This is a genomic window from Aquabacterium sp. G14 (assembly GCF_037482285.1).
In the GTDB taxonomy this organism is placed as follows: Bacteria; Pseudomonadota; Gammaproteobacteria; order Burkholderiales; family Burkholderiaceae_C; genus Aquabacterium.
Map to the genome: position 1 here is coordinate 1 of NZ_JBBEYB010000012.1, position 94,098 is coordinate 94,098.

Sequence of the window (94,098 nt, forward strand, 5' to 3'; positions counted from 1 at the left end):
TGCGTATTCCGGTCCAACGTGACCGTTGATTCCGGCGGATCGTGACCGCCGATTCTGGTTCATCGTGACCGGCCATTCTGGTCGAACGTGACCGATTTTTGCACCTGACCGGAATCTCGGTCACGATGCCGGAATCACCGGTCACGATGCCAGCATGGCGTCGTATGCCACCGTGATGGTGTTGCGCAAGTTGTCTCACCCAATGCAGTTAGCCTGCCCAGTTTTTTGCTGGAGCCGGCATGCCTGCACCAAGGATTCACATGCGCAAGATCAAGGACGTTCTGCGTCTCAAACTCGATGCTCGGCTCTCGCACGAGCGTATCGCCGCCGCCCTGGGCATCTCCAAAGGCGTGGTTACCAAGTACGTCGGTTTGGCCTCGGTCGCAGGTCTGGATTGGCACTCCATCCAGCCCCTGGACGAGACCGCTTTGCAGCATCGCCTGCTGGCACCGCCGCCACGGCCGCAGCACTTCGTGCACCCCGACTACGCCCAGATTCACAAAGAACTGCGCCGCAAGGGCATGACGCTCATGCTGCTGTGGGAGGAGCACACCCAGCAGCACCTGGACGGTCATACGCACTCCTACTCGCAGTTCTGCGAGAACTACCGCCGCTACGCCAAGACACTCAAACGCTCGATGCGCCAGACCCACCGCGCAGGCGAGAAGCTGTTCATCGACTTTGCAGGTCCCACGATCGAGTTGGTGGACGGCAGCCGTGCCCACATCTTCGTGGCCGCTCTGGGCGCTTCGAGCTACACCTTTGCGTGTGCCACACCGCGCGAGACCATGGCCGACTGGCTTGATGGCTGCGCCCGCGCCCTGACATTCATCGGTGGGGTGCCCCAGCTCATCGTGCCGGACAACCCCAAAGCCCTCATTGCCAACCCCAACCGCTATGAGCCTCGCGCCAACGAGACGGTGGAGGACTTCGCTCGCCACTACGGCACCTCGATGCTACCGGCGCGGCCCTATCACCCGCAGGACAAGGCCAAGGTCGAGTCTGCCGTGCAAGTTGTCGAGCGTTGGATCCTGATGCGACTGCGCCACCAACGCTTTGCGAGCGTGGACGATGTCAACGAGGCCATCGCGCCGCTGCTGGAACAACTCAACAACAAGGCATTCCAGAGGTTGCCTGGCAGCCGAGTCAGCACGTTTGCAGAGTTGGATGCGCCAGCACTGCAAGCCTTGCCTCTGCAGCCCTGGGAATTCGCCACCTACAAGACCGTGCGCGTGCACATTGATCACCACGTCGAGATCGAGGGGCATCGCTACAGCGTGCCGCAGTCCTTGGTCGGGCTGGTCCTGGAGGCACGCATCACCACGCGCGGCGTGGAGATCGTCCACCGTGGTCAGCGTGTTGCCGCTCATCTGCGCTGTCTCCACAAGGGGGGCTTCACCACCGTGGCGGAGCACATGTCGGCAGCGCACCGCGCGCATCGGGAGTGGACCCCTGAACGCCTGATTCACTGGGGCGGCACCATTGGTGTGGCCTGTGCCAGCACCGTCCAGCGTCTGCTGGAGGAGCGACGCCATCCCGAGCATGGCTACCGCGCCTGCCTGGGGCTGCTGTCACTGGCCAAGAAGTACGGCAAGCCCCGACTGGAAGCCGCTTGCCTCATCGCCCTGGAGCTCGGCACCGTCAAGTACAGGCACGTCAGCGACATTCTGGCAAACGGCCGGGATCAGGTGCCCGCCACGACCGCCACCGACTGGACCAGCCCGCACCATGCCCACGTTCGTGGCCCCGGTTACTACCAGTGAACAGACAGGATTGCACCATGATGATGAACACGACTTTGAACCAGCTGCGTGAACTCAGGCTGATGGGCATGCTCACAGCCCTTGATGAGCAACTGACGCAGGCCGGCATGAGCGCTGTCAGCTTTGAAGAACGCATGGCTCTGATCGTCGAGCGCGAGCTCCATTGGCGCCACGACAAGCGGCGTGCACGCCTGCTCAAAGAGGCCAAGCTGAAGTACCCCCAAGCCGCCATTGAGGACATCGATACACGAGCTGGACGCGGCCTGGATCGCAAGGCTGTCATGAGCCTGGCCTTGGGTGATTGGATCGACAGCGGCCACAGCGTGCTGATCACCGGCCCCACCGGAGCTGGCAAATCCTGGCTGGCTTGTGCGCTGGCCCAGCACGCCTGTCGCCGCGGTCGCTCTGCCTTCTACCAACGTGTGCCACGTCTGAGCGAAGAGCTGCGCATCCGTCACGGCAATGGCACCTTTGGCAAGTGGCTCATCCAGTTGGCCAAGACCGATGTCCTGTTGCTGGACGACTGGGGCATGGCTGGGCTGGACAACCAGGCCCGCGCTGACTTGCTGGAGATCATCGACGACCGAGCTGCCAGCAAGGCCACCATCATCACCAGTCAGCTGCCCATTGAACACTGGCATGCCTGGGTCGGTGACGCCACGATTGCCGACGCGATCCTTGATCGCCTGATGCAGCGAAACCACCGATTCACTCTGACCGGTGAGTCCCTGCGACAAAAGCCCAAACCCACGAAAAAGGAGCCCGACTCAGACCCATCGTGACCGACACCCCTACAATTTGAACGCGCAACACCTCACACGGTGCAACCGGTCACGATGGGCCGGAATCGTCGGTCACGTTCGCCAGAATACGCACTGGAATACCTGATGGATGCGGCCGAGCGCATCGAAGAAGGTCTGCCAGTACCGACTCATCTTGAAGCCATCTTCATTGATGGCACGGCGCTGGGCGGCGCACGCCCCAAAGCTTCGGTCCGTGACGAGCATGGCGTGCTGTGGTTGGCCAAGTTCTCAAGCCGGAAAGATGGTTTTGACATCCCATCCATCGAATGCGCGGCACTGCGTTTGGCCGCTGCAGCAGGACTGACCGTGCCGCCGGTGGAGGTACGCACACTGGGTGAACGCAAGGTCATGCTCATCCGCCGTTTCGACAGGTACTGGGCTGAACCAGGCGCGACACTCGATGTCAACGTCGACCTTCTGGCCACGCAACCGGGTCGAGGCAAGGCAGAACACCGGCTGGGCTTCGTCAGCGGACTCACGCTCGTCGGGTGTGATGAAACCGAGTCGCGAACAAAGGCGTACACCGACCTTGCACAAGCCATACGCAGGTACTGCCATCCCAGCGTCATCCGCTCGGACAATGCAGAGCTCTTCAAACGCATGGTCTACAACATCCTGGTCACAAACGATGACGACCATCTGCGCAACCACGGCTTCGTCTACGAGCCGCGACTGGGTGGCTGGCGGTTGAGTCCACTCTATGACGTGCTTCCACGACCCAGCTTGGCTACAGAACGCTACTTGCATCTGGACGTCGGGCCTCAAGGCCGCTTGGCCACGCTCGACAATGCGTTGGAAGCACACGAGATGTTCACGCTGTCGCGCGCCAAAGCCTGCGAGCTGATTGCAGACATTTGGCGCATCGTCCGCGAGTGGCGTGTCTATTTCGAGAACTTCGGCGTCCCTGCAGCCGAAATCGAGAAGATTGCGCCCGCGTTCCGCCACATTGATGATGTCTCTACGCCAGCGTTGCGCAAGGCCCTCCCCTGACCCATCGTCAGGGCGATAGGCGCCTGCACATCACCGCCACAGGTTGGACCATCGACCTCTGAGCAACTCTGCCGCGCGCCGCTCGATTTCTTTCTCAAGGAACGCATCGCGCGGACGCTGATTTTCCAGAGCCATGGTGTGTGCGACGCCCATCACTTCTTGCCTCGCGATGGCTTCTGCCTGGTCCTCGACCATCTCGCTAAGCGGCCTTCTCGGCACCAAGGCATAGACCAAATCGCATTCAAGCTCCTCAGCCATACGCCTTAGCTGCTTGAGGCTGATGCTCTCGTCGACCTCTGATTGCTCAGCCTTATGCACCGCAGAGCCGGTAATGCCAAGCCGTGCGGCCTGCTGACGCTGTGTTCGTCCGATTGCTTCGCGCACCTCTCGTAGCCAGCCGCTTCTCGGTCGCGGCCTGCGCAGCAGCGTCGTGCACTCACTCACGAATGCTTGCTGACCCCTGATCAGCGCATTGGGCATGCCTGACGGCTGGGTTCCCCCGCGCGAGCGGGGATAGACCCGAAGGCAAGGCCGAGCGCCTGACGCCTGATCAGGTTCCCCCGCGCGAGCGGGGATAGACCCTGCAAGGCACGCAGAGCCGATGCCGGGGCGGGGGTTCCCCCGCGCGAGCGGGGATAGACCCTCCGGTGGCAACGTGGACCAGAATTCGGCTTTGGTTCCCCCGCGCGAGCGGGGATAGACCCGGCGAAGCCTGCCAGGACGCACGCGTCTTGCAGGTTCCCCCGCGCGAGCGGGGATACCGTATGCGTCTACTTCGAGTTGAGGCTTTGCTGGTGAAACTTGTCGCCACGGTTAATCCGTTTCGTCCGGCGTGGCAACTTCGAGCCTCGCACTTCTGCGTCATAGCTCACATGACAACGCAGCGACCAAATCTGAGCTCCGAGCAAGACCAGAAAAGTCCTACAGAAGCCAACGCACCACGGCATACCAAATGGCATACCAGCACAAGTCAAAAACAAAAAAGCCCAAGTGAATCAATCACTTGGGCTTTCTGTTTGGCGGGTGCGGTGAGATTCGAACTCACGGAACGCGCAAACGTTCGCCGGTTTTCAAGACCGGTGCCTTAAACCGCTCGGCCACACACCCATGACCTGCATTGTAGTGGCGGATCAAGCCTTGCCCGGCTTCTGTGCCTGCGGACAAGGGATCTGAATCACCTCGCGCGTGGCGCCATCGACACGCACCGCCGTCAGATGACCGCCCCAGATGCATCCGGTGTCCAGCGCCAGCAGATCGTCCCGATTGATCAAGCCCAGGGTGGACCAGTGGCCGAACGCCACCGGCGTGCCTTGGGTCCGACGTCCAGGCACCTCAAACCAGGGCAGATAGCCCTCGGGCGCGCCACCCGCCCCCTCCTTGGTGGCAAACTCCATCGTGCCGTCCGCCGCACAAAACCGCAGCCGCGTCAGGCTATTGACCACACAACGCCAGCGGTCCACGCCCTGCAGGCGCTCATCCCAACGGGCCGGCTCGTTGCCATACATCGTGGTCAGAAAAGCGCCCACGTCCGGGCTGCGGAGCATGGCTTCCACCTCCCCAGCCAAAACCACCGTCTGAGCGGCATCCCACTGTGGCACCACGCCGGCATGCACCATCAGCCAACCATGCGCATGCACGGCCAGATTCTGCTGGCGCAACCAGTTCAACCAGTCATCACGGTCGGCCGCATTCAAAATGGGATCCAGCGTGTCACTGCGGTGAGGCTTGCGCACCCCATGCGCCACCGCCAGCAGATGCAGATCGTGGTTGCCCAGCAAGCACGTCGCCGCCCCCTCCAGGCTGCGCAAACGTTGCAGGACCCCCAAGGAGTCGGGCCCCCGGTTCACGAGATCCCCCAACACATACAACTGGTCGCGCGACGGCGAAAAATCAATCGTCTGAAGCAAGCGCTCCAGCGGTTTGCAGCAGCCCTGCAAGTCACCCACTAAATAGATCATTTCGTGATTCTGCTACGCTTGGCGCATCGAAACGACCGGCCCGACCCTGTCGGCGCCCTCTATGGACTTAGCGCTACTGATTTTTCTGGTTCTGCTCAATGGCATTTTCGCCATGTCTGAAATGTCCCTGGCTGCCAGCCGCAAAGCCAGACTGCAGGTGATGGCCGAAACCGGCGATGCCGGTGCCGTGGCCGCCATGAGCCTGCACGACAATCCCACACAGTTTCTCTCCACCGTCCAGATCGGCATCACGTCCATCGGCGTGCTCAACGGGATCGTGGGTGAGGCCGCATTCTCCCCCCCCCTGGCAGAGTGGTTGCTGACCTGGCTGCCCATCACGGAGGGCGCAGCCAGTATCGCCGCCACTGGTCTGGTGGTGGTCATCATCACCTTCGTCTCCATCATTTTTGGCGAACTGGTGCCCAAGCGCGTGGGCCAGATGTACCCCGAGCCCGTGGCACGCCTCGTGGCCAAGCCCATGATGTGGCTGTCACGGCTGGCCCTGCCCTTCGTCAAGCTGCTGGCGGCCACCACCGAGGGCATGCTGCGGCTCATGGGTGTGCGCGATACCGGCAACCGCAGCGTGACCGAAGAAGAAATCGCAGCGCAACTCGAAGAGGGGCTGGACGCAGGCGTGATCGAAGCGCACGAGCACCAGATGGTGCGCAACGTGTTCCGCCTGGATGAGCGCCAGATCGGCTCCATGATGATCCCGCGCAGCGACATTGCCTGGCTGGACGTTGAGCTGCCGCTGGCCGACAACCTGGCCATCATTGCCGAGCATGGCTACTCGCGTTATCCGGTTTGCCGAGGCGGGCTTGACGACGTCGTGGGCGTGACCACGGCCCAGCAACTGCTGCACCAGCTGACGCAGCATCAGGCCAACAGCCTGGCCGAAGGCCTGCTGCCTGCGGTGTTTGTACCGGAAACCCTCTCGGGCATGGAATTGCTGGAGCATTTCAGGGGCTCCGACACGCAGATGGTGTTCGTGGTGGACGAGTACGGCGAGGTGCAAGGCGTGATCACCCTGCGTGACGTGCTGGAAGCCATCACCGGCGAGTTCACGCCTTCTGAAGCCGAAGATGCCTGGGCCATCCAGCGCGCAGACGGCACCTGGCTGGTCGATGGACTCATCCCCATCCCCGAGTTGAAAGACCGCCTCGCCATCAAGGCCCTGCCCGATGAAGATCGCGGTCGCTACAACACCCTGGCCGGCATGGTGATGCTGTTGCTGGGTCGCCTGCCTCAAACCACCGACACGGTCGAATGGGAAGGCTGGCGCTTCGAAGTTGTCGACATGGACGGCAAGCGGATCGACAAGGTCCTGGCCACCCATTTCAAGGAAGATTGAGCGGCTCAGCCCCTGCGGACGCGGCTGGGGGGTTGATTCCTGGCTGATGCCCGTCCCAATAGCGCGGAGACAAGGTGCGCCAGCATTGCCCCAACACGGGCCATGCGGGTGTCGCAGCCTGTGGCGGGATGGCCTTCGCAGAAGGGCGCTGGTCGCTGCGCCACAGGTAAGCCCCACACGCTGGTGAACTGACAATCGGTAAGCCCAACGCCGCATAGCGCGCCATCACCACAGGCGCAGGGTGACCGTAGCGGTTGCGCCGTCCCACCTGCACCACGGTCTGCACGGGTCGAACAGCCTCCAGAAACGGTTGGGTTGACGAGGTCTTGCTGCCATGGTGCGGTGCGATCAGCAGCGTGCTGCGCAAAGTGCCGCCTGCGCCGTTTGTGGTTTGTGCCGCCATCTGTCGGGCGAGCAAAGCCTGCTCTTGCGCGGCCTCAATGTCGCCGGTGAGCAGTACGCTGCGCGCATCGGCATCTGCGGTGAACACCCGCAACACGCAGGACAGCGCGTTGGGCTTGACGCGATGCCCTGCTGCGGCCTGCTCCGCCACCGGGTGCAGGACCTCGAACTGCACACCATCCCATTGCCACCGCTGACCTGCCACGCAAGGCACATGTGGCACACGGGTGCGGCGACCGGGGCTTTGCCACTGCCGGACTTCGTGCCCTTCGTCGAGGGTGCTGCGCAGTTCGTGCACAGGCATGGCGTTCAAGACGGATCGGGCACCCCCGACATGGTCCGTGTCGGCATGGCTGATCATCAGGGTGTCCAGTTCGCGCACACCCAGGCTGCGCAGCAGTGGCACCAACACCCGCTCGCCCATGTCCATGCCTGTCGGCAGACGTCCTCCAGTGTCAAACAGCAGCGTGTGGCGAGCTGTGCGCAGCAGCACCGCGGTGCCCTGACCAATGTCCACCGCCATCACCGTGAACTGCCCCGTGCGCGGTGGCGGCACGATTTGCCACCCCTGAGGCAGCAAGCACACGGGCAACAGACACGGCCAGAGCAGCCACCTCCATCGCCAGGACAGGGGTTGCACCCAGAGACCACCCACCGCCACGGACAGCGCCTGCAACCAAGTCGGCAAAGCCGGGGCCTGCCACACCGCCCACGGCCAGGAGGCCATGTGCGCCAACACCGCGGTGGTGATTTGCACCAGCAGCGCACCGAAGTCCCACAGGGGTGCGCACAGCAGACCCAGCAAGGACAGCGGTGTGATGCCCAAGGTGAACACCGGAATGGCCACCAGATTGGCCAAGATGCCCACCAGCGACACCTCCTGAAAACACACCAGTGAGAGCGGGGCCAGGGCCAGTGTCACCCGCCACTGGGTGCGCACCATCTCTTGTGAGGCAGCCTTGATTCGGGCAAGCCAGGTGTCGCCATCAGGCTGCGTGGGAACGGCCTCCTCACGCCCGGACGACATCAGAATGCCCACCGCCACGAATGACAACCAGAATCCCGGCTGCCACAAGGCCCAAGGGTCCAGCAGCGTGATGCAGGCAGCCGCGAGAAGCCACACCAGCGGCCAGGGCCAGCGACGCCCACCGGCATGCAGCAGGGCCATCACGGCCATCATCAGCACTGTTCGCTGAGCCGGCACGCCCCACCCTGCCACCAGGGCGTACACAGCTGAAACGCACACCGCCAACACCCTGGCCGCCAAAGGGGCTGGCAGCACATGCACACCTGCTGTCCAACGCGGCCACACACGCCGCACGACCCAGGACACCAACCAACCGAACATGGCGATGTGGGTGCCGCTGATGCTGACGGCGTGCGCCACCCCAGTACGGCGAAAAACATCCCAGTCTGCACGCTCGATGGCGGACTGATCCCCTACCGACAAACCCACGAGCACGCCTGCCGCACGGGCGTCGTCCACCCGAGCCTCAATGGCCTCCCGGACGCGCTGGCGAAAGCGGTCGATGCACCCAGCGGAGAGCGCCGAGGGCTCGCTCACCTTCACCGGCCTCGCCAACCGATGGCGCACACTGCCGACGGCGCGAATGCCCTGCTCGAAAAGACCACGCGTGGCGTCGAAGCCACCTGGATTGGACAAGCCATCGGGTTCATGCAGGCGCGCGTGCAAAGACCAGACCTGTCCCGATCGCAGCCCATCCATGCCCGCCTTCGCATCGGCATACAAACGGACACGCTCGGGCAAGCGAACGCCCGGCGGCGGAGCGGGCGCCTCCAGCAGCTGTGCGTCAAAGCGCCAGCCACCGCCGGCCATGGGCTGAGGCAAATCCACCACCTGAACCCGTACCGGCACATCGTCCCACTGCAAGGGCCACGCCTGCAACGCACGCTCTTGCGCCCGCCACCCCGTGCTCCCCCAGGCCAACAACAAGATGACAGGGCCCCAGGCCCAACGCGACCAGCGTGGCCTGAACGCTCGACGTTGCCACCACAGCCCCGCCACGACACTGGCCAGTGCGACCCACACCCCGGCTCGGTACACCGACGGGGCGCGCAAAGCCGGCTCACTCAACTGGAGCGCAATGCCCGTCAACCAGGCCGCAGGCAAGGCCAGCCACAGGGCCATGCCCGTGGGCACTCGACGTGCCGAGCCGGCCTCTTCCACGATGGTGACCTCCGCTGCCACGGACACCCCCATGGTGCCGTCCACCACGGCATTGTCCGAAAACGCAGACTCACCCCACCCACCCCGAAGAGGTCACCCTCAGGGGCGATGGACAGCGCCTCCCGGCGCTGCAATCACAGGCCGGGCACGCTCAACGCACCTGACCCACGTTGAACACCGACACCATCTGCATCAGCTCGGCAGCCTGGTTGCGCAGGCTTTCCGCCGCGGCCGCACTTTGCTCGACCAAGGCCGCGTTCTGCTGCGTACCCTGATCCAGCGAGTTGACCGCGAGATTCACCTGATGGATGCCGCTGGTCTGTTCCTGGGCCGAGGTGTGAATCTCCGAGATCAAGTTTGTGACGTGGTTCACCTGACGCACGATCTCGGCCATGGTGTCGCCTGCCTCGTTCACCAGTCGGCTGCCTTGCTCCACCTTGTCCACCGAATCGGCAATCAGGCTCTTGATTTCGCGGGCCGAGTTGGCGCTGCGCTGCGCCAAATTGCGCACCTCACCGGCCACCACAGCAAAACCACGTCCTTGCTCCCCTGCCCGGGCGGCCTCCACCGCGGCGTTGAGGGCCAGGATGTTGGTCTGGAAAGCAATGCCATCGATCACACCGATGATGTCGGCGATCTTGCGGCTGCTGTGCGTGATCTCGTCCATGGTGCGCACGACACGGCCCACCACCTCGCCGCCCTGGTTGGCCACCTGAGCGGCCTGCCCGGCCAGATTGGCAGCCTCTTGCGCATGGCTGGCGCTTTGTTGCACCCCATCGGTCATTTCCTGCATGGACGCGGCGGTTTGCTCCAGCGCAGCCGCCTGCTGTTCGGTCCGGCGCGACAGGTCGCCGTTGCCCGTGGCGATCTCGGCCGAAGCCGTGGCAATGCTGTCGGCCGACTGGCGCACCCGCGCCACGATGTCACGCAGCGAATCGCGCATGCGCTGCAAGGACGTGGCCATGTCACCGATTTCATCGTGCCGACGCACTTCGATGTGTGCCGTCAGGTCTCCCGCCCCCACCTGATCGGTGGCCTTGCCCAGCAACTGGAGCGGCCCCAGCAGCGCGCTGGCCAACTGACGCGTGGTCAGCACCAGCAGCACCGCAATGCCCACCATGCCGGCCACCACCCACCACAACACGGTCATGGCGAGCGCCTGCGCCTCACTGCGCAAGGTCTCGGAGCGCGCCGCCTGAAACTCGACGTAATCGCGCTGCGCCTGCAGATAGGCCTCAACCGCCGGCAAAACCTGCGTTTTCAACGCTTGCAAAGCGGCCTCTTCCTGGCCGGCTTTCTTGAGGTCACGCGCCTGGTTGCGCAGGTCGATGTAGGCCTTGCGCTTGGCCCCCACGGTGTCGAGCAAGGCTTTTTCCTCGGGCAACACCGAACTGGCCTCCAGCCCCTTTTGCAAGGTCGAGATGCGCGCCGAGGTGGCGTCCACATCGGGCTTGAGCCGCTCATCCAGCCCCGCATCCGCAGACTGCAAGACCGCCACCACCCGCGCGGCATTGGCCTCGGTCAAGCCCGACCAGGTGTAGGCATCGCCCAGCTTGGCCTGCTGGGCGCGCAAAGCCTGGGCCGACTCCGCGTCCACCCGCTTCATGGTCCAAGCCGCCCCAATGCCCATGGCCACCGCCGCCAGGCCAATCACCAAAGGCGGCAGCCAGAGGCGGCGTGCAATCGTCAGCGTATTCCGTGTGCGCGTGTCAGTAGATGTCATCGGTGTAGGATCCGAACTTATTGCGACCCCTCATTTTTGACACACCCATGTCCATCGAACAACGCCTGCAAACCCTTGGCATCAGCCTGCCGCCCGTGGCCGTCCCGGCCGCTGCCTATGTGCCCTTCGTGCGCACTGGCAACAAGATCTTCCTGTCCGGGCACATCGCCAAGAAGGATGGCCAGGTCTGGGTGGGCAAGCTCGGCCAGAACATGACGACCGATGAAGGCAAACAGGCCGCCCGCGCCGTGGCCATCGACCTGATGGGCACCCTGGCCGTGGCCGCCGGCGGCCTGGACAAGGTCGTGCGCATCGTCAAGGTCATGAGCCTGGTCAACAGCACGCCCGAGTTCACCGAACACCACCTCGTCACCAACGGCTGCTCCGAACTGCTCGGCGAGGTCTTCGGCGAAAAGGGCGTGCATGCCCGCAGCGCCTTTGGCGTGGCCCAGATCCCGCTGGGTGCCTGCGTCGAGATCGAGCTGATCGCCGAAGTGGCCTGACCCGATGCGCGCCCTGAGTCCCCGCCTGATGCTGCTGGTGCTGGGCCTGCTGTGCGCCGGCTCCGTGGGCCTGGCGCTGCTGGCGCAGCACCGCTTCGACATGCAACCCTGCCCCTGGTGCATCCTGCAGCGCATCCTGTTCATCGCCTTGAGCGTGCTGGCCCTGGTCGGTGCCGCCCTGCCCGGTGATCTGGGGCGGCGGGTGCTCTCGGCCCTGAGCCTGCCACTGGCCCTGGGCGGCATCGCAGCGGCCTTGTGGCAGCACTTTGTCGCGGCCAAGACCGACTCCTGCGCACTCACCTTCGCCGACCGCGTGAACAGCTACCTCGGGCTGGACACCCGCTGGCCCGAGTGGTTCGAGGTGCGTGCCAACTGCTCCGATGCCGCCGTCAGCGTGCTCGGTGTGCCGTTTGAATTCTGGGCGCTGGCCCTGTTTGCTGTGGCCACCGTGGTGCTGTGGATCAACGTCGTGACCCCGCGTCGTGCTTGACCAGGACCCGGCCCTGCCGACCGCGCTGGTCGACTTTCCGCCTCCCCCCGAGGCGCCCCAGGGCGCGCGTCAACGCTGGCGATTTGATCGCCCCAGCCGCTGGCTGGTGGCCCATGATCCCAGCCAGGTGGCAGGCCTGCTGGATGCGGCTCACGCGCTGGCGCAAGCTGGCCAGTGGTGCGTGGGCTGGGTGGCGTACGAAGCCGCACCCGGCCTGAACCCGCACCTGCCCGTCAAGGCCCTGCCGCCCGGCCAGCCCTATGCCGTCTGGGCCGTGTTCGACCGGGCTGAGGCCTGGGATGGTCAGCCGGTGACCGGCGCCCCCGCCAGCACCGCCACCGCCACTGACAGCCCCAGCCCCGCGTGGCAAGCCGGCCCCTGGCAGGCTGACCTGGACCAGTCCGCCATCGAACAGAAGGTCGAGCAGATCCGCTCGCTGATCCAGGCTGGCGAGGTCTACCAGATCAACCTGACTGCCCAGTTGCACAGCCCCTTCCAGGGCGAGCCTGCCGCCCTGTGGCCCTGGTTCATGGCCCTGCGCCGCAGCCAGCCACAAAGCTATGCCGTGATGCTCGATGCCCGGGCCGCCTGCCGCGTGCCCGGCGCCGTGCTCAGCGTCTCGCCCGAGCTGTTCTTTGACTGGGACGGCCAGCAACTCACCACCCGCCCCATGAAGGGCACAGCCCCACGCGGGATGGATGCCGACAGCGATGCGGCCGCCGCCGAGCACCTGCGCACCAGCGCCAAGGAGCGGGCAGAGAACCTGATGATCGTGGACCTGCTGCGCAACGACCTGTCGCGCGTGGCCGAGGTGGGCAGCGTGCGCGTGCCCGATCTGTTCGAGCTGCACGCCCTGCCCACCGTCTGGCAAATGACGTCCACCGTCACCGCCCGCAGCCGCGCCGGCCTGCGCCTGAGCGAGGTGTTCGCGGCCCTGTTCCCGTGTGGCTCTGTCACCGGCGCCCCCAAGCGCCAGGCCATGCACCACATCGCGCGGCTGGAGCGCAGCGCACGCGGCGTCTACTGCGGCGCCGTCGGACTCATGACGCCGGGCGGGCGGGTCACCTTCAACGTCCCCATCCGTACCGTCACGGTCGACACCCTGCCGCCCCCCGCCCCCTGGCGCGCCCACTGCGGCATCGGCAGCGGCATCACCCTGGACGCCACCGGCCCCGGTGAAGCGCAGGAGTGGCAGGCCAAGCGGGCCTTCCTGCACCGGGCTGACGCGCCTTTCCAATTGCTCGAATCGCTGCGCCTGGAAAACGGTCAGATCGCCCGGGTGCCGGCGCACCTTGCCCGCATCCAGCAAGCTGCCCTGGCCTTCCACTTTGCAGACGCGTCTCAACTTCCGACGCTGGTCGAGGCCCTGACCGCCCGCCTGCAGGCCCTCACTCAGGCTCACCCCGTGGGCCTCTTCAAGGTCCGTCTGCTGGTGGACGACCGCCTGAACATCACCGCCGAAGCCGCCCCGCTCGGCGATGCCGCGCAGCCGGTGCGGGTGGCCTTGGCCACGCAGCCCATGCCGCCGGCCGATGCCTTCATTCGCCATAAGACTACGCGTCGCCCTGCTTACGCGGCCTTCCCGGCCCCTGCAGGTTATTTCGACACCCTGCTCTACAACGCCGCCGGTGAGCTCACCGAGTTCACCATCGGCAACGTGGCGGTGCAGCTCAACGGTCGCTGGCTGACCCCGCCGCTGTCGGCAGGCCTCCTGCCGGGCGTAATGCGCCAGAGTCTGCTGGACGCCGGGCAACTGCAAGAAGCGCGCGTCCAACTGGATGACCTGCTAAACGCCACCGGCCTCGCACTGCTCAACAGCGTGCGTGGGTGGGTGCCGGTCGAACTGGTTCGACGCTGATCCCCCCTACTTAGGTGAACATCGCCCCGCCGGGCGATGTGATGCCTTGCGTCTGCGGCATTTTTAAGCAGAATATTACCAATCAGTTCACTTTATGACTGATTGATTCCAAACAATACCGTTTGGTTTTCAAATCCAACCCAAGCAGGCAAGAGATGACACACTTCACCCGTCAAGTCGCATCCCCCTTCAAAGCCGCCATCGCCGGTCTCGCCGTGGCTGCCGGCATGTTGGCAGCCCCTGCCGCCCACGCTGCGGATGTCTCGCTGTCCAGCTACCTCAAGTGCCGCCACACCCAGCTCACCGAGTTCCCCGGCACCATCGTGGACGCTGCTGTGGCGACGCCCGAGCTGAGCACCCTGGTGAGCCTGGTCCAGGCCGCCAACCTGGCCGGTCCGCTGTCCGGCAAGGGCCCTCTGACGGTGTTCGCCCCCACCAACGCCGCCTTCGCCAAGGTCCCCGCGCCCTTGCTGAATGTGATCGGCAGTGACGTGAACCTGCTGACCGCCGTCCTCACCTATCACGTGAGCGCCGGCACCGCCGATCCGCGTCGCAACCTGATCCCCACCCAGGTCAAGACCTTGCAAGGCCAGACCCTGTACGTGGGCTATGACGCCGATGGCGCCTCGGTGAACCAGTCCACCGCTGCGTGCAAGGGTGTGAAGACCACCAACGGCACCGTCTGGCTGATCGACAGCGTGCTGCTGCCACAGTTCAAGTAAGCCGCACCAGAACAGGGTTGATGGCCCAAGGTCGACACCTGCGGCCCAACCCTGGCAGACTCATGGTTTTGGCATTGAAGCACCCATCACCATGCGTCTCCTGCACACCATGCTGCGCGTCGGCAACCTGCAGCGCTCCATCGACTTCTACACCCAGGCCCTGGGCATGACCTTGCTGCGCACCACCGACCGGCCTGAGCAGCAGTACACCCTCGCCTTCCTCGGTTACGGCCGCAACCCCGAGCACGCCGAGATCGAGCTGACCTACAACTACGGCGTCGACCAGTACGAGCTGGGCACCGCTTACGGCCACATCGCCCTGGGCGTCGACAATGCCGCAGCCGTCTGTGACGCCGTGCGTGCCAAGACCGCCACCCTGGGCGGCAGCATCAGCCGTGAAGCCGGGCCCATCAAGGGCGGCACCACCGTCATCGCCTTCATCACCGACCCGGACGGCTACAAGATCGAGCTGATCGAACGCCCGGAAGCGGCCAGCGAGCTGCAAACCGCCTGATCCTCCCGCCCCTGGCACGGCCCACACCGGCCCAACGGCAGGCAGCAAAAAGGGACCCTCGGGTCCCTTTCTTCATGGGGCGGACGCTGTGTCAGCGCTGCGCCGGGATGCGGGGTGTGTCCACCTTCACATCGCCGCACTGCGCACGGTGACGCAGCGCGTGATCGATCAACACCAGGGCCAGCATGGCCTCGGCAATTGGCGTGGCACGGATGCCCACGCACGGGTCATGGCGCCCGAAGGTTTCCACCGTGGCCGGCTGGCCGTTCAGGTCAATCGACTGGCGCGGCGTGCGGATCGAGCTGGTCGGCTTGATCGCAATGGCCACACGCAGGTCCTGGCCCGTCGAGATGCCACCCAGCACCCCACCGGCGTGGTTGCTGGCAAAGCCATCCGGGTACAGCTCGTCACCATGCACCGTGCCGCGCTGGCTCACGCTGTCAAAGCCGGCACCAATCTCCACGCCCTTGACCGCATTGATGCCCATCATCGCGTGGGCAATGTCGGCGTCCAGCTTGTCAAACAGCGGCTCGCCCAGGCCCACCGGCACGCCGCTGGCCTCGACGATCAGCTTGGCGCCGCACGAATCGCCCGCCTTGCGCAGCTCGTCCATGTAGGCTTCCAACGCCTCGATCTGGCTCACATTGGGAGCAAAGAAGGGGTTGTTGGGCACATGCTCCCAACCCTCGAAGGCAATCGGGTGCTCACCCAGCTGGGTCATGCAGGCCCGGATTTCGGTGCCGAACTGCTCGCGCAGCCACTTCTTGGCCACCGCGCCGGCCGCCACCATCGGCGCCGTCAGGCGGGCCGATGAACGACCACCGCCGCGCGGATCGCGGATGCCGTACTTGTGCCAGTAGGTGTAGTCGGCATGACCGGGGCGGAAGGTCTGCAGGATGTTGCCGTAGTCCTTGCTGCGCTGGTCGGTGTTGCGGATCAACAGGGCAATCGGGGCGCCGGTGGTCTTGCCCTCGTAGATGCCGCTGAGGATCTCGACGGCATCGGGCTCGTTGCGCTGCGTGACATGACGCGAGGTGCCAGGGCGGCGACGGTCCAGATCCGGCTGGATGTCGGCTTCGGACAAGGCCATGCCAGGAGGGCAGCCATCGATGACGCAGCCGATCGCCGGGCCGTGCGATTCGCCGAAATTCGTGACCGTGAACAAAAGACCGAGGGTGCTGCCTGCCATAAGAGCGCCAACCAGAAGTGCAAAGGGAAGCCCTTATTGTCCCCCATCGCGCCCCTCCCTGCGACCCAGACAGTAAAACGCCCGGCTCAACCGGGCGTTTATGGGGCTCGCAGGTGAAGCTCAAGGCATCACAGCAACTCTTGGCGCTCCTTGCCCGTTTCCTCTTCGTTCACCGGCCAGTCACGGATGTAGGCCTTGAGCATGCGGTTTTCGAAGTCCTGCCCATCCACCACGGCCTTGGCCACGTCGTAGAAGGAGATCACGCCCATCAGGGTGCGATTGGTCATCACCGGCATGTAGCGTGCGTGGCGGCTCAGCATCATGCGGCGCACCTCGTCCAACTCTGTCTCAGGGGTGCAGGTCAGGGGGTGGTCATCCATGACGGTGCGCACCGTCAGGCTACCGAACACGCCGCTGTTGCGCACGGTGGCCTTGATCACCTCACGGAAGGTCAACATGCCAACCAGATCACCGTGGTCCATCACCACCAGCGAACCAATGTCGTGATCGGCCATGGATGCGGCCGCCTCGGCCAAGGGCTGCTCCGGCTGTACGGTAAACAGCGTGCTGCCCTTGACGCGCAGGATGTCACTGACTTTCATGGGAGTTCCTCCTCAATTCACGATACCAAAGCGGTCAGCAAGGCGTTCAATATAGCCCCACACCCTGTGTACATCAAGCCTTCGTGCCGGATGTCACACCACACCCCCATTGCGACAGAGTGCCGCCCATCTGAACAGCGGGCAGACCCTGATGTGCACTCAGCCCAGTCCAAACTCAATGCAACAACTCTGCGAGAACCAGAGAGTCCAGTCGAGTTGTGGCCCAAAAGCCTTCGGTCACCCCGTCACGGCGCAACAGCAGCCCGTTCACCAGCGGCGCAGCGGGCGTCGCTGCCGGGTCACACAGCAAGACGAAGCGCCCGCCATGGTCATCTCCCTCCTCGCTCAGCAGCCCCACCCAGTCCAAACTCTGCAAGGCCTCCAGCAAGGGTTCGATCTGCAAGGGGTCGGTCCGCAGCTGTCGCGCCAACGCCTCGTTGCTCATACCGCGCTCCGGGCTGTGCTGCACGGCCCACAGCGCCTTCAAGATGGCCACGGTCAAGGCAAACCGATGACCCGGCGTGTCCGGCCAACGCTTCACCTGCGACAGCAAGCTGGGCGTGTACGCCACCACCACGGCCCCCATCAACAAGATCAGCCAGCTCAGATAAATCCAGACCAGCAAAATCGGCACGGCGGCAAACGCGCCAAAGATCGTCGCGTACACCGGCACCTTCGACAGGTAAAGCGCCAGGCCTTTCTGAGCCAGCTCCAGCCCCACCGAGGTGAACACCGCGCCGCCCCAGGCATGATCCCAACGCACAAAGGTGTTGGGCACATAGCGGTACAAGGCAGCAAAGCCCGCCGTCTGCAAGGCGAACACAATCAGGCTCAGCAACAGCCCCACGCCGCCCGGCAACTCGTCCACCAGCCCCCGAGACGCCGACAGCAGATAGGACGTGACCCACAAGCTGGCGCCCAACAGCAAGGGCCCCAGGGTCAACGCCGCCCAGTACACCAGCACCCTTTGTGTGATCGGCCGGGTACGCCGCACCCGCCAGATGCCGTTGAGAGTGTGGTCAATCGTGAGCATCAAGGCCATGGCCGTGATGCCCAGCAAGATCATGCCCATGCCGCCCAACTGGCTGGCCTTGCCCGCAAACTTGGTGAGCGACAACAACACCTGCTTGGCAATCGCATCCGGCACCAGGCCCTGGATCACCTGCTGCTCCAAGACCTTGCGAAAACGCGCAAACACCGGAAACGCGCTGAACAGGGCCAGCATCACCGTGAACAAAGGCACCACGGCAATCGTGGTCGTGAACGTCAGGCTGCCGGCCGTCAGCCCCAGGCGATCCTCCCGAAAACGCTGGCGCAAGGTGTCGTACGTCTGGCGCCAGGGCCACTGCTGCAAGGTCGACACCAGCAGCGTCCACCGTTGCCCGGCTCGTTCCCAAAAAGTCCAATGTGACGTCATCTGGCTATGATGCCAGCCATGCGCACGCCAACTGGGCTGTTCCCACCGTCTGCGCCTGATTTTTCACCCATGAGCACCTCATCCGCCCCCCCGTCTACCGATAACGAGTCCAGCGACCCCGACACCTTCATCGCGCACCATCCACCCGAGCGCCGAGCCGTCATCGAACGCCTGCGCATCGTGTGTCTGGCCACGCTGGTGAGCCTCATCGGTCTGGGTGTCGCGTGGGAGCTCTGGTTGGCCCCGCTGCCCCAGGGGACCGGCATGCTGGCACTCAAGGTGTTGCCCCTGTGCCTGGGAATCGCCGGGCTGCTCAAGCACCGCCTCTACACCTATCGTTGGCTCACCTTGCTGATCTGGCTGTACTTCACCGAAGGGGTGGTACGCGCCACGGGAGATGCCGGCCTATCTCAGATCCTGGCGGGAATCGAAGTCGCGCTCAGCGTGCTGCTCTTCACGGCATGCTCGGTCTACATCCGCATGCGCTTGCGCGTGCTGCCCCCCAAGGCCAAGAAAGGTGAGCAGAAGGACGCTGCCGCATGACTGCCGCGCCGTCGCCCCCTTGCGGCCAGTTCGATGCCTTGCTTGAGGCCCTGCGCCAGACGGTCGGCGCTACGGCGGTGCGCATTCCCACGCCCGAAGACCCGCTGGACGCCCATCAGGTCGACTGGCGCAAGCGCTATCGCGGCCAGGCTTTGGCCATCGTGTGCCCGGCCAATACGCAGGAGGTGGCCGAGATCGTTCGCTTGTGTGGCCGCCACCGCGTCAGCATCGTGCCCCAAGGTGGCAACACCAGCTTGGTCGGTGGCTCGGTACCTGACGACAGCGGCCAGCAAATCGTGCTCAACCTCCAGCGCCTCAACCGCGTCCTGGACGTCGATGCCGCCAACCTGTCCATGACCGTTCAGGCGGGCTGCCTGCTGGCGGACGTGCAAGGTGCGGCCGACGCAGCGGGATTGCTCTTCCCGCTCAGCCTCGCCTCCGAGGGCAGTTGCACCATTGGTGGCAACCTCGCCACCAACGCGGGAGGCACCCAGGTGCTGCGCTACGGCACGGCCCGCGAACTGTGTCTGGGCCTGGAGGCCGTCACCGCCCAAGGCGAAATATGGGATGGCCTCAAGAGCCTGCGCAAGGACAACACGGGCTACGATCTGCGCGACCTGCTGATTGGCAGCGAGGGCACGCTCGCCATCCTCACTGCCGCCACCTTGCGCCTCTATCCTCGCCCCACTCGGCATCAGGCTGCGCTGGTCGGCTGCGACAGCCTGGCGCAATGCGTGAGCCTGCTGCAGCACACCCGTACCCGGCTCGACGCGCGCCTCACTGGCTTCGAAGTCATGCACCAGGCGACCTTGGCGCTCGCGCTGCGTCATCTGCCTGAGCAGGCCCAGGCCGCACGCGCGCTGCTTACCTCGGCACAATCAGAACTGCCCACCTGGACCGTGCTGCTCGACACCTGCGACACCGGCCCCGCCCCCACACTCATGCAAGACCTTGAATCGCTGCTGGACGACGCCCATCAGCAGGGCTTGCTCAGCCGTGCCGCCTTGTCCCACACCGAAGCGCAGTACCGCGCCATGTGGACCTTGCGAGAGAGCATTCCCATGGCCGAGAAGATGGAAGGCCACATGGTCAAGCACGACATCGCCGTGCCCACCTCCCGCGTGCCCACGTTCGTTGCACAAGCCGAAGCCGCCTTGCAACAAACGGTGCCAGGCTGTCGCATCGTGTGCTTTGGCCACCTGGGTGACGGCAACCTGCACTACAACGTGCAGGCCCCGGTTGACATGGCCACCGAAACCTTTCTGGCCCAACATGAGTCCTGCATCCACGCCTTGGTGTACGACCTTGCCTTGAGCCTGGGCGGCACGATGTCGGCCGAACACGGCATCGGGCAACTCAAACGGACAGAACTGGGCCAACGGCAAAGTGCGACACGCACCGCCTGGATGCGCGCAATCAAGCAGGCGCTCGACCCTGAGAACCGCCTCAATCCAGGTCGCATGGTGCCTTGAAGGGCGTGGAGACGGTCTGCAGATCGCTCACTCACATGTGCGGCACCGACCGAGCCCGTCCACCACTCACTGCAGCGGTCCCTTGAGCCCTTCCGGGATGGGCAGGCTCAACACTTCAATGCCCTCGTCCCGCAAGGCCTCACGCTCCTCGGGCGACGTCTGACCACGGATCGGACGCTCAGGGGCGTCGCCGTGATGGATGCTGCGTGCCTCTTCGGCAAAACGCTCACCGACGTCTTCCGTGTGGGTGACCACGTGGCGCACCACCTGCAAATACGCAGCCTGCAAGGCGCGGACGGCCTCCTCCGGACTGGCCGGCATGGCTTGCTCGACAGCACCGTCAGGCGCGGCCACCGGTGCGCGATCGGAGGGCAACGAACCCGGCATGACCGCCCCTCCCTGCTGCGTCGCCATCCGACGCGATGGGACCGGCGCGGTGTCAGTCTTCAGGTGTGACACATTCAGATGCGGGGCCGAGGGGCGCCGCACCACCTCGCGATCGCCGCAAACGGGGCAACTCACCAAACCGCGTGCCTGCTGCGATGCCAAGTCGTCCGACGACGCAAACCAGCCTTCGAAATGATGGCCGTGTGCGCAATGTAGATCCACCACCAGCATGGTCAGAGTCCCGTTAGGCCACTCACACCGTCTGCCATTGCAGAGGCCAGCGACCCGCACGCCACTGCAGCAGCCACATCATCCCGACCACGGTTTTCGCGTCGGTCAACAGGCCATCACGCATCCAGTCCTCCAGCTCCTGCTGCGTCGCGGTGAAGACATCCAGAAACTCGCCTTCGTCGAGCTGCCGGTCTCCCAGGCTCAACTCATCGGCAAACCAGACCTCAATGACCTCGGTCGCATAGCCGATCACCGGATGCATGACGCCGGCTTTGGCCCAGCGGCGAGCGCGGTAGCCTGTTTCCTCCAGCAACTCACGCTGCGCGCAGGCCAAACCGACCTCCCCGGCGTCCAGCTTGCCGGCTGGAAACTCGATCATGGTCTGCCGCACCGGGTAGCGGTACTGCCGCTCCATCACCAGACGGCCGTCTGGCAGCATCGCGACCACCATCACGGCACCGGGGTGCACCACATACTCACGCGTGGCTTCCCGTCCGTCTGGCAAGGCCACCCGATCGCGACGCAGCTCCAGGAAATGCCCGCGGTACACCGCCTCGGAGGTCAGTGTGTCTTCGCGCAGGTGTGCATCGTCTTGGGGGGCGCAGCCGGATGAAGGAGGAGTCACAGCGTCAGACATGGTGAACATATCGGCACAGGGGAGGTGATCCCCTGCTCAGTGCTTGCGCAGATAGCGCCATACGAAGCCGGGAAACGCCAAGGTCAGGAACACGCACAACCACACTGCGACAAACTCCCAGCGCAGCGGGCTGACACGACCCAGATGGCCTTCGAGCGCACGGCCGAGCAAAGCCACCAACGTGCCCAGAACCAGCAATTCCAGCAAGCGCCACGCCATCGACTTCGGCGCGCGACGCGGGCCGAGCACGAACAAGCGTTCGTTCAGAAAAGGCAAATTGGCCGCGATCAACGCGGCCAACAGCACCAGAAGCACAGCCCATGCGGGCACAAGGCCCGTCATGGTGCTTCGCGACGACGCAAGGTCATCATCATGTCAACGTCATCCTGCGAGAGACTGGGTGATCACGTTGGCGCACAAGGTCATCAGCGCGCCAGGCAGAACGCCGAGGGCCAGCACAGCCAGTGCGTTGATCGACAACAGGGTCGACGCGGCACCGCCCTGGATGGCAGGAGCCTGGGCAGCCGGTTCATCAAAGTACATCACCTTGACGACACGCAGATAGTAGAAGGCGGCAATCAGCGACAGCATCACGGCCACGATGGACACCACCAGCAACACAGGCGAGTTGGTCGTGATCAGCGACTGCAGCACAGCCAGCTTGGCGTAGAAGCCCACAGTCGGCGGAATGCCGGCCAGGGAGAACATGAACACGGCCATGACGCCAGCCAGCATCGGGCTGCGCTTGTGCAAACCGGCCAAGTCAGCAATCTCTTCCGACTCGAAGCCCGGACGCGACAGCACCATGATCAGGCCGAAGGTACCCAGGGTGGTCAGCACATAGGTCAGCACGTAGAACAAGGAGGAGCCGTAGCCGTTACCAGCCGAAACCGTGTTGCCAGCCACCACGCTGGGGATGAAACCCAACAGCATGAAGCCCAGTTGCGCGATACCCGAGTAGGCCAGCATGCGCTTGAGGTTGCTCTGCGCAATGGCCGCCAGGTTACCCACAGCCATGGAAGCCACGGCCAAGATCATCAGCATCTGCTGCCAATCGGTGGCACTGTTGATCAGGCCCTCCACCAGCAGGCGGATGGTGATCGCGAAAGCAGCCAGCTTGGGTGCACCAGCGACCAGCAGGGTCACGGCCGTCGGGGCGCCCTGGTAGACGTCAGGCACCCACATGTGGAACGGCACCACACCCAGCTTGAAGGCCAGGCCGGCGACGATGAACACGACACCGAAGGCCAGCACCTGTTTGTTGATTTCGCCTGTCAACGTGGCCTGATAGACGGCAGCCAGATCCAGCGAACCGGTGGCCCCGTACATCATCGACAGACCGTAGAGCAGGAAGCCCGAAGCCAGCGCGCCCAGCACAAAGTACTTCATGGCCGCTTCGGTCGACTGAACGTGATCACGACGCAGCGCCACCAGGGCGTACAGCGACAGCGACATCAGTTCCAGACCCAGGTAGATGGTCAGGAAGTTGTTGCCGATGATCATGATCGAGATGCCCAGCAAAGCGAGCATGCTCAGAGAGAACAGTTCACCCTTGAGCAGATCACGGCTGCCAGCGTAGCCCTGGGCGTACACCAGCGTGCCCATCACGGCCAGCGTGGCGCACAAGGACAACAGGTGCCCCATCGGGTCGGTGACCACCATGCGCTGCATGGCGTAGACCGATGTGCCGCTGTCGAGCGCGCTGAGGTGCAGACCCGCCACGACCGCCAGCGACAGCATGGTCAGGAAGTAGGTGGGCTTGCGTTGCGGACAGGTGACGAACAGATCCATGATCGCCACCACGCAGGCCATGCCCAGCAGGACGATCTCGGGGGTCACCGCGAGCCAGTTCAAATCAGTCATTTTGTGTCGGCCCTTAGTTCAACTTGCTCAGGGAGACGTGCTTGATCAGCTCCGTCACCGAAACGTGCATGACGTCGGTGAAGGGCTTGGGCTGCAGGCCCATCCACAGCACGGCGGCCGCCAGCACGGCCAGAATCAGGAATTCGCGGGCGTTGATGTCCTTCAGCTCGCGCACGTGGTCGTTGGTCACGGCACCGAAGTACACACGCTTGTACATCCACAGGGTGTAAGCCGCACCGAAAATCAGGGCCGTGGCAGCCAGCAAGCCGATCAGGAAGTCGTACTCGACGGCACCCAGGATCACCAGCCACTCACCCACGAAACCAGCGGTACCCGGCAGGCCGCAGTTGGCCATCGAGAACAGCAAGGCGAAAGCTGCGAACTTGGGCATGGTGTTGACCACACCGCCGTAGCTGGCGATTTCACGCGAGTGCACGCGGTCATACAACACGCCGATGCTGAAGAACATCGCGCCCGACACGAAACCGTGGGCAATCATCTGAACCAGGCCACCGACGATACCCAGCTCATTGAAGATGAAGAAGCCCAGGGTCACGAAACCCATGTGGGCGATGGACGAGTAGGCCACCAGCTTCTTCATGTCCTGCTGGACCATGGCCACCAGACCGATGTAGATCACACCGATCAGCGACAGACCGATGACGATCGGCGCGAACTGATGCGAGGCATCCGGCACGATCGGCAGCATGAAACGCAGGAAACCGTAGCAGCCCAGCTTCAGCATGATCGCGGCCAGCACGATGGAGCCACCGGTGGGTGCTTCCACGTGAGCGTCCGGCAACCAGGTGTGCACCGGCCACATCGGCACCTTCACGGCGAAGGCAGCGAAGAAGGCGCAGAACAGCATGGCTTGCGGCGTGAACGGCAGCGGGAGCTTGTGCCAGGTCAGGATGTCGAAGCTGCCACCCGACTTGTAGTACAGGTAGACCAGAGCGATCAGCATCAGCAGCGAACCGAGCAAGGTGTACAGGAAGAACTTGAAGGCAGCGTACACGCGACGTGGGCCACCCCAGATACCGATGATGATGTACATCGGGATCAGCGTGGCCTCGAAGAATACGTAGAACAGCATGCCGTCGAGCGCCGAGAACACCCCGACCATCAGACCCGACAGGATCAGGAAGGCGCCGTAGTACTGGTGCGGACGGTCTTCAATGACTTCCCAACCAGCCAGCACCACGATGATCGTGATGAAGGCGGTCAGCGGGACGAACCACATCGAGATGCCATCAACGCCCAGGTGATAGAACACATTGAAGCGCTCAATCCAGGTGGCCTTCTCGACGAACTGCATCGCTGCCGTCGTCGTGTTGAAGTCGGTCATCAAAGGCAGGGTCACCAGGAAGCTGATGACCGAACCGATCAACGCGATCCAGCGGGCGATGCCGGCATGTTGCTGACGGCCAGCCACGAGCAACAGGATCCCGAAAGCCACCGGAATCCAGATGGCCAGAGAGAGGATATTGGAGGTTGTTTGCATGAACCGGTCCTCGCGCTCAGTGCTGCAGGAACACGAACCACGTCATGAGGGCGAGCACCCCCAGGATCATGACCAGCGCGTAGTGATAGAGGTAACCCGTCTGGAACAGGCGAGTCAGCGAGCCAATCAGGCCCACCAGCTTGGCAGAGCCATTGACGACCAGGCCGTCGATCAGCGCCACGTCACCCACCTTCCAGAAGATGCGACCAATCAGTCGCGCTCCGGCGGCGAGGACCTTCTCGTTGAACCAGTCCAGGTAGTACTTGTTCTCGCCGATCACGATCAGCGGACGCAGCACCTTGGCCAAGGTGGCCGGGATCTGAGGCGCCACCATGTAGAACACGTAAGCCGTGATCACACCCGCCAGGGCCAGCCAGAACGGCAAAGCCTGGAAGCCGTGCAGCGCCATGGCGGTCGCGCCGTGGAAGTGGTGAGCCAACTCGGACATGGCCGGGTGCTTGGCAGCATCAATGAACACGGCCGACTTCAGGAAGTCACCGAACAGCAACGGCTCCACCGTCAGGAAACCGATCACCACCGAGGGGATGGCCAGCAGCACCAGCGGCGCCGTCACCACCCAGGGCGACTCGTGCGGCTCATGGGCATGGCCGTGGTCGTCGTCGTGGTGATCGTGCTCACCCGGGAAGGGCTTGTGGTGGAAGTTTTCCTTGCCATGGAAGACCAGGAAGTACACACGGAAGCTGTAGAACGCTGTGACGAAGACACCCGCCAGGACCGCGAACTGCGCGAAACCAGCCGCCGGCAGGTTGCTGGCTTCGACCGCCATGATGATCGAGTCCTTCGAGAAGTAACCCGAGAAGAACGGCGTGCCGATCAGGGCCAGGTTGGCCAGCAGGAAGGTGATCCAGGTGATGGGCATGCGCTTCCACAGACCACCCATGTTGCGGATGTCCTGATCGTGGTGCATGCCGATGATCACGGAGCCGGCGCCAAGGAACAGCAGTGCCTTGAAGAAGGCGTGCGTCATCACGTGGAACATGCCGACGCTGTAGGCAGACACGCCCAGGGCCACGGTCATGTAACCAAGCTGCGACAGCGTGGAGTAAGCCACCACACGCTTGATGTCGTTCTGGATGATGCCCAGGAAGCCCATGAACAGCGCGGTGATCGAACCGATGATCACGATGAAGTTCAGTGCGGCATCCGACAGCTCGAACAGCGGCGACATGCGCGAGACCATGAAGATACCGGCCGTCACCATGGTGGCGGCGTGGATCAGCGCAGAGATGGGGGTCGGGCCTTCCATCGAGTCCGGCAGCCACACGTGCAGCGGGAACTGCGCCGACTTGCCCATCGCACCGATGAACAGGCAGATGCAGATCACCGTGATCAGCGCCCAGTCTGTCTTGGGCAGCGTCAGGGTGGTCAGGTCGTTGGCCTTGGCGAACAGCTCGGTGTAGTTGAGCGTGCCGGTGTAGGCCAGCAGCAGACCGATGCCCAGAATGAAGCCGAAGTCACCCACACGGTTGACCAGAAAGGCCTTCATGTTGGCGAACGTGGCTGTGGGCTTCTTGAACCAGAAACCGATCAGCAGGTAAGACACCAAACCCACCGCTTCCCAGCCGAAGAACAGCTGCAGCAGGTTGTTGCTCATCACGAGCATCAACATCGAGAAGGTGAACAGCGAGATGTAGCTGAAGAAGCGCTGATAGCCATCGTCTTCTTCCATGTAGCCGATGGTGTAGATGTGCACCATCAGCGACACGAAGGTGACCACGCACATCATCATCGCGGTCAGACCGTCGACCATGAAGCCGACTTCCATCTTGAGCGTGCCCAGCGTCATCCACTCATACACGGTGGCGTTGAAGCTGGCGCCATCCACGGCCACCGCCTTGAGCGTCATCGCCGAGATGATGAAGGAGATCAGCACGCCCAGGATGGTGAGCATGTGCGCGCCCCGGCGGCCGATCACCTTGCCGAACAAGCCGGCAGCGATCGAGCCGACCAGCGGCGCCAGGGGCACCGCCAGCAGCGAATTGAGAGAAAGTTCAGACATTGTTGTATCTCTCCCGATCAGCCCTTGAGGGTGTCCAGATCGCTCACGTTGATCGCCAGGCGATTACGGAAGACCAGCACCAGAATGGCCAGACCGATGGCCGACTCGGCGGCCGCCACGGTGAGGATGAAGAAGACGAAGACCTGACCGGCCATGTCACCCAGGTAGTGGGAGAAGGCCACAAAGTTCAGGTTCACGGCCAGCAGCATCAGCTCGATGGCCATCAACAGCACGATCAGGTTCTTGCGGTTCATGAAGATGCCGATGATCGACATCGTGAACAGGATCGCGCCCAGCGACAGGTAGTGCCCGAGGGTGATCGACGTCATGCTTGGCCTCCAGCCTGGTTGTTGGCATCGGCTTCGGCCGCAGGGGCCTCCACCACAGCTGCCACCTTGTGCACACGCAGGCGGTCAGCCTTCTTGACGCGGACCTGTTCGGCCGGCTTCTGGAAGTGCGAGTCCTTGCGCTGACGCAGCGTCAGAGCGATGGCAGCGATGATGCCGACCAACAGGATGACGGCGGCCACTTGCACCGGGAACAGGTAGTTGGTGAACAACTCGATGCCCAGGGCCTTGGCGTTGGGCACGGCGGCGACTTCAGGTGCCATGGGCTTGGCGATCGGCAGGTCAAAGCCGCGCGTCAGCACGAAGGACATTTCGAGCGCAATCAGCACGCCGATGAGGCCGGCAGCGGGGAAGTGCTTCCAGAAACCCTCACGAACGACGGCGCTGTTGATGTCGAGCATCATCACCACGAACAGGAAGAGCACCATCACCGCCCCCACGTACACGAGCACGAGGGAGATGGCGAGGAACTCGGCTTGCAGCAGCATCCACACGCACGACGCGCTGGCAAAAGCCAACACCAGGTGCAGGACGGCGGTCACCGGGCTCTTGGCGGTGATCACGCGGAAGCCAGCGTAGACCAGCACGAAGGCGAAGGTATAGAAAAGTAGGCTTAAGGTGTCCATATCGGGTCAGCGGTATTTCGCGTCCGCCTCCTTGTTGGCTGCAATTTCCTTTTCGTAGCGATCACCCACCGCCAGGAGCATGTCCTTGGTGAAGTACAGATCGCCGCGCTTTTCGCCGTGGTATTCGAAGATGTGGGTTTCCACGATCGAATCCACGGGGCAGCTTTCTTCGCAGAAGCCGCAAAAGATGCACTTGGTCAGGTCGATGTCGTAGCGGGTGGTGCGGCGCGAGCCGTCATCACGCACATCGGACTCGATGGTGATGGCCATGGCCGGACACACGGCTTCGCACAGCTTGCAGGCGATGCAACGCTCTTCGCCGTTTTCATAACGACGCAAGGCATGCAGGCCGCGGAAGCGGGGCGACAGCGGGGTCTTTTCTTCCGGGAACTGCACGGTGATGTGCGGCTTCAGGAAGTGGCGCCCGGTCAGCGCCAGACCTTTGAACATTTCCAGCAGGAAGAAGCTGGAAACGAACTCTTTGAGGGACGTAGCAGACATTTCAATGGCCCCTTATTTCCAGATGTTCCAGGGCGACATCATCCAGCCGCCGACGATCACCAGCCAGATCAGCGTGATGGGGATGAAGATCTTCCAGCCCAGACGCATGATCTGGTCGTAGCGGAAGCGGGGGAACGAAGCACGCACCCACAGGAACATCGTCACGATGATGAAAGCCTTGATGCCCAGCCAGATCCAGCCCGGGATGAAGCTCAGGGCTTCGATCGGGGGCAGCCAGCCGCCGAAGAACATGATCGCGCACAGGGTCGAGACCAGGATCATGTTGGCGTATTCAGCCAGGAAGAACATCGCAAACGACATGCCCGAGTACTCGATCATGTGACCGGCCACGATTTCCGACTCGCCTTCCACCACGTCGAAGGGGTGACGGTTGGTTTCGGCCAGGCCGGAGATGAAGTACACGACCACGATCGGCAGCAGTGGCAACCAGTTCCAGGACAGGAAGTTCAGGCCCATGTCCGCGAACTGACCCTTGTCCTGGCTCAGCACGATGTCGGTCATATTGAGCGAGCCGGCGGTCATCAGCACGATCACGAAGCAGAAGCCCATCGCGATTTCGTAGGACACCATCTGGGCCGAGGCGCGGATGGCGCCCAGGAAGGCGTACTTCGAGTTGGAGGCCCAGCCGGCGATGATCACGCCATAGACTTCCAGCGAGGTGATGGCCATCAGGAACAGCAGGCCGGCGTTGACGTTGGCCAGCGCGACTTCCGGACCGAAGGGGATGACGGCCCATGCGGCGAGTGCCGGCATGATGGTCATGATCGGGCCCAGGAAGAACAGGCTCTTGTTGGCCGCCGTCGGGATGATCACTTCCTTGAAGATCAGCTTGACGGCGTCCGCGATGGGCTGCAGCAGACCGCGCGGGCCCGTGCGGTTGGGGCCCGGACGGATTTGCGACCAGGCAATCGCCTTGCGCTCCCACAGGGTCAGATAAGCCACGCAACCGAGCAGTGGTAGCAGCAGGGCCACGATCTTGATCAGCGACCAGACCACGGGCCAGGCTGCGCCCAGGTTGGCGGCACCAGCGTTATACAGGGTGTCAATCATCTGTTGTCTCCCCTACCCTTCAGGCCTTTTCGACGCGGATCGCGCCGAAAGAAGCACCTAGGGTGGCGGTCGCCGCAGTGCCGGCCGGCACACGCACGACGTTGGCAGGCAGGCTGGCGTCCAGGGCGGCCGGCAACACAGCGGAGGCGCCGTCTTGCGTGACCTTGACCTGTGCACCCGCAGCCAGGCCGAGTTCGGCCCACAGGGCTTGCGGCAGGCTTGCGACCGGCGCCTTCGCATCGGCCGTGGCTTGCAGCGCAGGGGCGCGGCGCACCAGCGCGTCAGCGCTGTAGATGGGCACATCGGCCAGACGCTCCAGACCACCGGTGGAAGCACCCACGGTGATGGCGGCCGAGGTGGCGTTGTTCAGCTTGGCAGGCAGCGCAGCCAGGTCACCCAGGGCAGCGGCCTTGACCTCTTCCGAGGTTTCGAAACCGAAGCCAGCCAGACCCAGCATCGTGCCGAGCACGCGCAGCACCTTCCAGGCCGGACGGGCATCGCCTTGCGGCTTGACCGAACCGTGGAAGCTCTGCACGCGACCTTCGGCGTTCACGAAGGTGCCCGACGTTTCGGCAAACGCTGCGATCGGCAGGATGCAGTCGGCGTAGTTCATCGCCGAGGTCTTGAACGACGACAGCGACACAACCATTTCGGCGCCCTGCACTGCGGCCATGGCGGCAGCGGGGTTGGCAGCGTCGAACTCGGGCTCAACGCCCAGCAGCACGATGCCCTTCAGACCCTTGCCAGCCAGCATCTGACCGGCGTTCAGGCCGCCTTGTTGAGGCTGGGCACCGACCAGTTGTGCGCCGACCGAGTTGGCCGACTCACCGAAGAAGCCCAGCTTGGCGCCGGTCTGCTCGGCAATCCACTGGCCCAGGGCCTGCAGCGACGAGGCTTGCGGGTGTTGCACGGCGGCGTTGCCCAGCAGCACCGCAGCGCGTTGGCCGGACAGCAGCGACGCGGCGATGGCCTTGGCAGCCTCGGTGGCATTGCCTGCGACCGGGGCGCTCACGCCCTTTTCGGCCGCCACGGCTGCGGCAACGTCGGCCAGGGCTTGCACCCAGGCGCTCGGGGCCACGGTCACGCGGTTGGCGACGGGCAGCAGCCAGTCGTCGTTCACGCCGCCGATGGCCGAAACTTGGGCACCGCGCTTGGTAGCCTGACGCAAACGCGAGGCGAACAGCGGGTGGTCCTTGCGCAGGAAGGAGCCGACGACCAGAGCGCGGTCCAGCGTGGACAGCTCGGCAATCGGCAGACCCAGCCAACGCGCACCGGCGCCGGTGGTGAAGTCAGCCTGACGCAGGCGGGTGTCGACGTTGTCAGAGCCCAGGCCGCGCATCAGTTGCGCCAGCAGGTACAGCTCTTCAACGGTGCTGTGCTCGGTGGCCAAGGCACCGATCGTGTTGGCGCCTTGTTCCTTGCTGATGCACTTCAGACCTTGGGCCACGTATTCCAGGGCTGTGGTCCAGTCGACTTCGCGCCATTCACCGCCCTGCTTGAGCATGGGCTTGGTGATGCGCTGTTCGCTGTTAAGGGCTTCGTAGCTGAAACGATCGCGGTCGGCGATCCAGCACTCGTTGACGTCTTCGTTCTCGAGCGGCACCACGCGCAATACCTTGCCACCCTTGACCTGAACGATCAGGTTGGCACCGGTGGAGTCGTGCGGGCTCACGCTCTTGCGACGCGACAGCTCCCAGGTACGGGCGCTGTAGCGGAAAGGCTTGCTCGTCAGGGCACCGACCGGGCACAGATCGATCATGTTGCCCGACAGTTCGGAGTCCACGGTCTGACCGACGAAGGTCTCGATCTCCGAGTGCTCGCCGCGGTTGACCATGCCCAGCTCCATCACGCCGGCCACTTCCTGGCCGAAACGCACGCAGCGGGTGCACTGGATGCAACGGCTCATCTCTTCCATCGAGATCAGCGGGCCGACTTCCTTGTGGAAGACCACGCGCTTTTCTTCGTTGTAGCGAGAAGCGCTGCCACCGTAGCCCACGGCCAGGTCTTGCAGTTGGCACTCACCGCCCTGGTCGCAGATCGGGCAATCCAGCGGGTGGTTGATCAGCAAGAACTCCATCACGCTCTGCTGAGCCTTGATGGCCTTCTCGCTCTTGGTGCGCACGATCATGCCTTGCGTCACGGGCGTGGCGCAGGCGGGCATGGGCTTGGGCGCCTTCTCGACGTCGACCAGGCACATGCGGCAGTTCGCAGCGATCGAGAGCTTCTTGTGATAGCAGAAGTGCGGGATGTAGGTGCCAGATTGCTCGGCCGCATGCATCACCATGCTGCCTTCCTGGCACTGGACTTTCTGTCCGTCGATTTCGATTTCAACCATGACTGTTGTCCAGTTCAGATGTAGGACGGCACAACACAGGACTTGTGCTCAATGTGGTGCACGAACTCATCGCGATAGTGCTTGATGAAGGCGCGCACCGGCATGGCAGCCGCATCGCCCAGGGCGCAAATGGTGCGCCCCTGGATGTTCTCGGCCACGTTGTCCAGCAGTTCGATGTCTTCCGGACGACCACGGCCGGTTTCGATGCGATCGACCATGCGCCACAGCCAGCCCGTGCCTTCGCGGCAGGGGGTGCACTGGCCGCAGGACTCGTGCATGTAGAAGTAGGACAGGCGCTGCAGGCTCTTGACCATGCAACGGGTCTCGTCCATCACGATGACGGCGCCCGAACCCAACATGGAGCCGGCCTTGGCGATGGCGTCGTAGTCCATCGTCACGTCCATCATGATGTGGCCGGGGATGACGGGCGACGACGAACCACCGGGGATGACGGCCTTGAGCTTCTTGCCACCGCGCACGCCACCGGCGAGCTCGAGCAGCTTGGAGAACGGTGTGCCCAGCGGGATTTCGTAGTTGCCAGGAAGTTCCACGTCACCGCTGACGGTGAACAGCTTGGTGCCGCCGGCGTTGGGCTTGCCCACGGCCAGGAAGGCCTCGCCACCGTTGCGGATGATCCACGGGACGGCCGCAAAGGTTTCGGTGTTGTTGATGGTGGTCGGCTTGCCGTACAGGCCGAAGCTGGCCGGGAACGGCGGCTTGAAGCGGGGCTGCCCCTTCTTGCCTTCCAGCGATTCCAGCAGTGCGGTTTCTTCACCGCAGATGTAGGCGCCGAAACCATGGTGCGCATGCAGCTGGAAGCTGAAGTCGCTGCCCATGATGTTGTTGCCGAGGTAGCCGGCGGCACGGGCTTCTTCCAGGGCTTCTTCGAAACGCTCGTAGGCTTCGAAAATTTCGCCGTGGATGTAGTTGTAGCCGACGGTGATGCCCATCGCGTAAGCCGCGATGATCATGCCTTCGATGACGGTGTGCGGGTTGTAGCGCAGGATCTCGCGGTCCTTGGCCGTGCCCGGTTCCCCTTCGTCGGAGTTGCAGACGAGGTACTTCTGGCCCGGGAAGGTGCGGGGCATGAAGCTCCACTTCAGACCGGTGGGGAAGCCGGCGCCACCACGACCACGCAGCGACGAAGCCTTGACTTCGGCGATGACCTGATCCTGGGTCATGCCTTCGCCGCCGTCCTTGCCGAGGATCTTGCGCAGCGCAGCGTAACCGCCGCGGGCTTCGTAGTCCTTCAGACGCCAGTTGGTGCCGTCGATGCCGGCGTAGATCTGGGGCTCAATATGGCGGCCGTGGAAAACGGTTTCCTTGCCGGTCGCCTGGAATTTGGAAAGGTCAAGCATCTTGTCTCACCCTCACTTGGCCTGAGCCTTGAGCACGTCGACCAGCTCGTCGAGCTTGTCGTTGCTCATGAAGCTGACCATTTGACGGTCGTTGACCAGGGCCACCGGCGCGTCGGCGCAAGCACCCAGGCACTCGCAATGCGACACGGTGAACAGGCCGTCGGCTGTGGTACCGCCGTCTTCCACACCCAGCTTGTCGCACAGGTACTGCAGGGCACCTTGACCATTGCGCAACTGGCAAGGCAGGTTGGTGCACACGTTCAACTTGTACTTGCCGACAGGCTTTTGGTTGTACATGTTGTAGAACGTGGTCACTTCGTGCACGGCGATGGCGGGCATGCCGATGTGATCGGCGATGGCCTGCTCGGCCTCGGGCGAGACCCAGCCCTGCTCCTGCTGGATGATGGACAGACAGGCCATGACCGCCGACTGACGCTGGTCAGCTGGGTACTTGGCGATTTCGCGGTCGAAGCGCGCTTTGGTTTGTTCGCTCAGCATGGTTTGCTCGGTCACTTAGCGGTCGATTTCACCGAACACGATGTCCATCGTGCCGATGATGGCCACGGCGTCGGCCAGCATGTGGCCACGGGACATTTCGTCGAGGGCAGCCAGGTGCGGGAAGCCCGGGGCGCGGATCTTCAGGCGGTATGGCTTGTTGGCGCCGTCGGAAGCCAGGTAGATGCCGAATTCGCCCTTGGGGTGCTCGACAGCGGCATAGGCTTCGCCTTCGGGCACGTGAAAGCCTTCGGTGAACAGCTTGAAGTGGTGAATCAGCTGCTCCATCGAGGTCTTCATCTCGACGCGCGAGGGCGGCGCCACCTTGTGGTTGTCGGTGATGACCGGGCCCGGGTTGGCGCGCAGCCAGTCCACGCACTGCTTGATGATGCGGTTGGACTGACGCAACTCTTCGACGCGGACCACGTAGCGGTCATAGCAGTCGCCATTGGTGCCCACGGGGATGTCGAAGTCGAGCTTGTCGTAAACGTCGTACGGCTGGTGCTTGCGCAGGTCCCACACGATGCCCGAGCCACGCAGCATGGCGCCGGTCAGGCCCATTTGCAGGGCGCGCTCAGGCGACACCACACCGATGCCGACGGTACGCTGCTTCCAGATGCGGTTGTCGGTCAGCAGGGTTTCGTATTCGTCCACCAGCTTGGGGAAACGCTGGGTGAAGTCGTCGATGAAGTCGAGCAGCGAGCCTTGACGGTTCTCGTTCATGCGAGCGATCGTCTTGGCGTTCTTGATCTTGCTGACCTTGTACTGCGGCATGGTGTCCGGCAGGTCGCGGTAGACGCCACCCGGACGGAAGTAGGCCGCGTGCATGCGGGCGCCCGACACGGCTTCGTACATGTCGAAGAGGTCTTCGCGCTCACGGAAGCAGTAGATCAGGATGTTCATGGCGCCGCAGTCGAAACCATGGCAGCCCAACCACAGCAGGTGGTTCAGCACGCGGGTGATTTCGGCGAACATCACACGGATGTACTGGGCGCGGATCGGCACCTCAATGCCCATCATCTTCTCGACGGCCAGGCAGTAAGCGTGCTCGTTGCACATCATCGACACGTAATCCAGTCGGTCCATGTAGGGCAGCGACTGGATGAAGGTCTTGGACTCGGCCAGCTTTTCAGTGGCCCGGTGCAGCAGGCCAATGTGCGGGTCGGCACGTTGGATGACTTCGCCGTCCAGCTCGAGGATCAGACGCAGCACGCCGTGCGCGGCCGGGTGCTGCGGACCGAAGTTCAGGGTGTAGTTCTTGATTTCTGACATGACTCAGGCCTTGTGCATCAGTGGAGACCACCGTAGTTGTCTTCGCGGATGATGCGCGGGGTGATCTCGCGCGGCTCGATGGTGACGGGCTGGTAGACCACGCGCTTTTGCGCTTCGTCGTAAGTCATTTCGACGTAGCCGGTCGTCGGGAAGTCCTTGCGGAAGGGGTGACCGATGAAGCCGTAGTCCGTCAGGATGCGGCGCAGGTCGTTGTGACCGTCGAAGATGATGCCGTACAGGTCGAAGGCTTCGCGCTCGAACCAGTTGGCGCTGTTCCACACATCGGTGACCGAGGCCAGCACGGGGAAGTCGTCGTCCGGGGCAAAGGCCTTCAGGCGCAGGCGCCAGTTCTTGCTGACCGACAGCAGGTGCGTGACGGCGCAAAAGCGCGGCCCATCGGCGTAGATGCTGGGGCCGCCGTCCTTGTAGGTGGAGTAGTCCATGCCGCACAGGTCGACCAACATCTCGAACTTCAGCTCGGCGTGGTCGCGCAGGGTCAGGCAGATGTCGTGGTAGTCGGCGGCGGACACCGTCAGGGTCAGTTCACCCTTGATGCTGTCCAGGCGCTTGATCTTGTCGCCCAGGATGCGTTCCAGGGTGGCTTGCAGGTTGGCGAGTTTCTGGCTCATGCAATGGCTCCTGATCAGCGGGCAATGGTGTTTTCGCGGCGGATCTTGGCCTGCAGTTGCAGGATGCCGTAGAGCAGCGCTTCAGCCGTCGGGGGGCAGCCCGGCACGTACACGTCCACCGGCACGATGCGGTCGCAACCGCGCACCACCGAGTAGCTGTAGTGGTAGTAGCCACCGCCGTTGGCGCAGGAGCCCATGGACAGCACCCAGCGGGGTTCGGCCATCTGGTCGTACACCTTGCGCAGGGCCGGTGCCATCTTGTTGCACAGCGTGCCGGCCACGATCATCAGGTCGGACTGACGGGGGCTGGGACGGAACAACATGCCAAAGCGGTCGATGTCGTAGCGCGCCGCACCGGCGTGCATCATCTCGACCGCGCAACAGGCCAGACCAAACGTCATCGGCCAGAGCGAACCGGTCTTGGACCAGTTGATCAGCGTGTCGGCCGACGTGGTGATGAAGCCCTCTTTGAAGACGCCTTCGATACCCATGTGTATTACCTCTTCAGATTCCTGTGGGGGACGAGCGAGACGGGATCACTCCCAGTCGAGCGCACCCTTCTTCCATTCGTAGACGAAGCCCACGACCAGGATGCCCAGGAAGAGCATGACGGTCAGGAAGCCTGGCATGCCCACTTCCTTGAGCGCCACAGCCCAAGGGAACAGGAACGCGATTTCCAGGTCGAACAAGATGAAGAGGATGGCGACCAGGTAGTAGCGCACATCGAACTTCATCCGGGCGTCTTCGAAAGCTTCGAAGCCGCATTCATAGGGGGAGTTCTTGGCCTCGTCAGGGCGACGAGGGCCGAGCAGGAAGCCCAGCAGTTGGGGGGCGACACCGACGCCGACGCCAACCAGAATGAAGAGGATGACCGGCAGGTATTGCTCAATGTTCATCATGATGTGGGGCCTCAGATGGAACAAATTGTGTGATTGGACCACACGGACAAAAGAAAAGCGCGCCAGGCTTCATGACCATCAGGATGAACCTGATGTGACATCAACCAAAGCGCGCCCACTGGAGCACCTCACACCACGGGCACCTGCCTTGTGGGGCAAATGCCACTGCCATCTGATCAGCGTGGAAAGAATTACCGATGCTGATCATGGTGTGGTGCAAAGACTCGTTTAGAAATCTTATGGTGCCGACGGCGAGACTCGAACTCGCACAGCTTTCGCCACTACCCCCTCAAGATAGCGTGTCTACCAATTTCACCACGTCGGCCGTTGAACCTTTTGGGTTCGCTCGTTGTTTGCTTCGGCTTGCTTGAGGCTTGCTCCCCGAAGACTCATATTCTAAACCGAAAAACAAGTCCAATGAACCATGCCCTACAAACTGGGCATGAGATTCATCACTTGGTCGGGATCAACGCCGCACCGGAAGCCGGAGCAGACGGCACCGAAGCAGCAACCGGCGCGGAGGCCGCCTGCTCCAGGATGCTGGCGCCTTGCGACGCTGCGCCACGCAGGTTGCCAAAGTAGGCCAGCGCCAGGGTCGACACGAAGAAGATCGTGGCCGCCACAGCCGTAGAGCGAGACAGGAAGTTGGCGCTACCGGTGGCGCCAAACAGGCTACCGGAAGCACCACTGCCAAAGGAAGCGCCCATGTCGGCGCCCTTGCCGTGCTGCACCAGCACCAAGCCGATCATGGCCAGCGCGGAGAGCACCTGCAGCAGCAGCACCAGGGTCATCAAGGTTTGTTGCATGAATGAAACTCCAGAGTCAATCTAGTCGCGACACCGTTCAGGCAGCGCGCGCGATGGCAGCAAAGTCAGCCGCCTTGAGGGCGGCGCCACCGATGAGGCCGCCGTTGATGTCAGGCTGCGAGAACAGCTCGACCGCGTTGTCGGGCTTGACGCTGCCGCCGTACAGCAGGGGGATGTCTGCCGCGCTCGACGTGGCCTGGGCCAGTTGCGCGCGCAGGCCAGCATGCACCGCCTGCGCCTGAGCGGGCGAGGCCGTCTTGCCGGTGCCGATGGCCCAGACGGGTTCGTACGCCACCACAACGCGGGCGATGTCGGCGCCCAGGGTGTCGATGACGGCTTGCAGTTGGCGACCCACGACGGCTTCGGTCTGGTTGGCCTCACGTTCGGCCAGCGTTTCACCGACGCAGACGATGGGCACCAGACCGTGCGCGAGCGCGGCCTTGGCCTTGTCGGCGACCAGCTGGTCGCTTTCGCCGTGGTAGCTGCGACGCTCGGAGTGCCCCACGATGGCGTAGGTGGCGCCGAATTCACGGATCATGGGCCCCGCGACTTCACCGGTGTACGCACCCTGGGTCTGCGCCGAGATGTCTTGCGTGCCGACGGCGATGGCCGTGCCTTGCAGGGCATCGGCCACATCCGCCAGGAACACGAAGGGCGGGCACACCGCCACGTCCGCATTGGGCGCCGTGGTGGCCAGGTCGGCCACCAGAAGACCCTGAATCAGCTCTGCATTGAAGGCACGGCTACCGTGCATCTTCCAGTTGCCAACGACCAGTTTCTTCATGACGCTCATTGCTGCTGTTGTTGCTGTTCCTGAGCGGCACCGCCCTCGCCTTGCTCGGCAGGCTGCTGCTCGGCACGGGGGGCGCGCTCACGGCGCTCGCCACGGTCACCGCGGTCGCCGCGATCACCACGGGGGCCACGGTCGCCACGCGAGCCACGGTCACCGCGGTCGCCACGCTCTTCACGCTCAGGCATGCCTTCCGGACGCTCCAGCAGGGCCTTCATGGACAGCTTGACGCGACCCTTCTCGTCGGTTTCGAGAACCTTGACCTTGACGATCTGGCCTTCCTTCAGATAGTCGGAGACGTTCTCAACGCGCTCGTGGGCGATCTGGCTGATGTGCAGCAGACCGTCCTTGCCGGGCAGCAGGTTGACCAGAGCACCGAAGTCGAACAGCTTGGTGACGGCGCCTTCATAGGTCTTGCCGATTTCCACTTCAGCGGTGATCTCGTTGATGCGCTGGATCGCGAAGTCAGCCTTGCCAGCGTCGGTCGAAGCGATGGTGATGACACCGTCTTCAGCGATGTTGATCTGGCAGCCGGTTTCCTCGCACAGGCCACGGATGGTGGCGCCGCCCTTGCCGATCACGTCACGGATCTTCTCGGGGTTGATCTTGAGGGTGTACAGGCGGGGAGCGAACTCCGAGACTTCGGTGTTGGCGCCGGCCATGGCTTCGGTCATCTTGCCCAGGATGTGCAGACGGGCTTCCTTGGCCTGAGCCAGGGCGACCTGCATGATTTCCTTGGTGATGCCCTGGATCTTGATGTCCATCTGCAGGGCGGTGATGCCACCGGTGGTGCCGGCCACCTTGAAGTCCATGTCGCCGAGGTGATCTTCGTCACCCAGGATGTCGGTCAGGACGGCGAACTTGTTGCCTTCCTTGATCAGGCCCATGGCGATGCCGGCCACGTGGGCCTTCATCGGGACGCCAGCGTCCATCATGGCCAGGCAGCCGCCGCAGACCGAAGCCATCGACGAGGAACCGTTGGACTCGGTGATTTCAGAGACCACGCGCAGGGTGTAGGCGAACTCTTCCTTCGGGGGCAGCAGCGGCACCAGGGCGCGCTTGGCCAGACGGCCGTGGCCGATTTCGCGACGCTTGGGCGAGCCGACACGACCCGTTTCGCCGGTGGCGAACGGAGGCATGTTGTAGTGGAACAGGAAGGTGTCGCGGAAGTCGCCGGTCAGGGCGTCGATGCGCTGGGCGTCTTGCTCGGTACCGAGGGTGGCGACAACCAAGGCCTGGGTTTCACCGCGGGTGAACAGGGCCGAGCCGTGGACGCGCGGCAGCACGCCGGTGCGGATCTCGATAGGGCGCACGGTGCGAGTGTCGCGGCCGTCGATGCGGGGCTCACCGGCCAGGATCTGGCTGCGCACGATCTTGGCTTCGATGTCGAACATCATGCTTTCGACCTTGACGGCGTCGAAGGCGATGCCTTCGGCAGTCAGGGCGGCCTTCACTTCGGCGTAAGCGGCGCGGCAAGCTTGCGTACGGGCTTGCTTGGAGCGGATCTGGTAGGCAGCGCGCAGCGGGCCTTCGGCCAGCTCGTTGACCTTGGAGATGAAGGCCTCGTCCTTGGCGGGAGGCTGCCAGTCCCAGGCCGGCTTGCCAGCGTCGCGCACCAGTTCGTGGATGGCGTTGATGGCGATGTTGCCTTGCTCGTGACCGAACACCACACCACCCAGCATCACGTCTTCCGACAGTTGGTCGGCTTCGGACTCGACCATCAGCACGGCGGTTTCGGTGCCGGCGACGATCAGGTCCATCTTGGAGTTGGCGATCTCGGTGATGCTGGGGTTCAGCACGTATTCACCGTTGATGTAGCCCACGCGAGCGGCACCGATAGGACCGTTGAACGGGATGCCGGAGATCGACAGCGCGGCGCTGGAGGCGATCATGGCGGCGATGTCGGCCGACACTTCGGGGTTCAGCGAGACCACGTGAATGACCAGCTGGACTTCGTTGTAGAAGCCTTCGGGGAACAGCGGGCGGATGGGGCGGTCGATCAGACGCGAGGTCAGGGTTTCAAACTCGGAAGGCTTGGCTTCGCGCTTGAAGAAGCTGCCAGGGATCTTGCCGGCGGCGTAGGTCTTTTCGAGGTAGTCGACGGTCAGGGGGAAGAAGTCCTGGCCAGGCTTGGCGGTCTTGGCGCACACGACGGTGGCCAGCACGACGGTGCCTTCGATGTCGACCAGCACGGCGCCGGTGGCTTGACGGGCGATTTCACCCGTCTCCATCGTGACGGTGTGCTTGCCCCATTGGAAGGTCTTGGTGACTTTGTTGAACATGGTCATGGATGAGTTCTCCGGTTGGGTTGAACGGGCAACACATGCCGCCCGTCAGGGGTGCCGTCACTCAATCGCGATGCCATTCCAGCGAGGTTGAGACCTCAGCCTCGTTGGAATGACACAGCGTTCGCAGGAGTCGAGTGGCTGGCGTTAAAAAACAAAAAGCCTGTGCTGGAGGATCCAGACAGGCTTTTTGTCGTCATGCGGTGCTTACTTGCGCAGGCCCAGCTTCTGGATCAGGGCGACGTAACGGTCGGCATCCTTGGACTTGAGGTAGTCCAGCAGCTTGCGACGACGGCTGACCATGCGCAGCAGGCCGCGACGACCGTGGTGGTCCTTCTTGTTGGCCTTGAAGTGGGGGGTCAGTTCGACGATGCGAGCGGTCAGCAAGGCCACTTGCACTTCGGGAGAGCCGGTGTCGTTGGCGCTACGAGCGTTGTCCTTGACGATGGCGGCGGTGTTGATGTCTGCGACGGACATGGTGTTTCCTTGAAAACATGTGCAGACCTGGGGCGTCGATCGTTGATCAACCGCCTTTGGTTTCTGCGTTGGACTTGCGACTCCGGGTGAAACCGACCCAGGTCGTGCGAGATTCGCCACCCTTTTCAAGGCAGCAAGCCTGCGAGTATAGCAAGAAGTCAGATGCTGGACAAATCCCAGCGAGGCTTGACGTCGAAGGTGGGCTCGGTGCTGAGGCGCGCCTGCCCACTCTGGATGCGCATGGCTGCGGCCAGGGCAATCATGGCGCCGTTGTCGGTGCACAGGTGCATCTCGGGATAGTGCACGCGGATCTGGCGGCGGGCGCAGGCCTGGTCCAACTGGGCACGCAGCAGGCGGTTGGCCCCGACGCCGCCGGCGACGACCACACGCTTGAGGCCGGTGGACTTCAGCGCCAGCAATACCTTCTTGACCAGCACCTCGACGATGGCGGCCTGGGTGGAGGCCGCCAGATTAGCCAGCACGGGCTGCGCCTCGGGCGTGGCGAGCAGGTCGGGACGGTCCAGCCAGCCCAGACGCACCAGATGGGTGCGCACGGCGGTTTTCAGGCCCGCGAACGAGAAATCTAGGTTGCCACTGTGCAGCATCGGGCGAGGCAAGTCGAACGAGCTCGGGTCGCCCGACTCGGCCAGGCGCGAGAGGTGGGGACCACCTGGGTAAGGCAGGCCCATCAACTTGGCGGACTTGTCAAAGGCCTCGCCAGCGGCGTCGTCCACCGTCTCGCCCAGCATCTCGTAGCGCCCCACCCCATCGACACGCATCAACTGGGTGTGGCCGCCGGACACGAGCAAAGCGACGAAGGGGAACTCGGGCGGATCCACCGAGAGGAAAGGCGACAGCAGGTGGCCTTCGAGGTGGTGCACGCCGAGCAGCGGCTTGTTCAAGGCGGTGCCCAGGGCGCAGGCCATGCCGGCACCGACCAGCAAGGCGCCGGCCAGGCCGGGGCCGCGTGTGTAGGCGACCACGTCGATGTCGGCGAGCGTTTGGCCGGACTCGGCGAGCACCTGGCGCGCCAGTGGCACGACGCGGCGGATGTGATCGCGCGAAGCCAGCTCGGGCACCACGCCGCCGTAGGCCTGGTGCATGTCGATCTGACTGTGGAGCGCGTGCGCCAGCAGGCGGGGCTCGCCCTCGGATGGCAGTTGCACCAGCGCGAGGCCAGTCTCATCACAGGAGGACTCGACCCCCAGGATGAGGCAGGGGCGCTTCAAGTCAGCAGGCAAGGGGGCGTTCAAGGTGGCGGACGTGGACGACATCCCACCAGTGTAGGGGACCCACCTGTTCTCGCCACGCCCAAGCGTGAAACACCAGCTTCCGGGCGCAGTTGTTGCATGCGATGACGTCATGAATGCGAATCTGGCCAGCCTGCGTGTGGTGATCGTCCTGCCTTTGTCCTTGTCTGCCGAACCGGATGACGAGGAGCAGGCCGAGGTCGAACGCGCCCGGGTGCTGCGCCTTGCCTTGCTGGAAGCGGGCTACAACGTGGTGGCCACTTTGCCCGGCGATGCCTTTCTGCCCGAGCGCATCGGGCAGATTCAGCCCGATCTGATCGTGGTGGATGCCGAGTCGCAAGGGCGCGACATCCTGGAGCACGTGGTGATGGCCACGCGCGATGAGCGTCGCCCGATCGTGATGTTCTCGGGTGACGAGGACACGGCCTACCTGCGCAAGGCGGTGGCGGCGGGTGTGTCGGCCTATGTGGCGGCGGGCACACCTGCCGAGCGCATCAAGCCGGTGCTCGATGTGGCGATGGCGCGCTTCGAGATGGAAGAGGCTCTGCGCCGGGAACTGGCGGATGCACGCTCGGAGTTGGCCGACCGCAAGGTGCTGGACCGCGCCAAGGGTCTGTTGATGAGCCGCCAGGGACTGACCGAACCGCAGGCGCACGCGCGCCTGCGCAAGGCCGCCATGGACAAGGGCTTGAAGCTGGTGGAGGTGGCGCAGCGCCTGATTGATGCTGCAGACCTGCTGGGGTGAGTCGCTCTGCCCCAGCTTGGCGTGCGGATGCACCAGCACAAGGCAGGCCGCCGCTTCATCGGCCGCTCAGCGGTGCTGCGGCCCCGCAAACGACCTGGCACAGGGTTTGCTTTAACCCTTGCAAGCAAAGTCAACGGCGATTTTGCAGTCTTGGTGGCCCGAAGACGGGCTGCCTCGCTTCCGACAAAGGTGTCTTCTGACGCGTGTGCCCATCCAAGGATGAGCCTGCGCGACGGATGGCACCTTTTTTGTTTGTCCACAGGGAAAGTCTTGCACCATGAACACCCAGGATCTGAAAATGACGCGCCGCACCATCTTGAAGAGCGCAGCCGCTGCCGGCGCAGTGGGCGCTGTGCCCGGACTGCAGTCCGCCGTCTGGGCCGCAGGCTCGGACAAGCCCGAGCTGACCGAGGTGAAGATCGGCTTCATTCCGCTGACCGATTGCGCCTCGGTGGTGATGGCCTCGGTGCTGGGCTTCGACAAGAAGTACGGCGTCAAGATCATCCCGACCAAGGAGGCCTCGTGGGCCGGCGTGCGCGACAAGCTCGTCAACGGCGACCTGCACATGGCCCATGTGCTGTACGGCCTGGTCTATGGCGTGCACCTGGGCATTGGCGGCCCCAAGAAGGACATGGCCGTGTTGATGGGTCTGAACAACAACGGGCAGGCCATCACGCTGTCGAAGGCGCTGGCCTCGAAGGGTGCGGTCGACGGGCCCTCGCTGGCCAAGCTGATGGCGCGCGAGAAGCGCGAGTACACCTTTGCGGGCACCTTCCCCACCGGCACGCACGCGATGTGGATGCACTACTGGCTGGCGGCCGCGGGCATCAATCCGCTGTCGAGCGCCAAGCTGATCACGGTCCCACCGCCGCAGATGGTGGCCAACATGCGCGTGGGCAACATGGACGGCTTCTGCGTGGGCGAACCGTGGAACCACCGCGCGATCATGGACGGCATCGGGGTGACAGCCAACACGACACAGGACATCTGGCAGGACCACCCCGAGAAGGTGCTGGGCTGCACGGGCGAGTTCGTCAAGCAGTACCCGAACACCGCCCGCGCCGTGATGATGGCGGTGCTGGAAGCCGGTCGCTGGATCGACGCCGGCCTGCAGAACAAGCTCAAGATGGCCGAGACGATCGCGGCGAAGTCGTACGTGAACACGGGCGTTGATGCGATCAACCAGCGCATCCTGGGCCGTTACCAGAACGGCATGGGCAAGACCTGGGACGACCCCAACCACATGAAGTTCTTCAACGACGGCAAGGTGAACTTCCCCTACCTGTCGGATGGCATGTGGTTCCTGACACAGCACAAGCGCTGGGGCCTGCTGAAGGCACACCCGGACTACCTGGGTGTGGCCAAGCAGATCAACCAGATCGAGTTGTACAAGCAGGCCGCCAGCGGTCTGGGCATCTCGGTGCCCAAGGACCCGATGCGCACCAGCAAGTTGATCGATGGCGTGGTCTGGACGGGCAAGGACCCGGCCAAGTACGCCGACAGCTTCGCCATCAAAGCCTGAGACTGAAAGGAGCCCATCATGGTCAGTGCCGTCTTTCACAGCCCCTCGGAGGTCGATGACGCCGTGCCGGCGACAGCCGCCTCCCCCGCGCAGATCGCGCCTGCGCCCGTACAGAAGGCGGCGCCGGCCTCTGGGTCATCTCCCGCCAAACCGCCGGTGGACTGGGTGGGGTGGGCCTTGCGCACGGTCTCCCCGCTGGCAGGCATCGCCCTGCTGATCGGCGTGTGGGCCCTGCTGACGCACAACAGCAGCACCTTCCCCACGCCGCTGGCAACCTGGCAGGCTGCCGTCGAGCTGTTCGCCGATCCGTTCTACAGCAACGGGCCGAATGACCAAGGCATCGGCTGGAACATCCTGTTCTCGCTGCAGCGCGTGGGCATCGGCTTCGGTCTGGCGGCGCTCGTCGGGATCCCCCTGGGCTTTCTGATCGGACGCTCGCAGATTGCCAGCAGCATGCTCAACCCCATCATCAGCCTGCTGCGTCCGGTCTCACCCCTGGCCTGGTTGCCGATTGGCCTGCTGGTGTTCAAGTCGGCCGACCCCGCGGCCATCTGGACGATCTTCATCTGCTCGATCTGGCCGATGATCATCAACACCGCCGTGGGTGTGCAACGCGTGCCCGAGGACTACCTGAACGTGGCCAAGGTGCTGAACCTGAGCGAGTGGAAGATCACCACCAAGATCCTGCTGCCCTCGGTGCTGCCTTACATGCTGACGGGTGTGCGCCTGTCGGTGGGCACGGCCTGGCTGGTGATCGTGGCGGCCGAGATGCTGACCGGTGGCGTGGGCATTGGCTTCTGGGTGTGGGACGAGTGGAACAACCTCAATGTCCAGCACATCCTGATCGCCATTTTCGTGATCGGCATCGTCGGCCTGCTGCTGGAGCAGGGGCTGGTGGCCATCGCCAAGCGTTTCAGCTTTGAATGACCTGAACCCTCACAGGAGCACGTGATGACCCAATTCATCGACATCCATCGCGCCGAAATGGTGTTCCACACCAAAAAGGGTCGCTTCCATGCCCTCAGTGACATCAACCTGGGCATTGCCAAGGGCGAGTTCATCACCCTGATCGGTCACTCGGGTTGCGGCAAGTCCACCTTGCTCAACCTGATCGCTGGCCTGCTGACGCCCACGCAGGGCGGGCTGATCTGCGATGGCCGCGAGATCGCTGGCCCTGGGCCGGAGCGGGCGGTGGTCTTCCAAAACCACTCGCTGTTGCCCTGGCTGAGCTGCCACGACAACGTCTACCTGGCGGTGGAGCGGGTGTTCGGCGGCAAAGAAAGCAAGGAGCAACTCAAGCAGCGCGTGGCCGACGCCCTGGCGCTGGTCGGCATGAGCCACGCCACGCACAAGCGACCGCACGAGATCTCGGGCGGCATGAAGCAGCGCGTGGGCATCGCCCGAGCGCTGGCCATGGAGCCCAAGGTGCTGCTGATGGACGAGCCCTTTGGCGCCCTGGACGCCCTCACCCGCGCCCACCTGCAAGACGAGCTGCTCAAGATCGTGGCCAAGGCGCACTGCACCGTGGTGATGGTGACGCACGATGTGGACGAGGCAGTGCTGCTGTCGGACCGCATAGTGATGATGAGCAACGGTCCGGCCGCCACGATTGGCGAGGTGCTGCCCGTGCCCCTGGCGCGCCCGCGCAACCGCGTGGCACTGGCCGAGGACCCCACTTACATCGCCTGTCGCAAGGCGGTGCTGGACTTTCTGTACACGCGGCACGGCGTGGCCGACCGTCAGGCGGCCTGAGCAGAACGTCCGCTGCAGTCAAGGTGCCTGGCACATGGCTTGCATGATCCCCGTCGATCACCTGATTCGCCAGAGCCGGGTGGTCTTCCTCAGCGGGGGTCTGCGGTCCGCGAAAATACCGCCGACCTCTTTACGCCTTTCGGTCTTCGGATCGGAAGGCGTTTTTTTGCGCCATGCCCCAAAACAGCGCACCCACCAGGATCATGGGGACGCACAGCCACTGGCCCATGCTCATGTTGAAGGTGAGCAAGCCCAGAAAGCTGTCGGGCTCGCGGAAGTACTCGGCCGTGAAGCGGAACACGCCATAGCCCATCAGGAACATGCCCGACACCGCGCCCAGAGGACGCGCACGGCGCGCATACAGCCACAGCAGCACGAACAGCAGCACGCCCTCCAGGCCGAACTGATAAAGCTGCGAGGGATGACGAGCGATGTCCGTGCCGGATTGAGGGAAGACCATGGCCCAGGGCAAACTGGGATCGGCCGCCCGCCCCCACAACTCCCCGTTCATGAAGTTGCCGAACCGGCCGGCCGCCAGACCGATGGGCACACAGGGCGCCACCAGGTCGGCGACCTCGAAAAAGTGTCGGCCCTGACGCTTGGCATAGATGGCCAGCGCCGTGATCACGCCCAGCAGGCCCCCGTGAAAGGCCATGCCCCCTTGCCACACGGCGAGGATCTCGGACGGATGGCTGAAGTAATAGCCGGGCTTGTAGAACAGCACATAACCCAGGCGCCCCCCGAGCACGACCCCCATCACGCCGAAGAACAGCACGTCTTCGACCATCTGGCGATCCCACCCGCGTTGCGCGAAGAAGGGTTGCTTGGCCCGGGCACTGGCCAGCAGGTAGAACAGGGCAAAGGCCGCCAGGTAGGTCAGCCCGTACCAGTGCACCTTGAGCGGCCCCAGGGCAATGGCGATCGGATCGAATTGAGGGTGAATCAGCATGGCCCGAACGATAGCGCAAGTCTGCGACCGTTCGCGTCATCAGGACGACGGGCCAGCCTCCGGCTGCGTCAACTGCTCGCGGATCATGCGCATGAGCAGATCGTCGAAGGTGTAGAAGCCGTGGGGTCGCTTGCTGAGTTCGCCCAGTGCAAAGGCCGCGCCGGTCCCGAAGGCCTCGCGACGGATGGATTCGTGGGTGATGCGCACGGTCTGATATGGAAAGCCGAAGATGACCTCGTGCACCCCGACGATGCCGCCCAGGCGCAAGGAGGTGATGCGGCCATCCTCCAACTCCAGGCTCTGGGCGATCTTGCGGGCGGTGCCGGACACCTCGGGCTTCTCGCGGAAATGCTGCTCCAGGATCTCGACATCCGCAAACGGCGCGATGCCACGCAGCATGCGCGCCGACAGGATCAGGAAGTTGATGCCCAGCGTGATGTTGGGCGAGCACAGCACGCGGGCCTGCTCGCCCAGGGTGCGGGCGTAGGCCAAGTCCTCATCGCTGTAGGCGGAGATGGCGCTGACCAAGGTGAGGTGGCGCTTGCGAACCTCCTCGCCGTAGAGGTGAATCGACTCGGCCGTCGAGAAGTCAACCAGGGCATCGACCGGATGGGCGTCCAGCCACTCGCCGAAGTTGCCCTGCGACATCGCGAAAACAGGCAGTCCCAGCGGCTGCGGCTGCCCTTCCGGTACCGGGTTGCGCTTGGCAATCCAGACCAGGTCGAACCGGGGATCCTGCCTGAGAACCTCCGCAACCGCCTGCCCAGCCTTGCCGTAGCCTACCAATCCCACTTTGATCATGTGCTTCTCCTCATTCGATATCGACACGCCTTGCTCATGCAATTACATTTGTGCAAATGTACATGTTTCAAGATGATGAAGCAAAAAAAAAGGGCCTGCGGTGAAGCAGGCCCTTCAAGACACTCCATATCACTGGTGTTGCAACGACGCGGGTTCGCGCCTTCGTTACCTCGCCATTATATTGTGACAAATGCTTTCACAGCTCAGCCAAGGGTGTTTGTGCAGCCACCCCGACCTCTTCCACGCCGAGCTGGGCAATCAGTTGACCCAGATCCGCATGCAAACGCGCCAAGGTGTCGGCATCAAGCCGCTGCAAGGCATCGGGCAACAAGCCTGCGAAAGGCCCGTGGGTGTTGGTCAGCAAGGCATGGCCTTCCGGCGTGGCATGGAGGTGCACGACCCGACGGTCGTCCTCGTCGCGCGCGCTGCGGATCAGACCCTTTTTCACCAGAGCGCGTACCAGGTTGCTCGCTGTGGACTGGTGGATGTCCATGGCGTGCGCCAGCGCACCCACCTCGGTACCGGCGTGGCGCGACACAATGCTCAGCGCCCACAACTGCGCCCCGCCCAGCCCGGACTGGGACTCGACACGCTGGAAGTGAGACTTGACGGCGTTGAACACCACGCGGAACTGCCGCAAGACGATGGCAGCCTCCGGGGCGAGCGCCACCGAATCGGACTCGGAATCTGACGGAAGGCTGAGTCTGGACATGAAAACCTGTAGTGAATGAAACATGACGCCGCCCGACACCCCACCTGACGAGACCGCCGAACACGCCAAGGAACTGGCCGATTGGCGCCCCTGGGCCGCGCGCGCAGTGGTGCTGAGCTTTGCCACCCTGGCGGGTCTGAGCGTCGTGCTGCTGACCTGGCTGAGCGAACATGCACTGGCCGCATTTTTCGCGCTGACAGCATACTCGCCCTGGCTGGCTTTGGCTTGGACACCGGCGGTGACCGCTGCCCTGGTGTGGTGTACTAACCGCTATTTTGCCGGTGCGGCGGGCTCGGGCATTCCCCAGGTGCTGGCCGCGCTTGATGTGCAGACGCCTCCCGGGCAACGTCACCTCTTCATTTCGCTGAAGCTGGCGGCAGCCAAGATCGTGCTCACGGTGGGCGGCCTGTTGGCTGGCCTGGCCACGGGCCGTGAAGGCCCGTCGGTTCAGGTGGGCGCCGGCATCATGCACGCCGCCCGCCACTGGTTGCCCCAGCGCAGCAGCATCAACGACCATGGCCTGATCGTGGCTGGCGGCGCTGCGGGCATTGCGGCGGCGTTCAACACCCCCCTGGGCGGGGTCATGTTCGCCATCGAAGAGCTGTCACGCCGCCCCGAGCATCGCTCCAGCGGCCTGTTGATCGCGGCCATCGTGCTGGCGGGCCTGATCGGCATGTCGGTGTTCGGCAACGTCAGCTATTTCGGTCAGATCTCGGTGGGGGACTTTGGCTGGTCGGCGCTGTGGCCCGGCCTGTTGATCGCGGTGGCCACGGGCTTGTTGGGCGGTTTGTTTGCGCGCCTGCTGGTGCAGGCCGCGCGCGGCGGCACCGATCGTTTCAGTCGGTGGCGGCAACGCTACCCGGTGCGCTTTGCGGCGGGCTGCGGGCTGGCCGTGGCCATCATCGGGGTGGTCAGCCAGGGCGCCTCGTCGGGCAGCGGCTACGACGCCACGCGCGCCCTGCTCGAAGGCCAAGACCCGACCAATGGGTTTTATGTGCCCTTGCGCTTCATCGCCACCTGGCTGTCGGCGTGGAGTGGTGTCCCTGGTGGCGTGTTCGCACCCGCCCTCGCCTTGGGTGCGGGCATCGGCAACGAGATCGCCCAGCTGACCGGGCACCTGAACACGCCCGCGCTGATCGCGCTGGGCATGGCCGGTTTTCTGGCGGCCGTGACGCAGGCCCCGATCACGGCCTTCATCATCGTGATGGAAATGATCGAAGGCCATGGACTGGTGCTCAGTCTCATGGCCTGCAGTGTGGTCGCCAGTGGCGTGTCGCGGCTGATCAGCCCGCCGATGTATGGCGCGATGGCAGCGGCTCAGCTGAAACGGCTGAGCCGCCCGCCACCTGACGCTCAGCGCTGAAGCTGGGTGATGTCGCGCACGGCGCCGGTGTCGGCCGAGGTCGTCATCAGGGCGTAGGCCTGCAACGCGGCCGAGACCACGCGCTCACGGTTGGCGGGCTTCCAGGCGGCCGAGCCCTTGGCCTCCATGGCGGCACGGCGAGCGGCCATGGAGGCGTCGCTGATGGCCAGATGGATGCGGCGGTTCGGAATGTCGATCTCGATGGTGTCACCGTCTTCAACCAGGCCGATGGCGCCGCCCTGGGCCGCTTCCGGCGAGGCGTGGCCAATCGACAGGCCCGAGGTGCCACCCGAGAAGCGACCGTCGGTCAGCAGTGCGCATTCCTTGCCCAGGCCACGGCTCTTCAGGTAGGACGTGGGGTAGAGCATTTCCTGCATACCCGGGCCGCCCTTGGGACCTTCGTAGCGGATGATGACCACATCACCGGCTTGCACTTCCTCGCCCAGGATGCCTTCAACGGCATCTTCCTGACTTTCGTACACGCGGGCCTTGCCGGTGAACTTCCAGATGGACTCGTCCACACCGGCGGTCTTGACGATGCAGCCCTTCTCGGCGATGTTGCCGTAGAGCACGGCCAGGCCGCCGTCTTGCGTGAAGGCGTGTTCCTTGGAGCGGATCACACCCTTTTCACGGTCGAGGTCGAGGTTCTTCCAGCGGCTGTCTTGCGAGAAGGCCACCTGGGTGGGCACGCCACCGGGCGCGGCCTTGTAGAAGTGGTGCACGGCCTCGTCGTTGGTGACCTTGACGTCCCACTGGGCGATGGCGTCGGCCATGGTGCGGCTGTGCACGGTGGGCACGTCGGTGTGCAGCAAGCCGCCACGGGCGAGTTCACCCAGGATGGCCATGATGCCGCCGGCGCGGTGCACGTCTTCGATGTGGACATCGGGCACGGCCGGGGCGACCTTGCTCAGGCAAGGCACCTTGCGCGACATGCGGTCGATGTCGGCCATGGTGAAGTTGACGCCGGCTTCGCGGGCGGCAGCCAACAGGTGCAGCACGGTGTTGGTCGAGCCGCCCATGGCGACGTCGAGCGCCACGGCGTTTTCAAACGCCTGGAAGGTGGCGATGTTGCGCGGCAGCGCGGTTTCGTCGTCTTGCTCGTAGTAGCGCTTGGCCAGCTCGACGATGGTGCGGCCAGCCTTGCGGAACAGCTGCTCGCGGTCGGCGTGGGTGGCCAGCGTGGTGCCGTTACCCGGCAGGGACAGACCCAGGGCTTCGGTCAGGCAGTTCATGGAGTTGGCCGTGAACATGCCCGAACAAGAACCGCAAGTGGGGCAGGCGGAACGCTCAACGGCGGCCACTTCCTCGTCGGAGCAGCTCTTGTCAGCAGCCTTGACCATGGCGTCCACCAGGTCAAGGGAGATGACCTTGCCTTCGAGCTTGACCTTGCCGGCTTCCATCGGGCCGCCGGAAACGAAGATCACGGGGATGTTCAGGCGCAGCGCGGCCATCAGCATGCCCGGGGTGATCTTGTCGCAGTTGGAGATGCACACCAGCGCGTCAGCGGTGTGGGCATTGACCATGTACTCGACGCTGTCAGCGATCAGGTCGCGCGAGGGCAGCGAATACAGCATGCCGCCGTGACCCATGGCGATGCCGTCGTCGACCGCGATGGTGTTGAATTCCTTGGCCACGCCACCGGCGGCCTCGATCTCGCGGGCGACCAGTTGGCCCAGGTCCTTCAGGTGCACGTGGCCGGGCACGAACTGGGTGAAGCTGTTCGCGATGGCGATGATCGGCTTCTCGAAGTCACCGTCCTTCATGCCGGTGGCACGCCACAGGGCACGGGCACCGGCCATGTTGCGGCCGGCGGTGGAGGTACGGGAACGGTACTGAGGCATGGAGGGGCTCCGGGCTGGTGGGTTCTCTGTGAAAGAACAATTTTAGCCCGCGCCCATTCCCCCTGATGCCCGATACCCTTACTTGCGACGATCCCGCTTCAGTCCCAGTGCATCGATGGCTTTCTGACGGCGGGCATCACGACGCTGATCGTCACGTTCCATCGCTTTGCGACGGGTGTAACCCGTGGCATCACACCAAGTCCACCACGCCACGGCCAGAGCGAAAGGCAGCAGCAGCATCAACCAGTCGTCTGCCCAAGTCCAACTGCCCACGGGTCCGATCCCGAAGAACTGCATGAGCACCATCACGACGCCAATTGCAACCAACCACATTGCATGATCCCCTCTGTCGGCCAGCCGACGCGAAGCATTTGGGTCAACCCCACCATGGGATTGCACGTTATTGTTGAAGTATTTTCAACTGGAATATGGGCCTCCGGAAAGGAAATCCATGAAGTTTGCCAACTTGAGCCTCGCAGCCCTGTGCATGATCGCTGCGGCGGTCACACCCGCCCACGCCAACCCGGAACTGGCCAAGCGCAAGGCCTGCCTGAGCTGTCACGGCGTGGACAAGGCCATATTGGGCCCGGCGTTCAAAGATGTGGCCCAGAAATACCGCGGCCAGAAAGGCGTGGACGCCAAACTGGCCGAGAAAATCGTGAAGGGGGGCGGGGGTGTCTGGAAAATGCCGATGGGCCCCATGCCTGCGCAAACCCAGGTCAGCGCCACCGAGGCCAAACAGTTGTCTGCGTGGATCTTGATGCTGAAGTGAGCAGTCTCACGCCTGGGTGGTTTGCAGATCGGTGCGGGGAAGCAAGGCTTGGGCCGCTGCGACCATGTGCGTGAGCGCAAGGATGACCTCGGGCCACTGCCGGGTCTTGAGCCCACAATCAATGTTCGAAGGCGTCGATCCACTCCATGTCGGAGCGCGAGGTCTCGATCGCGCTCAATTCATCATCCATGTCGGCGACCGCACCCAGCCGTCCTGAGTGCAACCGTGGCGTTCCAATTGCTCGCCAAAGTCTTCCACCATGTCCTTGCGCTCGACCTCGCCATGAACGAACACATCCAGATCGAGCGCCTCCTGCTCTCGCACGTTGCGAGCGATCTCGGCGCCAACATCCGGTTATGTGAAGGGCGTGGGTTACGCCTGCCGATAGACGGACAGTACGTGCTGGTGACGAGCCGCGATCAACGCTTGGCCACAGCGTGTCGGCCCTGAGACTACGCCGGGCAGGTCATCGCCAAACAGATCGACCCCAGCGCCTCGCTAGCGCCCAAAAATGACAATGCCCTCCACAGGGGAGGGCATCCGATCAGCTGGTGCAGATCCACGACGCACAGGCTTGTGGCCCATGCGCCGTGCGGGCATCAGTCGTCCTTGTAGATGTCGACGTCCTTGGTTTCACGCACCAGGAACACGCCGAGCACGAAGGTCATCATCGCGATGATGATGGGATACCACAGGCCGTTGTAGATGTTACCGGTCTGGGCCACGATGGCGAAGGCCGTGGTGGGCAGCAGACCACCGAACCAGCCGTTACCGATGTGGTAGGGCAAGCTCATCGAGGTGTAGCGGATGCGGGTCGGGAACATTTCCACCAGCATGGCCGCAATCGGGCCGTACACCATGGTCACATAGATCACCAGCAGGGTCAGGATGCCGACAACCAAGGGCTTGTTCAGCTTGGCCGGGTCAGCCTTGGCGGGGTAGCCCGCTTCACGCACGGCATCGATCACGCTCTTCTTGAACGCAGCGTCCTTCGCCTTGGCCTCGTCTGCCGACAGACCAACGGAGGTGTAGGACTCGATGACCTTCTCGCCGACCTTGATCTGGGCAACGCCCGTGCCTTCCACGTTCTCGTAGTTCACCGAGTTGGCGGCCAACACCTGCTTGGCGATGTCGCACGAGCTGGTGAACTTGGCAGTGCCAGTCGGGTTGAACTGGAAGGAGCACTCAGCCGGGTTGGCAACCAGGGTCACCGGAGCGGTGGCCTGGGCGCGAGCCAGGTCGGGGTTGGCGGCTTCCGTCAGGGCCTTGAACAGCGGGAAGTAGGTTACGGCAGCGATCAGGCAGCCACCCAGGATGATGGGCTTGCGACCGATCTTGTCAGACAGGGTGCCGAAGATCACGAAGAACGGCGTGGCGATCAGCAGCGAGATGGCCACCAGGATGTTCGCTGTGGCACCGTCCACCTTCAGCGCTTGCGTCAGGAAGAACAGGGCGTAGAACTGACCGGTGTACCAGACCACACCTTGACCAGCGACCAGCGCGAACAGCGCGATCAGCACGATCTTCAGGTTGGCCCACTGACCGAAGGACTCGGACAGCGGTGCCTTGGAGGTCTTGCCCTCTTCCTTCATCTTCTTGAAGGCAGGCGATTCCTGCATGCTCATGCGGATCCACACGCTGATGGCCAGCAGAGCGATCGACACGATGAACGGCACGCGCCAGCCCCAGTCAGCAAAGGCCTCTTCGCCAACCGCGGTACGGGTGCCCAGGATGACCAGCAGCGACAGGAACAGACCCAGCGTGGCTGTGGTCTGAATCCAGGCGGTGTAGGCGCCGCGGCGGCCGTGAGGGGCATGCTCGGCCACATACGTGGCGGCACCGCCGTACTCACCACCCAGCGCCAGGCCTTGCAGCAGACGCAGGATGATCAGGATGACCGGGGCGGCCACACCGATGGTGTTGTAGTTGGGCAGGATGCCCACGATGAAGGTGGAGACCCCCATCAGCAAGATGGTGACCAGGAAGGTGTACTTGCGGCCGATCATGTCGCCAAGGCGACCGAAAACCAGAGCACCGAAGGGGCGAACAATGAAGCCCGCAGCGAAAGCCAGCAGCGCAAAAATGAATGCCGATGTTGGATCCAGGCCCGCGAAGAACTGTTTGGCGATGATGGCCGCCAACGAGCCGTAGAGGTAAAAGTCATACCATTCGAAAACCGTGCCCAGGCTGGAAGCGAAAATGACTTTCCGCTCCTCGGCCGTCATCGGCGCATCTTTGATTTGGGTGCTTGCCATATGGGTGCTCCGTGTCATTACAGGGACGAGCCTGCTTTTGGCAAGCTCGACCCCGAATTTAGGGGGCTTTGGACTCCATGTGAATAAGGGGGAATGCTAGGAAATGGTGCACAGAGCGCAAACTACGCGTAGGTGTTTGTACGCATGTTCAAGATAATCAATCGCCATTTGATGCATAAATAAAAAGCCGCCTCCCGAATCAAATCGGGGGCGGCTTTCATATATTTGACCAATACCTTTTCAGGCAGGTCTCATCAATTGGCTTGGGACAATTGGTCCAAAATGGCTGGGTTTTCCAGTGTGCTTGTATCCTGGGTGACCGATTCCCCCTTCGCAACCACACGCAACAGCCGGCGCATGATCTTGCCAGAGCGGGTCTTGGGCAGGTTGTCACCGAAGCGGATGTCCTTGGGCTTGGCAATCGGGCCGATGGCATGGCCCACATGGTTGCGCAGCTCGGTGGCAATCTGCTTGGCCTCGTCGCCTTCTGGACGGGGCCGCTTGAGGACCACGAAGGCGCAGATGGCCTCACCGGTCAGATCGTCCGGACGCCCCACCACGGCAGCTTCGGCCACCAAGGGGTGCGACACCAGCGCCGACTCGATCTCCATCGTGCCCATGCGGTGACCCGAGACGTTCAGCACGTCGTCGATGCGACCGGTGATGGTGAAGTAGCCGGTGTGGGCGTCGCGGATGGCGCCGTCACCCGCCAGGTAGTACTTGCCACCGAAGTCATCGGGGTAGTAGCTCTTCTTGAAGCGTTCGGGATCGTTCCAGATCGTGCGGATCATCGAAGGCCAGGGCTTGCGCACCACGAGCACCCCGCCCTGCCCCCATGGCACTTCCTTGCCGGTTTCGTCCACCACAGCAGCGTCGATACCCGGGAAAGGCAGCGTGCACGAACCGGGCGTCAGTTCATGGGCGCCCGGCAGCGGCGTGATCATGTGACCGCCGGTTTCGGTCTGCCAGAAGGTGTCCACGATGGGGCAACGGCCACCACCGATTTCGCGGTGGTACCACTCCCAGGCAGCGGGATTGATGGGTTCGCCCACGGTGCCGAGCAGGCGCAGGCTGCTCAGATCGAAGTTGCGCGGGTGCACCTCGGCCGACGATTCCGCGGCCTTGATCAGGGCACGGATGGCGGTGGGTGCGGTGTAGAAGATGGTGACCTTGTGGGCCTGGACCATGCGCCAGAAGCGCGAGGCATCGGGGAAGGTGGGCACGCCTTCGAAAACGACCTGGGTGCTGCCCAGCGCCAACGGGCCATAGGCGACGTAGGTGTGACCGGTGATCCAGCCGATGTCGGCCGTGCACCAGAACACATCGTCGGGCTTCATGTCGAAGGTCCACTTCGTGGTCAGGGCCGCATGCAGCAGGTAGCCACCGGTGCTGTGTTGCACGCCCTTGGGCTTGCCAGTCGAGCCCGAGGTGTACAGCAAAAAGAGCGGATGCTCGGCATCGACCCACTCGGGCGCACAAACGTCGCTTTCGCCCTGAAGCACATCGTCCATCCAGACGTCACGGCCGGCCACCATGGTGACATTGCCGCCCGTGCGACGGCAAACAATGACCTTGCGCAGGCTGTCGCAGCCGCCCAGACCGATGGCCTCGTCCACGATGGCCTTGAGCGGCAGGGACTTGCCACCGCGCAGCTGCTCGTCAGCGGTGATGACCATCACGGCGCCCGCGTCTTCGATGCGGTCGCGCAGGCTTTGGGCCGAGAAACCACCGAACACCACCGAGTGGGTGGCACCGATGCGGGCACAGGCCTGCATGGCCACGACACCCTCCACCGACATGGGCAGGTACAGCACCACGCGGTCGCCCTTTTGCACACCTTGGGCCTTCAGAGCGTTCGCCAGACGGCTCACACGCGAAAGCAGGTCACTGTAGGTGACCTGGGTCACCTTGCCGTCATCCGACTCGAAGATGATCGCCACCTTGTCGCCACGGCCGGCCTCTACATGACGGTCAAGGCAGTTGTACGAGGCATTGATCTGGCCATCGTCAAACCAGCGGTAGAACGGGGCATTGCTCTCATCGAGGGCACGCGTGAAAGGCTTGTGCCAAGTGAGAAACTCGCGTGCCAGACGCGACCAGTAGCCGGCGTAGTCTTTCTGCGCTTCGGCGCACAACTCATCGTAGGCCGCACGGCTACCGATGTGAGCGGTGCGCGCAAAGGCCTCGGGAACGGGGTGGAGGGTGCTGGGGGTCTGGTTGGTACCAGTCATGGTGGATTCTCCTGGGGTGGCAGCGCTTATGGCGCTGACTGATCGATTGACAGGAGCGTCACATCATGCGCGTTTGCCCCTGCCAACCCGCGACAATGCGCCTAACTTTAAAATTTCACACCCCGGATTTTCCCGACACCCCATGAGCACACCTCGTCAACCCCCTAAAGCAGGCCTTTTGCCGTCTTTCATTTTTGCCAGCCGTTGGCTGCAGTTGCCGCTGTATGTCGGCCTGATCCTGGCACAAGCGGTGTATGTCTTCCACTTCTGGGTGGAATTGGTGCACCTGATCGAAGCCGCATTCGGCAACCAGGATGCGCTCAAGCTGATCTTCCAGGCCTCGGGTCAGAAGGCTGAGGTGGCCCCCACTCACCTGACCGAGACCACGATCATGCTCGTGGTGTTGGGGCTGATCGACGTGGTGATGATCTCGAACCTGCTGATCATGGTGATCATCGGGGGCTACGAGACCTTTGTGTCACGGCTGAACCTTGAAGGCCATCCTGACCAGCCGGAATGGCTGGACCATGTGAACGCGTCGGTGTTGAAGGTCAAGCTGGCGACGGCCATCATCGGGATCTCGTCGATCCACCTGCTCAAAACCTTCATCAATGCCGAGAACTACTCGGACAAGGTGCTGATCTCGCAAACGGTGATCCACGTGGCCTTCCTTTTCTCGGCCATGGCCATTGCCATGACAGACAAGCTGTTGCACCAGGCCACGCACAAGAGCGACCACTGAAGCGCGGGCACTTCGCCGCGCTTCAGCGTCAGGCTCAGCCCTGGCGTTGATGCGCTTGGGCCTCGTCCACGGGCTGATGCCCGGCCTTGGATGGCACGCGCAGGTGCAGTGCCGCCTTGGCCATGAGGTTGGCCGACACCGGTGCGGTCAGGAAGATGAAGAAGGTGATCAGCATCTCGTGGATGCTGAACTGACCACGCAATGCCTGGATCAGCATGCTGGCCAGCAACACGCCGCCCAGCCCCAGCGTGGAAGCCTTGGTGGGTGCGTGCAGCCGCATGAAAAAATCGCGAAAGCGCACCATGCCCAGGGCGCCCACCAGCAGGAACACAGCCCCCACGAGCAAGAGCAAGGCGGCCAGGGCTTCGAGCCACACAGCGGGTGTCAGGTTCATGGTTCAGGTCTCCGGTGCGGGCTCATTCAATCACGTCACCACGCGTGATGAAGCGCGCCAGGGCCACGGTGGACACGAAGCCCAGCATGGCCACGATGAGTGCAGCCTCGAACAACAGCGCGGTCTGCCAGGTCAGCCCCAGCAGCACGACCAACGCCACCACGTTGATGTAGAGCGTGTCCATCGCAAGGATTCGGTCCGGGGTCGTCGGGCCGCGCCACAAGCGCCAGGTACACAGCAGCATGGACACGGCTACCGCCGCCACGCAGATCTGCAGCGCCATCTCGATCATCCGAAAATCTCCATCAGGGGCTGTTGGTAGCGACGGTCGATGTCAGCCGCCACGCCAGCGGCATCGTCGCAATCGAGGGCATGCACCCAGATACAGGCCTGGTCTTCGTCGATGACGGCCGACACCGTGCCGGGGGTCATCGTGATGATGGACGCGAGCAAGGCCTGCGCCGTGGGCTGTTTCAGGGTCAGCGGTACGCGCACCCAGGCAGGTTGCGGCGCGCTGCGCGGATGCAGCACCAGACGTGCCACGGTGAGGTTGGAGACCACGATGTCCCACAGCACCGTGAACGCGAGGCGGACCGCCCTCCCCCACGCGCGCGGCTGCGCCGCCGGCCCCAGGAAGCCTGTCAGCAGACGCGGCAGGCCCCAGCCCAGCACACAAGCCGTCAGCAGGTTGCCGGGGTCGATGGACTGCTGCAGCATCAACCAGGCCAGTGCCAGCAGCACCGACAGGACCGGTCGGCGCGCACGTTGCCAAAGCGAAGGGTGAACCGTGGTCGTCATGGTTGCGCCTCCCGGGAAGGGTTTGTCTGGGCGGCGGGCTCGGGCATGCGATAGGGGCGCACGCTCACTGGCACCTCGCCTGTGGCCGGGTCGACACCCAGCACCGCACGGGCATAGCCCTGGCGGTCGAGCAACTGGGTTGCCGTGGCGTCGGTGTAGCGCTGCAAGGGGGCCGCAAAGATGCTCATCACCACCCCCATCAGGCACAGAATCAGCGTGGGAATGACCAGACGGGGGCTGGCCCCCGAGCTGGCTGCCGGCAGGTCCGGACGCACGTTCCAGAACAGCAGGCTGCCGGCCCGCGCCAGCGCCAGCAAGGACAGGAAGCCGACGCCCAACACCACCGTCCAGACCCAGGATTGCATGGGCGTGCTCCAGGCAGCCTTGAGCAACATGACCTTGCCCAGGAAGCCCGGCAAAGGCGGCAAGCCCGCCACCGAGGCGGCCGCCAGCAATAGCATCAGACCCAGCAGCACCGGCTGCGCCACGGGGCTGGCCGGCGCCAGGGCTTCGGCCACATCACCGCGCTGCGCGGCCACCAACTCGACCAGCAGGAACAGGCCCGCCACCACCAACGTACTGTGCACCAGGTAGTAGAACGCTGCCGACCAGGCGGCCGGGGTGAACAGGCCCAACGCCGCCAGAATGGTGCCCACCGAGGCCACCGTCAACCAGGCCACCAGGCGCGGCAAGGTGCGCGAGGCCAAGGCGCCCAGAGCGCCCAGCACACTGGTGCCCATGGCCAAGGGCAACAACCAGGGCTCGGCCACGCGGGCCACCTCGCCTGCGGCATCCCCAAAGATCACACCATGCACACGCAAGATGGCATACACGCCCACCTTGGTCATGATGGCAAACAGGGCGGCCACGGGCGCGGTGGCGGCGGCATAAGTGCCCGGCAACCACAGAGACAGCGGCAACAAGGCCGCCTTGAAGCCAAATACCACCAGCAGGATCAGGGCGGCGCTGCGCGCCATCACCGCCTCCATGCCCGACAACTGCGTCACCCGCAAGGCCAGGTCGGCCAGGTTGAGCGTACCCGTGACCGCGTACAGCAAGGACACGCCGATCAGGAAGAGGGCCGATGCCAGCAGGTTGAGGACAACGTAATGCACCCCGGCCTGGAAGCGTCCCTTGCCCTGACCGTGCACCATCAGCACGTAGGACGCGATCAGCAGGATCTCGAAGAAAACGAAGAGGTTGAAGATGTCGCCAGTGACGAAGGCGCCACACAGCCCCATCAACTGAAAATGGAAGATGGCGTGGAAGTAGCGCCCATGCGTGTCCCACCCACCGCTGGCGTACCAGAGCACCGGCAAGGCCACCAGTTGCGTGAGCACCAGCATCAGCGCCGAGAGCCGGTCGACCACCAGCACAATGCCGAAGGGCGCAGGCCACTCACCGAGGCGGTACACCTGCAAGGCACCCGTGCTGGCCTCGCCCATCAGAGACACCGCGATCCACAAGCCCAAGGCCACCGAGCTCAGGCTGAGACGACGCGCCCACTTGAGGCGAGCCTGGCCGTGACCACTGGGGGCATCACCCAACAAGAGCAGCGCCATCCCCGTGAAGGCCGGCAGCAGCACCGGCAAGATGGACAGGTGCGGCCACACCGCCGAGAACAGACCGCTCATGCGCGCTCCTCCCCGCCAGCAGAGGCCCCGTCCACATGGTCGGTGCCCGACTCATGACGGCTGCGCAGCGCCATTTCGACGATGAAGCCGGTGGTGGCAAAACCGATCACGATGGCGGTGAGCACCAAGGCCTGCGGCAAAGGGTCGGCCATGCGCTCCTGGCCGACCAGGGCCGGGGCGTTCCACCACAGGCGGCCCATGGCAAAGATGAAGACGTTGACCGCGTAGCCCAGCAGGGACAGGCCCAGCACCACCGGAAAGGTGCGCCCGCGCAGCATCAGGTAGATGCCGCAGGCGGTGACCCAGCCAACACCGCTGGCCACCAGAAATTCCAGACTCACCGTCATGCACGACTCCCCTCAGGGAGCGCCGCAGCGCCCCGCCCATCCTTGCTGGCATGCCCCAGCACGGACAGGGTCAACATCGTGGCACCCACCACCGTGATGTAGACCCCCAGATCAAACAGCGCCGCGCTGGCCAGCGGCAGTTCACCGAACACCGGCACATGCGGATGACCATGCGCGCTGGTGAGGAAGTTGCGTCCCCACAACCAGGCGCCCATGCCCGTCAGACCGGCAATGGCCAGGCCCGAGCCAATCCAGCGGGTGAAGCGGCGCCCTTGCGCCCCGTGGAGCAGGGCCTCGGCCCGCTCCTGCCCCTGCGCCATGTACTGCAACACCAGCGCCACGGCCGTGATCAAGCCGGCAATGAAACCGCCACCCGGCAGGTTGTGCCCCCGCCAGTAGATGTAGAGCGAGGCCACCAAGGCCATCGGCAAGATGAGACGTGCCGCCACGCGCAAGAGCAGCGGCTGGCGGGCAAAGGACCAGGGACGTCCACCCTCGTCCTGCGCAGGACGGCGCACCTTGAAGCCATCGAGCATGGCCAGCACGCCCACGCCCGCGATGCCCAACACCGTGATCTCGCCGTAGGTGTCGTAGCCACGGAAGTCCACCAGCGTCACGTTGACCACGTTGGTGCCGCCACCGCCCGGCAGCGATTGCGCCAGGAAGTACCAGGAGATCGCATCGTGGTCGCGCGTCAGCACCATCCAGCACAGGAAGGCGACACCCAGACCGGCCACCGAGGCCAGCGTGGCGTCGCGCAGCCGGCGCCCGCCAGACGACTCGCGCGGCGTGCGCGCGGGCAGCAAGGCCAGGCCCATCAGCATGATCACCGTGGAGACGACCTCGACCGACAGCTGTGTCAAGGCCAGATCAGGTGCCGACAGGGCCAGGAAAGTCAACGCCGTGACCATGCCGACCACGCCGGTCAGCAAGACGGCCTTGAAGCGGTCTCGGTGCCCCAGCACCAGGGTGGCGCTGCCCACCAACAGGATCGCCCACACCGCCACCGCAGACGCCGGCGCGGGCAACAAGGTGCGCTGCCCGGCGGCCAGCGGCAAGGAGGTCTCGATGAAGGGCCAGGCCGCCACCACGATGACGCTCACCAGCATCCAGGCCACATGGCGCTGCAAGGAGCCGATGTCGGTGAGGCGGATGAGGGCCTGTGCGCCGCGGATCAGACCATTGAGCAACTGGTTGAAAAACAGACGCCCCGTCCAGCCACGCGGATGGTGCAGGTGCAGCTTCCAGTGCCGCTGCAGCCCCACGTAAAAGACCACGCCCCCCAACAACGCCAACCCGCTCATCAGCAAAGGCACATTGAAACCGTGCCACAAGGCCAGGTGATACGGCGGGGGCGAGCCGCCCAGCACCGCGCGGGCCGCCACATCGACCAGGGGACCGAGGGTGTGGGCCGGGAACAGCCCCACCGCCAAGGCCACGAGCACCAGCAGCAGCACCGGCAGGCGCATCAGCCAGGGCGGATCGTGCGGGTGCGGGTGAGGCAGATCTTGCACCGGACCGTTGAAAAACACATCGTGCACGAAGCGCAGCGAATAGGCCACCGAGCAGGCGCCCGCCAGCGTGGCCACCACGGCCACCCAGGTGCCGTTGAACCAGGTCCCGCCGAACTGGGCCGTCAAGGCCTCGCCAAAGAACATCTCCTTGGAGAGGAAGCCGTTGGTGAGCGGGATGCCGGCCATCGCCGCCGCCGCCACGATGCCCAGGGTCCCGGTCCAGGGCAGCAGGCTCATCAGCCCGCCCAGGCGACGCATGTCGCGGGTGCCGGTTTCGTGGTCGATGATGCCCGCCGTCATGAACAGCGCGGCCTTGAAGGTGGCGTGGTTGAGGATGTGGAACACCGCCGCCACCGCCGACAAGGGCGAGGCCAGGCCGATCAGGAAGGTGATCAAGCCCAGGTGGCTGATGGTGGAATAGGCCAGCAGGCCCTTGAGGTCGTGCCGGAACACCGCCACATAGGCCGCAAAGGCCAGCGTCAGCAGACCCGTGCCCGAAACGATCACCTCGAACAGGCCGGAGCCGCCCAGCACCGGGTACAGGCGCGCCAGCAGGAACACCCCCGCCTTGACCATGGTGGCCGAGTGCAGGTAGGCCGACACCGGGGTGGGCGCGGCCATGGCATCGGGAAGCCAGAAATGGAAGGGCCACTGCGCGCTCTTGGTGAAACAACCCAGCAGGATCAGGATGAGGGCCAGCGGGAAATGCGCGTGCGCCCGGATGCGCTCGCCCTGGTCCAGCATGCCACTCAGGTCAAACGTGCCCGCAATCTGCCCCAGAACGATGACGCCGGCCAGCAGCGCCAGCCCGCCGCCCCCGGTGATCGCCAGGGCCATGCGCGCGCCCGTGCGGGCGTCCGCGCGATGGCCCCAGTAGCCCACCAGCAGGAAGGAAGAAATGCTCGTCAGCTCCCAGAACACCACCAGCAGGAGCAGGTTGTCGGACAGGACCACGCCCAGCATGGCCGCCATGAACAGCATCAGCAGGGTGTAAAGCTTGCCCGCCGAGTCATCGGGCCCCAAATAACGGTGCGCATAGGTCACGATCAGCAGCCCGATGCCGGTGATCAGCAAACCGAACATCAAGGCCAGCCCGTCCAGGCGGAAGCCCAGTTGCAGGCCCAGATCGGGCGCCCAGGGGTACTGCACCAGCAGGGTCTGGCCGGCCAACACCTGGGGCGCCATCGACAACAGGCACAGCAGGGCAGCCAGGGTCACACCACCTGCTGCCAGCGCCGTCAGAGCGCGGCCATTCGCCCAGGAAAGCTTGCCGAGGCCGAAACAGGCCAAGGTGCCCAACAGCAGGGGCAGCAAGACCGTCAGAAGCAGTAAGTCCATGGAGGCATGTCAGAAAGTCGAGGGGGGATTGTAGGCACGCCTGTTCATCCCTCCCCGTTCAAGCCTGGGCATTCGGTCAGCCCATTCTCCTGAGCCCCTGACAAGACGGCCCATCGCAGTAAAATCAGCTGTTGTTTTGCCCTACCCCACACCCCACTGCCCCACAAAGGCCCTGACATGACGACCATTCGCTACGACGATCTCGTTGAAAGTGTCGCAGCCGCGCTGCAATACATCAGTTACTACCACCCGGCCGACTACATCGCCCATCTGGCGCGTGCCTACGAGCGCGAAGAAAGCCCGGCGGCCAAGGATGCGATCGCGCAGATCCTGACCAACTCGCGCATGAGCGCCGAGGGCCGTCGCCCGATCTGCCAGGACACCGGCATCGTCAACGTCTTCCTGAAGATCGGGATGAACGTGAAGTGGGAAGGCTTCGGCTCCCACAGCATCCAGGATGCCGTGGACGAAGGCGTGCGCCGCGGTTACAACAACCCGGACAACAAGCTGCGTGCGTCGGTGCTGTCCGACCCCATCTTCGAGCGCAAGAACACCAAGGACAACACCCCGGCCGTGGTCTTCATGGACGTGGTGCCCGGTGACACCGTGGACGTGACCGTGGCGGCCAAGGGCGGCGGCTCCGAGAACAAGTCCAAGGTCTACATGCTGAACCCGTCCGACAACATCGTCGACTGGGTGCTCAAGACCGTGCCGACCATGGGCGCTGGCTGGTGCCCGCCCGGGATGCTGGGCATTGGCGTGGGCGGTACCGCTGAAAAGGCGGCCCTGCTGGCCAAGGAATCGTTGATGGACGACATCGACATGTACGAGCTGCTGGCTCGCGGCCCCCAGAACAAGCTGGAAGAGCTGCGCATCGAGCTGTACGAGAAGGTCAACGCCCTGGGCATTGGCGCCCAAGGCCTGGGCGGCCTGACCACCGTGCTGGACGTCAAGATCAAGACCTATCCGACGCACGCCGCTTCCAAGCCGATTGCCATGATCCCGAACTGCGCGGCCACCCGCCACGCCCACTTCGTGCTCGATGGCTCGGGCCCGTCCTACCTGACGCCGCCGAGCCTGGACCTGTGGCCTGACGTGCACTGGGCGCCGGACTACAACAAGTCCAAGCGCATCGACCTGAACACGCTGACCAAGGAAGAAGTGGCCTCATGGAAGCCCGGCCAGACCCTGCTGCTCAACGGCAAGATGCTGACCGGCCGCGACGCCGCGCACAAGCGCATCCAGGACATGCTGGCCAAGGGCGAGAAGCTGCCCGTGGACTTCACCAACCGCGTCATCTACTACGTGGGCCCGGTCGATCCGGTGCGCGACGAAGTGGTCGGCCCGGCTGGCCCCACCACCGCCACCCGCATGGACAAGTTCACCGACATGATGCTGGAGAAGACCGGCCTCATCTCCATGATCGGCAAGGCCGAGCGTGGCCCCGTCGCCATCGAGTCCATCAAAAAGCACAAGTCGGCTTACCTGATGGCCGTGGGTGGCGCCGCCTACCTGGTGTCCAAGGCCATCAAGCACGCCAAGGTGGTGGGCTTTGAAGACCTGGGCATGGAAGCCATCTACGAGTTCGACGTGGTCGACATGCCCGTGACCGTGGCCGTGGACAGCGGCGGCACCAGCGCCCACATCGAAGGGCCGAAGGTCTGGCAGGCCAAGATCGGAAAGATCCCGGTGTCGGTGGCCTGATTCAGGTTGGACACCCAGTGAACCCGGCGCGCATCGCCGGGTCTACACAGCCCCGCCAGGTGACGCCTGCCGGGGCTTTCTTGTACCCGCTTGCGCCCACGTGACCCGTTGCGATGAAGAACCCGTACTACAACCCGGCGAAGAAGCACCATCGGCCCGACGGTTTTCAGAACAACTACCAGTCGTTCCGGGGCAAGCGTTGGCACGAAATCTTGCGGTGGCGCTGGCAGGCCTGGCGGGCCGGGCACCCTCACCCGTTGCAAACGCCGATCCCCGTGGTCGAACCGGATCTGGCCTTCATCCATGCCAATGCCCAGGCGGGCCTGGCCATGCAGCCGGCGGCCACCTGGATCGGGCACATCACGGTGCTGCTGCAGATCGGGGGGCTGAACCTGCTGACCGACCCGGTGTTCTCGGAGCGCTGCTTTCCGGTGCAATGGGCCGGCCCGCAGCGCCAGACCCCACCGGGCTTGCGCCTGGATCAGCTGCCCCACATCGACGTGGTGCTGCTGTCGCACAACCACTATGACCACATGGACGAGGCCTCACTGGTGGCGCTGTCACAGCAAGCTGGGGGCGCACCGCTGTTCATCACGCCGCTCGGTCACAAGCATTGGTTTGCGCGCCGCGGCATCCACCATGTGGTCGAGCTCGACTGGTGGGACGAGCATGTGCTGCCCTCATCTGAGCGCTCGCTGCGCATGCCGGTGGTGCTCACGCCAGCGCAGCACTGGTCTGCCCGGACCACGCGCGATGCCTTGCGCAGCCTGTGGGGTGGCTTTGCCGTGCTCTCGCCCGACTGCCACGTTTTCTTCGCGGGCGACACGGCGTACTCGAAGGACTTCGCCGACATCCGCCAGCACTTCGCGCGCGCGCAGACGCCGGAGCACGGCGGCGGATTCGATCTGGCCCTGCTGCCCATTGGCGCCTACGAGCCGCGCTGGTTCATGAAGGACCAGCATTTGAACCCCGAAGAATCGGTACAGATCTTTCAGGACCTGGGCTGCAAGCAGGCGCTGGCAGTGCACTGGGGCACCTTCCAGTTGACCGACGAGCCACTGGATCAACCGCCGCGCGATCTGGCCGTCGCCTTGCAGGCCCAGCACCTGTCGGCCGAACAGTTCCAGGTGCGCCCCATCGGCGGCACCATGACAATCGCCCCTCGAAAGGGGCGATGACATCCAACCCACCCGACGAGATGGTCAGGCCTGACGACTCCGCGCGCGGCGGCGACGGGCGACCAGCCCAGCGATGCCAGCCAGCCCCAAAGCCTGCATGGCCAACGTCGAGGGCTCGGGCACCATGGTGGTGGCGGAGCCTTGCACCGACGCCGCCAAGCCCAGCGAAGCGTTCTGGAACACGTCCGAGCTGTTGGTGAAGACGGCGGTCAGCACCCGGCTGTTGTCCTGCCCCTGGTCCACACCGGGCAGCGCCACATAGCGATAGCCGTAGTAGGGGTCGTACTGGTAACCATAAGTGCCCGCTGCACTGGACGAGGCCATCACCTGATCGGCGAAGCTGTACTGGGTCGATGTGGTCCCGCTGCTGTAGCTGTAGCTCAAATTCAAAGAAGCGGAAGCCGAGGCCGCTTCGCTGCCGCATGAGCCGTAGTAGTAGCTGATGCCGCCGGTCGTACACGTGGCATTGCCCGCCCAAGTTTGAGCGCTGGCGGTGGCCGAAACAACGAGCGCACTGCGCGCCGACAGCTCGATGCCATAGCCTGCGTAGTAGTAATAGCCGTTCCCACCCGAAGATGCCGCCGCGTTGTAACTGGTACCGGGACCGTTGGCCACGCCGCTGGCGGACACCGCATCAGGCCTTACCTGCGCCTGTGCCGAGGCGCCACCGGCCTCGGCCGTGGCATCGAGAGGATAGAACGACAAGTTCCGGCTGCGCGACTCAGATTCGGACCAGCCTTGTGCGGTGTCATTCGCCGTGGCAGACACCGAAGAAAAACTGCCTGCCTGCAAGGCCAGCAGCGTGTAGGAGGGGTCGATGCCGTCAGTGGGGTCCAGGTCGATCAGCGTGAAAGTGAGGTCACCCACCTGGGCCAGCGAGTACGAGCCAGCCATGGCGGAGGCAGAGACAACGCTGAGAACGCAGGCAGCAGCGAGACGCGAGACAAGCATCGGTGTAACTCCCGGGAGTAATGGTTTGCCCGAAAGTGTGCCCGCACCCTGGGGGAGATGCCGGAACAATAGGCGACACGCCCGGTTTTCCCCCCAAACACGGGAGGATCACCGGGCGCGTCAGCCGGTCAGGCTCAATGCACCACGCGGTCGAACTGGAATTCGCCGTCGGCGCTGACCTGCACCGGGATCACATCCTTGGGGCCGAACTTGCCTTGCAGGATGAGCTTGGCCACCGGGTTCTCGATGCGCTGCTGGATGGCGCGCTTGAGCGGACGGGCCCCGAACACCGGATCGAAGCCGACCTTGGCCAGTTCGGCCAGCGCCTCGGGCGAGACATCAAGCTCCATCTCCATCTGCGCCAGACGACCTTCCAAGCCCTTGAGCTGAATCTTGGCAATCGACGCAATGTGCGCCTGATCCAGGGCGTGGAACACCACCACCTCGTCGATCCGGTTCAGGAACTCGGGGCGGAAGTGCTGCTTGACCTCCACCCACACCGCGTCCTTGATGTCCTCGGCAGGCTGGCCGGCCATCTGCATGATGTGGTGCGAGCCCAGGTTCGAGGTCATCACGATCACGGTGTTCTTGAAGTCCACGGTGCGGCCCTGGCCGTCGGTCAGGCGACCATCGTCGAGCACCTGCAGCAGCACGTTGAACACGTCCGGGTGCGCCTTCTCCACCTCGTCGAGCAGGACCACGCTGTAAGGCTTGCGACGCACCGCTTCGGTCAGCGTGCCGCCTTCTTCGTAACCCACATAGCCCGGAGGCGCACCGATCAGGCGGCTCACCGAGTGCTTCTCCATGAACTCGCTCATGTCGATGCGGATCAGGTGGTCTTCGCTGTCGAACAGGAAGCCAGCCAGCGCCTTGCACAGCTCGGTCTTGCCCACGCCGGTGGGGCCCAGGAACAGGAAGGAGCCGTACGGCCGGTTGGGGTCAGACAGGCCGGCGCGAGAGCGGCGGATGGCGTCCGATACCGCCACGATGGCCTCCTGTTGACCCACGACCCGCTCATGCAGCTTGTCTTCCATGGACAGCAGCTTGTCGCGTTCGCCCTGCATCAGCTTGGACACGGGAATGCCGGTGGCACGCGCCACGACTTCGGCAATCTCTTCGGCGCCCACCTGGGTGCGCAGCAGCTGCGGACGGCCTTCGCCGTTCTTGCCCGCCTTGCCCTTGGCGCTTTCCTTCTCCTGGGCGTCCTTCAGGCGCTTTTCCAATTCGGGCAGCTTGCCGTATTGCAGCTCGGCCACCTTGTTGAAGTCGCCCTTGCGGGTGAGCTCTTCGATCTGCTGACGCAGCTTGTCGATCTCTTCGCGCACGCTCTGGCTGCCCTGGGCCTGGGCCTTCTCGGCTTTCCAGATCTCGTCCAGGTCGGCAATTTCCTTTTGCAGCTTGGCGATCTCTTCGTTGAGCAGCTCGAAGCGCTTGACCGAAGCCTCGTCCTTCTCACGCTTGACGGCCTCGCGCTCGATCTGCAGCTGGATCATGCGGCGGTCGAGGCGGTCCATCACCTCGGGCTTGGAGTCCAGCTCGATCTTGATCTTGGCCGCGGCCTCGTCGATCAGGTCGATGGCCTTGTCGGGCAGGAAGCGGTCGGTGATGTAGCGGTTGGACAGTTCGGCAGCCGCCACGATGGCCGGGTCGGTGATGTCCACGCCGTGGTGCACCTCGTACTTTTCCTGCAGGCCGCGGAGGATGGCGATGGTGGCCTCGACGGTGGGCTCGCCCACGAGGATCTTCTGGAAACGGCGCTCCAGGGCGGCGTCTTTCTCGATGTACTTGCGGTACTCGTCCAGCGTGGTCGCACCGATGCAGTGCAGTTCGCCGCGAGCCAGGGCGGGCTTGAGCATGTTGCCGGCGTCCATCGCGCCATCGGCCTTGCCCGCACCAACCATGGTGTGGATCTCGTCGATGAACATGATGGTCTGGCCTTCGTCCTTGGCGACCTCTTTCAGCACGCCCTTGAGGCGCTCTTCGAAATCACCACGGTACTTGGCACCGGCCAGCAGCAGGGCCATGTCCAGCACCAGCACGCGCTTGTTCTTGAGCGAATCGGGCACTTCGCCAGCCACGATGCGCTGCGCCAGTCCTTCGACGATGGCGGTCTTGCCCACGCCGGGCTCACCGATCAGTACGGGGTTATTCTTGGAGCGGCGTTGCAGCACCTGGATGGCGCGTCGGATTTCCTCGTCGCGGCCGATCACCGGGTCGAGCTTGCCCTGGCGGGCGCGCTCGGTCAGGTCCAGGGTGTACTTTTTCAGCGATTCACGCTGGCCTTCGGCTTCCGGGTTGTCCACTTTCTGGTCTCCACGCACGGCTTTCACGGCCGCTTCCAGGGATTTGCGAGTCAGGCCGTGGTCGCGGGCCAGCTCACCCGTTTCACCCTTGTGGTCGGCCAGGGCCAGCAGGAACATCTCGCTGGCGATGTAGTTGTCGCCCTGCTTGTGGGCTTCTTTCTCGGCGCCCTGCAGCAGGCTGATGGTGTCGCGGCCGGCTTGCACCTGCTCGCTGCCTTGCACCTGGGGCAGTTTGTCGATCTGCTTGGTCAAAGCCGCGGCCAGGGGGCCGACCTTGACGCCGGCGCGCTCCAGCAAAGCTTTGGGACCATCGTCCTGCTGCAGCATGGCCAGCAGGATGTGGGCCGGTTCGATGTAGGGGTTGTCGCGTGTCACTGCCAGGCTTTGGGCCTCGGTCAGCGCTTCCTGAAACGTTTGTGTGAGTTTGTCGAGTCGCATGAGCACTCCTGTGGCCCCGGAGATCGGCGCCGATTGCTCATGAAGATAGGGCGATCCGGTGACATTTCAAGGGGATCGACCCTCAGGCCTCGATCCGCTTGCGCCAGATCAAGCCTGCTCAGGTGGTGTCAGGCGTCGGGTCGGGCGGTGACCACCCGGTTGCGTCCCGCCTGCTTGGCCTCGTACAGACAGGCGTCCGCCTGGGCCAGAACATCCTCCAGCGTGCGATCAGGCTGATGGAAGGCCACACCGATGCTGACGGTGATGGTCACCGGCCCACCGCGCGTTTCGCAGGGGGTGAGTGCCAGCATCTGGCGCAGGCGTTCGGCCACGGCGCTGGCCTCCAGGTGGCTGCGCACCGGCAGCAAGACCGTGAACTCCTCGCCGCCGTAGCGGGCCAGCAAGGCGTCGTCGCGCAAGCGCTCGCGCGTGAGTTGGGTGACCTGGCGCAGCACGTCGTCGCCCACCTGGTGACCATACTGGTCGTTGACCGCCTTGAAGTGGTCCACGTCCATCATCAGCACCGCCACCGAGGTGGGCTGGTGAGCCTGCATGGACAGCATGCGCTCACCCAGCTCCCGCAGACCACGCCGCGACAAGGCGCCGGTCAGGTCGTCAGACAGGGCCCGGTTGCGCAACTGCTGGTTGAGTCGCTGGTTGATGATGGCGAACACCACCGCCGCCACCGACAGGGGCAGCACCGCAAAACCGAGAGACGTGATCGGCAGAAGCCAGTCTGGCGCATAAAGCCAATGGGCAGGGTAAGGGCCGCCGTCGGCCCCCACCGAGTGCGCCAGCGTGATCAACCAGATCAAGGCAAACACCGCGGCCACCACCAGCAGGCTCAACTCGCTGGGCTGGATGCGCGGGCTGCGCAGGATCAACCAACCCTGGTCGATTGCCATGCCCAGGCTGACCACGGCAAAGACCCAGGCAATGGCCTGGACGTAGGCCGTCTCCGAGCCCCAAGTGGCCATGCCCCACAGCACCAGCGCCGCGGCAGCGGTGAAAGCCCACCCGACACGCGGCGGCGTCCGCCGTCCGTTGAGCTGCCGAAACGCCCAGGCGAGCAACGTCACGCCAGCGGCTGCAAAGCCGATGGCCACCTGCGTGACGAGCGGGCGCCAGGCATCCGGGCTCAGCACGACCCACAAAAGCATGCTCAGACAGCAGAAGGCCCAGCGGTAGAGATCCAAGGCACTGCGCACGCGGTTCTGATCGGTGCGGATCTGCGAAATCAGGCCCAAGCCCACCAAGGAGCCAGCACCGGCCGCGCCATAACAGGTGAAGACATCAATGGGCCACATGCATCCAAACTCAGGTCTGTGGGGACTCAGCTTGACGCCACATTCGGCGGCGCTTTCAAACCGCCCCAGCGCGCCGCCGCCTGATCATCGCTCACGCGCGCATCCACCCAGCGGCTTTCACCCCCGGCTGACTCCTTCTTCCAGAACGGCGCCTGGGTCTTGAGCCAATCCATCAGGAACTCGGCGCACTGGAAGGCCTCGCCCCGGTGGGCCGAGCTGACCACCACCAGCACGATCTGGTCGCACACGGCCAAGGGGCCGACGCGGTGGATGACCTTGACGCCGCGGACATTGAAGCGCCGACGCGCCTCGACGATCAGCTCGGCGATGCTGCGCTCGGTCATGCCGGGGTAGTGCTCCAGCTCCATGATCGCCGGCTCGCTACCGGATGCGACTTGCGCCCACTCGCGCACGGTGCCCACGAAGCTGACCACGGCGCCCACTTGCGGATCGTGACCGCGCAAGGCGGCGACCTCGGCACCCAAGTCAAAGTCTTCGGGGCCCACGCGCACGCAGGCCAAGGCGTCTTGCAGGGCCGTGTCGTGTTCGCTCATCTCAGCCGCCTGTGACCGGGGGGAAGAAGGCCACTTCGTCGCCGTCCTGAACCGCCTGATCGGCACCACACAGCGTCTGGTTGCAGGCCGTGCGCAGGCCCTTGCCCAGGTCCAGCGCCGCGGCATGGGCGGCCGAGCGGCCGATCAGCCATTGGCGCAACTCACCCACGGTGCGGGCGCCAGTGTCGGCCCAAGACAGGGTTTCAGAAGAACCAAGTTGCTCGCGCACAGCAGCGAAATAACGGACGGTGATGCTCATGGTGCCAAGCCCGCGCTCAGGGTTGGCGGGCAGAGATGGAAGGTTGCACCAACTCTGCCATGGAAATGAAATTCACGGCATCGCCCGGTCGAACGATGGTGCCCGAAGGCAGGTCCACCACGCCCTCGGCCCACGCGGCCGAACTGAGCACGCCCGAGCCCTGGTGCGGGTGCAGCACCACCCTGCCCTGCGCGTCCAGGCGCGCGCGCAGGAACTCGCGACGCTTGTCGGGCTTGGGCCAGCTGAAATCGGCGACCAGGGACACGGCCTGCGGCAGGTGCCAGCCCTCGCCGGCCAGCAGGCCCAGCACCGGACGCACCAGCAGCAGGAAGGTCACGAAGCTGGCAACCGGGTTACCTGGCAGACCCATGTAGAGGGCGCGGCTGCCATCGGCTCGGTTGATCCAGCCGAACACGAAGGGCTTGCCCGGCTTGATGGCCAGGGCCCAGAAATCCAGGCCGCCTTCGGCCAGCACGGCATTGCGCAGGTGGTCTTCTTCGCCCACCGACACGCCGCCGCTGGTGATGATGAGATCGTGCTGTTCGGCGGCCGCGCGCAAGGCGGCACGGGTGGCAGCCAGCTCGTCCGGCACCACACCCAGGTCGCACGCCTGGGCGCCCGTCGCCTGCACCAGACCGCGCAGCGTGTGGCGGTTGCTGTTGTAGATGGCGCCCGGAGGCAGGGGCTCGCCCGGCATCACCAGTTCATTGCCGGTGGTCAGCACGCCCACCTTGGGGCGGCGAAACACCTTCAGGGAGGCGGCGCCCACCGAAGCGGCGACGCCCAGCCCCGCCGGCGTCAGGCGAACACCGGCATGCAGCACCGTCTGGCCCTGAGCAATATCTTCGCCTCGGCGACGGATGTTCTGACCAGCCTGGATGGCCTCTTTGAAATGCACCGAGCCGGTGGCCGCGTCGACCGCCGTGTGCTCCTGCATGACGACGGCATCGGCGCCCTCGGGCACGGGCGCACCGGTGAAGATGCGCGCACAGGTACGTGGCTGCAACGTGGCCCCCACCTGACCAGCGGCAATGCGCTGGCCTTGCGGCAGGCTCACGGCAGCCACATCGGCGTCAGACTGACCCGCCAGCGGCAGGTCGGCCGAGCGCACGGCATAGCCGTCCATGGCGCTGTTGTCCACCGGCGGCACGTCCACCGTCGACACCAGATCCTCGGCCAGCACACGCCCCAGGGCGTCAAAGCTGTCAACGACGTCGGTCGAGCGGGGCGTCTGCCCCAGGTGCTCGACCACCGCCGCATGCAGACGAGACCAGGCCTCGTCCAGCGGCATCAAGGGTTTGAACGCAGCCGCCATGGCGCCACTCCTGCAGAGAACCGGAAAACCGAACGCGAGGTGAAACGCGCGCTCAGTCGTTGCAGTGCTGGACGATGTAGTCCTTCACCGTCTGGGTGCTGTTAGGCACCACCACAAAGCGCTTGGGCAGGTCTTCCAGGCCGTCCAGACCCTTGATCCAGTGCGGACGCTCGGGTTGACGACCCGTGGCTTCGACGATGGTCTCGGCGAACTTGGCTGCCAGAGCCGTTTCCAGCACCAGCATGGTCACACCGGGCTTGACGTGCTCGCGCGCCACCTTCAGGCCGTCGGCCGTGTGGGTGTCGATCATCACGCCGAAACGCTCGAAGGTGTCCTTGATGGTGGCCAGGCGGTCGCTGTGCTTGCTCGTGCCCGAGACGAAACCGTAGCCCGGCACCTTGGCGAACTCGTCGGCCGACAGGTGGAACTCGCCCTGTTGCTCGATGGCATCCTTGAACAGCGCCTTCACGCGCGCACCGTCACGCCCCAGCAGGTCGAAGACGAAGCGCTCGAAGTTGGACGCCTTGGAGATGTCCATCGAGGGCGACGAAGTTTCATACGTCTCGGCGCTGCCGCGCACGCGGTAGCTGCCGGTGCGGAAGAACTCGTCGAGCACGTTGTTCTCGTTGGTGGCCACGACCAGTTGGTCGATGGGCAGGCCCATCATGCGGGCCACGTGGCCGGCGCAGACGTTGCCGAAGTTGCCCGACGGCACCGTGAAGCTGACCTTCTCGGCGTTCGACTTGGTGGCGTAGAAGTAGCCAGCGAAGTAGTACACGACCTGGGCCAGCAGGCGGGCCCAGTTGATCGAGTTGACCGTGCCGATCTTGTACTTGCGCTTGAACTCCAGGTCGTTGGAGACGGCCTTGACGATGTCTTGCGCATCGTCGAACACGCCTTCCACGGCCAGGTTGTGGATGTTGGGGTCCTGCAGGCTGAACATCTGGGCCTGCTGGAAGGCGCTCATGCGGCCGTGCGGCGACAGCATGAAAACGCGCACACCCTTCTTGCCACGCATGGCGTATTCGGCGGCACTGCCCGTGTCACCCGAGGTGGCACCCAGGATGTTGAGCTGCTCGCCACGGCGCCCCAGTTCGTACTCGAACAGGTTGCCCAGCAACTGCATGGCCATGTCCTTGAAGGCCAGCGTGGGGCCGTTGGACAGGGCTTCCAGCGCCAGCCCCGGCTCCAGCGGCTTCAGGGGCGTGATCTCGTCAAAACCGTAGACCGACTTGTTGTAGGTGCGGGCGGTGATGTCCTTGAGGTCGGCGGCGGGGATATCGTCGATGTAGAGCGACAGCACCTCAAAAGCCAGCTCGGCATAGCTCAGGCCGCGCCACTTCGTCAGCGTGGCGTCGTCCACCTTCGGATAGCTCACCGGCAGGTAGAGCCCGCCATCGGGGGCCAGGCCTTCCAGCAGGATCTCGCAGAAGTGGCGCTCGGCCTTGTCGCCGCGTGTACTGATGTATTTCATGTCTTGGTCTCCACAACCTGCCACCACCGCTTGGGTTCAGGATGCTTGTGCTTGCGAACGCGATCCAGCGGACACCGCAGATCCGGCTTTGCCGGTCTGCTGGTGTCGCCCCCTTGAGGGGGCGCGCGAAGCGCGTAGGGGGTGGGCCATGTCAGGCCAGCTCTTCCTTGCGCAGCTTGACGATCGGCGCCAGCACGGTCGGCAGGGCCTGCATGGCAGCCAGCGCCTTGTTCATCGCGCCTTCCTTGGTGTCGTGCGTCAGGATCATCAGGTCGGTCTGGTTGCCGCCTTCACCGCTGACCTCGTCGGCCTCACGCTGGATGACAGCGTCGATGCTGATGCCCTGCTCGGCCAGGATGCCGGTGAGCTTGGCCAGCACGCCGGTCTGATCGGCCACGCGCAGGCGCAGGTAGAAGGAAGTGACCACTTCTTCGATCGGGAGGATCGGCAGGGTGGACAGCTGGTTGGACTGGAAGCCCAGCGCCGGCACGCGCGAACCTGCGGGTGCGTCGATCTGGCGGGCGATGTCCACCAGGTCGGCGATCACGGCCGAAGCGGTTGGCTCGGAGCCCGCGCCCTTGCCGTAGTACATGGTCGTGCCCACGGCATCACCTTGCACCAGCACGGCGTTCATCGCGCCTTCGACGTTGGCGATCAGGCGACGCATCGGCACCAGGGTCGGGTGGGTGCGCAGCTCGATGCCGTCGGCCTGGCGGCGGGCAATGCCCAGCAGCTTGATGCGGTAGCCCAGTTGCTCGGCGTACTTGATGTCGGTGGCCGACAGCTTGGTGATGCCTTCCACGTGGGCCTTGTCGAACTGCACGGGCACGCCAAAGGCGATGGCGCTCAGCAGTGTGGCCTTGTGGGCGGCGTCCACGCCTTCGATGTCGAAGGTAGGATCGGCTTCGGCGTAACCCAGGCGTTGGGCTTCCTTCAACACCACGTCGAAGTCCAGGCCCTTGTCACGCATTTCGGACAGGATGAAGTTGGTGGTGCCGTTGATGATGCCGGCCACCCACTGGATCTGGTTGGCCGTCAGGCCTTCACGCAGGGCCTTGATGATGGGAATGCCACCGGCCACAGCGGCTTCGAAAGCCACCATCACGCCCTTGTCGCGGGCGGCGGCAAAGATTTCGGTGCCATGCACGGCGAGCAGGGCCTTGTTGGCGGTGACCACGTGCTTGCCAGCGGCAATCGCTTCCAGCACCAGGGCCTTGGCGATGCCGTAGCCGCCAATCAGCTCCACCACCACGTCGATCTCTGGGTTGGCGATCACGGCGCGCGCATCGGCCACAACCTGGGCTGCGTCGCCCACCACTTCCTTGGCGCGCTCGGTGTTGAGGTCGGCCACCATGGCAATCTCGATGCCACGGCCCGCACGTCGGCGGATCTCTTCCTGGTTGCGGCTCAGCACCGTGAAGGTGCCACCACCGACCGTGCCGATGCCCAGCAGGCCGACTTTGACAGGACGCAGTTGTTCTTGGCTCATAGGATTCTCTTCTCTCGGTGCGCGCCACCTTGTGGGCGGCGTGACGTGTTCAAAATAGGGAAATGGGGGGCGCTGCTCAGGTGTCGACTCAGGCCGCGGCCGTGCCGTGGCGCTTGCGATAGCCTTCCAGGAAGCGCGCGATGCGGCCAATGGCCTCGGCCAGATCGTCGCTGTTGGGCAGGAAGACCAGGCGGAAGTGGTCGGGATGCGGCCAGTTAAAGCCGGTGCCCTGCACGATCAGCACCTTTTCTTCGGCCAGCAGCTCGTAGGCAAACTGCTGGTCGTCGGCGATGGGGTACATCTTGGGATCGAGGCGCGGGAACATGTAGAGCGCGCCCTTGGGCTTGACCACGCTCACACCTGGGATCTTGTTGAGCAGCTCATAGGCCAGGTCGCGCTGCTTGCACAGGCGGCCGGTGGGCGCGACCAGGTCCTTGATGCTCTGGTAACCGCCCAGGGCGGTCTGGATCGCGAGCTGGCCCGGTGTGTTGGCGCACAGGCGCATCGAGGCCAGCATGTTCAGGCCCTCGATGTAGTCCTTGGCATGGCGTTTCTCGCCCGACACCACCATCCAGCCTGCGCGGTAGCCGCACGAACGGTAGTTCTTGCTCAGGCCGTTGAAGGTCAGGAACAGCACGTCGTCGGCCAGCGAGGCCATCGAGGTGTGCGTGTTACCGTCGAACAGGGTCTTGTCGTAGATCTCGTCGGCCAGCACGATGAGCTGATGCTCACGGGCGACCTGGATGATCTCTTTCAGCAGGCTTTCTGGGTAAAGCGCGCCGGTCGGGTTGTTCGGGTTGATGACGACGATGGCCTTGGTGCGCGGCGTGATCTTGGCGCGGATGTCGGCGATGTCGGGGTTCCAGTCAGCCTGCTCGTCGCAGATGTAGTGGACCGGACGCCCACCGGACAGCGACACGGCCGCGGTGTACAGGGGGTAGTCGGGTGCGGGCAGCAGCACCTCGTCGCCTTCGTTCAGTAGGGCGTTGAGCGCCATCACGATCAGCTCAGAGGCGCCATTGCCCAGGTAAACGTCATCGACCGTGACGCCCTGGATGCCCTTTTCCTGGCAGTAATGCACCACCGACTTGCGCGGGGCGAACAGGCCCTTGGAATCGGTGTAACCGGCCGCGCCAGCCAGATTGCGGATCATGTCCTGCACGATCTCGTCCGGCGGCTCCAGCCCGAACACGGCCAGGTTGCCAATGTTCAGCTTGATGATCTTGTGGCCGTCTTCCTCCATCTGGCGCGCCTTTTCCAGCACGGGCCCACGGATGTCATAACAGACGTTGGCAAGTTTGCTGGATTTGGCGATGGGTTTCAAAACGGGCTCCACAGCGGACGAAATGGGGGAAAGCTAGAATTTAACCACACCCGCCCACTCCCGGGCGCCCCGCTTCGCACCGCGAGCGCGGGCTTTGCCAAGCCATTGCCACCATGAAACTGCATGCTGACCGCGCCGAAGGCGTGAACGTGATCAACGCCTGCTCCGCCGAGGCCATCTCGGTCAACGGCGAGAGCTACGCACACAGCATCCTGGTGGCCCATGTGGGCCCGGTCCAGGCCTGGCCGGTGGCCTCCATCGATGAACTGCAGGAAGCCCACTTTGCCGACATCGTCGCCGCGGCCCCCGAAGTGGTGATTTTCGGCAGCGGACCGAAGCTGCGTTTTCCGCATCCGTCCCTGCTGCGCAGCCTGATGGCTGCCCGCATCGGCGTTGAAACCATGGACACGGCGGCGGCCTGCCGCACCTTCAACGTGCTGGCCGCCGAGGGGCGTCGCGTGATGGCTGCACTGCTGGTGCACGCCTGATTGCATCTGTCAAACAGGCGACGGTTAGCCCTAACGGGTGACTTTACAAGCAGCAATGGTGCAGTACTTTATAATTGAGGGCTACTTTTCACGCAGGCAGCTGATCACTACAACATGACACCCGCCCTCAACAAACCTTTGCCGGAATTCGAAGCGCTCGCCACAGGCGGCGTGAAGTTCACCCCCCAGAGCTTTGTCGGACAGACCGTGGTGCTGTACTTCTACCCGAAGGACCACACCCCAGGATGCACGACCGAAGCCATGCAATTCCGCGACAAGCACAAGGAATTCGTCAAGGCTGGTGCCGTGGTGTTCGGCGTTTCTCGCGACAACCTGGCCTCGCACGACAAGTTCAAACAGAACCTGGAGCTGCCCTTCGAGCTGATCGCTGACACCGAAGAAAAGCTCTGCCACATGTTCGGCGTGGTCAAGAACAAGATCATGTACGGCAAGAAGGTCAAGGGCATCGAGCGCTCGACCTTCCTGATCGGCCCGGACGGCCTGCTGCGCGCGGAATGGCGCGGCTTGAAGGTGGCAGGTCACGTGGACGAAGTGCTGCAAGCTGTCCAAGGCCTCACGCAGGAAGCTGCCTGATCCTGCAGGTTTGCCCTCAGGGGCAACCGAGCCACAGCGCCCTGCGGGGCGCTTTTTTCTTGCCTGAACGCCCCCTGGGCTTGGGTGGCAAGTGTTGCGTGACTCGGACAAAACACCCCCGGCGCCTCCCCAGCCTCGGCTGGCGCCCCAGAGTGTGCATAATGAATTTCATGAACCTGAGCTTTTTGCAACTCGGTCACCCGCCTTCCCCCCGATCTGCCGCGTGCGCTCCGCACCCCTGCCTGATCGCCCCCATCAAGGCCGCACATTGCCCTGTGCGGCTTTTTTGTTTCTGAACCTTCGCCACGGACTGCCACATGCCCCTGCCCAAGCCGCCCACCAAACGCGCTGACATGCTGACCGATGTGGACTTCGCATCGCAGCCCAAGGCCGCCAAAACCGCCTCGTCACCCGCCGGCTCTGCCGCGTCCAAGGCCAGTCGCGCAGGCAGCACCCGCCGCAGCCCTGCCGCCGAGACGCCGGTGGCGGCCCAGGCTGTGGTCGCCCCGCCCGTGACCGCCGTCGCCGCCCCGGCCACCGAGGCGGCGCGCCCGGCACGCAAGACCCCCGCGCGCAAGGCAAGCGCCCCGGCCGCTGCCGCACCGGTGATCGCCGCCCCCCCGGTGGCAAAGGGCAACGGCGCTGCCAGCGCCAAACCCGCAACGCCCGCGCCGACGGCCCCCGCCGCAAGCTACCCCGGCCCCAGCGTGCGCCGCAAGCGCGATGTGGGTGGTCCGGCCAAGCTCTTCGTGCTCGACACCAACGTGCTGCTGCACGACCCGATGTCGCTGTTCCGCTTTGACGAGCACGACGTCTACCTGCCGATGATCACGCTCGAAGAGCTGGACGGGCACAAGAAGGGCATGACCGAAGTGGCGCGCAACGCCCGCCAGGTCAGCCGCGAACTCGACGCCCTGGCCACCGACCTGAGCACCCGCCAGCAGGTGGACCCGGCCGCCGGCATCGAGCTGGCCAAGACCGGCCACGTCGAGGCCAAGGGCAAGCTGTACTTCCAGACCACCGGACTGGCGGTGGAGTTGCCCATTGGTCTGCCTCAGGGCAAGGCCGACAACCAGATCCTGGGCGTGGTCCAGGCGCTGCGCACGCAGCACCATGGCCGCGAAGTCGTGCTGGTGTCCAAAGACATCAACATGCGCATCAAGGCTCGCGCACTGGGCCTGACCGCAGAAGACTATTTCAACGACAAGACGCTGGAAGACGGCGACCTGCTCTACACCGGTGTGCAGGCCCTGCCCGCCGACTTCTGGGAGCGCCATGCCAAGGGCATGGAGAGCTGGCAGCAAGGTGGCGCGACCTTCTACCGCATCACCGGCCCAGCTGTGCCCACGCTGATGGTCAACCAGTTCGTTTACCTTGAAAGCCCGGGCGCCACGCCCTGGTACGGCAAGGTCATCGAGATCACAGGCAAGAACGCCGTGCTGCGCACTGTCAAGGACTACACCAACAGCAAACACTCGGCCTGGGGCGTGACCGCCCGCAACCGCGAACAGAACTTCGCACTGAACCTGCTGCTGGACCCGGAATGCGACTTCGTGACGCTGACCGGCTCGGCTGGCACCGGCAAGACCCTGATCACGCTGGCCGCCGCCTTGAGCCAGGTGCTCGACGAGCGCCGCTACACCGAGATCATCGTCACCCGCGTGACGGTGCCGGTGGGCGATGACATCGGCTTCCTGCCAGGCACGGAAGAAGAAAAGATGTCGCCGTGGATGGGCGCGCTGGACGACAACCTGGAAGTGCTGGCGCGTGGCGACAGCACGGCCGGTGAGTGGGGCCGCGCGGCCACCTCGGAGCTGGTGCGCAGCAAGATCAAGATCAAGAGCCTGAACTTCATGCGCGGGCGCACCTTCTTGAACAAGTTCGTCATCATCGACGAGGCGCAGAACCTGACGCCCAAGCAGATGAAGACGCTGATCACCCGCGCCGGCCCCGGCACCAAGATCGTCTGCCTGGGTAACCTGGCCCAGATCGACACGCCTTACCTGACCGAAGGCAGCTCGGGCCTGACCTATGCGGTGGACAAGTTCAAGGGTTGGCCGCACGGTGGCCACGTGACCCTGGCCCGTGGCGAGCGCTCGCGTCTGGCGGACTTTGCCTCCGAGGTGCTGTGACACTCACGGTCACGCGCCCTGCGGTCTCCTGACGGCCGCTCAAGGGGCCCCAACAAAAAGCCGAGGTCACTGCCTCGGCTTTTTTCATGGGCGCGCGGTGGGCACACAGCCCCCGTGCGCGGACGACAGCGTTCAGTCGCGCTCGAACACGGCCATGCTTTCGACGTGAGCCGTGTGCGGGAACATGTTGACCGCGCCGGCCGCCACGCAGCGGTAGCCCGCCTGGTGCACCAGCAGGCCGGCGTCGCGGGCCAGGGTGCCGGGGCTGCAGCTGACGTAAACGATGCGCTTGGGCGGCACCCAGTCGGGCACCAGGGTCGGGTCCTGATGCAGGTCGGCCACGGCCTTGGCCAGGGCAAAGGCGCCCTCACGCGGGGGGTCGATCAGCCACTTCTCGGCATGACCATAGCCGGCCAGCTCCTGCGGGGTGATCTCAAACAGGTTGCGGGCCACGAAGCTGGTCTTGTCGGGCACGCCGTTGGCCAGCGCGTTCTCACGCGAACGGGCCACCAGGGTTTCGCTGCCTTCGATGCCCAGCACCTCGCGGGCCTGGGTGGCCAGCGGCAGGGTGAAGTTGCCCAGGCCACAGAACCAGTCGATGACGCGCTCGTCTTTCTGCACGCCCAGCAGGCGCAACGCCCGGCCCACCAGCACCTGGTTGATGGCGTGGTTGACCTGGGTGAAGTCGGTCGGCTTGAACGGCATGGTGATGCCGAACTCAGGCAGGGTGTAGTCCAGCTTGGGCAGGGACTCGTCCAGCGGGTGCACGGTATCCGGGCCCTTGGGCTGCAGCCACCACGAGATGGCCGTCTGGCCGCCCTCGGCGGGGCTGTGCTTCACCGCAAAGTCCTTGAGACGTTGCGTGTCGGCGGCGGTGAGCGGCTCGAGGTGGCGCAGGACCAGCACGGTGATCTGGGTGCCCACGGCCACTTCGATCTGCGGCAGGCGATCGCGCTGATCCATGCCCGCGATCAGCTCGCGCAGCGGCACCAACAGACGGCTCACGTGCGGGGGCAGGATCTCGCAGGTCTTCATGTCGGCCACATAGCGCGACTTGCGCTCGTGGAAGCCGACCAGCACGGTGCCCTTCTTGGCTACATAGCGCACCGACAGGCGGGCGCGGTAGCGGTAGCCCCAGGCCGGACCTTCAATGGGGCGCAGCAGGGTTTCGGGCTTGACCTTGCCGAGGTGCCAGAGATTGTCTTCGAGCACGCGCTGCTTGACGGCCACCTGGGCACTGGCATGGAAGTGCTGCATCTTGCAGCCGCCACACAGGCCGAAATAGGTACAGCCGGGCTCGACGCGCTGGGAGCTGTCGCGACGACGATCGGTCATCGTGGCCTGTTCCCAGTTGTTCTTGCGGCGGGTCACGCTGACGCGCACCTCTTCACCGGGCAGCGCGTCTTCGATGAACACCACCTTGCCGTCGGCGCGGTGGGCCACGCCCTGCGCTTCCAGGTCCAGGGATTCGACTTTCAGCCACTCCAGGTGGGGAGGGACTGGGGCCACGACCGGCTCGGCGGCGTCGCCAGAAACAGAAACGGGGGATGCATCACTCATCCCCCGATTGTCTCAGGACTGAGGCCTATTCTTTCGGGGTCAGCGCGACGGCAGCTGACGCGCCGGGTCGATCGGCTTGCCTTGCTTGCGGATCTCGAAATGCAGCTGGACGCGGTCGGCGTCGGTGGCGCCCATTTCGGCGATCTTCTGGCCCTTGCGCACGGCTTGGTCTTCCTTGACCAGCAGCGCCTGGTTGTGGGCGTAAGCGGTCAGGTAGTCCCCACCGTGCTTGATGATGATGAGGTTGCCGTAGCCGCGCAGGCCTGAGCCGGCGTAGACCACGCGGCCGTCACCGGCAGCCACGACCGGGTCGCCAGCCTTGCCGCCGATGACCAGGCCCTTGCGCTTGCCTTCTTCGAACTGGGCAATGGTGGGGCCGTTGGCGGGCCAGATCCAGGCGGGCTCGTCACCCGACTTTACGTCGGCGCGGGGGGTGTCGGGGGCAGTCGCCACAGGGGCGGCACTGGCGCCCGTGGCCGCCGCCGCAGGAGCAGAGGCGGCCGGTGCCGGTTTGCCGTCCACCGGTCGAGGCTCGATGCGGGCGCTGGTGACCGGCTTGGCTGCCGGGATGCCACCGGTGCTCGCCGCGGCCACCGCTGCGGGGGCGTTTTCACCCACCGGCGGCACGATGCGCACGACCTGACCCACTTCGATGCGATTCGGGTTCTCGATGTTGTTCCAGGCGGCGATGTCACGCCAGCTCTGGCCCGTTTCCAGGCCGATGCGGATCAGGGTGTCGCCAGGTTTGATGGTGTAGTAGCCCGGCTTGCCAGCGTTCTCAGCGCCGGGAAGCTGACGCTGCGGCTGCACGCTGCTGCTGGCGCGCTCCTCCACCGGGGCACGGTGGGTAGGCGATGCGCAGCCGGCCAGGATGGCCACAACGGCCACCGAGGCGGCCAAGCGGAAAGAAGGTGTGATGTGCTGCATGAGACCAATCGTCGTGCCAGAGGCCAGGGGGCCTCGGCTTGTCAAAACATCAGGTGGTGCCCGATTTTAGGGGGACGAACAAAACTGCACCCGCTCGGGTCTGCTGGAATCGGCCATCGGGCAGGCGGTCGACAATGACAAGCACCTGCCCACCGCGTTCGTCTTCGGTGGGGGCCACCAGGCGACCGCCAGGCGCGAGCTGATCCAGCCAGGCTTGCGGCAAGGCCGAGCCACCTGCGGCGGCAATGATGGTGTCGTAAGGCGCTGCAGGCGCGTGACCGATCATGCCGTCACCATACACCAAACGCACGTCAGGCCAGGCTGGCAAGACGGCGCGGAGCTGCTCCAGGTTACCGCGCGCCTTGAGATGCAGGTCACGCAGGCGCTCGATGGACACCACGCGGCGCGCGAGGTGGCCCAGCAACGCGGCCTGGTAGCCGCAGCCGGTGCCAATCTCAAGGCAGTTGCCCAGCGGCTTGGTGTTCGTCGGAGCCCCCGGCATGTCCGACCTGGGCAGACCAGGACGCACGCACAGCAGCTGGATCATGGCCGCCACGACCGAGGGTTTGGAGATGGTCTGGCCCAGCCCGATGGGCAGGCTCGTGTCTTCGTAGGCCTGGTTGACCAAGGCCGTGTCCACGAACAGATGACGCGGCACGGTGGCGAAGGCCTGCAGCACGCCGGGATGGCTGATGCCGTCGGCCTGCAGGCGCTGCACCATGCGCAACCTCACCTGGGCGGAATCCAGGCCCAAGCCCTGCGGGGTGGCTTGGCGCTGGCGATCACGCTCGGCCAGATGCAAGGGCGCTTGCGGTCGCAAGATTTCTCGGGACACCCGCGGTGCGGGCGTGCTGCCAATGGGAGTTCGTGCCCCACCACTTCGGGGGGAAGCCACCTGATCGAGCTGCAGCGGGAAACGCCGCGGCTTGCGATCGGAGGGGGGCATGCTCACCGCGGCTCCAACCAACGCTGCCAGGTGGGCAGGTGCTGGTGATCGGTCATGTCCACCTTCAGCGGGGTGATGGACACCTGGCCCTGACGGATGGCATGGAAGTCGGTGCCTTCGCCATCTTCGCGGGCTTCACCGGCCGGGCCGATCCAATAAAACAGGTCGCCGCGCGGATTGGCCTGCGCCACGGCGGGGAAGCTGGCGTGGCGGCGGCCCAGGCGGGTGATCGCCCAAGGCGCGCTGTCGGCCTCGGCGGTGGAGGGAATGTTGACGTTGAGCAGCCACGGATGGCCCGCTGGCGGCTGCGCCAGCACCTGCTCAATGACGCGACGAGCGACACGCGCGGCCACATCCAGATGCGCCCACCCCTTGTCGACCAGCGAAAACGCAATGGCCGGGATGCCGAACAGGTAGCCCTCGGTCGCAGCGGCCACCGTGCCTGAATACAAAGTGTCGTCGCCCATGTTGGCACCGTTGTTGATGCCGGACAACACCAGATCGGGCTTGGGAATCAGACCCGCCGTGAGCGCCAGGTGAACGCTGTCAGACGGCGTGCCGCTGACATAGCGAAAGCCATTGGCCGCCGTGTGCAGGCTCAGGGGCTGGTGCAGGGTCAGGGCGTTGGAGGTGCCGCTGGCATTGCGCTCGGGCGCAAAGACATCGACCTCGCCCAGGCCTTGGCAAGCCTCTACCAGCGCGGCAATGCCGGGCGCCAGGTAACCGTCGTCGTTCGCAATCAGGATTCGCATGGGAGGATTGTAGGAGGAGCGGACAACCAATATATAGTGTGGACCACAACACACCCGGCCCCGCAGAGGCGGGCAAGGGGAGGAACGACATGACCGTCAAGGTTCTGATTCTTGAAGACAATCCGGTGGCCCGGGGCTTTCTGTGCCGCGTCGTGAGCGAAAGCTTCAGCGACGTGGGCACCATCGTGGAAGCGGGCGACCTGGCGTCGGCCCGGCGCGAGCTGGGCCTGAGCACCGTGAAAGGTGCACCAGCGGCCGCGACGGCGCCTTCCTTTCAGCTCATCTTGCTCGACCTGGAGCTGCCCGACGGCAGCGGGCTGGAACTGCTGCGCGACCTGAGCGGCTACCCGGCCACCCGCATCGTCACCACGCTGTACTCCGACGACGAGCACCTGTTCCCCGCCCTGCAGTTTGGTGCCGATGGTTACCTGCTCAAGGAAGACCGTTTCGAGGTGCTGGTCGAAGAGCTGCAAAAGATCGTGCGCGGCCAACCTCCCTTGTCTCCGGCCATTGCACGGCGCTTGCTGCATCACTTCCGTGCCGGTGATGGTCACACGTCGTCCGGCTTGACGCACACGGTCAGTGGCAGCGCACAAGCCCATGTCGAGCCCGATCACGAGCAACTCACCCCGCGCGAGAGCGAGGTGCTGACCTACCTGAGCAAGGGCTTCACGATCAAGGAAATCGCCTCGCTGATGGGCATCAAGTGGTTCACCGTGAACGACCACATCAAGTCCATCTACAAGAAGCTCAACGTGTCGAGCCGGGCCGAAGCCGCGGTGCTGGCCAGCAAGCAAGGCTTGGTCTGAGCCCTCGGGCGGCCAGCCAGGAATCCCCCCCACCCCATGCCCGCCCGCCCTCTCCCTCCTTTGGTCATTCGCCGTGTGAACTGGCACCGCCCGGTGTGGGTGGCGCGTGTGCTGGCCGAAACCCTGCTGTTCATGGCGTGGGTGCTGCTGGCGGCCATCTTGCTGCGCCTGGGGCCTGCGATTCACGCCGCCGCGGTGCCCTCGCTGTGGGCCCTGGGCTTGGCCATGGGCAGCGCGCTGGCCGGACACCTGTGGTCCAGGCGCCTGCTGTGGCCCCCTGAGGCCGTGCACGCCAGCCCGCTCAGCGACACACAACGGCAAGCCGACGCCCAACGCCTGAGTGATGCCGTGGAACAGGGCCGAGGCGAAGAGCGCCTGCGCATTGCCCAAGACCTGCACGATGACATCGGCGCGCGCCTGCTGACCCTGATGTACCAGGCGCCCACCCCGGAAATGGGCGACTACATTCGCCACACCCTGCAAGACCTCAAAACGTTGACGCGCGGGCTGGCGGCGCCCTCACACCGGCTCAGCGATGCGGCGGCAGAGTGGAAGCGCGATCTGAGTCACCGGCTGGAGTTGGCGCACTGCGCGCTGACCTGGGAAATGCAGGCTGACCAGGACGTGGACCTGAGCATGGTGCAGTGGTCAGCCCTGACACGCATCCTGCGGGAACTGGTGAGCAATGCGATTTGCCACGCCCGAGCCGAGCACGTGACGGTCACGCTGATCCTGGCCGAGAACATGCTGACCCTGCGGGTGAGCGACGACGGCCAAGGCCAGGCGCCGCAGCAATGGGCGCATGGACTGGGCCTGAGCGGTGTGCGCAAGCGGGTGAAGCAGCTCAACGGCGAGGTGCGCTGGTTTGAGCGTGACCCCGTGGGCATTTGCGCCGAGGTGTGGGTGCCACATTTCGTGGGACTGCCCCCAGCCGGTCAACGCTCCCACTGAGGGGTGTTGCGCAGCACTTCTTCGACCGTGGTCAGGCCTTCGGTCACCTTCATGATGCCCGACAGGCGCAACGGACGCAGGCCTTCCTTGGCCGCCGTCTTGCGCAGCTGGGCCATGTCCACCTGCGGATGCAGGCTGTCGCGCACGGCTTCGGACACGGGCAGCAGTTCGTACAGGCCCACACGGCCCTTGAAGCCGGTCATGCGGCAGTCCAGGCAACCCACGGGCTTGTAGGGGCGGAACTGGCCGTTGAGGCGCCAGGGCTTGATCGACTCGGACAGCGTTTCGCCCGACACCGGCTCGTCGGCCTGTTTGCACGCGGGGCAAAGGGTGCGCACCAGACGCTGCGCCAGCACGCCGATGACGGTGGCGCTGATGAGGTAAGGCGGCACGCCCAGGTCAGTCAGGCGGGTGATGGCCGAGGCGGCGTCGTTGGTGTGCAAGGTCGAGAACACCAGGTGGCCGGTGAGCGCCGCCTGGATGGCCATCTCGGCGGTTTCCAGGTCGCGGATTTCGCCCACCATGATGATGTCCGGGTCCTGACGCATCAGCGCGCGCAGGCCGTCGGCAAAGTTCAGGTCGATGGCGGGCTGCACCTGGGTCTGGTTGAACGAGGGCTCGATCATTTCGATCGGGTCTTCGATGGTGCAGACGTTGACCTCGTCGGTGGCCAGGCGCTTGAGCGTGGAGTACAGCGTGGTGGTCTTGCCCGAACCCGTGGGGCCGGTGACGAGGATGATGCCGTGGGGCTGGGCGAGCAGTTGCTCCCACACCTGCTTCTCTGACGGGGCAAAGCCCAGGGCCTCGAATGACTTGACGGTGTTGTCGGGATCGAAGATCCGCATCACCAGCTTTTCGCCAAAGGCGGTGGGCATGGTGGACAGGCGCATTTCGACTTCATCGCCACCGGGGTTGCGGGTCTTGATGCGGCCGTCGAGCGGGCGGCGCTTTTCGACCACGTCCATGCGCCCCAGCAGCTTGATGCGCGCCACCATGGCCTGCATGACCGACAGCGGCACCTGGTAGACGGTGTGCAGCACGCCGTCGATGCGGAAGCGGATGGCGCCCATTTCGCGCCGGGGCTCCAGGTGAATATCTGAGGCGCGCTGGTCAAAGGCGTATTGCCACAGCCAGTCGACCACCTGGATGATGCCCTGGTCGTTGGCGTCGAGTTGGCGGTTGGCGCGGCCCAGTTCCACCAGTTGCTCGAAGTTGTGCGCCACGCCGTCGCCAGTCTTCTTCTTGGCGTCCTTGACGGAGCGGGCCAGGGTGTAGAACTCGGTGCGGTAGCGCTGCAGGTCCAGCGGGTTGGCCACGGCCAGCTGGATGGTCTTGCGAGTGTGGGCGAGGATCTCTTCCACCCAGGCCACGTCCAGCGGCTCGCTGGTCGCAATGGTGATCTCGGTGGGGCCGACGAACACCGGCAAGGCCTTGCGGCGCTCGGCGTAGGTGATGGACATGACCTCGGCCACGCGGGCGACGTCCACCTTGAGCGGGTCGATGCGCAGGTAGGGCAACTTCACGCGCTGCGCCAGCCATTCGGTCAGGGGCTCCAGCTCCAGCGCGGTGCCGGTGTCGGCGCGTTTCAAGCCCAGGCTGGCCAGGCGCACCAGGGGGTGTTGGGCGCTGGTGCCGGCGGCAAAGCGCTGCATCACGGTGTCCACATCCTGCGGGGTGAGGATGCCGTCTTCGGCCAGCCAGTTCAGCAGCAGGCGCCACTCCAGCGGCCCGCGGTGGACGGTGGGGTGAGATCCCTTCGATGCGGTGGCCTTGGCAGACGGTCTCATGGTGCGACGGTGGGTTGGAAAGGCGCCAACAGCTTGACCCATTTCTTGGCGGGCAGCGACCAGCGGGTGTGTAAAGTTTCGGCGCGCTCGGTGAGCACGTCGCGCTCGGGCAGGTCAAAGCCCTTCCAGGCCAGCACGATGGTGTTGCCGTCAGTGGTGGGTTTGAGCTTGGCCACGCGGTTGGCGCCAAAGGCCGCGCTGATGCGGGCGGCGCTGCGCTCGAAGCTGGCGTCGCGGCCGAACAGGTTGACGCTCATCACGCCGCCGTCGTCCAGGCAACGCCAGCAGGCGCGGTAGAAGTCTTCGTCGTCCAGCACGGGGCTGGCGGCTTCGTGGTCGTACAGGTCCACGCACAGGGCGTCGTAAGCGGCGACGTGGTCGTCGCTGGCCACAAAACGGGCGGCGTCGGCCTGGATCACGGTGAGGCGGTCGTCGTCTTCAGGCAGGTGGAACCAGCTGCGGCACACGCCGATGACCTGCGGGTTGATCTCGACTGCCGTGGTGGGCAGGCGCAGCACGCTGTGGCAGTACTTGGTGATGGCGGCGGCGCCCAGGCCCAGTTGCAGGCAGCGGGTGCCGGGCAGTTGGTCGGGGTCGCGCAGCAGCAGCCAGGCCATCATGCGCTGGATGTATTCGAGCTCCAGCTTCTGGGGCTGGCGGATGCGCATGGCACCTTGGATCCAGGGCGTGCCCAGGTGCAGGTAGCGCACGCCGCGCTCTTCGGAAATCGTGGCTTCGGCCAGAGTCGGTTTTTTCTTCACGGCAACGAGTGTGGCACAGTCACAGCCATGGTTAGAGCCCCCCGTTCGCCTGCTGCCCCGCCCTCGCCTGCCGCACCGGCAGCGGGTTTGCCGCGGCTGCAAGGGCTGGCGCCGGTGGTGGGGCCGGGCGCCAGGCTGCTGGTGCTGGGGAGCTTTCCGGGTGTGGCCTCATTGCAGGCGCAGCAGTACTACGCGCACCCGCGCAACCAGTTCTGGCCGATTTTGTCGGCGCTGTGGGGGCTGGAAGGCGCGCAGGCGCTGCACGCCCTGCCCTATGCCGACCGACTGCCCGTGGTCAAAGCCCGCGGGCTGGCCATTTGGGATGTGTACGCGGGCTGCGTGCGCGAAGGCAGCCTGGACAGCGCGATTGAACACAGTGAGCTCAATGACCTGGCAGGCCTGATCCAACAGGTGCCCACGCTGCGCGCCATTGCGCACAATGGGGGCGAATCGGCGCGGCACATGCGGGCGACGCAGGCGCTAGGCTTGCCGGTGTTCAAGCTGCCGTCCACCAGCCCGGCGAATGCCTCGTGGTCGTTCGACCGCAAGCTGGCGGCTTGGCGCGAGGTGTTTGCGCAAGCCGGCCTGCTGGACTGACATTCAGACATTGAACATGGTGATTCAACGCAATTTCGAACTCCGCCTGCTGTGGCCCATTGTGCTGCTGGGGCTGTGCCTGTGGGGCTTTCTGACCCTGGCGGGCGAGATGATGGAAGGCGACCTGCACGCCGTGGACGACTGGCTGCTGAGCTGGTTCCGCACCGGCGGTGTGGACGGCGCGCCCTGGGGCCCGCGCTGGCTGCCCGATGTGATGCGCGACATCACCGCGCTGGGCAGCCCCACCGTGCTGATCATGACCGTGAGCGCAGTGTGCGGCTACTTGATGATGGCCCGACAGTGGCACATGGCCTGGCTGGCAGCGGGCGCGTCGCTGCTGGGCTGGGGCGTGAGCATTGCGCTCAAGCACCTGTTTGCACGGGCGCGGCCCGATGCGCTGTTTCACGGCACGCTGGCCGATGGCTACAGCTTTCCGAGTGGGCACGCGATGATGTCGGCGGTGGTGTTTTTGACGCTGGCGACGCTGGTGGCCCGGCTGGCCCCACGTACCCGGCTGCGCGTGTACGCCATTGGCGTGGCCGCGGGTGTGAGTGGCCTGGTGGGCTTGTCGCGGGTGTACCTTGGGGTGCACTGGGCTTCGGACGTGGCGGCGGGCTGGGCGGCTGGTGCCGCCTGGGCTGTGCTGGTGTGGATGGTGGCGAGCCGCCTGCACCTGGGCCAGGGGCGCAGCCAATGAAGGGCCACCCTTTCAGAGCACGGCTGGGCTATGCGATGGCCGGGCTGCGTGCGGCCTGGCGCATGGAAAAAAGCCTGCGGACCCATGCGGTGGCCACGGTGCTGATGGTGTTGCTGCTGGTGCTGACGCGGGCGCCCGCGATGTGGTGGGCCGTGATGGCCCTGACCATTGGTGCCGTGGTGGCCAGCGAGCTGCTCAACACCGCGCTGGAGGCGCTGGCTGACCACCTGCACCCGCACAAGCACCCTGCCATTGGGCTGAGCAAGGATGTGGCCGCCGGCGCCGTGCTGGTGAGCAGTGTGGCCGCGCTGGTGGTGGGCGTGGCGTTTGGGGTGGACCAGGTGTGGCCGTGGGTGCGGTCGATGCTGTGACCCATCAGGCGCCGTGCGGCGGCTGGGCCAACAGCTTGAGCGTGAGCGCACAGCGCTGAGATGAAAAGAACTGCTGCAAGGCCTCGTTGAAGCAGGCCACCTGCGGGGCCGCCAAGGCAAACAGCGTCAAGCACGACTGAAACTTGCGTGCGTCGATACTGCCCAGCACATCTTCAGCGGACGATGCCTGGTGTTGCAGCATGGCTTGCACCACCTCCACCAGGCGCGGCCCCAGCACCGGGTGCGCCATGTAAGCCTGGGCCTCGGCCATGCCCGAGATGCCGAACTTGTGCGCCATCTGGCTGAAGCCCAGCCCCCGGAGCTGGGGCAAGATGAACCACACCCAGTGAGACTGCTTGCAGCCGTTGCGCACTTCGCCCAGCGCGACCGGATAGGTGTGCTCTTGCGCCGTGACGAAGCGGTCCAGGTCAAAGGGGTCGGCAGTCATCGTCATGCTCACAAACCAGAGCGCGCCTGCACCAGTGATGCCATCTGGGCTTGCGCGTCAGCGCCTTCCGACAACAAGCCCTGAACGACGGACTGCTGGTTCTGCTTGGGCTGGTTCTGACTGACTTTCCACTTGCCTTGCATGCGGTGCACGCGCAGCTCGATGCCGACAATGTTGGCCAGCAGCTTGTCGGTGTAATCAGCGGGAGCATCGGCCACGCGCCAGGGGTGAGGCTGAGTGGCCTCGTGCTGGCCGGTCAGTTGGGTAACGAGCTGCCGCACCTGCTCAGGGTCATGGATGGCGTGGAGAGTGCAATGGGCGTGCACCACGGCGTAGTTCCACGTGGGGACGACCTTGCCGGCATCGTGCTTGGTGGCGTACCAGTTGGGAGAGATGTAGGTGGACGGGCCCTGAAAAACCACCAGCAACTCTTGGTCAGGCGACAATTGCCACAGGGTGTTGTGCCTGGCGACATGGCCCAGCAACTTGCCCGCACCATCCGGCGTGGCTTGGAACAACAGCGGCACATGGTCGGCAGTCAAACCATCGGCATCTTGGCGAACGATGGTGGCCAAGGAGAACTGCGCGATGAGGCGGTGCAACTCGGCCGGACGGTCTTCTTGAAAGTGGGCGGGGCAGTACATGGGCAACTCACTTATTTTTTGCGTTGATCGCAGCAACCAAGGCTTTGGCCAACTCATGATTACCACTCTCGACCGCCTTTACCAACTCATTCTTGAGAACTCTTTTGCTCTCATCATCTACCTCTTGAAGGGCCTGCCGGGTCATCTCTCGAATTGTCTCGTCCATTACCTTGTTGCGAATCGACCGCTTCTCAACTTGACCCTTCATTTCGCCAAATTTATATTCCGCCTCCTTACGAGCCTTCCTCACCCACTCGACCCCTATTTTCGCCCACTCAATCAATATAAATGACACAACCACAAAAAATAAAACCTGATTAGAAACGTGCCTCAGCATGCGACCTGACCGTCTTTTCCTTGATGGGCTTTGCTCTCACGACGTCGACGATGAGACTTGCGACCAGACCACGCAGATCGAAGCGGCGGTTGAACCTGTAGGCGAAGCCAGCAAGGTAGTGCTCGGCGTACTTGCGGTAGTTCAGGGCATGGAAGGCTCCGGCCAACGTGGTCTTGAGATTGCCCAGCACGGTGTTGACCCACTTGAAGCTGGGCAGGTCGCGCGGCTTGAGGGAGCCGACCACCATCGGGAGGTGAAGGCAACCGGCATCGGCCACCGCACTGAAGCAGGCCAAACCATCGCTGTGCACGCTGGTGCCCGGTGCCAGATTGGACTTGGCCCACTTGCTGATCGCTTCAGAGGTGAACCCTCTGACCACATTGAGCTTGATGAACATCGGATGCCCGTGATCATTGACCGAGACAGCCGCGACAAAGGGGACCTTGTTCTCGGAGCCCCGACCGACTTTGCCGCCTGTGCGCTCGCCTCCGAGGTAAGCGTCATCGAGTTGCACCGTGCCGCTGAGTTGGTGGGTGGCGTCTTGCGAGGCCATGGCCCGGTTGATCTTCTGATGCAACAGCCAGGCAGTGGGATAGCTCACGCCAAGCTGACGCTTGAGCGCCAGGGCAGACAGGCCGGTTTTGGCCTGACTGATGAGGTAGATGGCCAAGAACCAGGTCGTCAGGGGCAGTTTGGTGTGTGCCATGAGACTGCCTGCGGTCAGGGAGGTCTGATGCCGACAGCCATTGCACTGGAAGAGCTTACGGACACCGTGGCCGACCACATAGTGATCACTGCTGGAGCAGCGCGGACAGCGAAATCCCTCAGGCCAGCGCGCGGCCTTGATCGCTTCGGCGCACTGTGCCTCGGTGCCAAAGCTACGAAGGAATTCCGGAATCGACATGCCGTGCTGGAACTGAATCTGGTTGAAGGCCATGGTGCTCACCCCACTGTAAGAAGACCACAGATTAGTGAGTCACAAGCTCATGGGGTGAGCCTCGCTGAGGCAGGTTTCTAATCAGG

General features: G+C 64.3%; 90 protein-coding genes, 2 tRNA genes, 1 pseudogene and 1 CRISPR repeat array. Of the genes and pseudogenes, 28 read left to right on the forward strand and 65 right to left on the reverse strand.

What is annotated here, in order from left to right:
• Nucleotides 1-239 precede the first annotated feature (239 nt).
• The 3 genes from istA to WIT60_RS12695 all read left to right on the forward strand — a co-directional run bounded on the left by istA (nt 240) and on the right by WIT60_RS12695 (nt 3,556).
• Nucleotides 240-1,763, forward strand: coding sequence for an IS21 family transposase (istA, locus tag WIT60_RS12685; RefSeq protein ID WP_339582727.1), 1,524 nt, complete (start codon nt 240-242; stop codon nt 1,761-1,763).
• A 17-nt stretch (nt 1,764-1,780) separates the two neighbouring features.
• On the forward strand, nt 1,781-2,545 hold the full coding sequence (gene istB, locus WIT60_RS12690) for an IS21-like element helper ATPase IstB (RefSeq protein WP_339582728.1): 765 nt from the start codon (nt 1,781-1,783) through the stop codon (nt 2,543-2,545).
• Nucleotides 2,546-2,650: 105 nt separating this feature from the next.
• Nucleotides 2,651-3,556 (forward strand): type II toxin-antitoxin system HipA family toxin, encoded by a 906-nt coding sequence (locus tag WIT60_RS12695; protein WP_339584274.1) that lies wholly within the window; start codon nt 2,651-2,653, stop codon nt 3,554-3,556.
• Between the two features lie 30 nt (nt 3,557-3,586).
• On the opposite strand, the gene WIT60_RS12700 is transcribed toward WIT60_RS12695, so the two are convergent.
• From WIT60_RS12700 to WIT60_RS12710, 3 genes are all read right to left on the reverse strand, one after another.
• The gene (locus tag WIT60_RS12700; protein ID WP_339584275.1) at nt 3,587-4,036 is read right to left on the reverse strand and encodes a mobile mystery protein A; all 450 of its coding nucleotides are present in this window, start codon (nt 4,034-4,036) and stop codon (nt 3,587-3,589) included.
• Nucleotides 4,037-4,048: 12 nt separating this feature from the next.
• Nucleotides 4,049-4,321: a CRISPR direct-repeat array (repeat unit 29 nt; unit sequence GGTTCCCCCGCGCGAGCGGGGATAGACCC).
• 252 nt (nt 4,322-4,573) lie between these two features.
• A tRNA-Ser gene (locus tag WIT60_RS12705) sits at nt 4,574-4,663 on the reverse strand.
• 23 nt (nt 4,664-4,686) lie between these two features.
• The gene (locus WIT60_RS12710) at nt 4,687-5,514 is read right to left on the reverse strand and encodes a symmetrical bis(5'-nucleosyl)-tetraphosphatase (RefSeq protein WP_339584276.1); all 828 of its coding nucleotides are present in this window, start codon (nt 5,512-5,514) and stop codon (nt 4,687-4,689) included.
• A gap of 61 nt (nt 5,515-5,575) precedes the next feature.
• Between WIT60_RS12710 and WIT60_RS12715 the strand changes: the two genes are divergently transcribed.
• The gene (locus WIT60_RS12715; protein ID WP_339584277.1) at nt 5,576-6,865 is read left to right on the forward strand and encodes a hemolysin family protein; all 1,290 of its coding nucleotides are present in this window, start codon (nt 5,576-5,578) and stop codon (nt 6,863-6,865) included.
• Here WIT60_RS12715 and WIT60_RS12720 read toward each other — a convergent pair.
• Both WIT60_RS12720 and WIT60_RS12725 read right to left on the reverse strand, forming a co-directional pair.
• The gene (locus WIT60_RS12720; protein WP_339584278.1) at nt 6,852-9,500 is read right to left on the reverse strand and encodes a DNA internalization-related competence protein ComEC/Rec2; all 2,649 of its coding nucleotides are present in this window, start codon (nt 9,498-9,500) and stop codon (nt 6,852-6,854) included. The genes WIT60_RS12715 and WIT60_RS12720 overlap by 14 nt on opposite strands.
• Before the next feature lie 106 nt (nt 9,501-9,606).
• The gene (locus WIT60_RS12725; protein ID WP_339584279.1) at nt 9,607-11,178 is read right to left on the reverse strand and encodes a methyl-accepting chemotaxis protein; all 1,572 of its coding nucleotides are present in this window, start codon (nt 11,176-11,178) and stop codon (nt 9,607-9,609) included.
• Between the two features lie 47 nt (nt 11,179-11,225).
• On the opposite strand from WIT60_RS12725, the gene WIT60_RS12730 reads away from it, so the two are divergent.
• The 5 genes from WIT60_RS12730 (at nt 11,226) to gloA (ending at nt 15,265) form a co-directional block, all read left to right on the forward strand.
• Nucleotides 11,226-11,681, forward strand: coding sequence for a RidA family protein (locus tag WIT60_RS12730; protein WP_339584280.1), 456 nt, complete (start codon nt 11,226-11,228; stop codon nt 11,679-11,681).
• Between the two features lie 4 nt (nt 11,682-11,685).
• A complete protein-coding gene (locus tag WIT60_RS12735; protein WP_339584281.1) occupies nt 11,686-12,171 on the forward strand; it encodes a disulfide bond formation protein B in 486 nt (161 codons plus the stop codon).
• Entirely contained in the window at nt 12,164-14,029 is a 1,866-nt protein-coding gene (locus WIT60_RS12740; protein ID WP_339584282.1) for a chorismate-binding protein, read from the forward strand. Before WIT60_RS12735 ends, WIT60_RS12740 begins: the two co-directional genes overlap by 8 nt.
• A 155-nt stretch (nt 14,030-14,184) precedes the next feature.
• Nucleotides 14,185-14,751, forward strand: coding sequence for a fasciclin domain-containing protein (locus tag WIT60_RS12745; RefSeq protein WP_339584283.1), 567 nt, complete (start codon nt 14,185-14,187; stop codon nt 14,749-14,751).
• A 91-nt stretch (nt 14,752-14,842) separates the two neighbouring features.
• Nucleotides 14,843-15,265, forward strand: a complete 423-nt coding sequence (gene gloA, locus WIT60_RS12750; RefSeq protein ID WP_339584284.1) for a lactoylglutathione lyase — start codon at nt 14,843-14,845, stop codon at nt 15,263-15,265.
• Nucleotides 15,266-15,356: 91 nt separating this feature from the next.
• On the opposite strand, the gene aroC is transcribed toward gloA, so the two are convergent.
• From aroC to WIT60_RS12765, 3 genes are all read right to left on the reverse strand, one after another.
• A complete protein-coding gene (gene aroC, locus WIT60_RS12755; protein WP_339584285.1) occupies nt 15,357-16,454 on the reverse strand; it encodes a chorismate synthase in 1,098 nt (365 codons plus the stop codon).
• A 128-nt stretch (nt 16,455-16,582) separates the two neighbouring features.
• The gene (locus WIT60_RS12760) at nt 16,583-17,056 is read right to left on the reverse strand and encodes a CBS domain-containing protein (RefSeq protein ID WP_339584286.1); all 474 of its coding nucleotides are present in this window, start codon (nt 17,054-17,056) and stop codon (nt 16,583-16,585) included.
• Between the two features lie 175 nt (nt 17,057-17,231).
• Entirely contained in the window at nt 17,232-18,419 is a 1,188-nt protein-coding gene (locus WIT60_RS12765; RefSeq protein WP_339584287.1) for a YihY family inner membrane protein, read from the reverse strand.
• 123 nt (nt 18,420-18,542) lie between these two features.
• Here WIT60_RS12765 and WIT60_RS12770 point away from each other — a divergent pair, with 123 nt between their 5' ends.
• On the forward strand, nt 18,543-19,016 hold the full coding sequence (locus WIT60_RS12770) for a DUF2069 domain-containing protein (protein ID WP_339584288.1): 474 nt from the start codon (nt 18,543-18,545) through the stop codon (nt 19,014-19,016).
• On the forward strand, nt 19,013-20,488 hold the full coding sequence (locus WIT60_RS12775) for an FAD-binding oxidoreductase (protein WP_339584289.1): 1,476 nt from the start codon (nt 19,013-19,015) through the stop codon (nt 20,486-20,488). The genes WIT60_RS12770 and WIT60_RS12775 overlap by 4 nt, the downstream gene beginning before the upstream one ends.
• A gap of 66 nt (nt 20,489-20,554) precedes the next feature.
• Here WIT60_RS12775 and WIT60_RS12780 read toward each other — a convergent pair whose 3' ends face one another.
• From WIT60_RS12780 to tsaD, 23 genes are all read right to left on the reverse strand, one after another.
• Nucleotides 20,555-21,106: a DUF1178 family protein gene (locus WIT60_RS12780; protein WP_339584290.1), complete on the reverse strand. Its 552-nt coding sequence runs from the start codon at nt 21,104-21,106 to the stop codon at nt 20,555-20,557.
• A 22-nt stretch (nt 21,107-21,128) separates the two neighbouring features.
• Nucleotides 21,129-21,743, reverse strand: a complete 615-nt coding sequence (locus WIT60_RS12785) for an NUDIX domain-containing protein (RefSeq protein WP_339584291.1) — start codon at nt 21,741-21,743, stop codon at nt 21,129-21,131.
• A 36-nt stretch (nt 21,744-21,779) separates the two neighbouring features.
• A complete protein-coding gene (locus tag WIT60_RS12790) occupies nt 21,780-22,085 on the reverse strand; it encodes a DUF2818 family protein (RefSeq protein ID WP_339584292.1) in 306 nt (101 codons plus the stop codon).
• Nucleotides 22,086-22,124: 39 nt separating this feature from the next.
• Nucleotides 22,125-23,606, reverse strand: a complete 1,482-nt coding sequence (gene nuoN / locus WIT60_RS12795; RefSeq protein WP_339584293.1) for an NADH-quinone oxidoreductase subunit NuoN — start codon at nt 23,604-23,606, stop codon at nt 22,125-22,127.
• A gap of 13 nt (nt 23,607-23,619) precedes the next feature.
• Nucleotides 23,620-25,107, reverse strand: coding sequence for an NADH-quinone oxidoreductase subunit M (locus WIT60_RS12800; protein WP_339584294.1), 1,488 nt, complete (start codon nt 25,105-25,107; stop codon nt 23,620-23,622).
• Between the two features lie 16 nt (nt 25,108-25,123).
• Nucleotides 25,124-27,127 carry an NADH-quinone oxidoreductase subunit L gene (gene nuoL, locus WIT60_RS12805; RefSeq protein WP_339584295.1) on the reverse strand — a complete coding sequence of 668 codons (2,004 nt, stop codon included), beginning with the start codon at nt 27,125-27,127 and terminating at the stop codon, nt 25,124-25,126.
• A 17-nt stretch (nt 27,128-27,144) separates the two neighbouring features.
• Nucleotides 27,145-27,456 carry an NADH-quinone oxidoreductase subunit NuoK gene (nuoK, locus tag WIT60_RS12810; protein ID WP_300153787.1) on the reverse strand — a complete coding sequence of 104 codons (312 nt, stop codon included), beginning with the start codon at nt 27,454-27,456 and terminating at the stop codon, nt 27,145-27,147.
• Nucleotides 27,453-28,100 carry an NADH-quinone oxidoreductase subunit J gene (locus tag WIT60_RS12815; protein WP_339584296.1) on the reverse strand — a complete coding sequence of 216 codons (648 nt, stop codon included), beginning with the start codon at nt 28,098-28,100 and terminating at the stop codon, nt 27,453-27,455. Before WIT60_RS12815 ends, nuoK begins: the two co-directional genes overlap by 4 nt.
• A gap of 6 nt (nt 28,101-28,106) precedes the next feature.
• Nucleotides 28,107-28,601 (reverse strand): NADH-quinone oxidoreductase subunit NuoI, encoded by a 495-nt coding sequence (gene nuoI / locus WIT60_RS12820; RefSeq protein ID WP_339584297.1) that lies wholly within the window; start codon nt 28,599-28,601, stop codon nt 28,107-28,109.
• Between the two features lie 12 nt (nt 28,602-28,613).
• Nucleotides 28,614-29,672: an NADH-quinone oxidoreductase subunit NuoH gene (nuoH, locus tag WIT60_RS12825; protein WP_339584298.1), complete on the reverse strand. Its 1,059-nt coding sequence runs from the start codon at nt 29,670-29,672 to the stop codon at nt 28,614-28,616.
• Nucleotides 29,673-29,691: 19 nt separating this feature from the next.
• Nucleotides 29,692-32,007 (reverse strand): NADH-quinone oxidoreductase subunit NuoG, encoded by a 2,316-nt coding sequence (gene nuoG, locus WIT60_RS12830; protein ID WP_339584299.1) that lies wholly within the window; start codon nt 32,005-32,007, stop codon nt 29,692-29,694.
• 14 nt (nt 32,008-32,021) lie between these two features.
• On the reverse strand, nt 32,022-33,365 hold the full coding sequence (nuoF, locus tag WIT60_RS12835) for an NADH-quinone oxidoreductase subunit NuoF (protein ID WP_339584300.1): 1,344 nt from the start codon (nt 33,363-33,365) through the stop codon (nt 32,022-32,024).
• A gap of 12 nt (nt 33,366-33,377) precedes the next feature.
• Nucleotides 33,378-33,863 (reverse strand): NADH-quinone oxidoreductase subunit NuoE, encoded by a 486-nt coding sequence (gene nuoE / locus WIT60_RS12840; protein WP_339584301.1) that lies wholly within the window; start codon nt 33,861-33,863, stop codon nt 33,378-33,380.
• 15 nt (nt 33,864-33,878) lie between these two features.
• Nucleotides 33,879-35,132: an NADH-quinone oxidoreductase subunit D gene (locus WIT60_RS12845; protein ID WP_339584302.1), complete on the reverse strand. Its 1,254-nt coding sequence runs from the start codon at nt 35,130-35,132 to the stop codon at nt 33,879-33,881.
• Nucleotides 35,133-35,149: 17 nt separating this feature from the next.
• Nucleotides 35,150-35,761: an NADH-quinone oxidoreductase subunit C gene (locus WIT60_RS12850; protein WP_320365903.1), complete on the reverse strand. Its 612-nt coding sequence runs from the start codon at nt 35,759-35,761 to the stop codon at nt 35,150-35,152.
• 14 nt (nt 35,762-35,775) lie between these two features.
• Nucleotides 35,776-36,252, reverse strand: a complete 477-nt coding sequence (locus WIT60_RS12855; RefSeq protein WP_035035151.1) for a NuoB/complex I 20 kDa subunit family protein — start codon at nt 36,250-36,252, stop codon at nt 35,776-35,778.
• 45 nt (nt 36,253-36,297) lie between these two features.
• Entirely contained in the window at nt 36,298-36,657 is a 360-nt protein-coding gene (locus tag WIT60_RS12860; RefSeq protein WP_339584353.1) for an NADH-quinone oxidoreductase subunit A, read from the reverse strand.
• Between the two features lie 243 nt (nt 36,658-36,900).
• Nucleotides 36,901-36,985, reverse strand: a tRNA-Leu gene (locus WIT60_RS12865).
• A 127-nt stretch (nt 36,986-37,112) separates the two neighbouring features.
• A complete protein-coding gene (gene secG / locus WIT60_RS12870; RefSeq protein WP_339584303.1) occupies nt 37,113-37,466 on the reverse strand; it encodes a preprotein translocase subunit SecG in 354 nt (117 codons plus the stop codon).
• A gap of 37 nt (nt 37,467-37,503) precedes the next feature.
• On the reverse strand, nt 37,504-38,259 hold the full coding sequence (gene tpiA, locus WIT60_RS12875; RefSeq protein WP_339584304.1) for a triose-phosphate isomerase: 756 nt from the start codon (nt 38,257-38,259) through the stop codon (nt 37,504-37,506).
• Nucleotides 38,256-40,544 (reverse strand): polyribonucleotide nucleotidyltransferase, encoded by a 2,289-nt coding sequence (gene pnp, locus WIT60_RS12880; RefSeq protein ID WP_339584305.1) that lies wholly within the window; start codon nt 40,542-40,544, stop codon nt 38,256-38,258. Before pnp ends, tpiA begins: the two co-directional genes overlap by 4 nt.
• A 204-nt stretch (nt 40,545-40,748) precedes the next feature.
• On the reverse strand, nt 40,749-41,018 hold the full coding sequence (rpsO, locus tag WIT60_RS12885; protein WP_320365887.1) for a 30S ribosomal protein S15: 270 nt from the start codon (nt 41,016-41,018) through the stop codon (nt 40,749-40,751).
• Nucleotides 41,019-41,176: 158 nt separating this feature from the next.
• Nucleotides 41,177-42,292, reverse strand: a complete 1,116-nt coding sequence (gene tsaD, locus WIT60_RS12890; RefSeq protein ID WP_445207698.1) for a tRNA (adenosine(37)-N6)-threonylcarbamoyltransferase complex transferase subunit TsaD — start codon at nt 42,290-42,292, stop codon at nt 41,177-41,179.
• Between the two features lie 88 nt (nt 42,293-42,380).
• Between tsaD and WIT60_RS12895 the strand changes: the two genes are divergently transcribed.
• The 4 genes from WIT60_RS12895 (at nt 42,381) to WIT60_RS12910 (ending at nt 46,287) form a co-directional block, all read left to right on the forward strand.
• On the forward strand, nt 42,381-43,013 hold the full coding sequence (locus tag WIT60_RS12895) for an ANTAR domain-containing response regulator (RefSeq protein ID WP_339584306.1): 633 nt from the start codon (nt 42,381-42,383) through the stop codon (nt 43,011-43,013).
• Between the two features lie 277 nt (nt 43,014-43,290).
• Nucleotides 43,291-44,535, forward strand: a complete 1,245-nt coding sequence (locus WIT60_RS12900) for a CmpA/NrtA family ABC transporter substrate-binding protein (RefSeq protein ID WP_339584307.1) — start codon at nt 43,291-43,293, stop codon at nt 44,533-44,535.
• Nucleotides 44,536-44,553: 18 nt separating this feature from the next.
• Nucleotides 44,554-45,462: a nitrate ABC transporter permease gene (ntrB, locus tag WIT60_RS12905; protein ID WP_339584308.1), complete on the forward strand. Its 909-nt coding sequence runs from the start codon at nt 44,554-44,556 to the stop codon at nt 45,460-45,462.
• 24 nt (nt 45,463-45,486) lie between these two features.
• On the forward strand, nt 45,487-46,287 hold the full coding sequence (locus tag WIT60_RS12910) for an ABC transporter ATP-binding protein (protein WP_339584309.1): 801 nt from the start codon (nt 45,487-45,489) through the stop codon (nt 46,285-46,287).
• A 130-nt stretch (nt 46,288-46,417) separates the two neighbouring features.
• On the opposite strand, the gene lgt is transcribed toward WIT60_RS12910, so the two are convergent.
• The 3 genes from lgt to WIT60_RS12925 all read right to left on the reverse strand — a co-directional run bounded on the left by lgt (nt 46,418) and on the right by WIT60_RS12925 (nt 48,749).
• Nucleotides 46,418-47,236 carry a prolipoprotein diacylglyceryl transferase gene (lgt, locus tag WIT60_RS12915; RefSeq protein ID WP_339584310.1) on the reverse strand — a complete coding sequence of 273 codons (819 nt, stop codon included), beginning with the start codon at nt 47,234-47,236 and terminating at the stop codon, nt 46,418-46,420.
• 39 nt (nt 47,237-47,275) lie between these two features.
• The gene (locus WIT60_RS12920; RefSeq protein ID WP_339584311.1) at nt 47,276-48,037 is read right to left on the reverse strand and encodes a 4-hydroxy-tetrahydrodipicolinate reductase; all 762 of its coding nucleotides are present in this window, start codon (nt 48,035-48,037) and stop codon (nt 47,276-47,278) included.
• A 196-nt stretch (nt 48,038-48,233) separates the two neighbouring features.
• Nucleotides 48,234-48,749 (reverse strand): MarR family winged helix-turn-helix transcriptional regulator, encoded by a 516-nt coding sequence (locus WIT60_RS12925; protein ID WP_339584312.1) that lies wholly within the window; start codon nt 48,747-48,749, stop codon nt 48,234-48,236.
• 22 nt (nt 48,750-48,771) lie between these two features.
• On the opposite strand from WIT60_RS12925, the gene WIT60_RS12930 reads away from it, so the two are divergent.
• Nucleotides 48,772-50,112: a chloride channel protein gene (locus WIT60_RS12930; protein ID WP_339584313.1), complete on the forward strand. Its 1,341-nt coding sequence runs from the start codon at nt 48,772-48,774 to the stop codon at nt 50,110-50,112.
• Here WIT60_RS12930 and ilvD read toward each other — a convergent pair.
• Both ilvD and WIT60_RS12940 read right to left on the reverse strand, forming a co-directional pair.
• On the reverse strand, nt 50,103-51,953 hold the full coding sequence (ilvD, locus tag WIT60_RS12935; RefSeq protein WP_339584314.1) for a dihydroxy-acid dehydratase: 1,851 nt from the start codon (nt 51,951-51,953) through the stop codon (nt 50,103-50,105). The genes WIT60_RS12930 and ilvD overlap by 10 nt on opposite strands.
• Nucleotides 51,954-52,031: 78 nt before the next feature.
• Entirely contained in the window at nt 52,032-52,286 is a 255-nt protein-coding gene (locus WIT60_RS12940; protein WP_339584315.1) for a TIGR04438 family Trp-rich protein, read from the reverse strand.
• 118 nt (nt 52,287-52,404) lie between these two features.
• Here WIT60_RS12940 and WIT60_RS12945 point away from each other — a divergent pair, with 118 nt between their 5' ends.
• The gene (locus tag WIT60_RS12945; RefSeq protein ID WP_339584316.1) at nt 52,405-52,725 is read left to right on the forward strand and encodes a c-type cytochrome; all 321 of its coding nucleotides are present in this window, start codon (nt 52,405-52,407) and stop codon (nt 52,723-52,725) included.
• Between the two features lie 6 nt (nt 52,726-52,731).
• Here the strand turns inward: WIT60_RS12945 and WIT60_RS16915 are convergent, their stop codons facing one another.
• From WIT60_RS16915 to acs, 4 genes and pseudogenes are all read right to left on the reverse strand, one after another.
• The gene (locus WIT60_RS16915; protein ID WP_445207699.1) at nt 52,732-52,848 is read right to left on the reverse strand and encodes a hypothetical protein; all 117 of its coding nucleotides are present in this window, start codon (nt 52,846-52,848) and stop codon (nt 52,732-52,734) included.
• A gap of 72 nt (nt 52,849-52,920) precedes the next feature.
• A pseudogene (locus WIT60_RS12950) lies at nt 52,921-53,067 on the reverse strand (hypothetical protein); the annotation flags it as partial.
• A gap of 257 nt (nt 53,068-53,324) precedes the next feature.
• Complete coding sequence (locus tag WIT60_RS12955; protein WP_339584317.1) at nt 53,325-54,980, reverse strand: MFS transporter; 1,656 nt, start codon at nt 54,978-54,980, stop codon at nt 53,325-53,327.
• A gap of 254 nt (nt 54,981-55,234) precedes the next feature.
• Nucleotides 55,235-57,211 carry an acetate--CoA ligase gene (acs, locus tag WIT60_RS12960; protein ID WP_339584318.1) on the reverse strand — a complete coding sequence of 659 codons (1,977 nt, stop codon included), beginning with the start codon at nt 57,209-57,211 and terminating at the stop codon, nt 55,235-55,237.
• A gap of 142 nt (nt 57,212-57,353) precedes the next feature.
• On the opposite strand from acs, the gene WIT60_RS12965 reads away from it, so the two are divergent.
• Nucleotides 57,354-57,953 (forward strand): TIGR00645 family protein, encoded by a 600-nt coding sequence (locus WIT60_RS12965; protein WP_339584319.1) that lies wholly within the window; start codon nt 57,354-57,356, stop codon nt 57,951-57,953.
• 34 nt (nt 57,954-57,987) lie between these two features.
• Here the strand turns inward: WIT60_RS12965 and WIT60_RS12970 are convergent, their stop codons facing one another.
• From WIT60_RS12970 to WIT60_RS12995, 6 genes are read right to left on the reverse strand one after another with little or no spacing between them, the layout of a single operon-like run.
• Entirely contained in the window at nt 57,988-58,347 is a 360-nt protein-coding gene (locus tag WIT60_RS12970) for a Na+/H+ antiporter subunit G (protein WP_339584320.1), read from the reverse strand.
• A 22-nt stretch (nt 58,348-58,369) separates the two neighbouring features.
• Nucleotides 58,370-58,639 (reverse strand): K+/H+ antiporter subunit F, encoded by a 270-nt coding sequence (locus tag WIT60_RS12975; protein WP_339584321.1) that lies wholly within the window; start codon nt 58,637-58,639, stop codon nt 58,370-58,372.
• A complete protein-coding gene (locus WIT60_RS12980; protein WP_339584322.1) occupies nt 58,636-59,145 on the reverse strand; it encodes a Na+/H+ antiporter subunit E in 510 nt (169 codons plus the stop codon). The genes WIT60_RS12975 and WIT60_RS12980 overlap by 4 nt, the downstream gene beginning before the upstream one ends.
• Nucleotides 59,142-60,779, reverse strand: a complete 1,638-nt coding sequence (locus WIT60_RS12985; protein WP_339584323.1) for a monovalent cation/H+ antiporter subunit D — start codon at nt 60,777-60,779, stop codon at nt 59,142-59,144. Before WIT60_RS12985 ends, WIT60_RS12980 begins: the two co-directional genes overlap by 4 nt.
• The gene (locus tag WIT60_RS12990) at nt 60,776-61,114 is read right to left on the reverse strand and encodes a Na+/H+ antiporter subunit C (RefSeq protein WP_445207700.1); all 339 of its coding nucleotides are present in this window, start codon (nt 61,112-61,114) and stop codon (nt 60,776-60,778) included. The genes WIT60_RS12985 and WIT60_RS12990 overlap by 4 nt, the downstream gene beginning before the upstream one ends.
• An 8-nt stretch (nt 61,115-61,122) precedes the next feature.
• Nucleotides 61,123-63,978 carry a monovalent cation/H+ antiporter subunit A gene (locus WIT60_RS12995; RefSeq protein WP_339584325.1) on the reverse strand — a complete coding sequence of 952 codons (2,856 nt, stop codon included), beginning with the start codon at nt 63,976-63,978 and terminating at the stop codon, nt 61,123-61,125.
• A gap of 177 nt (nt 63,979-64,155) precedes the next feature.
• Here WIT60_RS12995 and WIT60_RS13000 point away from each other — a divergent pair, with 177 nt between their 5' ends.
• Nucleotides 64,156-65,682 carry a fumarate hydratase gene (locus WIT60_RS13000; RefSeq protein WP_339584326.1) on the forward strand — a complete coding sequence of 509 codons (1,527 nt, stop codon included), beginning with the start codon at nt 64,156-64,158 and terminating at the stop codon, nt 65,680-65,682.
• A 113-nt stretch (nt 65,683-65,795) separates the two neighbouring features.
• Nucleotides 65,796-66,860, forward strand: a complete 1,065-nt coding sequence (locus WIT60_RS13005) for an MBL fold metallo-hydrolase (protein WP_339584327.1) — start codon at nt 65,796-65,798, stop codon at nt 66,858-66,860.
• 24 nt (nt 66,861-66,884) lie between these two features.
• Here WIT60_RS13005 and WIT60_RS13010 read toward each other — a convergent pair whose 3' ends face one another.
• The 9 genes from WIT60_RS13010 to WIT60_RS13050 all read right to left on the reverse strand — a co-directional run bounded on the left by WIT60_RS13010 (nt 66,885) and on the right by WIT60_RS13050 (nt 78,274).
• Complete coding sequence (locus tag WIT60_RS13010) at nt 66,885-67,811, reverse strand: PEP-CTERM sorting domain-containing protein (protein ID WP_339584328.1); 927 nt, start codon at nt 67,809-67,811, stop codon at nt 66,885-66,887.
• Nucleotides 67,812-67,945: 134 nt separating this feature from the next.
• The gene (gene clpB / locus WIT60_RS13015; RefSeq protein WP_339584329.1) at nt 67,946-70,552 is read right to left on the reverse strand and encodes an ATP-dependent chaperone ClpB; all 2,607 of its coding nucleotides are present in this window, start codon (nt 70,550-70,552) and stop codon (nt 67,946-67,948) included.
• Between the two features lie 128 nt (nt 70,553-70,680).
• Nucleotides 70,681-71,859, reverse strand: coding sequence for a GGDEF domain-containing protein (locus WIT60_RS13020; RefSeq protein ID WP_339584330.1), 1,179 nt, complete (start codon nt 71,857-71,859; stop codon nt 70,681-70,683).
• 26 nt (nt 71,860-71,885) lie between these two features.
• Nucleotides 71,886-72,413: a molybdenum cofactor biosynthesis protein MoaE gene (locus WIT60_RS13025; RefSeq protein ID WP_339584331.1), complete on the reverse strand. Its 528-nt coding sequence runs from the start codon at nt 72,411-72,413 to the stop codon at nt 71,886-71,888.
• A gap of 1 nt (nt 72,414) precedes the next feature.
• On the reverse strand, nt 72,415-72,672 hold the full coding sequence (gene moaD, locus WIT60_RS13030; protein ID WP_339584332.1) for a molybdopterin converting factor subunit 1: 258 nt from the start codon (nt 72,670-72,672) through the stop codon (nt 72,415-72,417).
• A gap of 16 nt (nt 72,673-72,688) precedes the next feature.
• The gene (locus tag WIT60_RS13035) at nt 72,689-73,987 is read right to left on the reverse strand and encodes a molybdopterin molybdotransferase MoeA (RefSeq protein ID WP_339584333.1); all 1,299 of its coding nucleotides are present in this window, start codon (nt 73,985-73,987) and stop codon (nt 72,689-72,691) included.
• 52 nt (nt 73,988-74,039) lie between these two features.
• Entirely contained in the window at nt 74,040-75,461 is a 1,422-nt protein-coding gene (gene thrC / locus WIT60_RS13040; RefSeq protein ID WP_339584334.1) for a threonine synthase, read from the reverse strand.
• 151 nt (nt 75,462-75,612) lie between these two features.
• Nucleotides 75,613-76,935, reverse strand: coding sequence for a homoserine dehydrogenase (locus WIT60_RS13045; protein WP_339584355.1), 1,323 nt, complete (start codon nt 76,933-76,935; stop codon nt 75,613-75,615).
• Nucleotides 76,936-77,038: 103 nt separating this feature from the next.
• Nucleotides 77,039-78,274, reverse strand: coding sequence for a pyridoxal phosphate-dependent aminotransferase (locus tag WIT60_RS13050; protein ID WP_339584335.1), 1,236 nt, complete (start codon nt 78,272-78,274; stop codon nt 77,039-77,041).
• A 113-nt stretch (nt 78,275-78,387) separates the two neighbouring features.
• Here WIT60_RS13050 and WIT60_RS13055 point away from each other — a divergent pair, with 113 nt between their 5' ends.
• The 3 genes from WIT60_RS13055 to WIT60_RS13065 all read left to right on the forward strand — a co-directional run bounded on the left by WIT60_RS13055 (nt 78,388) and on the right by WIT60_RS13065 (nt 81,488).
• Entirely contained in the window at nt 78,388-78,762 is a 375-nt protein-coding gene (locus WIT60_RS13055) for an Mth938-like domain-containing protein (protein WP_339584336.1), read from the forward strand.
• A gap of 114 nt (nt 78,763-78,876) precedes the next feature.
• Complete coding sequence (locus WIT60_RS13060) at nt 78,877-79,356, forward strand: peroxiredoxin (RefSeq protein WP_339584337.1); 480 nt, start codon at nt 78,877-78,879, stop codon at nt 79,354-79,356.
• Nucleotides 79,357-79,673: 317 nt separating this feature from the next.
• On the forward strand, nt 79,674-81,488 hold the full coding sequence (locus WIT60_RS13065; protein WP_339584338.1) for a PhoH family protein: 1,815 nt from the start codon (nt 79,674-79,676) through the stop codon (nt 81,486-81,488).
• Nucleotides 81,489-81,620: 132 nt separating this feature from the next.
• On the opposite strand, the gene rlmD is transcribed toward WIT60_RS13065, so the two are convergent.
• Genes rlmD through surE form a run of 4 tightly spaced genes read right to left on the reverse strand, consistent with a single transcriptional unit; the run spans nt 81,621 to nt 85,673 of the window.
• Entirely contained in the window at nt 81,621-83,048 is a 1,428-nt protein-coding gene (gene rlmD / locus WIT60_RS13070; protein WP_339584339.1) for a 23S rRNA (uracil(1939)-C(5))-methyltransferase RlmD, read from the reverse strand.
• 39 nt (nt 83,049-83,087) lie between these two features.
• Entirely contained in the window at nt 83,088-83,975 is an 888-nt protein-coding gene (locus WIT60_RS13075; protein WP_339584340.1) for a peptidoglycan DD-metalloendopeptidase family protein, read from the reverse strand.
• Nucleotides 83,976-84,024: 49 nt separating this feature from the next.
• Entirely contained in the window at nt 84,025-84,921 is an 897-nt protein-coding gene (locus WIT60_RS13080; protein WP_339584341.1) for a protein-L-isoaspartate O-methyltransferase family protein, read from the reverse strand.
• 2 nt (nt 84,922-84,923) lie between these two features.
• A complete protein-coding gene (gene surE / locus WIT60_RS13085) occupies nt 84,924-85,673 on the reverse strand; it encodes a 5'/3'-nucleotidase SurE (protein WP_339584342.1) in 750 nt (249 codons plus the stop codon).
• Between the two features lie 89 nt (nt 85,674-85,762).
• Between surE and WIT60_RS13090 the strand changes: the two genes are divergently transcribed.
• Both WIT60_RS13090 and WIT60_RS13095 read left to right on the forward strand, forming a co-directional pair.
• Complete coding sequence (locus tag WIT60_RS13090; RefSeq protein ID WP_339584343.1) at nt 85,763-86,482, forward strand: response regulator transcription factor; 720 nt, start codon at nt 85,763-85,765, stop codon at nt 86,480-86,482.
• Nucleotides 86,483-86,518: 36 nt separating this feature from the next.
• On the forward strand, nt 86,519-87,433 hold the full coding sequence (locus tag WIT60_RS13095; RefSeq protein ID WP_339584344.1) for a sensor histidine kinase: 915 nt from the start codon (nt 86,519-86,521) through the stop codon (nt 87,431-87,433).
• Here WIT60_RS13095 and tfpB read toward each other — a convergent pair.
• Both tfpB and WIT60_RS13105 read right to left on the reverse strand, forming a co-directional pair.
• Complete coding sequence (gene tfpB, locus WIT60_RS13100; protein WP_339584345.1) at nt 87,418-89,220, reverse strand: type IV pilus assembly ATPase TfpB; 1,803 nt, start codon at nt 89,218-89,220, stop codon at nt 87,418-87,420. The genes WIT60_RS13095 and tfpB overlap by 16 nt on opposite strands.
• Nucleotides 89,217-89,981, reverse strand: coding sequence for a spermine/spermidine synthase domain-containing protein (locus WIT60_RS13105; RefSeq protein ID WP_339584346.1), 765 nt, complete (start codon nt 89,979-89,981; stop codon nt 89,217-89,219). The genes tfpB and WIT60_RS13105 overlap by 4 nt, the downstream gene beginning before the upstream one ends.
• 27 nt (nt 89,982-90,008) lie before the next feature.
• Here WIT60_RS13105 and WIT60_RS13110 point away from each other — a divergent pair, with 27 nt between their 5' ends.
• The 3 genes from WIT60_RS13110 to WIT60_RS13120 are packed head-to-tail and all read left to right on the forward strand — an operon-like array spanning nt 90,009 to nt 91,646.
• Nucleotides 90,009-90,578, forward strand: coding sequence for a DNA-deoxyinosine glycosylase (locus WIT60_RS13110; protein WP_339584347.1), 570 nt, complete (start codon nt 90,009-90,011; stop codon nt 90,576-90,578).
• Between the two features lie 19 nt (nt 90,579-90,597).
• Nucleotides 90,598-91,275 (forward strand): phosphatase PAP2 family protein, encoded by a 678-nt coding sequence (locus WIT60_RS13115; protein ID WP_339584348.1) that lies wholly within the window; start codon nt 90,598-90,600, stop codon nt 91,273-91,275.
• Complete coding sequence (locus WIT60_RS13120) at nt 91,272-91,646, forward strand: diacylglycerol kinase (protein WP_339584349.1); 375 nt, start codon at nt 91,272-91,274, stop codon at nt 91,644-91,646. Before WIT60_RS13115 ends, WIT60_RS13120 begins: the two co-directional genes overlap by 4 nt.
• 4 nt (nt 91,647-91,650) lie before the next feature.
• Here the strand turns inward: WIT60_RS13120 and WIT60_RS13125 are convergent, their stop codons facing one another.
• From WIT60_RS13125 to WIT60_RS13140, 4 genes are read right to left on the reverse strand one after another with little or no spacing between them, the layout of a single operon-like run.
• Nucleotides 91,651-92,100, reverse strand: a complete 450-nt coding sequence (locus WIT60_RS13125) for a DUF1810 domain-containing protein (RefSeq protein WP_339584350.1) — start codon at nt 92,098-92,100, stop codon at nt 91,651-91,653.
• A gap of 2 nt (nt 92,101-92,102) precedes the next feature.
• Entirely contained in the window at nt 92,103-92,738 is a 636-nt protein-coding gene (locus WIT60_RS13130) for an FMN-binding negative transcriptional regulator (RefSeq protein WP_339584351.1), read from the reverse strand.
• Nucleotides 92,739-92,745: 7 nt separating this feature from the next.
• Nucleotides 92,746-93,075: a hypothetical protein gene (locus tag WIT60_RS13135; RefSeq protein WP_339584352.1), complete on the reverse strand. Its 330-nt coding sequence runs from the start codon at nt 93,073-93,075 to the stop codon at nt 92,746-92,748.
• Entirely contained in the window at nt 93,056-94,012 is a 957-nt protein-coding gene (locus WIT60_RS13140) for an IS1595 family transposase (RefSeq protein WP_103826989.1), read from the reverse strand. The genes WIT60_RS13135 and WIT60_RS13140 overlap by 20 nt, the downstream gene beginning before the upstream one ends.
• Between the last annotated feature and the right edge of the window lie 86 nt (nt 94,013-94,098).

Bases quoted from the DNA above. Each gene is read 5' to 3' on its own strand.
- istA (WP_339582727.1), top strand. From the start codon at position 240: ATGCCTGCACCAAGGATTCACATGCGCAAGATCAAGGACGTTCTGCGT.
- istB (WP_339582728.1), top strand. From the start codon at position 1,781: ATGATGATGAACACGACTTTGAACCAGCTGCGTGAACTCAGGCTGATG.
- WIT60_RS12695 (WP_339584274.1), top strand. From the start codon at position 2,651: ATGGATGCGGCCGAGCGCATCGAAGAAGGTCTGCCAGTACCGACTCAT.
- WIT60_RS12700 (WP_339584275.1), bottom strand. From the start codon at position 4,036: ATGCCCAATGCGCTGATCAGGGGTCAGCAAGCATTCGTGAGTGAGTGC.
- WIT60_RS12710 (WP_339584276.1), bottom strand. From the start codon at position 5,514: ATGATCTATTTAGTGGGTGACTTGCAGGGCTGCTGCAAACCGCTGGAG.
- WIT60_RS12715 (WP_339584277.1), top strand. From the start codon at position 5,576: ATGGACTTAGCGCTACTGATTTTTCTGGTTCTGCTCAATGGCATTTTC.
- WIT60_RS12725 (WP_339584279.1), bottom strand. From the start codon at position 11,178: ATGACATCTACTGACACGCGCACACGGAATACGCTGACGATTGCACGC.
- WIT60_RS12730 (WP_339584280.1), top strand. From the start codon at position 11,226: ATGTCCATCGAACAACGCCTGCAAACCCTTGGCATCAGCCTGCCGCCC.
- WIT60_RS12735 (WP_339584281.1), top strand. From the start codon at position 11,686: ATGCGCGCCCTGAGTCCCCGCCTGATGCTGCTGGTGCTGGGCCTGCTG.
- WIT60_RS12745 (WP_339584283.1), top strand. From the start codon at position 14,185: ATGACACACTTCACCCGTCAAGTCGCATCCCCCTTCAAAGCCGCCATC.
- gloA (WP_339584284.1), top strand. From the start codon at position 14,843: ATGCGTCTCCTGCACACCATGCTGCGCGTCGGCAACCTGCAGCGCTCC.
- aroC (WP_339584285.1), bottom strand. From the start codon at position 16,454: ATGGCAGGCAGCACCCTCGGTCTTTTGTTCACGGTCACGAATTTCGGC.
- WIT60_RS12760 (WP_339584286.1), bottom strand. From the start codon at position 17,056: ATGAAAGTCAGTGACATCCTGCGCGTCAAGGGCAGCACGCTGTTTACC.
- WIT60_RS12770 (WP_339584288.1), top strand. From the start codon at position 18,543: ATGAGCACCTCATCCGCCCCCCCGTCTACCGATAACGAGTCCAGCGAC.
- WIT60_RS12775 (WP_339584289.1), top strand. From the start codon at position 19,013: ATGACTGCCGCGCCGTCGCCCCCTTGCGGCCAGTTCGATGCCTTGCTT.
- WIT60_RS12780 (WP_339584290.1), bottom strand. From the start codon at position 21,106: ATGCTGGTGGTGGATCTACATTGCGCACACGGCCATCATTTCGAAGGC.
- WIT60_RS12785 (WP_339584291.1), bottom strand. From the start codon at position 21,743: ATGTCTGACGCTGTGACTCCTCCTTCATCCGGCTGCGCCCCCCAAGAC.
- WIT60_RS12790 (WP_339584292.1), bottom strand. From the start codon at position 22,085: ATGACGGGCCTTGTGCCCGCATGGGCTGTGCTTCTGGTGCTGTTGGCC.
- nuoN (WP_339584293.1), bottom strand. From the start codon at position 23,606: ATGACTGATTTGAACTGGCTCGCGGTGACCCCCGAGATCGTCCTGCTG.
- WIT60_RS12800 (WP_339584294.1), bottom strand. From the start codon at position 25,107: ATGCAAACAACCTCCAATATCCTCTCTCTGGCCATCTGGATTCCGGTG.
- nuoL (WP_339584295.1), bottom strand. From the start codon at position 27,127: ATGTCTGAACTTTCTCTCAATTCGCTGCTGGCGGTGCCCCTGGCGCCG.
- nuoK (WP_300153787.1), bottom strand. From the start codon at position 27,456: ATGACGTCGATCACCCTCGGGCACTACCTGTCGCTGGGCGCGATCCTG.
- WIT60_RS12815 (WP_339584296.1), bottom strand. From the start codon at position 28,100: ATGGACACCTTAAGCCTACTTTTCTATACCTTCGCCTTCGTGCTGGTC.
- nuoI (WP_339584297.1), bottom strand. From the start codon at position 28,601: ATGTCTGCTACGTCCCTCAAAGAGTTCGTTTCCAGCTTCTTCCTGCTG.
- nuoH (WP_339584298.1), bottom strand. From the start codon at position 29,672: ATGATTGACACCCTGTATAACGCTGGTGCCGCCAACCTGGGCGCAGCC.
- nuoG (WP_339584299.1), bottom strand. From the start codon at position 32,007: ATGGTTGAAATCGAAATCGACGGACAGAAAGTCCAGTGCCAGGAAGGC.
- nuoF (WP_339584300.1), bottom strand. From the start codon at position 33,365: ATGCTTGACCTTTCCAAATTCCAGGCGACCGGCAAGGAAACCGTTTTC.
- nuoE (WP_339584301.1), bottom strand. From the start codon at position 33,863: ATGCTGAGCGAACAAACCAAAGCGCGCTTCGACCGCGAAATCGCCAAG.
- WIT60_RS12845 (WP_339584302.1), bottom strand. From the start codon at position 35,132: ATGTCAGAAATCAAGAACTACACCCTGAACTTCGGTCCGCAGCACCCG.
- WIT60_RS12850 (WP_320365903.1), bottom strand. From the start codon at position 35,761: ATGAGCCAGAAACTCGCCAACCTGCAAGCCACCCTGGAACGCATCCTG.
- WIT60_RS12855 (WP_035035151.1), bottom strand. From the start codon at position 36,252: ATGGGTATCGAAGGCGTCTTCAAAGAGGGCTTCATCACCACGTCGGCC.
- WIT60_RS12860 (WP_339584353.1), bottom strand. From the start codon at position 36,657: ATGAACATTGAGCAATACCTGCCGGTCATCCTCTTCATTCTGGTTGGC.
- secG (WP_339584303.1), bottom strand. From the start codon at position 37,466: ATGCAACAAACCTTGATGACCCTGGTGCTGCTGCTGCAGGTGCTCTCC.
- tpiA (WP_339584304.1), bottom strand. From the start codon at position 38,259: ATGAGCGTCATGAAGAAACTGGTCGTTGGCAACTGGAAGATGCACGGT.
- pnp (WP_339584305.1), bottom strand. From the start codon at position 40,544: ATGACCATGTTCAACAAAGTCACCAAGACCTTCCAATGGGGCAAGCAC.
- rpsO (WP_320365887.1), bottom strand. From the start codon at position 41,018: ATGTCCGTCGCAGACATCAACACCGCCGCCATCGTCAAGGACAACGCT.
- tsaD (WP_445207698.1), bottom strand. From the start codon at position 42,292: ATGTCGTCCACGTCCGCCACCTTGAACGCCCCCTTGCCTGCTGACTTG.
- WIT60_RS12895 (WP_339584306.1), top strand. From the start codon at position 42,381: ATGAATGCGAATCTGGCCAGCCTGCGTGTGGTGATCGTCCTGCCTTTG.
- WIT60_RS12900 (WP_339584307.1), top strand. From the start codon at position 43,291: ATGAACACCCAGGATCTGAAAATGACGCGCCGCACCATCTTGAAGAGC.
- ntrB (WP_339584308.1), top strand. From the start codon at position 44,554: ATGGTCAGTGCCGTCTTTCACAGCCCCTCGGAGGTCGATGACGCCGTG.
- WIT60_RS12910 (WP_339584309.1), top strand. From the start codon at position 45,487: ATGACCCAATTCATCGACATCCATCGCGCCGAAATGGTGTTCCACACC.
- lgt (WP_339584310.1), bottom strand. From the start codon at position 47,236: ATGCTGATTCACCCTCAATTCGATCCGATCGCCATTGCCCTGGGGCCG.
- WIT60_RS12920 (WP_339584311.1), bottom strand. From the start codon at position 48,037: ATGATCAAAGTGGGATTGGTAGGCTACGGCAAGGCTGGGCAGGCGGTT.
- WIT60_RS12925 (WP_339584312.1), bottom strand. From the start codon at position 48,749: ATGTCCAGACTCAGCCTTCCGTCAGATTCCGAGTCCGATTCGGTGGCG.
- WIT60_RS12930 (WP_339584313.1), top strand. From the start codon at position 48,772: ATGACGCCGCCCGACACCCCACCTGACGAGACCGCCGAACACGCCAAG.
- ilvD (WP_339584314.1), bottom strand. From the start codon at position 51,953: ATGCCTCAGTACCGTTCCCGTACCTCCACCGCCGGCCGCAACATGGCC.
- WIT60_RS12940 (WP_339584315.1), bottom strand. From the start codon at position 52,286: ATGTGGTTGGTTGCAATTGGCGTCGTGATGGTGCTCATGCAGTTCTTC.
- WIT60_RS12945 (WP_339584316.1), top strand. From the start codon at position 52,405: ATGAAGTTTGCCAACTTGAGCCTCGCAGCCCTGTGCATGATCGCTGCG.
- WIT60_RS12955 (WP_339584317.1), bottom strand. From the start codon at position 54,980: ATGGCAAGCACCCAAATCAAAGATGCGCCGATGACGGCCGAGGAGCGG.
- acs (WP_339584318.1), bottom strand. From the start codon at position 57,211: ATGACTGGTACCAACCAGACCCCCAGCACCCTCCACCCCGTTCCCGAG.
- WIT60_RS12965 (WP_339584319.1), top strand. From the start codon at position 57,354: ATGAGCACACCTCGTCAACCCCCTAAAGCAGGCCTTTTGCCGTCTTTC.
- WIT60_RS12970 (WP_339584320.1), bottom strand. From the start codon at position 58,347: ATGAACCTGACACCCGCTGTGTGGCTCGAAGCCCTGGCCGCCTTGCTC.
- WIT60_RS12975 (WP_339584321.1), bottom strand. From the start codon at position 58,639: ATGATCGAGATGGCGCTGCAGATCTGCGTGGCGGCGGTAGCCGTGTCC.
- WIT60_RS12980 (WP_339584322.1), bottom strand. From the start codon at position 59,145: ATGACGACCACGGTTCACCCTTCGCTTTGGCAACGTGCGCGCCGACCG.
- WIT60_RS12985 (WP_339584323.1), bottom strand. From the start codon at position 60,779: ATGAGCGGTCTGTTCTCGGCGGTGTGGCCGCACCTGTCCATCTTGCCG.
- WIT60_RS12995 (WP_339584325.1), bottom strand. From the start codon at position 63,978: ATGGACTTACTGCTTCTGACGGTCTTGCTGCCCCTGCTGTTGGGCACC.
- WIT60_RS13000 (WP_339584326.1), top strand. From the start codon at position 64,156: ATGACGACCATTCGCTACGACGATCTCGTTGAAAGTGTCGCAGCCGCG.
- WIT60_RS13005 (WP_339584327.1), top strand. From the start codon at position 65,796: ATGAAGAACCCGTACTACAACCCGGCGAAGAAGCACCATCGGCCCGAC.
- WIT60_RS13010 (WP_339584328.1), bottom strand. From the start codon at position 67,811: ATGCTTGTCTCGCGTCTCGCTGCTGCCTGCGTTCTCAGCGTTGTCTCT.
- clpB (WP_339584329.1), bottom strand. From the start codon at position 70,552: ATGCGACTCGACAAACTCACACAAACGTTTCAGGAAGCGCTGACCGAG.
- WIT60_RS13020 (WP_339584330.1), bottom strand. From the start codon at position 71,859: ATGTGGCCCATTGATGTCTTCACCTGTTATGGCGCGGCCGGTGCTGGC.
- WIT60_RS13025 (WP_339584331.1), bottom strand. From the start codon at position 72,413: ATGAGCGAACACGACACGGCCCTGCAAGACGCCTTGGCCTGCGTGCGC.
- moaD (WP_339584332.1), bottom strand. From the start codon at position 72,672: ATGAGCATCACCGTCCGTTATTTCGCTGCTGTGCGCGAGCAACTTGGT.
- WIT60_RS13035 (WP_339584333.1), bottom strand. From the start codon at position 73,987: ATGGCGGCTGCGTTCAAACCCTTGATGCCGCTGGACGAGGCCTGGTCT.
- thrC (WP_339584334.1), bottom strand. From the start codon at position 75,461: ATGAAATACATCAGTACACGCGGCGACAAGGCCGAGCGCCACTTCTGC.
- WIT60_RS13055 (WP_339584336.1), top strand. From the start codon at position 78,388: ATGAAACTGCATGCTGACCGCGCCGAAGGCGTGAACGTGATCAACGCC.
- WIT60_RS13060 (WP_339584337.1), top strand. From the start codon at position 78,877: ATGACACCCGCCCTCAACAAACCTTTGCCGGAATTCGAAGCGCTCGCC.
- WIT60_RS13065 (WP_339584338.1), top strand. From the start codon at position 79,674: ATGCCCCTGCCCAAGCCGCCCACCAAACGCGCTGACATGCTGACCGAT.
- rlmD (WP_339584339.1), bottom strand. From the start codon at position 83,048: ATGAGTGATGCATCCCCCGTTTCTGTTTCTGGCGACGCCGCCGAGCCG.
- WIT60_RS13075 (WP_339584340.1), bottom strand. From the start codon at position 83,975: ATGCAGCACATCACACCTTCTTTCCGCTTGGCCGCCTCGGTGGCCGTT.
- WIT60_RS13080 (WP_339584341.1), bottom strand. From the start codon at position 84,921: ATGCCCCCCTCCGATCGCAAGCCGCGGCGTTTCCCGCTGCAGCTCGAT.
- surE (WP_339584342.1), bottom strand. From the start codon at position 85,673: ATGCGAATCCTGATTGCGAACGACGACGGTTACCTGGCGCCCGGCATT.
- WIT60_RS13090 (WP_339584343.1), top strand. From the start codon at position 85,763: ATGACCGTCAAGGTTCTGATTCTTGAAGACAATCCGGTGGCCCGGGGC.
- WIT60_RS13095 (WP_339584344.1), top strand. From the start codon at position 86,519: ATGCCCGCCCGCCCTCTCCCTCCTTTGGTCATTCGCCGTGTGAACTGG.
- tfpB (WP_339584345.1), bottom strand. From the start codon at position 89,220: ATGAGACCGTCTGCCAAGGCCACCGCATCGAAGGGATCTCACCCCACC.
- WIT60_RS13110 (WP_339584347.1), top strand. From the start codon at position 90,009: ATGGTTAGAGCCCCCCGTTCGCCTGCTGCCCCGCCCTCGCCTGCCGCA.
- WIT60_RS13120 (WP_339584349.1), top strand. From the start codon at position 91,272: ATGAAGGGCCACCCTTTCAGAGCACGGCTGGGCTATGCGATGGCCGGG.
- WIT60_RS13125 (WP_339584350.1), bottom strand. From the start codon at position 92,100: ATGACGATGACTGCCGACCCCTTTGACCTGGACCGCTTCGTCACGGCG.
- WIT60_RS13130 (WP_339584351.1), bottom strand. From the start codon at position 92,738: ATGTACTGCCCCGCCCACTTTCAAGAAGACCGTCCGGCCGAGTTGCAC.
- WIT60_RS13135 (WP_339584352.1), bottom strand. From the start codon at position 93,075: ATGCTGAGGCACGTTTCTAATCAGGTTTTATTTTTTGTGGTTGTGTCA.
- WIT60_RS13140 (WP_103826989.1), bottom strand. From the start codon at position 94,012: ATGGCCTTCAACCAGATTCAGTTCCAGCACGGCATGTCGATTCCGGAA.